This is a genomic window from Ignavibacteriales bacterium (genome assembly GCA_015709675.1).
In the GTDB taxonomy this organism is placed as follows: domain Bacteria; phylum Bacteroidota; class Ignavibacteria; order Ignavibacteriales; family Ignavibacteriaceae; genus H2-BAC3.
On sequence record CP054182.1, the window covers coordinates 57,672 to 173,014 of the forward strand.

The 115,343-nt window shown below is 44.6% G+C and carries 85 protein-coding genes and 1 tRNA gene (2 of these 86 cut by a window edge); 27 read left to right on the top strand and 59 right to left on the bottom strand.

The window, feature by feature from the left end:
• The 5 genes in view from HRU80_00215 to HRU80_00235 are tightly spaced (at most 8 nt apart) and all read left to right on the top strand, a layout consistent with a single transcriptional unit that may run on beyond the window.
• Positions 1-156, top strand: partial view of a DUF268 domain-containing protein gene (locus tag HRU80_00215; protein QOJ30412.1) — the 3' portion only. The gene continues 627 nt to the left of window position 1, outside the view; the window shows 156 of its 783 coding nt (coding positions 628-783); its start codon lies off the left edge, out of view; it ends in the stop codon at positions 154-156.
• The gene (locus HRU80_00220; protein ID QOJ27367.1) at positions 153-974 is read left to right on the top strand and encodes a glycosyltransferase family 2 protein; all 822 of its coding nucleotides are present in this window, start codon (positions 153-155) and stop codon (positions 972-974) included. Before HRU80_00215 ends, HRU80_00220 begins: the two co-directional genes overlap by 4 nt.
• Positions 971-2,080 (top strand): glycosyltransferase, encoded by a 1,110-nt coding sequence (locus HRU80_00225; protein ID QOJ27368.1) that lies wholly within the window; start codon positions 971-973, stop codon positions 2,078-2,080. The genes HRU80_00220 and HRU80_00225 overlap by 4 nt, the downstream gene beginning before the upstream one ends.
• Positions 2,077-3,189 carry a glycosyltransferase gene (locus tag HRU80_00230; GenBank protein QOJ27369.1) on the top strand — a complete coding sequence of 371 codons (1,113 nt, stop codon included), beginning with the start codon at positions 2,077-2,079 and terminating at the stop codon, positions 3,187-3,189. Before HRU80_00225 ends, HRU80_00230 begins: the two co-directional genes overlap by 4 nt.
• 8 nt (positions 3,190-3,197) lie before the next feature.
• Entirely contained in the window at positions 3,198-4,592 is a 1,395-nt protein-coding gene (locus HRU80_00235; protein ID QOJ27370.1) for an exopolysaccharide biosynthesis polyprenyl glycosylphosphotransferase, read from the top strand.
• Between the two features lie 246 nt (positions 4,593-4,838).
• Here the strand turns inward: HRU80_00235 and HRU80_00240 are convergent, their stop codons facing one another.
• From HRU80_00240 to HRU80_00315, 16 genes are all read right to left on the bottom strand, one after another.
• Positions 4,839-7,550 carry a T9SS type A sorting domain-containing protein gene (locus HRU80_00240; GenBank protein QOJ27371.1) on the bottom strand — a complete coding sequence of 904 codons (2,712 nt, stop codon included), beginning with the start codon at positions 7,548-7,550 and terminating at the stop codon, positions 4,839-4,841.
• A 785-nt stretch (positions 7,551-8,335) separates the two neighbouring features.
• Entirely contained in the window at positions 8,336-9,706 is a 1,371-nt protein-coding gene (locus HRU80_00245; protein ID QOJ27372.1) for a glucosyl transferase, read from the bottom strand.
• A 10-nt stretch (positions 9,707-9,716) separates the two neighbouring features.
• Positions 9,717-11,063 carry a hypothetical protein gene (locus HRU80_00250; protein ID QOJ27373.1) on the bottom strand — a complete coding sequence of 449 codons (1,347 nt, stop codon included), beginning with the start codon at positions 11,061-11,063 and terminating at the stop codon, positions 9,717-9,719.
• A gap of 169 nt (positions 11,064-11,232) precedes the next feature.
• Positions 11,233-12,414: a hypothetical protein gene (locus HRU80_00255; protein QOJ27374.1), complete on the bottom strand. Its 1,182-nt coding sequence runs from the start codon at positions 12,412-12,414 to the stop codon at positions 11,233-11,235.
• 981 nt (positions 12,415-13,395) lie between these two features.
• Positions 13,396-15,447 carry an O-antigen ligase family protein gene (locus tag HRU80_00260; GenBank protein ID QOJ27375.1) on the bottom strand — a complete coding sequence of 684 codons (2,052 nt, stop codon included), beginning with the start codon at positions 15,445-15,447 and terminating at the stop codon, positions 13,396-13,398.
• Positions 15,444-17,294, bottom strand: a complete 1,851-nt coding sequence (locus HRU80_00265) for an ATP-binding cassette domain-containing protein (GenBank protein ID QOJ27376.1) — start codon at positions 17,292-17,294, stop codon at positions 15,444-15,446. The genes HRU80_00260 and HRU80_00265 overlap by 4 nt, the downstream gene beginning before the upstream one ends.
• Positions 17,295-17,372: 78 nt before the next feature.
• Positions 17,373-18,284 (bottom strand): site-specific tyrosine recombinase XerD, encoded by a 912-nt coding sequence (xerD, locus tag HRU80_00270; protein ID QOJ27377.1) that lies wholly within the window; start codon positions 18,282-18,284, stop codon positions 17,373-17,375.
• Complete coding sequence (locus tag HRU80_00275; GenBank protein ID QOJ27378.1) at positions 18,250-20,460, bottom strand: HDIG domain-containing protein; 2,211 nt, start codon at positions 20,458-20,460, stop codon at positions 18,250-18,252. The genes xerD and HRU80_00275 overlap by 35 nt, the downstream gene beginning before the upstream one ends.
• 6 nt (positions 20,461-20,466) lie before the next feature.
• On the bottom strand, positions 20,467-21,312 hold the full coding sequence (locus tag HRU80_00280) for an HAD family hydrolase (protein QOJ27379.1): 846 nt from the start codon (positions 21,310-21,312) through the stop codon (positions 20,467-20,469).
• 217 nt (positions 21,313-21,529) lie between these two features.
• Positions 21,530-23,287, bottom strand: a complete 1,758-nt coding sequence (locus HRU80_00285) for a Na+:solute symporter (protein QOJ27380.1) — start codon at positions 23,285-23,287, stop codon at positions 21,530-21,532.
• Positions 23,288-23,371: 84 nt separating this feature from the next.
• Positions 23,372-23,986, bottom strand: a complete 615-nt coding sequence (locus tag HRU80_00290; GenBank protein ID QOJ27381.1) for an isoprenylcysteine carboxylmethyltransferase family protein — start codon at positions 23,984-23,986, stop codon at positions 23,372-23,374.
• A gap of 21 nt (positions 23,987-24,007) precedes the next feature.
• The gene (gene rpoN, locus HRU80_00295; GenBank protein ID QOJ27382.1) at positions 24,008-25,459 is read right to left on the bottom strand and encodes an RNA polymerase factor sigma-54; all 1,452 of its coding nucleotides are present in this window, start codon (positions 25,457-25,459) and stop codon (positions 24,008-24,010) included.
• A complete protein-coding gene (locus HRU80_00300) occupies positions 25,449-26,018 on the bottom strand; it encodes a DUF3109 family protein (GenBank protein QOJ30413.1) in 570 nt (189 codons plus the stop codon). The genes rpoN and HRU80_00300 overlap by 11 nt, the downstream gene beginning before the upstream one ends.
• Positions 26,019-27,634: 1,616 nt before the next feature.
• Positions 27,635-30,589 carry an ATP-dependent helicase gene (locus HRU80_00305; protein ID QOJ27383.1) on the bottom strand — a complete coding sequence of 985 codons (2,955 nt, stop codon included), beginning with the start codon at positions 30,587-30,589 and terminating at the stop codon, positions 27,635-27,637.
• A gap of 5 nt (positions 30,590-30,594) precedes the next feature.
• Positions 30,595-31,626: a DNA cytosine methyltransferase gene (locus HRU80_00310; protein ID QOJ27384.1), complete on the bottom strand. Its 1,032-nt coding sequence runs from the start codon at positions 31,624-31,626 to the stop codon at positions 30,595-30,597.
• A 154-nt stretch (positions 31,627-31,780) separates the two neighbouring features.
• Positions 31,781-32,683: a hypothetical protein gene (locus HRU80_00315; GenBank protein QOJ27385.1), complete on the bottom strand. Its 903-nt coding sequence runs from the start codon at positions 32,681-32,683 to the stop codon at positions 31,781-31,783.
• A 710-nt stretch (positions 32,684-33,393) separates the two neighbouring features.
• On the opposite strand from HRU80_00315, the gene HRU80_00320 reads away from it, so the two are divergent.
• The 4 genes from HRU80_00320 (at position 33,394) to HRU80_00335 (ending at position 38,788) form a co-directional block, all read left to right on the top strand.
• Complete coding sequence (locus tag HRU80_00320) at positions 33,394-34,308, top strand: hypothetical protein (GenBank protein QOJ27386.1); 915 nt, start codon at positions 33,394-33,396, stop codon at positions 34,306-34,308.
• Positions 34,309-34,623: 315 nt separating this feature from the next.
• The gene (locus HRU80_00325; GenBank protein QOJ27387.1) at positions 34,624-37,425 is read left to right on the top strand and encodes an outer membrane beta-barrel protein; all 2,802 of its coding nucleotides are present in this window, start codon (positions 34,624-34,626) and stop codon (positions 37,423-37,425) included.
• Between the two features lie 165 nt (positions 37,426-37,590).
• Positions 37,591-38,625 (top strand): class 1 fructose-bisphosphatase, encoded by a 1,035-nt coding sequence (gene fbp / locus HRU80_00330; protein QOJ27388.1) that lies wholly within the window; start codon positions 37,591-37,593, stop codon positions 38,623-38,625.
• Between the two features lie 49 nt (positions 38,626-38,674).
• Complete coding sequence (locus tag HRU80_00335; protein QOJ27389.1) at positions 38,675-38,788, top strand: hypothetical protein; 114 nt, start codon at positions 38,675-38,677, stop codon at positions 38,786-38,788.
• On the opposite strand, the gene HRU80_00340 is transcribed toward HRU80_00335, so the two are convergent.
• The 10 genes from HRU80_00340 to HRU80_00385 form a co-directional block, all read right to left on the bottom strand.
• Positions 38,775-40,199, bottom strand: a complete 1,425-nt coding sequence (locus HRU80_00340; GenBank protein QOJ27390.1) for a T9SS type A sorting domain-containing protein — start codon at positions 40,197-40,199, stop codon at positions 38,775-38,777. The genes HRU80_00335 and HRU80_00340 overlap by 14 nt on opposite strands.
• Positions 40,200-40,363: 164 nt before the next feature.
• Positions 40,364-40,567, bottom strand: coding sequence for a hypothetical protein (locus HRU80_00345; GenBank protein ID QOJ27391.1), 204 nt, complete (start codon positions 40,565-40,567; stop codon positions 40,364-40,366).
• Positions 40,568-40,584: 17 nt separating this feature from the next.
• Positions 40,585-42,912 carry a T9SS type A sorting domain-containing protein gene (locus HRU80_00350; GenBank protein ID QOJ27392.1) on the bottom strand — a complete coding sequence of 776 codons (2,328 nt, stop codon included), beginning with the start codon at positions 42,910-42,912 and terminating at the stop codon, positions 40,585-40,587.
• Positions 42,913-43,100: 188 nt separating this feature from the next.
• Complete coding sequence (locus HRU80_00355) at positions 43,101-43,304, bottom strand: hypothetical protein (GenBank protein ID QOJ27393.1); 204 nt, start codon at positions 43,302-43,304, stop codon at positions 43,101-43,103.
• A gap of 17 nt (positions 43,305-43,321) precedes the next feature.
• On the bottom strand, positions 43,322-48,493 hold the full coding sequence (locus HRU80_00360; GenBank protein QOJ27394.1) for a hypothetical protein: 5,172 nt from the start codon (positions 48,491-48,493) through the stop codon (positions 43,322-43,324).
• 175 nt (positions 48,494-48,668) lie between these two features.
• Positions 48,669-48,815 carry a hypothetical protein gene (locus HRU80_00365; protein ID QOJ27395.1) on the bottom strand — a complete coding sequence of 49 codons (147 nt, stop codon included), beginning with the start codon at positions 48,813-48,815 and terminating at the stop codon, positions 48,669-48,671.
• Entirely contained in the window at positions 48,816-49,373 is a 558-nt protein-coding gene (locus HRU80_00370; GenBank protein ID QOJ27396.1) for a sugar transferase, read from the bottom strand.
• A gap of 149 nt (positions 49,374-49,522) precedes the next feature.
• Positions 49,523-49,720 carry a hypothetical protein gene (locus HRU80_00375; protein QOJ27397.1) on the bottom strand — a complete coding sequence of 66 codons (198 nt, stop codon included), beginning with the start codon at positions 49,718-49,720 and terminating at the stop codon, positions 49,523-49,525.
• A 17-nt stretch (positions 49,721-49,737) separates the two neighbouring features.
• On the bottom strand, positions 49,738-55,476 hold the full coding sequence (locus HRU80_00380; protein ID QOJ27398.1) for a lamin tail domain-containing protein: 5,739 nt from the start codon (positions 55,474-55,476) through the stop codon (positions 49,738-49,740).
• 103 nt (positions 55,477-55,579) lie between these two features.
• Positions 55,580-57,112, bottom strand: a complete 1,533-nt coding sequence (locus HRU80_00385; GenBank protein QOJ27399.1) for an ATP-binding protein — start codon at positions 57,110-57,112, stop codon at positions 55,580-55,582.
• A gap of 298 nt (positions 57,113-57,410) precedes the next feature.
• On the opposite strand from HRU80_00385, the gene HRU80_00390 reads away from it, so the two are divergent.
• Positions 57,411-57,596 carry a hypothetical protein gene (locus tag HRU80_00390; protein QOJ27400.1) on the top strand — a complete coding sequence of 62 codons (186 nt, stop codon included), beginning with the start codon at positions 57,411-57,413 and terminating at the stop codon, positions 57,594-57,596.
• Between the two features lie 111 nt (positions 57,597-57,707).
• On the opposite strand, the gene HRU80_00395 is transcribed toward HRU80_00390, so the two are convergent.
• Positions 57,708-60,914 carry an endonuclease gene (locus HRU80_00395; protein ID QOJ27401.1) on the bottom strand — a complete coding sequence of 1,069 codons (3,207 nt, stop codon included), beginning with the start codon at positions 60,912-60,914 and terminating at the stop codon, positions 57,708-57,710.
• Positions 60,915-61,349: 435 nt separating this feature from the next.
• Here HRU80_00395 and HRU80_00400 point away from each other — a divergent pair, with 435 nt between their 5' ends.
• Entirely contained in the window at positions 61,350-61,844 is a 495-nt protein-coding gene (locus HRU80_00400; GenBank protein ID QOJ27402.1) for a hypothetical protein, read from the top strand.
• Positions 61,845-62,010: 166 nt separating this feature from the next.
• Here the strand turns inward: HRU80_00400 and HRU80_00405 are convergent, their stop codons facing one another.
• Entirely contained in the window at positions 62,011-63,744 is a 1,734-nt protein-coding gene (locus HRU80_00405; GenBank protein ID QOJ27403.1) for a multicopper oxidase domain-containing protein, read from the bottom strand.
• A gap of 317 nt (positions 63,745-64,061) precedes the next feature.
• Between HRU80_00405 and HRU80_00410 the strand changes: the two genes are divergently transcribed.
• The gene (locus tag HRU80_00410; protein QOJ27404.1) at positions 64,062-65,822 is read left to right on the top strand and encodes a T9SS type A sorting domain-containing protein; all 1,761 of its coding nucleotides are present in this window, start codon (positions 64,062-64,064) and stop codon (positions 65,820-65,822) included.
• Positions 65,823-65,858: 36 nt separating this feature from the next.
• Here HRU80_00410 and HRU80_00415 read toward each other — a convergent pair whose 3' ends face one another.
• The 12 genes from HRU80_00415 to carA all read right to left on the bottom strand — a co-directional run bounded on the left by HRU80_00415 (position 65,859) and on the right by carA (position 77,467).
• Positions 65,859-66,296 carry a nucleoside deaminase gene (locus tag HRU80_00415; protein ID QOJ27405.1) on the bottom strand — a complete coding sequence of 146 codons (438 nt, stop codon included), beginning with the start codon at positions 66,294-66,296 and terminating at the stop codon, positions 65,859-65,861.
• A gap of 112 nt (positions 66,297-66,408) precedes the next feature.
• Complete coding sequence (locus HRU80_00420) at positions 66,409-67,512, bottom strand: WG repeat-containing protein (protein ID QOJ27406.1); 1,104 nt, start codon at positions 67,510-67,512, stop codon at positions 66,409-66,411.
• 648 nt (positions 67,513-68,160) lie between these two features.
• Complete coding sequence (locus HRU80_00425; protein QOJ27407.1) at positions 68,161-68,757, bottom strand: hypothetical protein; 597 nt, start codon at positions 68,755-68,757, stop codon at positions 68,161-68,163.
• Positions 68,758-68,776: 19 nt separating this feature from the next.
• Positions 68,777-69,019, bottom strand: a complete 243-nt coding sequence (locus tag HRU80_00430; GenBank protein ID QOJ27408.1) for a 4Fe-4S binding protein — start codon at positions 69,017-69,019, stop codon at positions 68,777-68,779.
• Entirely contained in the window at positions 69,019-69,474 is a 456-nt protein-coding gene (locus HRU80_00435; protein QOJ27409.1) for a hypothetical protein, read from the bottom strand. Before HRU80_00435 ends, HRU80_00430 begins: the two co-directional genes overlap by 1 nt.
• A 9-nt stretch (positions 69,475-69,483) precedes the next feature.
• Positions 69,484-69,780 (bottom strand): metal-sulfur cluster assembly factor, encoded by a 297-nt coding sequence (locus HRU80_00440; GenBank protein QOJ27410.1) that lies wholly within the window; start codon positions 69,778-69,780, stop codon positions 69,484-69,486.
• Positions 69,781-69,784: 4 nt separating this feature from the next.
• Positions 69,785-71,047, bottom strand: a complete 1,263-nt coding sequence (locus HRU80_00445) for a hypothetical protein (protein ID QOJ27411.1) — start codon at positions 71,045-71,047, stop codon at positions 69,785-69,787.
• A 6-nt stretch (positions 71,048-71,053) separates the two neighbouring features.
• On the bottom strand, positions 71,054-71,605 hold the full coding sequence (locus HRU80_00450; GenBank protein ID QOJ27412.1) for a DUF2249 domain-containing protein: 552 nt from the start codon (positions 71,603-71,605) through the stop codon (positions 71,054-71,056).
• A 45-nt stretch (positions 71,606-71,650) separates the two neighbouring features.
• Complete coding sequence (locus HRU80_00455) at positions 71,651-71,878, bottom strand: DUF2249 domain-containing protein (GenBank protein QOJ27413.1); 228 nt, start codon at positions 71,876-71,878, stop codon at positions 71,651-71,653.
• Positions 71,879-72,059: 181 nt separating this feature from the next.
• Positions 72,060-72,755 (bottom strand): Crp/Fnr family transcriptional regulator, encoded by a 696-nt coding sequence (locus HRU80_00460; GenBank protein QOJ27414.1) that lies wholly within the window; start codon positions 72,753-72,755, stop codon positions 72,060-72,062.
• A 447-nt stretch (positions 72,756-73,202) separates the two neighbouring features.
• Positions 73,203-76,397: a carbamoyl-phosphate synthase (glutamine-hydrolyzing) large subunit gene (gene carB, locus HRU80_00465; protein QOJ27415.1), complete on the bottom strand. Its 3,195-nt coding sequence runs from the start codon at positions 76,395-76,397 to the stop codon at positions 73,203-73,205.
• Positions 76,394-77,467, bottom strand: coding sequence for a glutamine-hydrolyzing carbamoyl-phosphate synthase small subunit (gene carA / locus HRU80_00470; protein ID QOJ30414.1), 1,074 nt, complete (start codon positions 77,465-77,467; stop codon positions 76,394-76,396). The genes carB and carA overlap by 4 nt, the downstream gene beginning before the upstream one ends.
• Before the next feature lie 414 nt (positions 77,468-77,881).
• On the opposite strand from carA, the gene HRU80_00475 reads away from it, so the two are divergent.
• From HRU80_00475 to HRU80_00495, 5 genes are read left to right on the top strand one after another with little or no spacing between them, the layout of a single operon-like run.
• Positions 77,882-78,202: a winged helix-turn-helix transcriptional regulator gene (locus tag HRU80_00475; GenBank protein QOJ27416.1), complete on the top strand. Its 321-nt coding sequence runs from the start codon at positions 77,882-77,884 to the stop codon at positions 78,200-78,202.
• Entirely contained in the window at positions 78,199-78,711 is a 513-nt protein-coding gene (locus HRU80_00480; GenBank protein ID QOJ27417.1) for an SRPBCC domain-containing protein, read from the top strand. Before HRU80_00475 ends, HRU80_00480 begins: the two co-directional genes overlap by 4 nt.
• Positions 78,711-79,124: an SRPBCC domain-containing protein gene (locus tag HRU80_00485; protein ID QOJ27418.1), complete on the top strand. Its 414-nt coding sequence runs from the start codon at positions 78,711-78,713 to the stop codon at positions 79,122-79,124. Before HRU80_00480 ends, HRU80_00485 begins: the two co-directional genes overlap by 1 nt.
• A gap of 56 nt (positions 79,125-79,180) precedes the next feature.
• A complete protein-coding gene (locus HRU80_00490) occupies positions 79,181-79,921 on the top strand; it encodes a hypothetical protein (protein ID QOJ27419.1) in 741 nt (246 codons plus the stop codon).
• On the top strand, positions 79,918-80,862 hold the full coding sequence (locus HRU80_00495) for a nucleotidyl transferase AbiEii/AbiGii toxin family protein (protein QOJ27420.1): 945 nt from the start codon (positions 79,918-79,920) through the stop codon (positions 80,860-80,862). The genes HRU80_00490 and HRU80_00495 overlap by 4 nt, the downstream gene beginning before the upstream one ends.
• A 54-nt stretch (positions 80,863-80,916) precedes the next feature.
• On the opposite strand, the gene HRU80_00500 is transcribed toward HRU80_00495, so the two are convergent.
• Entirely contained in the window at positions 80,917-84,009 is a 3,093-nt protein-coding gene (locus HRU80_00500; GenBank protein ID QOJ27421.1) for a glycoside hydrolase family 3 C-terminal domain-containing protein, read from the bottom strand.
• 421 nt (positions 84,010-84,430) lie between these two features.
• On the opposite strand from HRU80_00500, the gene HRU80_00505 reads away from it, so the two are divergent.
• Positions 84,431-86,743 carry a DUF4623 domain-containing protein gene (locus HRU80_00505; GenBank protein QOJ27422.1) on the top strand — a complete coding sequence of 771 codons (2,313 nt, stop codon included), beginning with the start codon at positions 84,431-84,433 and terminating at the stop codon, positions 86,741-86,743.
• Positions 86,744-86,949: 206 nt separating this feature from the next.
• On the opposite strand, the gene HRU80_00510 is transcribed toward HRU80_00505, so the two are convergent.
• Both HRU80_00510 and HRU80_00515 read right to left on the bottom strand, forming a co-directional pair.
• Complete coding sequence (locus tag HRU80_00510; protein QOJ27423.1) at positions 86,950-87,558, bottom strand: leucyl/phenylalanyl-tRNA--protein transferase; 609 nt, start codon at positions 87,556-87,558, stop codon at positions 86,950-86,952.
• On the bottom strand, positions 87,551-87,991 hold the full coding sequence (locus HRU80_00515) for a DUF2721 domain-containing protein (GenBank protein ID QOJ30415.1): 441 nt from the start codon (positions 87,989-87,991) through the stop codon (positions 87,551-87,553). The genes HRU80_00510 and HRU80_00515 overlap by 8 nt, the downstream gene beginning before the upstream one ends.
• 188 nt (positions 87,992-88,179) lie before the next feature.
• Between HRU80_00515 and HRU80_00520 the strand changes: the two genes are divergently transcribed.
• Positions 88,180-89,148, top strand: a complete 969-nt coding sequence (locus tag HRU80_00520) for an isoaspartyl peptidase/L-asparaginase (GenBank protein QOJ27424.1) — start codon at positions 88,180-88,182, stop codon at positions 89,146-89,148.
• Entirely contained in the window at positions 89,139-89,657 is a 519-nt protein-coding gene (locus tag HRU80_00525) for a DinB family protein (protein ID QOJ27425.1), read from the top strand. The genes HRU80_00520 and HRU80_00525 overlap by 10 nt, the downstream gene beginning before the upstream one ends.
• Before the next feature lie 175 nt (positions 89,658-89,832).
• Here the strand turns inward: HRU80_00525 and HRU80_00530 are convergent, their stop codons facing one another.
• Entirely contained in the window at positions 89,833-90,381 is a 549-nt protein-coding gene (locus tag HRU80_00530; protein ID QOJ27426.1) for a DUF3332 domain-containing protein, read from the bottom strand.
• A 526-nt stretch (positions 90,382-90,907) separates the two neighbouring features.
• Here HRU80_00530 and HRU80_00535 point away from each other — a divergent pair.
• Together HRU80_00535 and HRU80_00540 are read left to right on the top strand one after the other, a co-directional pair.
• Complete coding sequence (locus HRU80_00535) at positions 90,908-91,555, top strand: outer membrane beta-barrel protein (protein QOJ27427.1); 648 nt, start codon at positions 90,908-90,910, stop codon at positions 91,553-91,555.
• Positions 91,556-91,573: 18 nt separating this feature from the next.
• Positions 91,574-93,034, top strand: a complete 1,461-nt coding sequence (locus tag HRU80_00540) for a family 10 glycosylhydrolase (protein ID QOJ27428.1) — start codon at positions 91,574-91,576, stop codon at positions 93,032-93,034.
• Between the two features lie 500 nt (positions 93,035-93,534).
• Here HRU80_00540 and HRU80_00545 read toward each other — a convergent pair whose 3' ends face one another.
• From HRU80_00545 to HRU80_00565, 5 genes are read right to left on the bottom strand one after another with little or no spacing between them, the layout of a single operon-like run.
• The gene (locus HRU80_00545; protein ID QOJ27429.1) at positions 93,535-94,194 is read right to left on the bottom strand and encodes a 1-acyl-sn-glycerol-3-phosphate acyltransferase; all 660 of its coding nucleotides are present in this window, start codon (positions 94,192-94,194) and stop codon (positions 93,535-93,537) included.
• Positions 94,191-95,684: a phytoene desaturase gene (gene crtI / locus HRU80_00550; protein QOJ27430.1), complete on the bottom strand. Its 1,494-nt coding sequence runs from the start codon at positions 95,682-95,684 to the stop codon at positions 94,191-94,193. The genes HRU80_00545 and crtI overlap by 4 nt, the downstream gene beginning before the upstream one ends.
• On the bottom strand, positions 95,677-96,354 hold the full coding sequence (locus HRU80_00555) for a lycopene cyclase domain-containing protein (protein QOJ27431.1): 678 nt from the start codon (positions 96,352-96,354) through the stop codon (positions 95,677-95,679). Before HRU80_00555 ends, crtI begins: the two co-directional genes overlap by 8 nt.
• A gap of 4 nt (positions 96,355-96,358) precedes the next feature.
• Positions 96,359-96,934, bottom strand: a complete 576-nt coding sequence (locus tag HRU80_00560) for a hypothetical protein (protein QOJ27432.1) — start codon at positions 96,932-96,934, stop codon at positions 96,359-96,361.
• A 21-nt stretch (positions 96,935-96,955) separates the two neighbouring features.
• A complete protein-coding gene (locus HRU80_00565; protein QOJ27433.1) occupies positions 96,956-97,891 on the bottom strand; it encodes an MBL fold metallo-hydrolase in 936 nt (311 codons plus the stop codon).
• A 537-nt stretch (positions 97,892-98,428) separates the two neighbouring features.
• On the opposite strand from HRU80_00565, the gene HRU80_00570 reads away from it, so the two are divergent.
• A complete protein-coding gene (locus HRU80_00570) occupies positions 98,429-99,754 on the top strand; it encodes a T9SS type A sorting domain-containing protein (protein ID QOJ27434.1) in 1,326 nt (441 codons plus the stop codon).
• A gap of 26 nt (positions 99,755-99,780) precedes the next feature.
• Here the strand turns inward: HRU80_00570 and HRU80_00575 are convergent, their stop codons facing one another.
• The 4 genes from HRU80_00575 to HRU80_00590 all read right to left on the bottom strand — a co-directional run bounded on the left by HRU80_00575 (position 99,781) and on the right by HRU80_00590 (position 104,358).
• Positions 99,781-101,385, bottom strand: coding sequence for an exo-alpha-sialidase (locus HRU80_00575; protein ID QOJ27435.1), 1,605 nt, complete (start codon positions 101,383-101,385; stop codon positions 99,781-99,783).
• Between the two features lie 68 nt (positions 101,386-101,453).
• A complete protein-coding gene (locus tag HRU80_00580) occupies positions 101,454-103,580 on the bottom strand; it encodes a TonB-dependent receptor (protein QOJ27436.1) in 2,127 nt (708 codons plus the stop codon).
• 84 nt (positions 103,581-103,664) lie between these two features.
• Positions 103,665-104,225: a hypothetical protein gene (locus tag HRU80_00585; protein ID QOJ27437.1), complete on the bottom strand. Its 561-nt coding sequence runs from the start codon at positions 104,223-104,225 to the stop codon at positions 103,665-103,667.
• On the bottom strand, positions 104,212-104,358 hold the full coding sequence (locus tag HRU80_00590) for a hypothetical protein (protein ID QOJ27438.1): 147 nt from the start codon (positions 104,356-104,358) through the stop codon (positions 104,212-104,214). Before HRU80_00590 ends, HRU80_00585 begins: the two co-directional genes overlap by 14 nt.
• A gap of 47 nt (positions 104,359-104,405) precedes the next feature.
• Here HRU80_00590 and HRU80_00595 point away from each other — a divergent pair.
• From HRU80_00595 to HRU80_00605, 3 genes are all read left to right on the top strand, one after another.
• Positions 104,406-104,477 (top strand) — tRNA-Arg (locus HRU80_00595).
• Positions 104,478-104,561: 84 nt separating this feature from the next.
• Entirely contained in the window at positions 104,562-105,995 is a 1,434-nt protein-coding gene (locus HRU80_00600; protein ID QOJ27439.1) for a hypothetical protein, read from the top strand.
• Positions 105,996-106,036: 41 nt separating this feature from the next.
• Positions 106,037-108,112: a thioredoxin domain-containing protein gene (locus HRU80_00605; protein QOJ27440.1), complete on the top strand. Its 2,076-nt coding sequence runs from the start codon at positions 106,037-106,039 to the stop codon at positions 108,110-108,112.
• A 468-nt stretch (positions 108,113-108,580) separates the two neighbouring features.
• Here HRU80_00605 and HRU80_00610 read toward each other — a convergent pair whose 3' ends face one another.
• On the bottom strand, positions 108,581-109,096 hold the full coding sequence (locus HRU80_00610) for a dihydrofolate reductase (GenBank protein QOJ27441.1): 516 nt from the start codon (positions 109,094-109,096) through the stop codon (positions 108,581-108,583).
• Positions 109,097-109,185: 89 nt separating this feature from the next.
• On the opposite strand from HRU80_00610, the gene HRU80_00615 reads away from it, so the two are divergent.
• Entirely contained in the window at positions 109,186-109,671 is a 486-nt protein-coding gene (locus HRU80_00615) for a Rieske (2Fe-2S) protein (protein ID QOJ27442.1), read from the top strand.
• A gap of 409 nt (positions 109,672-110,080) precedes the next feature.
• On the opposite strand, the gene HRU80_00620 is transcribed toward HRU80_00615, so the two are convergent.
• The 5 genes from HRU80_00620 to hemH form a co-directional block, all read right to left on the bottom strand.
• A complete protein-coding gene (locus tag HRU80_00620; protein QOJ27443.1) occupies positions 110,081-112,600 on the bottom strand; it encodes a DUF3160 domain-containing protein in 2,520 nt (839 codons plus the stop codon).
• Between the two features lie 462 nt (positions 112,601-113,062).
• Positions 113,063-113,881, bottom strand: a complete 819-nt coding sequence (locus HRU80_00625) for a 4Fe-4S binding protein (protein ID QOJ27444.1) — start codon at positions 113,879-113,881, stop codon at positions 113,063-113,065.
• An 84-nt stretch (positions 113,882-113,965) separates the two neighbouring features.
• A complete protein-coding gene (locus tag HRU80_00630) occupies positions 113,966-114,625 on the bottom strand; it encodes a hypothetical protein (protein QOJ27445.1) in 660 nt (219 codons plus the stop codon).
• A gap of 8 nt (positions 114,626-114,633) precedes the next feature.
• Positions 114,634-115,044: an acyl-CoA thioesterase gene (locus HRU80_00635; GenBank protein QOJ27446.1), complete on the bottom strand. Its 411-nt coding sequence runs from the start codon at positions 115,042-115,044 to the stop codon at positions 114,634-114,636.
• A gap of 9 nt (positions 115,045-115,053) precedes the next feature.
• Positions 115,054-115,343, bottom strand: partial view of a ferrochelatase gene (gene hemH, locus HRU80_00640; protein ID QOJ27447.1) — the final stretch only. 730 nt of this gene lie beyond the right edge of the window; 290 of the gene's 1,020 nt are visible here — the last part of the coding sequence; its start codon lies off the right edge, out of view; it ends in the stop codon at positions 115,054-115,056.

Below are 115,343 nucleotides of genomic sequence, written 5' to 3' on the forward strand. Positions count from 1 at the left end.
CTTTCCCTTTTTGAAAAGAGTTATGAGCTGGTTTCATTCTCCTGGATAGATGATCAGAACAAATACTTCCCTTCTCATAAACTCACCGGACAGGATATAGAGAATAACCTGAATTGCCGCTACGGATGCGGTATATTTGAACTTCGCAAGTTATGAGCAGTCAGCCGGTAATCTCCGTAATTATTCCCGCGCATAACGCCGCCGAATATCTGGAAGAAGCTGTGGTAAGTGTTCTGCAACAGACCTATCAGGGTTTTGAGATTATTATCGTGAATCATAATTCTTCTGACGGAACCGGAATTGTTGCCGCCCGGCTGTCGCAGCTTGACAGGAGAATCAGGGTCTTTACGCTTGAAAGCAGCGGCTCTGCAGCACACAGCCGTAATTTTGGAATAAGGCAGGCGAATTGCGAGTATGTTGCTTTTCTTGACGCGGATGATCTGTGGCGCAAGGAAAAGCTCTGGCATCAGATTGAATACTATGCCGAGCATCCTTCTGCTTCATTTATTTATTCAGCCAGTCTTACCTTCGGCTCTGTCAGTCCCTTTTCTCCGCTTTATGAGGTGCTTCCCCTTCCGTGGAAAGCCGCTTACTCACATGAAGATTTGCTCAGGGGAAATCCCGTTACCTGCTCATCTGTTCTGGCCAAAAAGCAGCTTATTGAAGAAGCCGGCATGTTTGATGAAAATCCTGAAAATAAAGCTGAGGATTACGACCTTTGGTTAAAACTCTCGCGGTTATCACCCCCATTTTTCCTTCCTGAAATTCTTGTTGACTACCGCATTCATCCGCAGCAGTTTTCAGGCAGGGATAATACCCGCGCTGACCGCCTTGAGTATATACGGAAAAAATGGGGTATATCCGCTGTCTATCATGCATCCTACCGGAGCAATCCTTTCCTCAGGACCGCACGGAGTCTGGTACATCACGGAGCCGTTTTTTTGTATAAAGCAGGAATTGTAACGTACAAATGAGCCGGAACACTATCAGGGTTTTAATGATTTCAGCGCGTGCTGATTTTGGCGGAGGTCCGGAACATGTCTACAGGCTGCTGGAGTCTCTCAAAGAAAAGGCAGGATTATTCGCGGCAATTCCGGAAGATATACCCTATTATGAAAGAATCTGCGGACTTATCGGAAAAGAGCATGTGGTTGCCATTCCCCACCGCAGGTTCAGTTTTATATACCTGCTGAAGATTATCTCTTTTATATTTAAGAAGAAAATAAACGTTGTTCATTCACACGGCAAGGGAGCCGGGGTGTATTCCCGTCCCGCAGCATTTTTTACTTTTTCTTACTGCGTGCATTCCTTTCACGGAATTCATACCGGTAAATATTCCCGTCCTGCCGCCCTGCTCTACCGGCTGTACGAAAGATTACTTTCCCTGATAACAAATCAATTTATCGCCACCGGTGATGGCGAACGGAATGAAGCACTGAAGGCAGGGCTGGCACCCCGGAAAAAAATATCACTGGTTCATAATGGTGTGGTTATACCGGGTATTCAGGCAGCATTCCCGACGGGAGGAGAGTTTAACATCATCACCGTTACCAGATTTGATGAAGCAAAAAATCCCGGCCTGATACTTCCCATCCTGCAATCCCTGCGCGGGCATCACCCCGATAAAAAGGTAAAACTGATTATCGTCGGGAGCGGTCCCGGCAGTCAGGAAACCGCCTCAGATATTTCACTTGCCGGTCTGGATGATATGGTTGAATTTACCGGTTCTTTAAGCAGCGTCACGGATGTTTACCTCCGCTCATTTTGTTATCTTTCCACATCAAAAATGGAAGGATTACCTCTTTCTGTTCTTGAAGCCCTGAGTTTTGGCCTCCCCTGCGTGGTGACTGATGTTCCGGGCAATAATGATCTGATAAAGCCGGGTCTGAACGGATTCCTGTATGGTTTGCATGATCCTTCCCTGGCAGCAGACAATATCGTCCGTCTGATGACGGATGAAAATCTCTGGAATATATATTCAAAGAATGCAGCAACTATGATTCAACAGCATTACAGCACTGAACAGATGGGAGAAAAAGTACTCGCGCTTTATGCTTCCCTTACGGGGAGTGCGCATTGAAAAAGGCTCTTGTTCATGAATGGTATGAAGTAGCCGCCGGATCGGAAAAATGTGCTGAATCCTTCACCAATATCTGGAGTGACTTCGACCATTTTGCGCTGGTTGATTTCCTGAATGACGATGACCGCCGGCGCATCCTTAAAGGAAAGCAGGCAAAGACCAGTTTCATACAGAATCTTCCGTTTGCCAGAACCTCATTCAGAAATTATCTGCCGCTCTTTCCTTTTGCTGTTGAGCAGTTTGATCTTTCTGATTATGATTTTATCATGACAAACTCCCATGCCGTGGCAAAAGGAGTAATTACCCGTGTAAACCAGCTTCATGTCTGCTACTGCCACAGTCCCATGCGCTATGCCTGGGATCTGTATCACCAGTATATACAACAGTCTGGTTTGCAGTCCGGCCTGAAGGGGCTGATTGCCCGGTATACCCTGCACCGGCTGCGTATCTGGGATTATACCACGTCAGGACGTCCTGATTACTTCCTCGCCAACTCAGGATATACCGCTGCCCGCATCAAAAAGATTTATAACCGTGAGGCAGAGGTTATCTATCCGCCGGTTGACACCCATAAGTTTCCTCTTGAAAGCAATAAAGATGATTTTTATCTGACCGCTTCGCGCCTGGTCCCCTATAAGCGGATGGATCTGGTTGTGGAAGCATTCAGTAAAATGCCGGATAAAAAACTGGTTGTTGCCGGTGACGGTCCTGATATGGAAAAAATCAAAAGACTTGCCGCCCCCAATGTCCATATTATCGGCTATCAGGAGTTCGATGCTCTCCGCTCCCTGATGCAGCGCGCGAAAGCATTTGTCTTTGCCGCTGAGGAGGATTTCGGCATTGTGGTCATCGAGGCAATGGCTTGCGGCACCCCGGTCATCGGGTTCGGCAAAGGAGGCACAAAAGAAACCATTGTACCGGGTCTTTCAGGCCTTCACTTCTCCGAACAAACTGCACAGAGTATTATTGATGCTGTCAGAGAGTTTGAAAAAAAATCCGCTTCATTTAACAGCAGCGACATACACCGTTACGCGCAGCAGTTCTCAAAAGATGCATTTGAAGAAAAAGTGAAGAACTTTGTCGAATCAAAAATGTCAGAAAAACTGTAGCAGCAAGAATGATTTTTGGCAAAAGAAACTTAAAGGTTGTCCGCACCGCAGCTGATATTTCGCTGATATTTGCGTCCTTTCTTGCGGCAGCCCTGCTGGCCCAGCCCTCAGAAGTACTCAGTCAGCGTTTATATATGTTTCTTCTTCCGGTACTGCTTTCCGCGCTGTGGTATTTTTCCGCCGGCGCCACAGGATTTTATGAAGATTTCAACTCCCGGTATTTCCCTTACCAGGTTGTCTATATTCTTAAAAATATCATTCTGCAGGCAGGCGCCGCGATATCATTTATATTTCTGATAAAAGAAGATCTTTACACCCGTAATTTCCTGATATTCTATTCATTCATACTTACCACTGCCGTATCAGCCGAGTTTCTTTACCTCCGGCATGCAATACGCCGTCAGAAAAGAAAAGGGGTGAACTTCAGGAATCTTCTTATAGCGGGAGCAGGTGAAGTAGGGCGTGATTTCAGAGCCATGATTGAGCAGGATATATCTCTCGGATATTCGGTCGCCGGTTTCCTTGATAATGATCAGCCCTCAGGCGGTGATATTCTCGGAAGCGTTGATGATCTGGAAGAGATTGCCAAAAAACGGGAAATTGATGAGGTGGTTATTGCTCTTCCCGGGGGTATGATTAGCGACATCGAAAAGATCATGAGAGTCTGCAATAAACTGGCTATCAGAACATATATCATCCCCGACTACTTCAAGTTTCTTTCACGGAAGTTTCAGGTAAGTCTTATAGGAAGTTTCCCGATTATCACCGTTCGTAATGAGCCGCTGCAGGAAATCCACTGGCAGTTCCTTAAAAGGGCATTTGATATCAGTATATCTCTTGCTGTTCTGCTGCTTTTTGCAAGCTGGTTTTTCCCTTTTATCATCATTCTCCAAAAGATTTTCTCCCCCGGACCGGTATTTTATATACAGGACAGAATCGGAAAAGACAACAAAACCTTCCGCTGTTATAAGTTCAGGAGCATGATTCCTGCCGGTGCGGACAAAGAATTCAGGGCAACTTCATCAGATGACCCCCGCATAACTCCCTTTGGCAGATTCATGCGCAAAGCAAATATTGACGAACTGCCTCAGCTGCTTAATGTTCTTTTGGGAGATATGTCATTAGTGGGACCACGCCCCCATGCTCTCAACTACAATAAAAAGTATGAGGAGTATATCGAAGCATTGCGGCTGAGGAATCTCGTAAAACCGGGAATAACCGGATGGGCTCAGATCCACGGCCTCAGAGGTGATGTTGAAGATGAAGAAGAAAACAAAGCAAGAATCCAGAAACGTTTTGACTATGATGTCTGGTATGTGGAAAACTGGTCATTCGGACTTGACCTTCAGATAATTTTTCTCACCTTTTGGGAGATTCTTAAAGGAAAGGCCCAAGGGGTTTAGTTTATTGTTGAAATTTTAATAAACACACTCATCTGCTCAATTTTAAGATAAAGCAAAATATGGCTGAGTATAACAGGGCTTAAACTCTGCATTTTCGCCGCGGCAGAATGTGTTTATTCAATTATCAAGTATGGCTTAGAACAAAAGCCCCGGAAATTACCAGGGCCTTCTTTAATGAAAGATTAAGAATGAATAATGAATAATGAAGAAAAGAATAATTATTCATTCCGCCGCCGTGGATCACAATTATTTTAGAAGGGTCATTTTCCTGGTAATGCTCTGCCCCTTGCCATAGCTGAGTTTGTAGATATATACTCCGCTTGCGTGGTTGGTGCCGTCAAAGGGAACAGTATATCTGCCTGCTGAGTAGCTGCCCGAAGCAAGTGTTGCGATCTCTTTGCCGAGGATGTCATATACTTTTAGTGTAACATCACTCTGCTCAGGGAGGGCAAACTCTATCATTGTAACAGGGTTAAACGGATTCGGATAATTCTGTGTAAGTGAATAGTCCTTTATCGGTTCTGCTCCGTTATAATGTATTCTCTTCAGACTGCCTTTTGCCTGCTCTTCAGCAGAGCGCACTCTGGTTATCAGAGAAGGAGTAAGTTCGGCTGATGTGAACGGTATCAGACGTAGCCGGACAAGCCGTGAACCAATGCCCGCCGTGTTTACTTCATAACTGATATTGTCATATTTTGTCAGGTCGTTCTGGGTAAAGGTGATATTATCATACTCACCCAATACCTCACCGCTGTTGCTGTCCTCGAGAACAAGTCGGAAGTTTACTTCGCCTGCTGCTCCTAATACTGCCGAGCAGGAACCAGTATCTACTGCACGGTACTGTACTGAGTACATAAAGCCGGACTGATTCTCAAGCATAAAGGGGTCACTCACCAGATACTGCTTCAATTCTTCAAGTCCGGTTAGCCGCATAGTATCAGGTATTACCGGAAAGAAAACCGGTGCATTGTTAACTGATATATCTCCGAACGAAAACATAAACTGTGCGTTTCCTGAGTAGAGCACACCGGAACGGGCTGCTGTCATATTATTTAATTGCTCTTTCTGAAGGGTATTAACAAACTGGCTCTTTCCGAAATAATATGGCGTTGAGCCGGTGTGAAGGGCATACCCGAACATATTAGAAAACAGCCCTGCGTTGTTCAGTTCGATGGCTGAACCTGTTGTATTCAGGGTGTATTCCGAATAGAAGTTTGTGTTTCGCATCAGTTTGTTCTGGTAGCCGGAACCGTTTTCCTGCGCCCAGGCGATGGCATAACCGGGAGTACCTTCAAGACGGTTTATGTTTGCGTGCACAACATTTGAGCCGTAAGACCAGGATGAGGGATTGTCTAACGCACGGAAAACAGTTTCGCGGTAGATAGTTTGGGTCTGGGTTCCTGAGGTGCTTCCCATTTTCCCCATCTCACCTTGTGCATCATATAGGTAACCAATCCAGGCAACTCTGGGGATATCATCGCTGGTGATTGAGGTAATGGAGGGTTTATAGTTTTTGGTATAGCCGCATCCGTTTGAAACATTCACCTGAGCGGGGAAGGTAAATCCGCTGCCATTCCACTGAATTTTCTGATAAAGAATATGGCTGATAGATTCTGACTCAAGCCCCTGCTGCCAGACAAGGTGGATATTAGTGGGATCTCCGGACGGTTTTGTTGAAACCGCTGGGTTTACAGATTTTATAGTTGTACCGCTTATTAAATCATCATTACCATAATCAATACCTTCAAGGTAATAGACTATTGGCTGAGAAGTAGAAGTTACTCTGCCGGCATCATAGTATAAACCAGAATACTCGCCGGGGTCGTGTTCCATATTATTGCGGTAAATAACAACAAACCTGCCCTCGCTAAAATCGGCTATCACCGGCTGAGTATCGAATGAAAAATCAACATATTCATTTTCGATGACCACTGCTGAATCTATAACCGCATCAGTATTCATATCATACATTTTCAGTTTTACTCTAAGACTCCCTGTACTGGTTTTTTCCTGATAGACAATAAGCAGATGACCATTGCAGAAATCAAGGGAAGGAGATTTTGCAATACCTGCGGAAACAGGGGCAGTATTATTTGCAAGAGTCCAAGAGCTGCCATTGTCGGTAGATTTTTCTAACCATATATAACCCATACTTTCGTACACATTATAGTTATTTCCTGTATTGTACTGCCGGGCGAGGTGTCTTTGACCGGAGTTGGAATAGGCGGAGGAGGAGTTGGTTAGTTCTGTGCCTTTAAGAATTGCACTTACTGCAGCATCTGATTCCTTAAAAACAACTCCGGTCTCAAGTGCAGATGGATATTGTAAAACAGCTTTCAGGGGGTTAAAATCCCAGTATTGAAAATGAAATTTATGAGTTTTACCTGAATTGCTTAAATAAATATCCTGTGTTCGCAGAGCTTTAATAGAGTAGTAAGGTTTACTTGGATTACTTGGGTCAGGTGATTGATTCAAGAATACACCTTGATAAACATCTCCATTGTAAATTGTTGAAAAATCCGGATAAAAGGGAGATAATCGGGATTTGAAAGGAGCATCCATTCCCCTGTTTCTCACACTACCGCCATATACGGGATCATCATAATCAATCAGCCATGGATCCTTAAATTCAACAGAACCACCATTTGCAGTAGTTTGCTCGATTTGGTTTTTAATCGCAATGTCCGAATAAATCGCATTAAAGTTTGCTGTTAATGCATTGGTGGATGAGGTGATGACAAACGGTTTGTGATTCAAAATATTGGATTTATCATTATTCCAATTGTTATACTTTTCATTTGAATAGATTGTTTGATCGCTAAGTATGGTTTGAACTGAACTTACAGGAAAGCTAAACTGTGTGCCAGGATTAATAAAAGGATATGTAGTAAAATTTGTACCTTCCCATTTCCGGACTTTTCCAACTTGCAGATTGTTGCTCAGTCTTTGATCAAGCATTACCAATTGTTGTGGAGGAATATATTCTATGCTCAACTTGAGGGAAGGATTGCTGATTTCCCAAGTCCGGGAGCCAACATTTGAAGATTCTGGCCACCTTATTCCAAGGATGAATTTATCCTCTGGAAGTGCATTATGAACTGCCAAATTAATAGGTGCGGCAGAATTATTTGAATTGAAGTCCAGAGTATTGTTTGCCCCAATGAGAGAACCAATCTCATTTGCAGTTGTGTTCATAAAATCCCACATAGTATTCAGTTGAGTTTGGTCTGGGTTAAGGATATCGTATGTGATATTATAAAAAGATGCAGGAAATTGGTAAGAGTGACCATTAGGTGAGTAAGAAAAAAATAGTCTTACTTTAGTTATTACAGAGTTATCAGGTATTTCATTATCTGAAATATCCCATTGATAAACAGCCCTATATTTAACGTTATTATCTTTCCCTACTGTAAATAAAGTATTTGATGGAGAAAGTCCTTCATCCTTAACATTCCCATTATCACTTCTAACCAACCACCTTCTGAAATTAGGATGAACTGGACCATAAAAGTTTTGAGCTATTGTGCTACCATCTATAAATAATATAAGCAACAAAAAAATGTATATTTTCACTGAGTGTATCATAATTATTCTCCTATTTTTTGTATTTTGAAATTAATGCGGAGTAAAAAAAGTAGATTTTCAAAGCCATTCCTAATGCTTTTATTCATGAACTATCAATACTATATACAAGATTGTTAGACATTTACCTACTCGTAGAAGTATTTAATTATTTCTTAGTTTTATCTTTTTCCGACAGTTATAATTGCTTTCGACATATGAGTGCCCACTGTAACCACCAAATCATTTTTTATAGTCACCGAATAATAGGATCCATTAAATAAACCGGTTTGGTTGATATAACTTTGCCATCTCATTCCATTGAAATGAAGAACCTCACCATAAGCGCCAACGATAATTACATCATTGAGATCATTTCCTCTTATTTTGTTTGTATGGTAAGTAGTGATACTCGTCAGATTACTATTCCAAACAGAATCGTCAAGTTTTTGCTTGTAATAAATACCTGACCCAATTACGTAGTGCTTGGGTATTGCTTTAAACCATACGCCACTTAGAGGCCAGTTTGCCCCATCACTATTTAATTGAATCGCTTGATTTCCATTTTTTATTTCCAAAATGGCTCTATCTTGTTGCCAACCATGTAATATGTTACCACCAACAGCCAAAATTTCCCACTCCTGGGTTGTCTTATTAAAATCCCCCCATATATCATTTATGTTTAAAGTAGTCCCGCTCTCAATCTTCCTCCAGCCAGTCCCGTTGTAATTTGCTATGTTGCCTCCGTTGCCTACCACATATAAATCACTGCTTGAACTGCCCCACATTTTATTGATTGATCCGGATAATAATGGTCTAATACCACAATCTGCTCTATTAATTTTCCCATTAAACCAACCAATACTACCTCCGCTTGTTATTGCTATGTTACTATCAGAAAATGCGAAGATTGCTTTCAATGGAGAATAGTCAACTGGATTACAACTACTTCCCGTATAAATTTTTTTCAATTCCCAATTTGTCCCATCCCAATGAACTGCATTATAAGCATTTGGGTCAGGATTCCCCAGCGAGTCTTTCATATAAATTTCACCCACTGCCCAAATATTATTTTCATCTATTATAGCAACATCGTAAAGGGTACTGCTACTGTGTTCGCCGAAAGTAAAGGTCTGCCAAGTAAAACTATGACTGGTGGTATCCATAGTTCTCACCTGAACAGTATTGCTTATTTTATCATCCTTCCCCTCGTAGCGGATGATTGCACGGAATGAATAATTGGCGGAGGGTTCTAGGTCTTCAAATACCAAGAGGGTGTCACGGTTGAGTGAGAGAATCCGGTGGTAGTCTTTGCCATCTTTCTGGATTGCCACCTTTGCCGGTTGGGTAAGATTGTTGAATTTTAGCTCAAGCCATACCTCGGTGCAGGAGGCATCAAGTGCTTCAAGGGTAATTTCAGTCTGCCCATACGGGCTGGCGGGTTCTGAGCAGGAGGTAGCGGTGAGGGCAATAAGTGAGAGTGCTGCCAATACGAGTATGTTGAAAAATATTCTCACAAATTTCAAATATTGTTCTTTAGTTAAACTGTTCATACTCTGCTCCTTACCTTCGCCCTATTGCGATGTATGCTTTTCTGTTGTTATAGCCAACTGCCACTATTGTGTTTTTGTAAATTTTACACTTGTAAAAACTGCCATTTTGAAATCCCATTTCATCAATGAAGTTTTTCCATTTTAAACCATTAAAGTGAACTATTTCTGTAAATGATCCGCTCACTACTACATCATTAAAGTCTTGAGCATCCACAGATTCGCTGTAATATCTTGCAATTGAGCCAGTTGGAAACTTTATCCAGGGCTCTTTTTGATTAAAAATATCCGATTTGGTAAATATTCCATCACCTACCACATAATATTTTAATCCATTTATACTCGCAATATCATCTGCCCCGGATCTTAAGCCGCCAATACTAAGTTCGGCTACCTTATCCTGCTCACTTACATGATAAATTTTCGGGCTAACTGTCTGAAAAGCTAATGATGCAATCCCGAAGATATCTGTACGCTTATATCGTAAATTGTTGACAATTGTCATATCCTGAATCTTCAGATCGGTATCTCTGGTAAGATCTCGCCATACTTTACCTTCCCTTTTAAGCAATGTACCTCTGCTTCCATGCACATATAAACTGCTATCATTTTTTATGGCTATCCCCATTATTACTCCTACCAACATATTTGCGGCACCACAATCTACACTGATTCCATTATCACTAAATGTACCTATAAAATTACCGTTAGTAAAATATATTTTGTGTTCTGTATTGGCAGTACCTGCCACTAAAGGTGGTAAACGAACTGTTGAGCAATCCGTTGGAATCTCAAACTTTTTCAGTTCCCATTCTTGCCCATTCCAGTGAACGGCGTTAAAGAGATTGTACGAATAAACTGAAGAGTCCTCAAATTTAATTTCTCCAAATGCCCAAATGTTATCCTCGTCAATTATTTCAACATCATGGAAAGTACTACTGCCTACCTCCCCGAAGGACCAGGTTTGCCAGGTAAAGTTCTGGCTGGTTTCTTTTAGTGTTGTTATCTGAGCTTGGTTGGATCCTTTGACTGATTCATCTTTTTCGTTGAGAATAAATGTCTGAAAGGATAATGACTGTTCTGGTTGGAAGCCACTTAGCAAAAGAAGAGTGTCGTTTTTTGCCTTTATGATTGTTTTGATTTTAACACCATTTTGCCGAATTTCAACATTTGCCGGTTCGGTAAGGTTGCTGAACTTAAGATCAAGCCATACCTCGGTGCAGGAGGCATCGAGTGCTTCAAGGGTGATTTCGGTCTGCCCAAACGGGCTGGCTGGTTCTGAACAGGAGTAAGAACTTAGGGTAATAAGCCCCAGTGCCGCCCACATATACAAGGATTTCATAACATTATAAAACTTCATATTAAAACCAATAATTAAATATCAGTATCTTCCAGATACCGGGTATCAATGGTACATACTGAATCCTGTGCAATAACAGCAAAGTTAAGCGCTGTTAATACAAAGAATAACTTAAACATTTTCATGTTTTCTCCTGTTTTTTTGTTGGTAAATATCAGATAGCACCCTGCTACCTGATTTTCTTTCCAATTGTAATTCTTGCCTTTGATAACAACGGAGAAGATAAATCTTCCCCTCCGATAGCAACAACGTTACCGTTAACATTTACGCATCTATAAAAAGTTGCGCTGTTTCTTATCGAAGATATCTCCTGATAATTTATTCCATTATAATGCCCAACTGTACCGCCCTCTCCGGCTACCCATATATTATTATGACCAGTGCCTGACATATCATAAGTATATCTGGTAAATCTTGAATTAGTTTGTTTTAAATAGAATGAATCCCGCAATACTTCTAATCGGTAAATCCAGCCATCACTTCTTATGTATATGCCATATTTACTATATTGATTAATTTTTAATAATTCTCCCACATATTCTCCGTTATGTGGTGTAAACCATGAACCCTCAAATATTTTTTTGGTAACATTATCTTTTAGTTCTAAGAGGCATGAATAGCCAGTTTCTTCCTTGTTACCTATTATATAATACTTCCCCTCATAATAAGTTATACTTGTCAAATCCAAATTTGTTTGTGACTCCAGTTTTGTCCAGCTTGACCCGTTGTAGTGAGCGAGATTTCCGTTCTCACCAATTACCACAATATTTTTGGGGTCAGGCCCTGCTATATCCATGATTAATGATGGGAAACTTATATTTAGGGGTATTGAATAAAATGAATCTTGTTCCATATATAGTAAATTTCCGTACCATATATTTTCAGAGGAGAAAACTTTAATTGAGCTTATGAGGGTTACAAATGATGAAGATTGTGTATAGTATTTTGTTTGCAATAAATTCCAACTCTGACCATCCCAATGTGCCATATTATAACATGTAAAATCGTTATTACCAAAATTGTCCTTCAGATATATATCTCCAACCGCCCAGATATTATTTTCATCAATCACGGCTATATCCCTGATTATACTGTGGCTATGCTCTCCAAAAACAAAAGTTTGCCATACGTAATCACTCGAAGTGGTGTCAAGAGTTCTCACTTCACTCATAAAATCGTATTTTTTTCCTTTCTGGTCTGTTACCGCTGCATTATAGAGATACACCCTATTGGGTTCAAGCCCAGCGTCAAAAAATACTGTATCTGCTGGGAAAATGGTGTTTCTGTAAATAATACTGTCATTTCTGCTTAGGGTAACTGAGGTAACCGGTTCTTCAGTTGAAAACTGCAACCGGAGCCAGACTTCGGTACAGGAAGCATCTTCAGGGGTTATAACCACAGTTGGGGGAGAAAGTTTTTGCGGCTCGGTCGGCTTTTGGCACCCCAAAAAAGAAAGAAAAATCACGGCTGCTAAATAATACCAGAAACTATTAATTGGTAACATATAGGGTAACTTTCTGTTGGGAACTAAAATTTGGCAGAGCTTTGATTGGAGTAACCTGTGCGGTCAAAGTAATATCGGTCTGCCCAAACGGGCTGGCGGGTTCTGAGCAGGAGTATGTGGAGAGGGCAAAAAGCGAGAGTGCTGCCAAAAGTTGCAGTTTGTGAAGTAGTATTTTGGCGGTCATCTCCGCCTCCCTTATGTTATTGGTAATTTGTTTCCCGGACAGTAATTACCATTTTCTTCCCGCACCTGTTTCTCCTGGTACGGGCACAAAAACTGTTATTACATCAAACTTTCAGAAATTTTAAGATGGCAATGCATGAAAACCATGTTTTCCCATAAAACCCAAACCCTTTGCTTCCCAAATGTTCTCTCACCCGGGGAGTCGGTTAATTTCTTTAAGGTCTCACGTAAAAATAATAAAAAAAAGATATGCGACGCAAGAGAAAAATGATTTTTTTTCTAAAAACATTCATTTTCACCAAAATGTTTGTAATTTGACTCAGAAACAACGATTCCCTTAATAGAATTATGAACTGATTGATATATATTTTGCAGAGCTTTTGCAATAGCCGCTACTGATATATATAAGAATACAAACCACCGCTGCGATTGCAGCGTCTTAAACCAGCCACGATCAACAACGGGGTCAGGTAAAGACGATGCAATGACTAAGCAGGATTAACATAAACTCGGATTTCATGTGATTGCATCGTCTCAACGTATATCTGTGTTTTACACCTCAACAGATTTCACTTTACTTGCCGGAGACGATGCGTGCATCGTCGCTGCTAATATATAAGCGTCTTTGCGCGGGATGCGGCCGGGTTACAGTTTACCAGCATCCTTAGTAAATGCCACTCTCTCCGCTGCTATTGCCAGTCCCGCAAAGAACCAGACCATGGTAATGATCTCATGGTCACCAAAATTCCACTCCGTCAGCCCCGAAACCAAAAATCCGGTAAATGCTCCGGTAACACCCAGTGCAAGAGGATACAAGAAGTCATGTCCCTTAAGGGCTGCTGCCGACCTGTGAAGCCGTAAAAAAACAAGCCCTAGCATATATATAAAAACCACGAAACCGGTTCCGCCAAGGATTGCAAGAACGTGTACGTAATTATTATGCAAATGCCCCTGAATCTCCTTCAGATACGGGCTTTTCTTTGCTTTGTAATACGGCTCAAGACTTATATCCCCCACCCCGAACCAGGGATGATCTTCAAATATGCGCCACCCGGTCTTCCACATTTCAAAGCGGGCATAATTTGAAAGATGGTAGGGATCTGTAATTCTGAGCATACGGCTGCGCTTCATCTGTGTTACAAACACAGCATCTCCTTTTACTGCGGCACTGTTAGGAGAGTAAGGCAGTACTATGCTTTTTGGTGAGGAATTGCCGGAATCAGCATAGACCAGAATTTTTCCGTTCTGCTGTATGAATAATTCACTCTTCCCGTCCGAGGCGTAGTAGCCGGCCTGTCCGGCATCTTTGTATATCCGGATAGTTGAGAATGTCTTCGCTGAGTCATCGAACCGCAGTCTGGCTGTCTCGCCGTTTTCTGAGATTATCAGATCATCGCCGGCAGAGACGAGCAGACTTACGCTGACCATAGTGCTGTCATAGTATATCAGCTTTTCCGGAACACCCCCTTCAAGCCTGTGAATCCGCAGCCCTGATACCGATGCATGATGGTACAGCAGATTCCCCGAGACAGCAAGGCGCTGTGCAAACGGGAAATTTTTATTATAATATACTCTCTCAGCATGTTCACTGCCCAAATCAAAAACACTCAACCCGCTGTCCTTATCCATGATATAGAGCAGAGAGTCCGAAAGAGTAAAAGCATTGGTCTGTCCCGGACTTAATACTTCATACAGAAGTTCGTAGCTTTCTTTTGTCCGGCCAATCACCCAGAAACGGCTGTCCATCATCCAGAGAAGCAATTTCACTGAGTCAATTTCCCGAGCGGTTACTACGGGCGAGGGAGTTCTGAAATTATTGGAGAAAGATGCTTTTTCTGAGACCGTAAAGAGCCCGCTCTGAAAATCGCTGAGCAAAACAGATCCGTCAGCATACAAAAGATCATACGGACGGCCGGAAGTTTCCGTCTCAGCCGTTTTTGTAAATTCGCCGTTCTGTATGGTATATACCTCTGCTCTTGAGATATTCTTGTCTGTTATGAAAAGAGCAGCAATAAGCAGCAGAGCCGGAACAATCAGCTTCCAGTCTTTCTTATAAAAGAGTATTATTCCCATGCCCGCGGCAGCCCCTATCCAGCCGGTCATTTTATACGTTGCAAAAAGTGAAGCTGCCGCAATCAGAAATAGAACTATTGCAGCTATCCTGATGCTCAGTTTCATTTTACCGTAGAGAACAAAAGCAAAAAGCAGTATTACCAGAAATGAATAAAGCTCACTGCTGGTAATCGGGTACTGAAAAATAGAGGGGCCTGACTCCGTTGTGCGGTAAAGATTCTCCAGAAAGTATTCAAGGGAGTGATATATATACAGCGCTGTTACTGCTGAGGCGGCAAGCACATAGATCACCACAATCCGCTTCAGATCTTTTTCGCTTTCCGGTACCGACGCGAACACATAGATTACCGGAATAAGCAGTCCCCGTTTCAGAAAATTCTGGAATGCGTTCCCCTGATAATCTGAGAGCAGAAAGGAAATAAATTCAACCGCCAGAAACAGAATGAACGGGACTTCCAGCCCTGTCTTCTGAAACGGATTTTCTTTTTTTACGGCAAACTGTATCAGCAGCACAATCAGTGCGCCGAAGTATCCGATCTGATTAAGAAAAATGGAATTGGTAAGCGTAAGTAGAAAAAGAACAATAAGAAAGATGAGCGCTTTGCGGAATCCGTCCTGCTTCATGTCTCCTCCTTAAACTGCATTTCATACAGACGGCGGTAAAGTCCTGACGGATTTTCCATCAGTTCATCATGTGTTCCGCTCTGTATGATTTTTCCCTTCTCAATAAGAAAGATTCTGGAAGCATTCCGTATCGTACTCAGCCGGTGCGCAATGACGAAAACGGTTCTGTTTTTCATCAGCCGTTCAATTGCTTCCTGCACAAGCAGTTCCGATTCATTATCTAACGCTGAGGTCGCTTCATCAAAAATCATAATCTCGGGATTTTTCAGCAGTGCCCGCGCGATGGAAATTCTTTGCCTCTGACCTCCTGATAGTTTTACACCCCTCTCTCCGACTATGGTATTGTATCCTTCCGGAAGTTCGGTGATAAACGAATGTGCATTAGCCATCCTTGCAGCATCTTCAATCTGTTCAAAGGGATAATCCTTAAGGCCGTAAGCAATATTATCCCGGATTGATTCATTAAAAAGAATCGTCTCCTGGGTAACAATGCCCATCCTGCCGCGCAGGCTTTTAAGGGAAAGTGTGCGTATATCCCTGCCGTCAATATATATCCCCCCCGAGGTCGGATCATAAAACCGGGGAATTAAATCAACCAGAGTTGACTTGCCCCCTCCGCTCGGGCCCACCAGCGCGATAATCTCTCCTTTTTTCACCGTGAAACTGATACCGCTCAGGATATACTCGCCGTCAGGATCATACTTAAAGCTGAGATCACGCACCTCAATTGACTCATTAAGCCCTGTAAGCTGTGCTGTTCCCTCTTTTTCAGCCGGTTCCGGCTCTGCGTCAATGATTTCAAACACCCTGTCACCGGCAGCTGAAGATTCCTGAATCCTGTTATTAACGCTGCTCAGTTCTTTAATCGGAGGCATTAACTGGAAGATTGCAAAAAGAAAACCGAGGAACTCACTCGCTTTCAGACTCTGATCAACCAGCACCAGACGGCCCCCATAGTATATAATCACCACGCCCACAATCATGCTGAGCACTTCGGTAATCGGCGAAGAAAGATTCCTGGTTCTGGTTATCTTTAGCATCAGACGGAAAAACTTCTGGGCTTCACTCCCGAATTTTTCCTTCTCATATTTTTCCATCGTGAAGGCCTTAACAATCTTCACGCCTGTAATGGTCTCCTGAATCAGAGAAGTAAGGTCAGCTACTTTCTGCTGAATCTTGTTGCTCTGCTTTCTCAGCTTAAGCCCGATCGCGGCAATGATACCCATGGTGAACGGAAGTATGATGAATGCCAGAAGGGTTAACTGCCAGCTGATGCTGAATGCCATTCCAAGAAAAACAATGATGGTAATCGGCTCCCTGATTGCATTCAGAAACGCAGCCGAGACACTTGCCTGCACCACATTGGTATCGTTAATGATACGGGAAATGAGATTCCCTGTTTTTTCATTTTTAAAATAACTGAGCGGCAGGTTATGCAGTTTGTTATACGCATCATTCCTCAGGTCGCGCATAATCCCCTGCTCAACGTAATTAAGGAAAAACGCCTGCATATATCCGAAAATATTCTTAAGAAGGTAAGCGGACAGAACAAGAGAACATATACGCACCAGAGCATCAATCTTTGTTCCGGCAAAGACAAAATCATTAAACATCGCCACCACTGAATCCTTAAGGGCAATCACCCATTCAGGCAAAAACAGAAATGAATTTGATTTTGCCGGAGCGGCCTGCCGTGCAGACTCCTGAAACAAGGTATCAAGCAGCGGAATAGTCAGATAAATGGCAAGACCGTTCAGCAGTGCATAGAGCATAGTGAACATGATGGAAAGAGCCAGAAACTTTTTATATGGCCTGGCGTAGGAAAGTATTCGGAGATATGTCTTCAAAATGCTAAGCGAGTTCCGTTAATTGAGAATTTCCTTCTCCCAAAATACACAGGGCGGAGGAAATTTCCTCTGAGTATCTCATCCGCGGGGATGATAACTGCGGTGTTCTTCCATGACAAACGTCCGGTCAACATGGGTGTAAATCTGCGTGGTGCCTATGCTTACGTGCCCAAGCATTTCCTGAACCGCTCTCAGATCTGCTCCCCCTTCAATCATGTGCGTGGCAAAAGAGTGCCGGAAGGTATGAGGATGAACAGGCGTGTTTATTCCCGCGATTATGGTGTATTGTTTTATCAGTTTCCAGATGCCCATCCGGCTGAGTTTTCCCCCGTCCCTCTTATTCAGAAAGATATAATTACCGCTCTTTTCCCCTTTCACAAGAGCCGGACGCCCGACCGTCAGGTATTTATCAACCCAGGTAATGGCGCTCCTCCCCACAGGCACAAACCGTTCTTTTGAACCCTTTCCGAATACCTTTATCATCTCTTCTTCAAAATAGAGATTGTTCAGCCTCAGTTCAATCAGCTCAGAAACCCTCAGCCCGCAGGAGTACAAAAGCTCAAGCATGGCTTTATCCCTTAGTCCGGCGGTAGTGTCAGGTACGGGAACATCCAGCAAGTGCATCATTTCATCCACCGAGAGAACATCCGGCAGACCCCTCCCAAGCTTAGGCGCCGGTATCCGGTCAATAACGCTGTATGGTATATACTGTGAAGACTGAAGCCAGGTGAAAAAACCGTTAAGCGATGAGTGATACCGTGCCTGGGTTCCCGCTGAAAGCCCGAGTTCTTTCATCCGGGAAAAAAAGCCGATAGCATCTTCGAGGGTAACTTTTTCGGGGGAATGAATCTGCTGCTCTTCACAATAGCGGAAAAAGTTGCGGATATCAGTGGAGTAGCCGGCAATGGTATTTTCAGACTGGTTCTTTACCATCCGGAGATGGTTTATATAATCATCAAGGAGCTGATGGAGGAACGATTCCTTTTCCATCTTGCGCTTTCTCCCCCTGAATCGGGTCGGGATAAGCGACCCTGCGGTGGTATAAACTCTGAAGCCGCTCTATAAATACATCGCGGATAATCATTAAATCCCTGAAAGTAATCGGTGAGTCATCAAGCTGACCATCTTCTTTTTTCTGCTTAATCAGTTTATCAACCATCTTCTCAATGCTCTCCTGATCAGGATGGGTGAGGGAGCGGGCTGCCGACTCACAGGTATCCGCAAGCATAAGTATTGCAGTTTCCTTGGTTGAGGGCTTGGGACCGGGATAGCGGTAGTCGCTGATATTCACTTTCTCCTCTCCGTATATACCCTTTGCCTTTTCATAGAAAAAGGTGAGAACGCTGGTTCCGTGATGCGCGGGAATAAATTTTATAATCTCTTCCGGCAGTCCGTATTCCTCCGCAAGCTGTATCCCCTTTTTTACATGATTCAGCAGAAGCTGAACACTTTCCTCGGGAGAAATGGTATCATGATAATTTGCTCCCGTGCGCTGATTCTCAATAAAATATTCAGGAGTGAGGGACTTGCCTATATCATGATAATATGCGCCGGTTTTGGCAAGCAGTCCGTTCGCTTTAATGGCAAGTGCTGCTTCTTCGGCAAGATTGGCTACATTAAGCGAGTGGTTAAATGTGCCCGGTGCGCTTGCCGATAGCTGACGCAGCAGAGGATGGTCAAAACTCTGCAGCTCAACCAGAGTGAGTTCGGTTGTAATTTTAAAGAGCCGCTCAAAGAATATAAGAAGTCCGTAGGTAAGCACCGGACTGATCAGCGCGCTTGTGCCCGCGAAAGCAAGTTCAAGGAGTATATAATCCCATGAGGAGTAACGCTCAAAACCGAAAGCAAGAATAGTAATCGCATAACCGCCGAGAATGCTCAGGAACGAACGGAATATCTGCGTCCTGTTTTTGATATCACGTACTGAATACGCGGCCATGGCACCGGCAGCTACATTCATCAGCACGAAGGAATAATCATTTCCCCGCAGCGCGCCCGAAATAAGCGCTGCAATGACTGTTGAATAAAATCCGACACGGGAGTCATAAATAATGGTCAGAAGCATTGACCCGGCCGGAATAAATATCAGCAGTTTCATCGCGTCGGTTACGCTTATCAGATTCACCAGATAGGTTACAAACGAAAGCCACAGGAACATAATGCCGAAGAGCAGTATGTTTTTGTTATTCTGGTAGAGATCATTTCTGAACTTGTAGAGATACAGACCGAACAGAAAGAGCAGGGAGAAGATATGCAGCAGTTTTCCGGTAAACTGCAGAACCCTGCCGGTAAGGCCCGAAACCTCACCTTTATATATACTGTAGGAATCAATCTTCAGCTTGATTTCCGGTGTAATGCGGTCGTGTTTGGCAACAATCCTCTCGTTCAGGGTTACAATGCCTGAGTAACGGGAAACCTTTGACTGCGCGATTTCTACTTCTTCCCTGGTGAGACCGGCGTCATAAATCAGATTCGGCTTAAGGAAGTGGCGCAGTATCTGCCTGATGCTTTCGCGGTGAAGAGAGTCACTGATCTCAGGATTAAGCCATTCATTAACCGCGGCGCTTATGCGCGAAGGAGGAATCAGCCGGTCCTTGCGTTCAATAATATCTATATTCCCCGCGCGGATGGCAACGCTGTCCTTGCTGATCTGATCACGCTCGGTATTCAGAATCCCCCGCCGGTATATACTGGCAGCGGTCAGGCTTGCCGTGCTGAATATATCCTGAACAATGGAAGTTCTTTTTTTCCTCCGCAGTTCATTGGCGCGGTTTTGCAGCATCCAGTTAAAAACATCGGAAGAAAAAAATGTCTCATTCGTAATTTCTGATGCCGGCTTTCTGGCAAGTGAATCAAGCAGGCGTGTAAAATTCTGCAGATAGGTTCTGAGTGTGTCAGCGGTTTTTCTGGAAACAGCTTCTTCTTTTCTGAAGACAGGAAAGATGCTCTGCTTTGCGGCCTCAAGCTCCCGCCGGTACTGCGCCGCATCCTTCAGAACGGGAAAATCCCCTTCCGAGATCAGATCATCCTGTATCCATACAGAACCGACGCTTACTTCGGTGTTGAGAGCTATTTCACGGGGAAAGAGGAGCGCGATAAGAATGGTTACAGCAACAACAAGAATGATTTTCAGACGGAGGGAGGTCCTGACAATCATACTGCTCATAGGCTGCTAAGAGGTTTTGGCTTTATATACCAGTTCGAGGAAATCCCCGACGCCGTCTTCGGTATTTGGTTTTTCGGTAACATAATCCGCGGCGTTTTTGATTTCAGGAACTGCATTCGCAACGGCAACTTTATAGGCCTCTGTCTGAAACAGTTCGCGGTCATTATACCAGTCGCCTATCACCGCTGTTTCGGTCATCTTAATCTTCAGCCGCTTCAGAAGCAGATTCAGCCCGGTTGCCTTTGAGCTTCCCTTTTTCCGGATTTCGAGATAGTATATACCAGGCGTGTTGTAGGATTTGGTAAAAGCCGTGCTCAGTCCGAATGCATAGGGGAACTGCATCCGGTTCTGTACAAATTTGAGGTAATCTTTTGACTCGCTTGCAAGCACCACCTCGAGTGTTTCCTTTATATAAGGCTTGTAGGAAGCCACTTCATCAAAACGGGCGCCAAACTTATCAATAAGCTGCGGAATAAGGGTGTTATGTTCCGTGTAATAGATCGCGTCAGCATGGCAGAGCGCTATTCTGAACATAAACCGGTCAGCATACGCAACGCACTTTTCAACATATTTTTCCGGTACAAAGGATTCAAATATGATATCGCCGCCGGGATAACTTTTTATCAGTGAGCCGTCAAGAGAAATCAGGGGAGTGGAAATTTCCAGTTCTTTTGCGTAATCGGTCAGGGCTGAATGGAGCCGGCCGCTGGCAAAGGTAAATTGCACCCCCAGCTTTTCCAGCTTCTTTGTATATTCAACGCTTTTCGCTCCGATTTCCCCATTCTCATCAAGAAGAGTACCATCAAGATCAAAAAGAATGAGTTTTAAGTTTTTAACTTGCGCGCTTGTCAAAGGCATAAACAGTTTCTTCCCCCGTTTTGTCTTTTAAAAGTTGTTCAATATTCATGCAGAACCCTTTACATGAAAAAATTATTAATAACAAAGTATACAGCTATAATGGGCATAGTTCATCTACCTAACAATATCCGGATATGCCTCTTTCTTGTCACATGCTCTGTTTCATGTTTTGTTGTTTTGACCTCTGCCTGTCCTCTGTCGGACAGACCAATCAGGATCCTAATTGCTCCCAGCCGGTCCTGGTAAGATTGCGGTTAATCACCAAAAAAGCAAAAATTCCAACCGACAAATATAAGAATCCTCTGCCAAAATCTGAGAACAAGAGATAACCTGTGCCAAATAACATTGAATATACGAAGACTACTCCGGCAATCCAGTTGACAAACATCACACCGAATACCCCCTTTTTCTCTTCCAGACCGCTCTTTTTGGCGTAGTCAGCCCAGAGACGCCCTCCGGGATAAACTCTTTTATAGAAACCAATCAGTTTCTCTTCCGGTTCCGGTTTAGTCAGGTAGGTAACCGCTACCCAGACCACGGTGTTGATCCCGACAATATAAAACAGGCTTTCAGGGAACTGTATCCCCATCATCTTTACCACAGGGTAAACAATAAACGGAGTCACCAGTGCGGCAATTTCCGACCAGGCATTAACCCGCCACCAGAACCAGCGGAGGATAAGAACCCCTCCCACTCCGGCTCCGCACTCCAGAATGAACTCCCACGCGCCGGATATCCGGTCAATAAAAAGCGTTACAACTACCGAAACCACCATCAGCAGGAGCGTAAATACTCTTGAAACGGAAACATAGTGCTTTTCATCCGCTGCGGGTTTCATAAATCTGCGGTAAAGATCATTCATCACGTAGGATGAGCCCCAGTTAAGCTGTGTGGCTATGGTGCTCATATATGCCGCGAAAAATGCCGCAACCATCAGTCCCTTCAGCCCGGCGGGAAGGAAATCATTCATGGCATATATATAACCCATCTTCTTGTCATCAGCGCCGAGCTCAGGATAAATGACCAGGGTGGCAAGAGCGGTGATAATCCACGGCCAGGGGCGTATTGCATAATGCGCGACCTGAAAAAAGAGGGTTGCGTAGAGTGAGTGCTTTTCGTTTTTTGCCGACATCATTCGCTGCGCTATATATCCGCCGCCGCCCGGCTCCGCTCCCGGATACCATGATGCCCACCACTGCAGCCCTATATACGCCAGGAAGGATACAATGCTCAGACTGAAAATACCGGTAACGGTTGAAACATCAGTGCTGATCTGCGGAAAGAAATCCAGCAGGAAAGGGCGGTCACCCAGTTTTGCCTCAAGCCCGCTCATGCCGCCGATCTGCGATGAATTAACAACCAGAACAGCGAGCACAATACAGCCGAACATGGCTATAAAAAACTGAAACGCATCGGTTACCACCACTCCCCATAATCCTGATAAAGCAGAATAGACCGCAACCAGAATCATGCAGCCGAATACATAAAAAATCACTTCGCTTTCCGGAATACCAAACATGCCCGTGAGCACTGAGATCATTGCCTTATTAACCCACCCCATGATGATCACATTCATAAAAAGCCCGAGATATATGGCACGAAACCCGCGGAGAAACCGCGCCGGCTTGCCCGCATAACGGATTTCAGCAAATTCTGCTTCGGTCATTATCCCCGCCCGCCTCCATAACCGCGCAAAGAAAAATACGGTGAGCATGCCGCCAAAAAGAAAATTCCACCAGACCCAGTTGCCTGATATACCGTTACGTGCCACCAGTTCCGTTACCGCAAGAGGAGTGTCAGCCGCAAAAGTAGTGGCGACCATAGAAAGCCCCGCCAGATACCAGGGGAGATTGCGCCCGGAAAGGAAAAACTCATTGGTATCCTTGCCTGAACGTTTTGAGTAGTATATGGCAATGCCGATGCTGAAAACAAAATATCCGGCTATAATCAGGTAATCAAGTAATGTCATGTGCGCTCCTGTCTGGCAGTATCAACATTTAAATAACTTCTGAAAAAATTTCTTTTCATTCTGAAACCTAACTGAATTTTTCTCTCAAAAAAAATCCCAGGGAAAAATCCGCGGTACCCTCTTCTGATATTCTGCATACCGCTCTCCGAACCGCTCCAGCAGTTTCCGCTCCTCATACCAGGAACCGGCGTAAAAATAGATGATGCAAAACAGGGTGAAGAGTGCATAAAACCAGTTAACAAACGGCTGTGAAAGAAGAAAGATGATGGAAAACAGGTAGAGGGGATGGCGGCTGTAGCGGTAGGGGCCTTTGGCGGTGAAAACCGACGCGGCGTCAGGATCAGCGTCCGCCTTTCCGGTACGTATATAAACCACTGCCTGCCTGATGCCCAGAAACTCCGCACCGTCAAAATGCTGCATGGTATATATAAAACCCGCCCCTGCCAGTATCTTGGGAATCAGGATAATGAAATCCCACGGGTACGGAAGATCAAACAATATATAATGGGGTTTGGGGCTCAGTTCATAAAACAGCCAGAGCGTAAGGAGCGAAAGAGCGTTATAGGCAAGCCGGTAAAATGCCGAAAACCCCGGAAAGCGGCTGAGTATATACTGCTTCACTCCCCTGCCTGCCGTGATGGTATGAATAACCGCGAACAGCGCAAACAGCAGGAGGGTAATAAGCAGGTCAGCCAGCATAATTACAGCAGTGCCGCCGGATTACAATTCCCGCCGGAGCCGCGCGACCGGTATCCGCTCCTGCTCCCGGTATTTGGCTATGGTTCTCCGGGCTATGTTGATCCCTTCCTTATTCAGAATTTCGGCAAGTTTATCATCACTCAGCGGATTGGATTTTGACTCCCCTGCAATGATTTCCTTAATCCTCTCTTTAATAACCTTGTTGGAAATCTCCTCGCCTGATTCCGTGGTGAGTGATTCGCTGAAGAAATACTTCAGCTCGTGTATGCCCTGCGGACTCTGCACATATTTTCCGTTAACCACACGGCTGATGGTTGAGACGTCCAGATTTATCTCTTCGGCAAGATCCCTGTATATAAGAGGACGGAGATGCTTGGGGCCTTTGTCAAAAAAGTCAAACTGCTTGGTAACTATTGACTGCATCACGCGCATCAGAGTGTTCTTCCGCTGCTCTATGCAGGCAAGAAACCACTTTGCCGATTCAAACCGCTCTTTAAGAAAAGCGTAGGTATTCCGCTTTACCTCAGACTTACGGCTTGATTTTTTATTCTCCTGCAGCATCTGCACATAAGCGGGGCTGATGGTAACACTGGGAACACTCCGGTCATTCAGCGCAATCGTAAAACTTTTTCCCTCACGCTCAACAATAAAATCAGGGGTAATCTGATTAAACTCTTTTGTCTCAACCTTACCTTCCCCCGGCCTGGGGTTCAGTTTGTGAATCAGATCAAGCACCGCGTGAAGCGTTTCGTCAGTCAGCTTCAGATTTTTCTTCAGCAGCTTATAACGCTTATGGGTGAAATCTTCGAAGTGTTCGGTAAGAACTTTCTCTGCCAGAAATGAGTAATAAGGATCAAGCGCCAGATTATGCAGCTGCACCAGCAGACACTCCTGCAGCGAACGGCAGGCAATGCCCAGCGGATCAAAAAGCTGAATCCTCTTTAGCAGCTGCTCAGCGGTTTCTTCCGGTATATCAATATGCTGAAACAGCCGGAGCTCTTTAACGATTACACTCAGTTCTTCTTTCAGATAACCGTCATCATCAAGACTGCCTATGATCTCCTCCCCCAGCACCATCAGGTTTTCATCTATATCAAGCATGTGAAGCTGTTCAATAAGATGCTCGCTCATGGTCTCGCGCTGAGGAGTCTGAATATTCGACGGCTCATCATCGCTGCCGCGGCGGTTCAGGTATTCGGGATCATCCTGGTAATAGTCATCATCATCCAGCAGGTCTTTGCTGCTGAACTCATCATTATCCTCATCGTTAATGTCTTCCGCCGGATTTTCAGCTTCATCCGTTGCTGCTTCTTCAATGCTGATATCTTCTTCGAGAAAAGGATTCAGCTCAATTTCATTCTTGATCTTCTGCTCCAGCGAAAGAACGTTCAGCTGCAGTATCTTCTGATACAGAATCTGCTGAGGCGTTAAGCGCTGGGTAAGACTCAGTTTTTGAGAAAGATTAAGATTCATTGTTTACTTCGTCCGATAATGTTTTATACCAGTCTTCCCCGTATTTACGTACAAGGGAATCCTTACAAAATTCAAATATCCTTACCCCGTGTTTTTTTCCGTTTTCGATGGCTGGCTTGCACTCGCTGAACTTTTCGTACCTGAGCACATCGCCGCCGAAGTTGGATATCCGGATCGGGAAGAGATGACACGATACCGGCTTATTCACCGAAATTTCCCCTGCCTTATAAAGCTTTTCGATGGAGCACTTGGCAATTTCGTTTTCGTAATAGACAAACACACAGGCACGGCGGTTAAAACTTTTGGTGACCAGTTCGCCGTCCACGGTTTCGTAAAATCCCTCTTCCTCAATAATCATTCTGTGCTGTTCGGGGAGCAGTTCTTTCACCTGCGGAAGCACCGAGCGGATCGGCTCTACCTCTTCCTTCAGTAAAGGCGCCCCATAATCACTGGGAATAGTGCAGCAGGCCCCCTTGCACGCGACCAGGTCGCACACAAATTGACTTTTTACGACATCTTTGCCGACAACTACACCATTTATGTTGTAAAAAGCTTTCATTTTTTGGAATAATTTTTGTTGTAACATAAGTAAAAAGTTCCTTTTTTTCAAATTTTCGCATCTTTTTCCTGAGGCGAATTGCCATCCCCCTTTTTTCACTTTTGGCACGGCAGTTGCATAATATAAGACGGAGGTTTGATAAACCTGAACGGCTCAGGAGAAGAGTAAACCCCCATGAACCCTCACTACCTCAACAGGTCTGTGACTGACAGACAGGCCTGTTGATGGTAGTTTTTTTTTGCACTTTCCCGCTCCCCCTTGCTATTCCCCTTACCAATCAAGACACCGCACCCAACCCCTGAATTCTGCCAATTTGTATGGCAAGCTAAGCCAGGAAGGCCGGTTTTTGATTTACTATATTGGCTGCTATCAGGAAGTAAATTGTGGTGGTTGGTAAAATCCGTGTTATTAATTCGTACCATTCGTGTTACAAATTCGTGCCATTCGTGTTCCTAATTCGTGCCATTCGTGTTACAAATTCGTGCCATTCGTGTTACAAATTCGTGCCATTCGTGTTACAAATTCGTGTCATTCGTGTTACAAATTCGTGCCATTCGTGTTACAAATTCGTGCCATTCGTGTTACAAATTCGTGTCATTCGTGTTACAAATTCGTGTCATTCGTGTTACAAATTCGTGCCATTCGTGTTACAAATTCGTGCCATTCGTGTTACAAATTCGTGCCATTCGTGTTCCAAATTCGTGCCATTCGTGTTACAAATTCGTGCCATTCGTGTTCCTAATTCGTGCCATTCGTGTTAACGATTGGGGCGGAAGTTTACACTAATTCACACGAATTGCGGAGACTAATTTTCACGAATTAAATTCCCGGAACTATGAAGCCTCCCTGACCTCTGGCAATTCATCTTTCAGGCCGTTCGCTGTCATTACCTTTTTTCTCTTTGCTCGCAATTCCGCTGATCAAAAAAGTAGTGAATAAAATTATGAGAAAGGTTTTAAACCAACCGGAATCCCCATAAATATCAGTAAATTCAACAACAAGGAATACACAAAAGAAAAATCCTGACAGAAAGAGATAATTGTTTTTCTTGCTCATGGTTGTTTCTCATTATTATTATGAATAGCTCGTTTATTCTCGGACCGGAAATATATCACTTTTTCTGTGTCTATACCTCAGCCCCTCCTTAAAACCGGGCTGCAACTGACAGACAAACTACCATAGTTAGTGAAATTCGTGTTCTTAATTTGTGGCACCATTCCAATCGCATTTTTACTCGAATTAACACTAATTTTGGAAACTAATTTTCACGAATTGCATTCCTGGAGCTCTGAGTAATCCCCTTTACTTATCGAAATTAGTATGGCATTTTAGCTGTTAGGATGACAAGAAATTGGTTAGAAGCCCGTGGCAAGTTTGAATCTATGCTAAGAAGTAACCCCTGCGATACAATCCACCGCAATATAACATTGGGTTAACAAACTATATGAACTGGAATTGAACCATAAATTGGGTGCATGTCTTTTTTGTAGTTAAACGAAGGTGACAATTTGATTGCACATCACTGTCAACCAGCACAAATGTTAAATAGAAACACAAACCTTAAATATTGCGCGACGACCCACATTGCGTCAAGCGTATGTTATAAATCGTATATTTCATACCAGATCACTAAAACTTCTAACTCTTATCTCGGAAATTCCATTGGTTTTAGGGATATGTATAGGACTTGGGAGTTCTGTCGAATTAAACTCTTGTCCTTGTTTAGAGCATATTTTTCTGAAGTCACATTCTTCACACTTGCTATTACTTGGGCGCATAGGGAACTCCCCATCAAGAATTCTATTTACAGCCCATTCAATATTCTGAATAGCTGCTTGAATTGCTAAATCTGTAATTGGAACATTTACTCTATTTGGTGATTCTCCAGTATTGGGTGCTTTTAGCAAGTGAACCGAGCCTGTTTTAGCGTTCTCCCCAAGAACAATATCAGCTGCATAGGCGTATAGCTGAACTTGCAATGATAGATTGATCCAAAAAAATGGATTTAACTGCCCTTCAGGGAAGTCCATTGACTTGAAATCAATTACTCGTGCTTCCAGAATATTACCTTCGTTGTCCTCTCTTAAAAGCAAATCAATTGAACCTGTTATTAAGGCTCTGTCTGCTTTTATCTCAAACCGCTGCTCTAAAGACCGGCTTTGAACAAAATCATCTGGATATCCTTCAACATAATTCCCAACAAGTCTTCTTGATGCATTTTTTGCCCTCTCATATGGGCCTTCTCTTTCAGGGTCTCTTGATGGAAAAACATGCTTTAAATGAAAAACATCGTTGGCAATTTCTTCAGCTTGTTCCCTTGATGGTGTTGAGTTATTGAAGAGTTGATGTATTCGATTTATTGCTGTGTGGGTTGTTAAGCCATAACCGAAAAGCTCAGGTACAGCTGGGCTATAACCATAAACTTTCCTAAATTTATATTTCATGGGACATTCCAAGTAGTCCTTTATTTCAGTAAAACTTGTAGGCATAGATTCTTCATCAATACGCATACGTGGTTCGGCTCTTTCAATATTGTCAGGTAAATGTGTTGCATCACTAATGATTGACGGATAATTCAGCCCCTGTATCCTAAGTTTGAATGGGCTAGGGGTTTTAGGTCTTTGCAATCCTGGCTGAGTGCTGCTGCCTGTAATGTACAAAAACCGTTCTGCTCTAGTCAGTGCTGTATAAAAAAGTCTTGCTTCTCCAGCATTATTTGTTTGGTAAAGTCCTCTTGATAAAGGATTTTGAATTAAGTTCAGTGGTAACCAACCAGTGTAATTGCTTCTTCTCAATGGAAACCGTTGCTGAACAACGTCTACGATGAAGACCACTGGAAATTCAAGCCCCTTCATTTTATGAACAGTCGAAATTGTAACGGCATCGGGTCTTGATGTTAACTCTACTTGGGTGGTGTCATAACCGGACTCAGCAACATTTTTAAGAAAATTTAGAACGCTTTGATACCTCAGACCAGTATCTATACTCACAAAAACCTTTTCAATGTCCAATATTATTCCACTAAAAACTCCTAAATCACGCATTACCTGTTCAGGATTATGAAACTCTGTTGTTGACAAATTAAATGCTTCAATTAATTCATGAACCAATAATTGCGGATAAACTTTTCTTCTTGCCCCGCCAATCGGTCTGTGTATTTGGTTATTCCAATCAGCTAATATTTCTAAAAATCTATTTAAATCAGCATTTGGGAAGACAGGTAAAACATTTGAGTTGAAAAAATTAGTTGCTTCCCTTCTTGGATAACCGGGTTCTCTTAATAGTCCCATTGAATCTCTGAGTGTTCTTGCATGGAGTCTTTCAAAAATAGAACCCTCCGCTTCAATAATATAATTTATCTCAGCATCAGAAAGAGCATTTGTATATTCTCTGTGGTATGGTGCCCCTCCATTTCGTGTGCCGCCTTGTACCGAACGCATCAGTATTGCGAAATCAGATTTTGTTAGTCCTCTTTCAAAGCCGTCACCTTCAACGTATTTAGTGCCAATCAATTCGTTTATTCTCATAGCAATCCATTCAGCTTCATCATTCTTACTGTCAAACCATAAATTCCCAAAGTGCTGAATATTTCCTTCCGAATTGGATATTGGTGATTTATCAATTCTGGCAGTACTAAGCTCAAGTTGAATAAACCTGTCTGAAGCAGAAACTATTGTGCTTGTGCTCCTGAAATTAGTTGATAAAGTGTGTGTGGAGCAATTTGGATATCTTTGGTCGAATTCAATAATATTCCTAACATCTGCTCCTCTCCAACCATAAATTGATTGGTCATCGTCACCAACAACAAACAATGACCGTAGACGACTATATAAACCTCTGATTAGCCTTTCCTGAGAAATATTGACATCTTGATACTCATCAACCATAAGATGGCTAGCACAATCAAGTGCGATACTCATCTCAGGATTATTATTTTCGAGTGCTTCTACAACCAATCGTACCATTAAGGAAAAATCAATATATTGGTCAGCATTCAATCGTGAATTAATATTTTGCAAGCTTACACCTAATGCTGGATATTCCCTTCCGATATCATCTAAAGATAACATTTCATCATTTGCCATCTTCCATGCATTTGAAACTTCGGCTATAGTTTGAAACATTCTTGCGTTTTTAGTTTCCTGAAGTACGTTTAGCCCTAATTCATAATATCGCGATAGCAAAAATAGTTTTAATCTATTTTCGTCAAGAACTTCATACTGCCGATATTTTGCATTCATTGAGCCAAGGAGATTTTTACAAAAAGCGTGTATTGTCCCAATATACATTGCCCCCACAAGTGCCACAGGCAGACCAGTTTCTTCAAACGCATTTGCAACACGTCTTTTTAAAGACTCGGCGGCTTTTTCTGTAAATGTGAATGCAATTATACTTTCTGGTCTTGCTCCTTCATGTATAAGCCTTGCTATCCTAAATGAGAGAGTTCTAGACTTTCCTGAACCAGCACAAGCCAAACACAAAATTTCATTTGTGTCATCTATTACCACATTGTATTGGTCATTTGTAAGTGAAATATCAGAAGCTGTAAAGGTGTCTCGGAATAACGGCATATTAATTATTTTTGATTAATGTAAGTTTGAATGTGCTGTTTAATGTTCTCAGCTTGAATCCTACTAAATTCCGGGGGTAAAGCGTTCCCAATCATCAGTGCAATTTTCGTTCTTGGTGCACCAATCGGAAACTTATATGTCTTTGGAAAAGTCTGTAGCATAGATGCTTCCCTTGCTGAAATACATCGATCTTGTTCAGGATGTAGAAAGCGTCCTTTAGAAGGGTTTAAACATCCACCAGTTATTGTAGTAGAAAAATCATCCCATCTTAATCTTCCATATACATCATTAAATCCGACATTTTCTTTCTTGTGACATTTAAGCTGTCTGTGTTTCCCTAAATCTTTTCTACTACCACCATTCTTTGGAATATCCTTAATAAAATTTAATATTTTTTCTGAATGAATAGGAAAGATTTGATGCAAAGGGTCTTTTGAATTCTCGGGTTTCGGTAGTTTGCCAATCACCTGTCGTACTGTTTTTCTCTTTTTAGTCGATTCTGCAATTTTAAGTGGTGCCAATCTGGACCCAACTAAAACTAATCTTTTTCTATTCTGAGGAACGCCATAATCACTGATGTTAACCACTTTCCAGTCCGGCTTGTAATAACCAGCTTTTTCAAGATCCTTAAGTGCTTTTTTAAATGATTTGTCAAGAGCTAAACCCGGTACATTCTCCATCATAAATGTGTATGGCTTTAACTCTTTAACAAATCTCACAAATTCTGTGATAAGCTCATTTCTGTCATCTTTCACAGGTTCGGGCTTATTAAGTCTCCTTATGGAACTAAATCCTTGGCATGGAGGACATCCAGCCAATAAGTGAATTGTTTTTTTACCAAGTTCTTTCTTTACTTCTTTTGTAGAGACGTGTCTGATATCGCTAGTTATAACTTTTGTATTCTTATGATTCAGTTTGTACGCCTTTGCTGCAATTTCATCAATCTCAAAAGCCAATTTTGTCTGGAAACCAGCTTTTTGGAGTCCCTCTGTCAATCCCCCAACTCCACAAAATAAATCTATTGATATCAATTTCATATGTAGAATATCGTTTTTCTAATTTGGATTTCAAAGTTTTTCAAATACACAACGCTGGCTGTTTAGAAGCACTACACTGTCAGCCACACACAATCTTTGGTAGATGATCAAAGCTAAATTTAACCAGTGAACCGACAATTTTTTGAAGGTGCTGTTAGCTATCGTTTTTCTTTTCATACTCGGTGTCTCTTACTATAATGAAAAATGTCGGCATACCTTGTTCGTCTTCAATTTCTATAGAATATTTATCATATTCATTAAAGTCGTTGAATAGATTAACTATGTCAGCCAAAGCATTACCTCTTTGAATTCTACTTGGGATTACACCTCTTCCAAGATTGAGAAGGTCGTATAAAATGCAATCCCAGTCAGGGTTTGGTGGAGTAAGTGGATTTTCAAAAGGAAGCCCTAAGTCGCCAACAAGAATTCTATTTAAAAAAAATCCCCAACTATATGCTAAATTTGAGTTCCAAGGAATCAGTCTCAAGTATGGAAATTTGTTAAGAATTAAATAATGTAATGCTTTAGTTCTGCCTTGGCTGTAGTCAGGTAAATTTCTTTCTGGTGTATTGATTATTGAATTATTATAAACTGTTACAGGCATTAAAAAAGTTATGTCGCTGTCGTATAAGCATTGTTGCGATTTGGAAGTCAATTTTTCGTCTTTTTTTGCCTGCAATATTACAGCACTCCTAAATACTGGTGTCTTGTTTTTGTCTAACAAGCAAAATACTACAAGAAGGTCACCAAGTTCGCAACTTGGAGTGTCACCTGTGCATAAATTTATCGATGAAATGTGTCTCGTTATTCTTGGTTTTTGATGAATAAAAACAGAAGCAAATTTTACTTCGTATGACGCATGGCTTAATATAGGTGCTAGATTTCTATTTAGATAATCAATACCTACATTTCCGTCCAGCAAAAAACTTTTTATTATATGAGGCTCTGTCTGATTAAAGTCAATTCCATTCCAAGAAGTTCTTGAATGATTTATTATGTCTTGTGAAAAGGTTGATACACTTTTAACAAACTTGTCGTATTCTGGTGATGGTGTCATTTTCGTGTCGTTTTAAAATATCCGTTAACGTTCCCGGGCTTTCTAATGTACGGGTTTCGTTAGCTTTCCCGGAGAAATACTGTTTCAAATTTACAACTTTCTTGTCCACGAAGTACACTCGCATTTTAGAAAGCCCGTGTTATAAGCTGTTGAGAGTGAAGGTTTTGAACTAATGACCTCTTTTCCCAGCATCTAAAAATATAAAGACTTCGAAAGGTTGACAGTCTTTTTTAATGAAATATAGTTTATAAAACTTAAGTATCGGGTCCAATAACTTATAGGTAATTTTTGATCACTCACAACGCTAGTATTCATTGTTCTACCTTCTATAACTATTGAGTATCCGCAATATTGCGAGCCTTTCTGACCTGTCCTCAACCCATCTACCCGGTATCAACAACCCAGATTTTGGCTTTAAAAATAAGAATATTTTAATTTATAGAAACTGATTTGCTGGTTATGAATGAATCCCATTCCTCTGCAATAATCTAATGACAGTTCCAACCCGCGCAACTTTTAATTATGGCGAATTCGCCATAATTTCAACCCGGATTTTAGCTTCAAATATAATAAGAAACTCAATATCTCTACCCGCCTCCTGAAAACCTGGCGCTACCTGACAGCCCGTCCCCTTGCCGGTACTTTTTTTTACCTTTCCCCTGCTCTCCGGTTTTGGTTATTTTTACCCAACACATTTTCCGGATTTTATTATGAAAAGATTATTCCTGGCATTTTGGCTCGCAGCCGCTTCTTCCGGCTTATGGGCGCAGACTGACACAATAAATTATACCACCCCGCAGGCCGGCTTCACTTTTAATCATACACTCCCGAAACTTTACACCATTCAGACCGCCCGCGTGCTTAACCCTCTGGATCTTTCCATAATCCTCGGCGGCGCATTCGGCTTTGAACGGGATAACGGCTTCCTCGGCTCGGTGGCTTTTGGCCTGGGGGGCTACGGCGATATTGAAATGGCTACTTCCTCCCTGATGGCTTCCCTTTTCTCCAGAGATGAAAACTACGGCAACATCGCGCTCAAAGGAAAGCTCTATACCGCGGATGACCGCTCCTGGCAGCTTAGCGCCGGCATGAGGTCAAACTCCTCCTGGGAGGGCTCCTCATCCGATGAAGAAGCTATCAGAACTTCCGCTGAAGACCTCTACCTCCTCGGGCTCAGGTATGTGGATTATAAGTGGCGGATGACCAGCTTATATCTTTCATTCACATACGCAAAATACGGGGATGTTGAACTGCACGGCGGACTGACCATTACCGATATCCGCTATAAAGATGCCCAGCTTTATTTTACCAATGCTGTATGGAATTATAACCCGGTTACGGTGAAGCAGAATATGGTCAACTTTTTCTTCGGGTTTGACCGGCGGCTTAACGAACGCACCACCATGATTGCCGAAGTGCTGAGCACTCCGGTGATTGCAGTGGACGCAAAGAATACCAAATTTGTGGTTGAACGCAGATACAGCGGAAGTGTTGGGCTCCGCCTTTTTGTGAACCGCTATTTTGTACTCGATACCGCGCTCCGCTATCAGGATGATTTCAGTGGTATTGCCGATACTCAGGTGCGCGTGGGTGTGATGGCTATGTGGAATGCTGCGGGACACTGAAAAATAATTGTGAATTGTGAATGGTGAATTGTGAATTGCTCTTTGTGAGAGGTTTTACCGGATTTTAGAATTGAACTCAGCGGGACTTTGCGGTTAACTTTGCGCCCTTTGCGGTAAAAAAAATTTCGTACCCTTAGAAAGGTTGTAAATTGAATTAAACTATTCTGGCGCTTCTGTTGTCAAAAAATACCGTGCCGGTTACGGCTTATATCATAATTCTAATTTGACAGATTGTCATCTGACTTTACGAAACAGGAAGAATTCAGTGGCATTGTTCATTTTTCATTATTCATTTTTCATTTTTTATAATTCTTTATGCGTCTCTTACTGATACATTTTTTTCTGCTGACCGTCCTAACCTTCTCCCAGGGACTTGAAGTCTCCGGCACGGTTAAAGACAGCTCAGACGGCAAAGCCCTCATCGGCGCCAATATAAAACTGGAACATCTGCGCAACCCGGATTATTCAAAATACGGCACCACCGATGCTTCAGGCAAGTTCCGTTTCACCGGTCTGAATCAGGGGCGGTATATACTGGAAATCTCCTTTATCGGCTACGAAAAATATACCGACACACTCCGCCTCCGCAGTGAAAGCAGTAATCTGAAAACCATATTCCTGAAACGCTCACCCATTGAACTGGAAGACGTAACCGTTACCGGGCAATCCATCCCCGCGATACAAAAAGAAGACACCATAGAGTTCAGTTCAAAATCATACAAGACCAATCCCGATGCAAACGCTGAAGATCTTGTGCAAAAGATTCCCGGTATCACCAAAGAAGACGGCGTAATAAAAGCACAGGGGGAAGAAGTAAAGCGGGTACTGGTTGACGGCAGGCCCTTCTTTGGTGATGATCCGAACGCAGTGCTGCGTAATCTGCCGGCCGAGGTGGTTGACCGGATTCAGATATTTGATCAGATGAGCGAGCAGTCGCAGTTTACCGGCTTTGATGACGGCAACGCAAGCAAAACCATCAACATAGTAACCAGACCCGAACGCCGCAACGGACAGTTCGGTAAACTCTACGGAGGTTACGGCACCGAGGACCGCTACTCAGGAGGAGCAGTATATAATATATTCAATAATCAGCAGCGCATCTCGCTTCTCGGACTGACCAACAATGTCAATGTACAGAACTTCTCATCGCAGGATCTTGTTGGTGTTTCATCAGGCGGGGGAGGCGGGGGGCGCGGCGGCAGAGGAGGGGGCGGAGGTGGTTTCACTCCCGGCAACTGGGGCGGCGGCACTGCCTCAAACTTCCTTGTGGGTAATCAGGACGGCAATACCAGAACAAACTCCTTCGGCGTTAATTATACTGATGCCTTTGGTGATGATTTCCGCGTTACCGCGAGCTACTTTTTTAACAATACCGATAACAGCACCAGCCAGCGGAGCGAGCGGGTCTATTTCTCCGATTCGGCGGTTTATAATATATATAACGAGGATTACGCCTCAACGGCTGACAACTTTAACCACCGCTTTAACGGCAGATTTGAATATACCATTGACACTTCAAGCTCCCTGCTCCTTACGCCCCGCTTCAGCGTGCAGGATAACTCTTCATCCAATGCCACCATTGCTTTCTCCGGCTATTCAGACGGAACAGCGCTGAGCGCGACTGATAACATAAACAACACTGATGCTTTTGCCTGGAATTTTTCAAACGAGCTTCTCTACCGGTATAAGTTTGACACCCCGGGGCGCACTCTTTCAGTGTCGCTTAACACTTCGGCTAATGACAGACAGACCGATCAGCTTCAGGATGCGGTAACCGTGCGCAATCTTGCCGGAGGACTTCTGAGCCTTACGGAAAACCGTGAGATTGACAATCCCGTAAGCGGATATACCCTGGGCGGAAACATCGTATATACTGAATCAGTAGGCGAAAAAGGTATGCTGCAATTTAATTTTAACAGCTCGCTGACCAACAGCATCAGCAATAAGAAGGCACATCTGCTAAACCCGGCGGACAACACCTATTCCCTGTTCGACACACTCCGCTCCAATGAATACAATAACGATTATATAACCTACCGCCCGGGAGTGTCATACCGCTGGCGTGATGATTTTCTGAATCTGATGGCAGGTGTCTCCTATCACTCATCATCACTGAATGGCGAGCAGGTTTTCCCCTATACAGAAACGGTTGATAAAACCTTTGAACGGGTGCTTCCTTCATTCAGAATGCAGATGCAGTTTTCTCGCACGGAAAATCTCCGTCTGCAGTATTCAACCAACATCAGCCAGCCCTCGGTAAGCCAGCTGCAGAGAACGGTTGACAACAGCAATCCCCTTGCACTCCGCTCAGGTAATCCTGATCTGGCAGAAGAGTTCAGCCACCGCCTCAGCACCAGATATATGAGCACTGACCCGGCAAGCGGTACAACCTTTTTCGCGATGATGTTCATGAATTATACTCAGCAGTATATAGGAAACTCCGTAACGCAGGGACGGGGCAACATGACGCTTCCGGACGGCACCCCCCTCCCCGCCGGTGCTCAGCTGACGGCTCCTGAGAATTTTGACTACGCCCTTTCGCTCCGTTCCTTCATCAGCGGCGGACTCCCCGTTTCATGGCTGAAAAGCAATCTGAATCTGAGCACCGGTTTTAATTACGGCAAGACGCCGGGGCGCATTAATCAGAGCATCAACTTCTCCCACACCTATTCAGTGAACACCGGTATATCACTGACAAGCAATTTCAGTGAGAAACTTGATTTCCGGATTGGCTACTCCCCGGTCTGGTATAAAACCCGCAACGAGCTTGAAACGGCGCAGAGTGATGAGTATTTCGTTCACAGCGGAAGCGCTAATATTAACTGGTTTCTGCTTGATCAGCTTTTCGTGAAAACCGATTTCAGCGCTTATTATAATGCCGGGCTCCCTACTGATGCCAGACGGGACTATTATATCTGGAGCATGGGGATGGGCTATAAATTCCTTGAAAATAACAGGGGGGAAGTGCGCCTGGATATCTTTGACATCCTGAAACAGAATGAATCCCTGAGCCGCTCAGTGAACGAACTCTACGCTGAAAACCGTTCAACCGCGGTGCTGCAGCAGTATTTCCTCCTCACGTTTACCTATAATATCAGGGCTTTTACGGGAAATTAAGGCAAACGCCCCATCCCGTATAGTTTACCGTGTTCTTATGCCGGAAGTCCCGCTTCCGGCATTTTTGTTTCTGATTACGGGCAACTATTTAATTTTTCATGTAGTTCGCATTCCTTATTTTTCAGCAATTGAAATATTCCTCTTACACATCATCGGAGTTTGTTAATGCCCAAAATGAGGTTCATGACCATTGAGCGTCACATCATCGAAGGAGAAAAAAAGCATCCCGGAGCTACCGGAGAGCTCAGCCGCCTGCTCAGCGATCTGGTGCTCGCCTTCAAAGTAATTTCTCTGGAAGTAAATAAAGCCGGACTGGTTGACATACTCGGTTTTGCCGGCTCTGAAAACGTTCACGGCGAGCAGGTTAAAAAGCTTGATATGTATGCCCATGAAATGATGTTCAAGGCAATGGACCACGGAGGGCATCTCTGCATTATGGCATCAGAAGAGGAAGAAGAAATTATCCATATTCCCTCCAATTACGAAATCGGCAAATATGTGCTCCTTTTTGACCCGCTTGACGGCTCTTCCAATATTGACGCCAATGTGAGCATCGGAACCATCTTTTCAATATATAAACGCGTTTCGGAAGACGGACATCCCGGCACTCTGGAGGACTGCCTGCAGCAGGGGCTTCATCAGGTGGTTGCCGGTTATGTGGTTTACGGCTCAAGCACCATCCTGGTATATACCACCGGTGACGGTGTGCACGGCTTTACACTTGACCCCTCTATCGGGGAGTTTATCCTTTCACATGAGGATATACGCATTCCGCAGAAGGGTAAAATCTACAGCATCAATGAAGGCAATTACAAATACTGGCACCCCGGACTGAAGAAATATATAAAACATCTTCAGGAAGAAGATCTTGAGTCACAGCGCCCCTATTCATCCCGCTATACCGGCTCGATGGTGGCGGATGTTCACCGCACCCTCCTTTATGGCGGCATCTTTATGTATCCGGCCGACTCCCGCAGTCCCAAAGGCAAACTCCGCCTGATGTATGAATGCAATCCGATGGCAATGATTATGGAAGCAGCAGGAGGAAAAGCATCAGACGGAAAACAGCGGATTCTGGAAATTCAGCCGACCGGACTTCACGAACGCACCCCCATCTTTATCGGAAGCGAGTACGATGTTAAGCAGGTGGAAGAATTTATGGCGAACGAGGAAAGTCTCTCATGGATAGATAAACTATAAACAATTAGGAATTAGTAATTAGTAATTAGTAGTTAGTAATTAGTAATCAATGTACAGCGTACAATTAACAACGTACATTGATTACAATTTATTTCACAATTCACAAATCATACTTCACAATTCACAATTCATACTTCATAATTCATACTTCATAATTGTATAATGAATTTTCCGGCAATGCCGCCCGGAGCAGTAATAATATATACACCCGGAGCAAATATCTTGTTTACCATAACCGGGACAGATGAAGCAGCCACTTCCGCCATCAATTCTCCTGTTATCGAATAAATCTTTACCCGCATCCCCTCTTTCCCTTTTATATAAATCTTCCCCTTTGAAGGATTAGGATACACGCTTACTGATACATCAGAACTGCTGCTACTGCTTTCATTCTTTACTCCTGAGACAGCAGGAACTGTTATCATCATTCCATTTTCTGATTCAGTAAAAGTTGTATCAGAAGTATAAGCAGTAACACGCCAGAGCCATTCCCCTGACGGAGCATCGTTCAGAGTAAACAGAGTATCCGCTGTGTGATATATAAACCCGGGCTGTGCGGCACCCGGTGCTGAGAGGGCAATTTCATAACGCACTGAATCCCCGGGCAGCAGAGGAAGGGATGCATTCCACACGAATAAAATATCATCAGCCGGCTGTGGTCCTTCAGGCCCAATCTGTCTGAAGCGCCAGGGTTTCTGCGGCGCATGCGTGTCAGCATAAACGATCTGTGTGTCAGTGAGTGCCGGATTCCCGAAAAGCCACTTATGCATGGTGGTATCCCCCTTCAGAAAAAGATTACTGGCAGCAGTCAGATATCTTCTGGTAATGCGCAGCTGCTCACCGCGGCTGAGGTAACCGCGCAGATCTGACCAGTCAAACGTTGATACATCCATAAACTTTGTGTGGTTGCCCCCTTTTAAGATATTCAGCGCCTTAAAGGGAGGAGCATTATTATACATCGGTAGCTGATTGGTGCTGACAGGAGTCACTCCGTCATTCTGTCCGGCGATGATATATACCGGCGCTTTTGCCTGCCCCATGACCTGAATCGCCGAAGGATTGGTTTCAGCCGGAGCAAGAGGTACAGCAAGTCTGATCAGATCGCTTCTGGTGACAGCAAGGAGCGAGGCTCCTCCCCCCATTGAGTGGCCTGAGACTCCGGTAAAAAGAGTATCCGCGAGATGGTAAAAGATTGAGCCGGGAGTCCGGTTCTGCGCGTGAAGCCACTGGATAATTGCAATCATATCATTGGCAAGTTCCCCATGCTGCGTATCACTGAACTGCGGAGCAGCAACAATATATCCGTGCGAGGCAAGATGCTTAAGCATGGTGGTATAATAGCTCACCTGCATGAAAAAACCATGACCGAATACAAACACCGGATAAGGACCGTTTGCGGTATCCGGCTGTGCGGCTGATCCTCCTGAGAGAGCGGGGTAATAAAACGTTGTGTTGAATTGCCTGTTTCCCCGCTGAATCTGATAACTCACCGTCCCCTGCTGATAGGGTCCCGGCTGTTCAGGCTGCGCCAATAAAAGAAACGAAAAAGAAAGAAGAAAAAGTGCTGTTTTCATGATGTTAAGATAATTCTAAACCATATAACATGCATAGTTTGCTGTTAGTGCCCGGTTGGATAATCCGCTTCTTTGAAATGTCTTTGCGGGAGATTCTCCCAATAAAAAAGCCGCGGAAAAGGAGTGTACCCTTTCCGCGGCCTTGAATTCTGTCTGAAATTATGCTACAGTTTTATTGCAGCAGTATAATTCAGAACTTTCATCAGCATGATTGCCACCACAAATCCTGCAGAAATAAAGACGCCTGCCAGCTTCTTCTTTTTGTCTTTCTGCATCATTTTTGTTCCCTCGGTATAGTCCAGCTCGTTCGATATATAATCTCCCTGGCGGATATCCCAGTTTGCAGGTGAAAAAATCCTGTTGTTCATTTTGATTACCCTTTCTTTTATTTAAGTAATAACATTTTGTTAATAGCCGAATACATAATATTGCCTGACATATCAGTCGCGCTCAGGCGGTAGATATATGTGCCTGATGCCAGATTAAGGTCAGTAAGATTAAAAAGTGCCGAATAAGAACCCGGTTCGTGCAGAGCGTTAACCGGCTGCGCGACCCGTGTACCGGTGATATCATAGATTTCCAAAACCACAACCGACTGCACCGGCACAGCATACTGCACCAGAGTTGAGGGGTTGAACGGGTTCGGATAGTTCTGTGAAAGCGAGAACTGAGCCGGAGTGCCGAGATCAACTGCCACTTCATCAGAATAGTCGAATGCACCATCGGTATCAACCTGCTTCAGGCGGTATATATATTTGCCTGCGGAGGCGTTTCTGTCCGTGAATGAATAAGATTTCGGAGAGTTGGAGTTTCCGTTACCTTCAACAAAGCCGATCTTCTGCCAGGTGCGTCCCTGTGTAGACGATGCATGCATCGTTTCTGCGGCATTTGACCGTTCAACCTCAAATCCGTAATTGTTTACTTCGGTAGCAGTCTCCCACTGCAGATGCACCGCACTGCTCTTTACCTTCGCGGTAAAAGAAACCAGTTCGACGGGCAGGGGAGTGGTAGAGTTAAAACTGACATCATCAATAAGTGATGTCCAGTCGGGTGAATTATTTAATGCATAAAACATTATTGCATCGAGCGTAATCGTTGGACCGTTAACAACTCCGTTCCCTGCTGCAAAGCTTACCCAGCCTGCTTCCTGCAGACTCCATTCATAAAGATTCCACTGCCCATTATTAATGACAGTTTTCTTCGAAGAAAGCTCCGTTCCCCCAGCGCCGTCATCAATGGTGACCGCAATCTGTGCCCCAGCCGGAGCGGAAGATGTTTTGAGGTAGAAACCAATATATCCGGTTGATGACAGAGTGGTATTATTCGCCGGGGTTCCGCCTCCAGAAAGAAGCCGCACAGTCCAATTGCTTGATGATGAAGCATTGTCCATCAAAACCACTTCAAGAGATGCCCATCCATTATATGCCTGTCCCAAACTCCTGGCTGAAGTTGATGAGGTTGAAATGCCTACTGTAGAACCGCTGAATGTAGGAATATTGTTAAACGTACCTGAAGAAGATTCAAAATTTGCCAGAATAGTATTTGCGTTATTAGATTCTGAGGCAAAAGCTTTTTTTAATGCTCCCCATAAATCAGTATTGGCGCCGTCATAGCTAAGCGCCCACATGCCGGTTCCCGCGCATCCTCTGGATTTTATAGAATCATATTTCATCGAAAGACTGAGCGAATCATCATACCAGGTCTGATACCATTGCGAGCCGCTCTGATACCTATACCAGGGCGATTTATAGGTGTCATCAAAAAATTTATCTCCGGAAGGAATAGTGCTTATTGCAGTTTTAACCTGGCTGAAGGTCTTGGTTACCCCCTCCGCTGTTGCGGAAGCCATTCTTGTGCTTGCTGAAACAGGCCATTCGTATCCGTAATAATTAAAACCGGTAATCAGTTTATTGAGAGGAACCCCCACACTATTATAAGTTGTAATGCTTCGCATCACATGACGGATTGAAGTACCGGTTGTAAGAGGCGAAATAGGTCCTGCAGTTGAACTTCCCTTATAATAATAATCATATGCCATCAGGAAATAGAAGTCAATATTGCTGTTAACGGTGGTAAAAAATGTATTATCAAAAATGTTGCTCCAGTCAACAGCCGGAAGCTCAATTACCAGTTCAAGATTGTTCGCCTTAAGTGCAGAGCCCAATTCTGCTATGAACAATCTGAAATTATCTTTCTGGCCGGAGGATATAGTCTCAAAATCAATATTTGCGCCGTCTGCCCCGCGCAGATTTACTTGTGTGATAATATTGTTAACAAGGTTTGTGCGATACGCGGCATTCGCAAGCACTCTGTCATGGTTAGAAAACATAGTGATAGTAAGATGAATTTTAACGCCGTTTTTCTTGCAATAATCCACTACCTGAGTAGTAGCCCAGTTGCGTGTTGTGCTGAATCCTCCAGTAGTGGAAGTTGAGTTATCAACTTCCGCGCTAAAATAAGCGACATGAGTGAGCAGACTATAATAATAGCCTGAAGCAGTTGCATCACTTACCCAGTAAGGATGAAAGCCATATATTTGGTGCGAAACCGATTCAATACCTTCGAGCTCAGGATTAGCTGATGCCTTGAAGAACTCCCGGCCAACCAATCCAGGATTCCTGGAGTAATACTCAGATTCGGATTGATGTACTGATTTCTCCTGCTGTGCAAAGAGACAAATCGAAAGAATAAGAAGCAAAAGTACTGTTTTCATGAAGTTTAACTTTTAAAGGGATAGAATGAAAATTATATGCAATGCAGAGGCAAATCGTCCTTTTTTTCAAAATGTCTTTCCACGTTTTTTGGAACCCATGGTTTCCTTCAAAACCTATTCACTTTTTAAAGGCCGCGCGATGGGAGAGTTTCCGATCGCGCGGCTTTGAATTATATCTTACACTATTTTTACAGCTTTATAGCAGCAGTAAAATTTAGAACTTTCATCAGCATGACGGCCACCACAAATCCTGCGGAAATAAAGACGCCTGCCATCTTCTTCTTTTTGTCCTTCTGCATCATTTTAGCGCCCTCGGTATAGTCCAGCTCGTTTGATATATAATCGCCCTGGCTGATATCCCAGTTGTCCGGTGAAAAAATTCTGTTGTTCATTTTGTTTACCCTTTCTTTTATTTAAGTAATAACATTTTGTTGATAGCCGAATACATTAAATTTCCAGATATATCCTTTGCACTCAGGCGATAGATATACGTGCCTGAAGCCAGATTCAGTTCCGTCAGATTAAACATTACCGAATAAGCGCCCGGTTCATGCAGAGCGTTAACCGGCTGCGCGACTCTTGTGCCTGTGATATCATAGATTTCCAGAACCACAACCGACTGCACCGGCACAGCATACTGCACCAGAGTTGACGGATTAAACGGATTCGGATAGTTCTGTGAAAGAGAGAACTGAGACGGTGTGCCGAGATCCACAAACACTTCATCTGAATAATCAAAAGCACCGTCAGCGTCAACCTGTTTCAGGCGGTATATATATTTGCCGGCCGTTGCATTTCTATCCATGAAGGAATAGGATTTCGGAGAGTTTGAGTTGCCGTTACCTTCAACAAAACCTATCTTCTGCCAGTTTCCCTCAGCAGACGTCAGATTGTTGTGCTTCCGTTCTACCTCAAAGCCGTAGTTGTTAACCTCGGTTGCGGTTTTCCACTGAAGCTGAACCGCGCCGTTTTTTGGTTTGGCTGTAAATGAAACCAGCTCAACGGGGAGGGGATTATCCATCCCGCCGCCCAAAGTAAAATCAGAGAAACTAGTCAGGTTATTTGCCTGGATATAGTCGTCACCCCGCGTGATATCTGTATATTCGACCCATGAAGCTCCATCATGATCTCGTTTGAGCAGTTTAAGCGTACTTGGTGTAGTTATTCCATTTCCAGATATTTTATCAAAATAAAATCTTGCTGATCCGCTAAAGGATCCAGCATTCGTTGATACTGACCAGAAGTAATTTGCAATATTTACCACACCCGCAGGTGCAGATCCGGATCTTCCGATGGCAAAGAAGTACCCACGCACATCGCCCGTCAGGGTTGACGTTGGGTTAAATGTCATACCTCCGGATGATTCTAATGCAATCACCGTGTTTTCAGTTGATGCCTGCGGATTAGCAGCGATACCAGACGATGACTGATTTACAGGCGTGACTTCATCAGCACCCAGACTCGGATTTGTTCCGCTTCTTACCTGTCCATCAAAGTCAACTGTATAACTTTCAATAGGAGTCCCTGCCGATGCAACTGGTGAAACTGGCAGAACATGCAGATTGGATGGGTTATGAAACAAAGGATCAGCAGAGATGCTGTTTGCATCCTGTGAACTTACTGTTCTCCAGTCAGACAAACTCTGGTAATCGGATGCATCAAAATAACCCATGTATCCAGACGGATTTGCTGAGTTGAAGAATAAATCGTTATAGTCTGATGTAAACGTACCACTGCTACCAACTCTACGGATGTTCCAAACCTTCATAGATGTTTCATTTGAAACAATTATGTTGTTTTTGAGATTTACTGTTCCCGTAGGACTGGCTTCTGTAGTGGCTGCTGTTGCAAAAACTATTCCCGCTATAAACGAAGTTCCGAAACTGCTAAAATTAGTCATTTCGGGAATGTAAATCGTATTATAATAAACATTAGAGGTTGATGAATTAGCAACTCGTATTCCATAAAACTTTGTATTTGTTGTGGAAGATGCAGACTCAAAACCTGAAATAAAGTTATTATAAATATTAACAATTTTCGGTGAGACATTTTGATTGTCTATACCTATAATGCCACTACTTGCCCCAGAAGTTATATTTAGCGAACGCAGTCTTTTAATATTATTATTGTAAATATTAAATGTTCCAGCCGCAGCAAAATTTGTTGTGAGTATTATACCCGCCGCAGATTGATCTGCCTGACTATTCATTTCTATCGTATTACCATAAATATCACTATTAATGGTGTAGGAAACATAAATGGCTCTTACTCTGGCAAAAATCACATTTTCCCGGACAACCAAGTTTGAAAGACCCGTGGTTGCTGATCCAGAATTATTGATAAATACACCATTAGCTCCATTACCAGAAGTTGCATTGAGTGTATTATTCTGAATTGTCAGATTATCTGGCTGATAATTCGTCGAACTGGAGAATCTGAGCGTGGCTTGTACCGGTGCATTAGAACTTCCGCTTGTACTAGCTGTATTTATAATACAGTTTTTAATATGATTATTATCATTATCGCCGAAGATTCTGATTACCGACTTTTGCAAGGAAGTAGCCGCACCATTTATCGTCAGGTTTTTTGTTGTTCCATTATTTTCATTGGATCCGTCAATTACTATCCTGTCTGTTTTTATCATGTTATCATTCGTACCAGTCGGCGAACCGATAACCAGATGTCCATCAATACCCGTAGTAGCGGTTAGTGCGTGTAATGTTGTTTGGGTAAAATTAATCACCGGGTTTAATCCGGTATATGGTTTAAATGTAACCGTAAAAGAATTTGTATTTGCTCCGATAAATACATCGTTTGCTTCGGTCAGGTCACTTGTTATAAGATAGGTAACATTTCCATCCACAATATTTGCATTAAGATTATCACACGCGGCTTTAAGCGTTGTAAAATCGGGATTACCGCCGCCTGGTTTTGTTCCAGCAGTACCTATATAGTAAGTTCCGGTTAGCCCGCTTACATTAAGGGTACCGGAAATGTTCGTTGAGCCGTTCCAAGTTCCTCCGCCGTCTGTGCTGTAGCCACCGTAGTAATAGTCACCTCCGTTGCGCTGAAAGCGGCTTGCGTAGTAATATGTGCCCTTGCCAATACTGAGAACAGCTTTGTATTCATCATTATTATTGCCTATTCCTGCGCTGCCAAAATAGCTCGCGGAAATCCAGGTCCATCCTTCTGAATTCGGATTACTGTTTTCCGTGCTATAGCCAATCCAGCAGGTGATACCGGCCGCCTGTCCTGCGGGAGGTGTAACACCGGCAATATATATTTGAGCGTATACATCGTAAGTGCTTGCCGCGGTAATTGACCCCGTGCCAGGATACTGAAGATTTACAAAATCAACATTTGTCGGAGGAGTTGACACGGTTAATGTTCCCGAAACATTAGCCGTACCATCCCAGAAACCGCCGCCGCTACCACTATAACCGCCATAGTAATAGTCACCGCTGTTTCGCTGCCATCTTGTGGCGTAGTAGTATGTGCCTGCCGTAAGACTGCTCAAAGTCCCTTTATAATTGTCATTATTGCCAACATCCCCAGTGTAAGTTGCTGCCACCCAGTCAGTCCAGGTGTTTGGATTAGTATTTTCAGTACTGTAACCAATCCAACAAGATATACCGGATGCCTGACCGGAGCCGTTGGTAATTCCTTCAACATAGATTTGTCCAAAAATGTCAATGGATTCAAGTGTATTAATACTCCCGCTTGCAGGGCTTGCCAAATTTGCCCAGTTAACGGATGTTGGTGGTATAGTTACAGTCAAAGTACCTGAAACATTGGTCGTTCCATCCCATGTTCCGCCCCCATCTGTACTGTAACCACCATAGTAATAGTCGCCGTTATTTCGCTGGAACCGGCTTGCATAGTAGTAATTACCTGCAGCAAGTCCGGAAAGAGTGCCTTTGTATTCATCATTATTCCCTTGCTGGCTGCTAAAAGAAGCAGCAACCCAGTTTGTCCAGGTACTTGGGTCTGAATCCTCTGAACTGTATCCTATCCAGCAGGATACTCCTGATGCAGCACCGGCAGGATTAGTCACACCAGCAATATAATCCTGCGCGTAAATATCAATAGATTGCAATGTTGTTATTGATCCACTGCCGGGATACTGAAGATTGATAAAATCAAATGTAGTAGGGGGTTCAGTAACAGTTAAAACACCCGAACTGTTATCCCAGGCTCCTCCGGTGCCGCCGTAATAGTACTGGCCAAGCTGATTCTGATACCTGTATGCATAATAATAAGTTCCCGCTGAAAGCCCTGACAATGATGCCTGATATTCATCGTTATTACCGGACTGAGTATTAAATGTTGCCGGTATCCAGTTAGTCCATGTATTAGGGTTTGTGTTGGATGTACTGTAGCCAAGCCAGGCACCAATGCCAGCACCCTGGCCAGCCGGCTCTGTAACACCTGAAACATACACTTGTCCGTAAATGGTAACTGATTCCGCTGTGGTAATTGAAGCTGTTGCAGGAGATTGTATGTTGCCCCAGCCAATAGTGCCGGTTGTAGTTTTATATGCTCCGATACCTTGATCTGTTGCCAGCACATATATAGTAAATGTGCCATCCGTGTTAAGACTATAGGTAATATCTCCATTAATTGAATTGGTCGCTGCCGCCGAACCCTGAAGCGGTGTCGCCCCAAATGTGGTTGGAGACCCGGGATTAGTAACATCATAAATAATTCCCCTTCCTATTTGAATTTCGCTTGTTGAAGGATCTGTTCGATATCCATATACTACGATATAATCTTTACCAACATTTGAAAGATATTTAATCCCGGCTTTTGATGAAGACACGGTCACTGAGTTCATCAAGCTATTGGCAACATAGGCTCCTGCGGAGGTATGTTTCCTGGGGAGTGCGCCATTTCCTGTTATATAAAATGATTTATCTCCGCCAGTACCAAAAGGTGCAACAGCCGAATTTCCTACTGTTGAAGTATATGTACCAGATAGAGTTATAGAACTCTTTGTCCAGGTAGTTCCTTGGTTTGTTGTTTTAAATATATATATCTTTCCATTTGATGCCATACTTGCGACCGGTGCCCAGACTTCAACCGTTCCTGCTGTCCATGATCCAACAACGGTAATTTTGTCCCCGACTCTCTCTGTTGTTACATCTAAAGTCATTGTATAACGAGTAAAGGCTCCTCCTTCAGAAGTGGCAACATGTAGATACAGTTCTGTTCCCACAGTATTACTACTAACACTTGAAGAAATTAATACATTGTCTGTCGTCATTTCCAGATCGTTGACAGTGATAAGTTGGTTTACTTGACCGGAAACATTAAATGTAAAACCTGGTTGAGGGCTAATATCAGCACCGGTTTCAGCATTCACTGTCCTAACTATATTGCCTCCATTTCTACTAAGTACATAAATCCTCCCCCCATTACCCATGTTTCCATAGGCAATACCTCTCTCCGTTCCTGAGCCAAACCAACTTGGCTTAACATCAGCAGCACCTGTGCGGCTGTTTCTTTCCCAAAGAGTTGTAAACTGTCCGAATGATGTTGTGAATATTCCTGAGATAAAAAGTATTAGAAGCAGCTTTTTCATATTGCCTCCGTATAAAATATTGATAATATATTACTTGAATTAAAGAACTGCCGAAAAAACGAACTAAGGTAACCATGTTTCATATGAACACCTTTCTGTTAACGTATAATTAATGTGATGGAGATTATTGGACAAATATCATTTTTATAACAAATCTCTATCCCGCATTTAGCTTTCATTCCCCTTCCTCCTTCGATATTGCATCGGAGTGCCTCGCAAAAACCACGACCGGTACGGTTACTGCAGCAAGAAATAAATCCACTATAGGGGATTTTTCATTTTCATATTTCATTTCAAGCTCTATTAGATTTTTGACTCCCATCTACCGGTCACCAAATATCTGCCAATAACCGGATATCCCCGGCTTTGAAGTGAGCAATCCCCGCATCCGGTATTCTGCCGGATGCTCCATAAGCATCAGCTTCAGATCTTCAACTGAAAGAGGTCTTGGCCCGATAAATGACATTTCACCTTTAAGGATATTTACCAACTGTGGCAGCTCGTCAAGCCCGGTTCTCCTCAAAAATCTTCCCGCAACAGTAACCTGTCGCGCAAGACCGCTTTTGATAAATATACCGTTATTATCAGCTGCTTCCGTTGTTTCTTTCATGGTCCTTATTTTATAAATGCGGAAGCGGTATTTATCCAGAGTCAGACCCCGTTCTTGTATATACCATGGCAGCGATCTCGTTTCAATAGCCGCGATGATCAGCATAGCCGCAATCAAGGGGGATGCTGAAATAAGAATCAAAAGCGCCAGAGTTCTCTCTGCATAGCTGTTAAATAAACTGATTAACTCCCTGCCCCGGCTTCTGAGAGTCCGGATTACAAGTTTGGTTTCAAGTATTGCGGGGGTATTCTCATTGAGCAATTCAGTCAATTATTTCCTGATATTATATTTTTTGATTTTTTTATCATTCTTTGGTGCAGATGTATTTGTTTTCCGCATTACTTCTCCTTATGAGGAACTGAGGCCGGCAGGAGATACTCCTTTTGAAAGAAGTAACCTCCTGCCTGAAATGAATTATATCAAACCCCGGCAGCATAGTACAGAACCTTCAGCGATATGATCAGTGCTGCTATACCGGCAGAAATATAAACAAACTGCATTTTCCTCTCATTGTATTTCTGCAACATTTTCGTAGCCTCTGTATCGTCCAGCCCGTCAAACATAATATCTCCCTGGAGGATATTGCAGTTTGTCTTCGAAAAAATACAGTTAATCATCTTGTTGTTCCTGACAATTATTTCAGCAGCAACATCTTGTTGCTTGCGGAATAAAGCATATTACCTGTCATATCTGAAGCTTTCAGGCGAAGAATATATGTGCCTGATGCCAGATTAAGGTCAGTAAGATTAAAAAGTGCCGAATAAGAACCCGGTTCGTGCAGAGCGTTAACCGGCTGCGCGACCCGTGTACCGGTGATATCATAGATTTCCAGAACCACAACCGACTGCACCGGCACAGCATACTGCACCAGAGTTGACGGATTGAACGGGTTCGGATAGTTCTGTGAAAGAGAGAACTGAGCCGGAGTGCCGAGATCAACTGCCACTTCATCAGAATAGTCGAATGCACCGTCGGTATCAACCTGCTTCAGGCGGTATATATATTTGCCTGCGGAGGCGTTTCTGTCCGTGAATGAATAAGATTTCGGAGAGTTTGAGTTGCCGTTACCTTCAACAAAACCGATCTTCTGCCAGGTGCGTCCCTGTGTTGACGATGCATGTATCGTTTCAACAGCATTTGACCGTTCAACCTCAAATCCGTAATTGTTTACTTCGGTAGCAGTCTCCCACTGCAGATGCACCTCACTGCTCTTCACCTTCGCGGTAAAGGAAACCAGTTCGACGGGGAGGGGCTGATCCGGGCTGCTGAAAATGAATTCACTGAACCCGTTTGTGATAAGATCTGATTCAAGATAATCCAATGCCGGATCCTCATTGCGGTAATACGTCATAGTAATTGCCGCGGAGAAATCTCCTGAGCCGGGAGTGCTTCTCTTATGCAGACGAACAGATGTAGTATTAAGGTTTTCCGGTCTGGTCGTAATACCCGGAAGATCTGATGCCTTAAATCTGAGTTTATAACCAGCCTGCTCATCAAATACGAGAACATTATCAGGTTCAATGATCAGTCTGTACTGGCTGATATTACCGGTTATACCGGATGTTCCCCCTGTTGGTGGTTCGTTAAATCTTGCAACATTGATGTTGCCGCCGGTTGCGACACTCGTGAAGAGAACTTCTTCAACACCGGTTGCTCCGGTTACCGGAGCCGATACATTATTTCCTGTGGTAACAGAAGCACTCTGAGAATTATCAGCCGTTCTGACAGTGATTACTCCTGAGTTACCGCTTGTGCTGTTTGCACTGAATCCGCGGACGCGGTAGTAGTATGTGGTCCCGGGGTTAAGACCCGTAACGCTTTGTGATGTTCCCGCAACAGTAAGATTTTTATAACCTGTAACATAGAACTCTGTACCATAGGAATGATTGCCAAGACCTGATACAACATCAATGTTATACACTTCCCACTCAGTCTCCAAAGTAGTAAATGCACCTGAACCTGTCCCGGTTGGACTAGTTGTTATTCCTGCAGTAACAGTTGATTTTCTTCTTAGAGTTTTATCGAGTGTTGAATGTGAACCACTGCTCCAGGCAGTACCAGGATCATTTCCAATTCGCCCGAATATGTCAACATATGAGCTTGTTGAGATTTTATAAATTGCAACAGCATCGTCACCGTTAAAATTAACAGCGCTATTGTTTGTTGCTGATACACCGGATGGCAGAGTTAATGCAGCTAATGAGTTCTTTAGCACAATTACAGCTCCGCTTTCCAATGTTCCTGTTAATGCCTCGGATGCTGGTGAAGTTGATCCATTTGCAAACGACCGCAATTCATAATTTGCCAGGTTAACAGAAGCCCCCGTACCATTGAAGATTTCAATATATTTATTATTGCTCGAACCCTCAACATACTCAGAGATAAGCAGGTCAGTTGCATTAATCACTCCAGTAAAATTCTCATCCGTTGCAACATCAAGGCGATAGCTTGATGCACCTAGTACACTGCCCCAGTTTGCGGTGAAGCCGGTTGAAGTAATATTGCTTGCTGCATTAGCTGTGGGAGGAGTACCAAGACCGTCTGTCGTAAATGAACGTTCCGTGCCATAAGCTGTTCCTACATTGTTTGTTGCATATGCTCTCACATAGTAGGTAGTATTAGGTGAAAGGCCGGTCATATTTCCGGTGATCGCACCAAGACCTGCTCCTTCAGTGGTCTTTGTTTCAAGTGCCACTGTAGGTGAAGCTGAAGTGCTCCAGACTATTCCTTTCACAGTAACGCTTTCTCCGCCCGTCGCAGTTGCTTCACCACCCCAGACTGCGGTTGTTGAGGTTTTGCTTGTTATCGCTTCGTTGGTTGTAACTGTCGGGACAACTTCAACCGTTGCGGTAATTGTCAGATTATCACTGGTAAGATCACCTGGACTGCCAGAAAACTCCCCATCAAGTATGGTTATGCTGAAAGTTGTTATATTGGCATCAAAGTCAGTACCATCATAAGATAGAGTACATCTTGCAGAACTGGTACTCACATATTCCAATGAGCCTATTGTTATACTTTCAGGTACATTATTCAGTGTAAAGTTTTCTGCGTCAAACTGATCATCAGTAAACTCAACATTGGTCAGAGTTATTGTTACAACTGCTCCGTTAAGATTTTCCTCAGTAAGGGCTGGATCGGCAGTAATTGTTATCACCGGCTCTGGATTTGCTATGATGGTCTGGGTTCCTCCCTGAGTTGTTGTCCCGGATTTATTGCCTGAAGATACGGTAAAGTTACCTGCTGACATTGCTCCTGCATAAATAGTTTTGTCATCCCCTGCTTCATTTGCTATGCTTGCTGTAACAAAGAAATAACCCGTTGCATCAGCAGATATATTCTGGCTCAGTGATGAAAAAGAAACCGTTTCACCTGTGCCTTCACTTACAGAACTCTGTGAGGTACCGAGTTGAGTTGCTCCGCTGAAAGAGTTTGTAGAATTATACCACAGCTTAAGACCTGATGCTTTAATATCTACAGCAAGATACGTTCCTGCCAGGGGCACAGAAATTAAAGTAACTGTTGCCTGTGCTGTTGTTACTGCAAGCTGGAATTTTGAAATAACGTTATCATCCGAGCCCTTAAATATATTTCCTGTCACCACCTGCGATGGAGAAGAAAGAGCAATTGCCGGAGCTAAAGTTGTTTGATTTCCGGTAGCCGGCGATGTAGTCAGGTAGTTTGTTACAGCTGAAAGTCCGTCATATTCATAAACTGCAGCATAATATGTTACACCTGATGTCAGCCCGGTTACTGCAACGCTTGTGCCGCTGCCGTTATATACAACATAGTTTCCGGTACCAATCTGTGTTCCGCTGCCAAATGCTGCATTTGCTGAATATGTTGTTCCGTCGATAGGGTCTGAGTCAACCGCGGATCCCGATTTAAGAATAACTACACGGTTACTGCCTGAACCGTTCGTCCAGTTAATAGTAAACCCTGTTGTTGTTACACCGGTAAAATTAACGGAAGTTGCCTGAGTTGCCGGCTGTACTACAATCTGAAAATCATCGACGGCAAGGCCGTCATCTGATCCTGATGCATTGAAATCTGTCCAGCGAATCCACAAAACAGAACCGTTTGCAAGATTTAAGCCGGTAATTTCTGCACCAATGGCAACTCGGTTTGCTGTAATGTTGCCATCTAATGCACCCAATGCACCGCTTGTAACAGGTGCTACAAAATCCAGAGCGTTAAATTCTGTCCAAGTTCCTGTTGTTAGTGATGTTGCGTTTGTACTGTATGCAAAATCCAATTGATCAACTCGGCTTGTTGCGCCTAAACGCCACTGCTCACCAATATATGAAATTGGAAGATTTGTTATTGTGCCACCGGTATTATTTACATAAGCCAGACCAACAGTTGGTATTACGCTTGATGATAGAAGCCCTCCAAATGCACGATCTGAATTATCTGCCGCCCCAAAACTGTAAGTATCTCCACCAGTACCCGTTCCTGTTCCGGCTGTATAAGTTGTATTAGCACTTGAACCCGACTCAGATAAGTACCACCCTGTTGGCAAGGTTGAAGATGTACCAGAAGAAGCGAGTGTATTAAAATTCTGTGTATAAGTTGCAGAACCATCAAAATAAACGGCATTCAAAGTCGTCATCTGTGACCCTGTTGCCTCATCCGAAGTTCTATAATTCTCTGAACCTGACCCGCCATTATATTCATACACAGCCACATGGTATGTTATGCCGGAAGTTAATCCCGTTACTGCCACACTGCTGCCATTGTCATTGTATACAACATAGTTGCCTGTACCAATCTGTGTACCGCTGCCAAAAGCTGGATTTGCAGTATAGGTAACACCATCGGTAGGGTCAGTATCAACAGCACTGCCGGATTTTACCACAACAAGCCGCTTCGTACCATTTCCGGATGTCCAATTAATGGTAAATCCGGTTGCGCTTATAGTAGAAAATGTAACATTGCTTGCCTGTGCTGATGGTTCAGCATAAGATACAGATCCGCTTGCTGTAAGATTTATCGTTGTTGCTCCGCCGCCTGAATTAGCAATAATCTCAGAATTGTATTCTCCCGCAGGAAGAGCAGATTTGAGGCGTACATAAATAGTGGTTGAAGTCAGAGTTCCGCCGGAATAAGATACGGTTCTTGAAGAACCAAAACTGCTGTTATCTGTTGACACCTCATAGTTGGCTGACCCTGTAACAGTCAAATCATCTGAGTCAGGAGTAAGGTTTGTCCCTGAGAGTGAATATGTTTGAGAAGAAGATGGTCCGCTTCCTTCAATATAATTGAAGCCAGTTAGAGTCGATGGAGTAATTTGAATAAGGGGAGATCCACCTCCGGTTGTTGCCTGATTGCCAGTAGCAGGGTTTACACTAAGATAGTTTACTCCTGTGCCGCTGCCATTATACTCATATATTGCGACATGATAGGTTGTTCCCGAATTCAGATTTGTAACATCAACCGAATTGCCGCTACCATTGTAAATGAAGTAATTACCGTTTCCGTCGTCACTTGTTTCTAATATATCCCCAGAAACAAATGCCGGAGGTGCTGTGCCATCACTCGGCACAAAAGTTACCGCACTACTTTCCCTTAAAAGGACAACTCTGTTCGCACCGTTTCCACTCGTCCAGCTTATAGTGAAACTATTATCTCCAATTGAAGAAAAACCAATCCCACTAGATTGTGTAGTTGGTTCAATAATTTTCGCAGTAACTGAAAAGTCGTCTATTCCCAATCCTTGGGCATTTGTACTACCTCCTGAGCCAGTATAAGTCCATCGTAAATAGTATGTTGAACCATCTGCTATTGATAAATTGCTAATAGTAAACGATTTTGAGATTGAAGAGGGTGGATTTGGAATAGTTGTATTATTTGCATCAGCTGCATATGACTGATTACCATTGGTATTTGCGGTACCAGCAGTAGATGTTGATCCATGAAAGAATGTCCAATCGAATGCTCTTGTGCCAGAGCGGAATTTTTCATAATTCCATGACACATCTAAACTTCCGATTGTATTTCCAGTATTATTAGTAAAAGCAAATATTATACTTCTCGGTGAAGTATATGATCCGGTTGCTAGAAAACCCAGAGCTCTATCCGTAGAGCTTGCAGTCACACCATTCGCCCAGTTGATTGCTCCTCCGCCTGAAGTACCCGTCACAATTCCCGTTCCACTTGTTCCGTATGCCAAAGTTGTTGCTGTGCTACCTGAAGACCAGTCCGTCCCAATCTTAAAGCCACTTGGTAACGTTGCTGTTCCTGAAGAACCTAAACCAGAAAAGTTTTGTGTACTAGCCACATCAAATTGTGTTATACTCACCTGCCCATACCCCACCCCGCTTATCCCATAAAACAGTAAGAACACCCAAAGAAAAAAGTAACTTTTTCTCATAACGAAACCGGACCTTTCATTTGTTTTGTATTTAAATTTTTGTTCACGAACTTCAACAGCGTATCCCGGGGCTAAAGATCAGTTGTATAAAGTTTAATAATCATCAGACTTTTATTGCTTTCTTTCTGCGGAGAGTTTTTACCGCGCCGGATTTTTTATTCTGCTCCGGCTTAGGCGCTTCATCCGAGGCAAGCCGCTCCAGCAGCCCGCGCAGTTCAGCAGTAGTATATACCATGGTACCTGAAGGGAGCTGTTCTATCAGCTCACGCGCGGGTTTTTTCTCCGTATGAATCAGCAGTTCATGTTTCATCTGCGGGGACTGCTTAACCGCTTCTTCAAAATCGTGACGAAGTTGTTTGATTGCCTCAGCATCAGGCATCTCCCCGTAATAACAGCGGCAGAGCTTCATTGTGGCGGAGTTTCTCTCCAGGATACCCAGATCAAACTGCACCTTTCGCGTCCAGTATTCCCCCGCCAGAGCCACGGCCGAACCGGTCAGAGCAGTAACAACTTTATGCTCCCGGTAATCCCTCAGAGCGCGTTTAATAATCAGGAAAAACTGTTCGCGTATATATTGGTCAAGCCCGGCCATAACGCGCGCGAGCATCTTTTCATACTGCCCCATCTGATAACTGATGATATCCGGCTGTATGAAGCGGAAGACAAACTGGTCAAAATAACTGCGGAAGAAATATCTGCCGGTTTTTGAGCGGAGAGGATCTGCGGTTCCCAGCGGCACTTTTCTCTTTATATATCCGCGCTTGTGTTCAAGTTCATTCAGATATTTGGTGGTGCTGGTATCGGGAATTCCCGCGTGCTCCCCGATTTCGGTCACGGCATTTTTCCCTGCTGCAATCGCCTGAAGAACGGACAGATATATTTTGTTCCGGCTGGTGAACTCCTCCCCAGTGCCGGAAAGTATCTGATGGCCAAGCGGGGCATAGTCACTGAAGATGAGAGCACGGAGAATTTCCTCTGTTGATTTACCCCACAGGCCGAAGCGGTTAATCATGGCGTAATACTTTGGCATTCCCCCGAATATCAGATAGATTTTTACCAGCTCATTAAACGCGACATGTTTGCCTGAATCAGAAACAATCTTCAGAATTTCGGTAAAGCTGACTGGACGGAGCCGGACGGAGTAGTCAACCAGTCCTTTCAGGAGACCTTCTTCTCCGAAGTATTTGCGAAGGAATGACTGATTGCCGGTAATCAGAATAAGTTGAAGCCTGGATTCCCGTGCGTACTGCTTCCAGAGCGACGCAAACTCGGCGAGAAACTCCGGATCGGTTTTTTCAAAATTATGAAAGTCATCAATAACCAGATTCACCTTCTCATCCCGGCTGATGTGAAAGAGAAAAAGAAAGAACTCCCTCCAGCTTCTGAAGGCCGGAATAAAGTCTCTGGTAAAGGGGAAGCTCTTCAGGTATTCTGAGATATCCGCAAGCTGTGTGGGGGCCGATTTAATGGCCATGGAGATATATGCACCACGGTTCTTTTTCAGGTGCTGCCCCGCAAGATAGGTCTTGCCGGTATCACGCTTTCCCGTCAGCAATACCAGCCGTCCTCCGCTAAGGGATTCACGGCTTACCCCATCAAGGAAGGATAGCTCACGGTTTCTGAATTGAAGCTGCATATTATACTTTAAGTTATAATAAAATATAGTATAATATATTGGCTAAAATTCTTTCCTGCAAGTTAAATTCCTGTTAACAGTATTTTTATTCTGAAATAATGAAGTAAACGATAATAACAGGGGGTAAGCTGAAATAAAATCCCCGGCCTGAAAGAACACACTCTTCCCCTTCCCGCCGCCAAACCCCAGGGAATGTGCACAGTGGTGCCTCATAAAAAAGATCGAAAATGTGGCTAATGAACCCCCGTTGAGGGGATGATGAATTATTTACCTGGTATAATTCATCCGGTACGGCACTATGATGGAAGCTAATGATGTCCGTTTTACGGATGGGAGATACTGCCTCAGGGAAGATATTTTACAGATCGAAGCAGCAACCTGGTGTTGGATTAAAGCAGATGAGCCTATTCGCCCGTTTTCCGGCAGACTGACAGATCCGGCAGGAAACTACTTAAACAACACTGTAAAATTAGATAAAGTTTAACAACTTATTATACCAGCAGGTATAAAAAAATTGTAAATTTTTTAGCAGCCGGGCAAAAGCGCAGGGATTTCAGTCCGGCTGACATATTTCTGCTCAGAGAGGTACTCTGCCTTATTTAAGCAGAAGCATCCTGCCCCGGTGTATGTTTCCGGCTGAACGGATTTCGTAAAAATAGCTGCCTGAGGCAAGTGCCCCCGCTTCAAAGATTGTTTCATGCCATCCGGCCTGCAGCTGAGGCGCAGTTTCACGGTACACGGCAGCCCCGGTGATGTTATATACCGTAAAGGTATAATCGGCCGGTTCAGGGAAATAGAACCTGATGACCGTTGAGGGATTAAACGGATTCGGGTAATTCTGTTTTACCGTGAACAGACCTGGTGAATACCCCCTCACCTCAATCACGGGAGAATAGGAGTAACTCCCGTCAGTGTCAATTTGCTTCAGCCGGTAAAGGAAATCGCCCCCCGTTGCCGCGCGGTCGGTATATATATATGATTTCGGCGAGTTTGAATTGCCGTAGCCGGGGATGAATCCGATATTTTTCCAGGATTGTCCCTGTAGAGACGATGCATGCATCGTTTCTACAAGATTCGACCGTTCAATTTCAAATCCGTAATTATTCACCTCGGTTGCAGTATTCCACTTCAGAACCACTGCTTCACCGCTGTACGCTCCCGTAAAAGAGGTCAGCTCAACAGGAAGGGGATTGTCCGGCATTTTGTTAGAGTAAAAAATATTATCAAGATATATATTAGCAACATTGCCGGTGCTGTTTTCGCCATAAAACATCCAGGAATCAATATTTGCATCTGAAGCAAGGGCACCTTTAGCCAGATCATTTCCGATCAGTACACCATTTACCCACAAATCAAACTTGTCGGCAGCAATGCTGTTCGAAGATCCGTAAGTATATGTAACTAGTGATGGTGAATTATTTCCAAAAATTTCGACTGTATAATTAATGTTCTGGGCAAAGGGTGTTCCTGTAATCCCTGTTGAATTCCAGGATGCACCTGCTCTATTGTTAAACGTTATCACATCAGAAGCGCCGAACACCCATCGCAAACCCGAGAACACCTGCGCCCCTGAAAAACCACTATTATCCGAGTAAATTGCTCCATCTCCTGCAAAAAAGTACCATGTACCGCTTGATCCGCCGCCAAAACGAATATCAAATTTTATGTTTATATATTTGCTTGGCGAATAATCATATATACTAAACTTGTTAACACTCGTGCTCGATGAGGCAACTACCCTGAGTTCAGTTTCACCGCCCAGAGTGCTTCCGGGGTTCTCTAAATAAAATCCTCCGCCTGCACCATTACTCACCCTTATGCGTGAAGTGCCCCCATTTTCAGGAGGTGCGGGAAGGAATGAGGTGCTTACAGTATTGCTGGTTGTGTAAGAACCAGTACCCGTTCCAAAATCATAACTCCATATCTGACCATTAGGATCATCTTCCTGAATTGTCAGGGTAAACAAGGACGTACTGCCTGTTATTGCATTATTGCCCCCGGTTACTGATTCGATAGAAAATTCAAGCAGTTCGTTAGAGGAAAACTGTTCATCATCAACTATGGTAAGAAGAATAGTTTGATTACTACTGCTACCAGCAGGAAAAGTTACCTGCTGCGAGGTAAAATTATTCACAGCGGCTGAAGAACCTGAAACAAGCTCGACTGTTGCGACTGTGGCCTCGGTTGCTGATGGAGCCGCTATGGTTAAAGCCAGATTATACGTACCTGATCCCTCACTTACAGAGGCCGAAGAAGCAGCAAACTGCACGGTTGTTATATCATTAGCCGTTAGTGTCAGGACAAACTGCCCCGCAGAGCCCACTGTGGCGGAACTTCCTCCTGATATATTCTGCAGTTCGAACACAAAAGTTTCATCCCCTTCAAACATATCATCATCGGTGATGGTTACGATTACCGTCTGATTAGCCGATGAGTTTGCCGGAAATGTTACTGCCTGCGTAGTATAATTCCCGAGATCAGAAGCTGAACCGCTGATTAGTAACACATCCGCGGTAGTTGCAAGCACCGGGGAAGGATTAGTAATGGATACCGTAAGCGTGCAGGCAGCGCTTCCCTCACCGGTTGTAAGACTTGCTGCAGCAAACTGCACGGTGGTATTGGAATTAGTGACCTCAGCATTTGCCTGAACAAGCGTTCCGTTAATCTTATAATTCCGCTGTGAGCCGTCACCGTTATAGGAGTATATTGTGAAATAGTAGGTTTTGCCCGGGGTCAGCCCGGTAAAGGAATATTCATTCGATGCAGAGTAGGCGATATTCTTCACAGCCCTGCCGTCGGAGAAATCCTCTTCATCAGTATATACCTCTCCGTCAATTGGCAGGAAGTAATCATTTTTATTATATGCCACAATCAGATACCCGGAAGGGAGCTGAGAACCGGATGCATCAGTCCAGTTCAGGTTGACCGTTGAGCCTGCAGGAGTCGCACTGAATCCTGAAGCGTAAGCAGAGGGTTCGGCAGCATAAGAGGGACTCAGCTTTGCAAGGGAGTTAAAGTTGATATAGTTAACATACTCGGGGCGGTCAATAAACGGGTTGCGGTTCTGCTGTATTGACTGTATATAATTGTTCCGGTCTATTTCATATTTATCCGGCGGGTCAAGCCGGTGCCATGCAAGCAGGGTATCCAGATTCTGCGGAGCTTCGCTGAGTGCCGGCAGCCGGGTGCCGTTCAGCCAGTTAAAGTTCCAGGTATAACCGTTAAGTCCGTCATATCGCACCATCATATAAAGAAGCGCCCGTGCCGCATCTCCCTTCTGCTGATGGCGGGGTTCATAGACAACTTTGGCGGCATTGTTGGTTCCAAGTTTTCCGTCCAGAAACTGATAGGTTATATTCACCACTTTTTCCAGCGGATGATTGCTTCTTCTGCCGTTGGCATTATTCTGATGCGTAGGATAGAGATGATGCTGGTCTGCGTATTCATTCGTACTGGTAGAGGGGTGTGAAGGCATCCAGCTATGGCAAAACGTATGTTCGCGGCTCATGGTTGTCCAGGCGAACGTACCAGTATAGATGAATTCGTAGCTTGAGTAAACACAGAAGACAGACTTGCTGCCGTCGCCGTTATCCACCGCGGCAAAGTTCGCGATGTTGGTTTCGTCAAAATTATCGTAACTGACCCTGGTATAGGGGCTGCGGATGCGCGACTTAAGACTGTCAACAAAGGAAGCAGACCCAGTGTTAAGGGCATCGTAATAGGTGCCCGCCTGAGGGAAAATTGCAAACTGCAGCAGGGGCAGAAGCGTAATAAGCAGTGTAAATGAAATTTTTGTGTTCATTCAGAGTAAAATGAAAGTAATACAATAGATGAGCTCAGATAGCCGGTGAGCTCCGGGTTCAGGAATTTCCGCCCCCGGAAACTGCCGGAAAAATCAGCGCAAAAATACCGAATTTCCGGAAATAGAAGATATTTTATTATACCCTATAGTATATTATTTCCCTATATCCCCCCAACTTCTGTTATTGGGCGAGTGGTTCCATTCCAGAAATCATCGGTTTAACCTGCCGCTGCGCTTTTTTTTCGTGGATTTTAACCGGGTGATTATCCCATCCGTTATTTCCGGGTAAATTAGAAATTGGAAAATCATTACCGGAATCCGCTATTTCCCTTTGGTTGAACTGGAGATTTAACTTGGTTTCTAAAAATGTTCAGAATAACTTGCCGGAGTTCTTTCGTAACTATCATTATCTATCAAAATCCCAAAGGGCAAAACATGAAAAATTCAATTTCTTTGCTCATTCTCGCTTTTTTATTTCTTACCGGCGCCTCTTATTCCCAGGAGTGGGAGACTTTTGAGGCAACAGAATACAATGTTAAAATCAGCCTTCCGCCGAACTGGAAAACCAGCACCGGATCACAGGACGGCATTCCTTATCTTGAGGGAATCAGCGCTGATGAGACTATGTCCCTTTTTATCTTTGTTTACAAAGATGCAAGCATCAGCACTCAGGAACTGCTTAACAATGCGGTTAACGATCTTGGGATAGCGCTTGAGGGAGAATCAGCCCAGGAAAATCTGAACGGTATGGATGCCTGGGTGGCCAGTGCAACCGGTGTCATTGAAGGTGCTGAAATTGATATGTTTATTGCCGCGGCAACCTATGATGAAAACAATTATGTAGCGTATGTTTTCACCGCTGCTGCAAATGCACAGAAAAATGTAGCCACAATGAATAAAATCATTGACAGCCTGGCTCCCTTAAAATAAATCTTTTCATAAAAAGTAAAGGTTCCTCTGCAGCAATGCTGAGGAACCTTTTTTTCTTTGCGCCTTTGCGCGAACTCTTCTCTCCTTTGCGTTTAATGTTCCGCCCGGCAAAAAAAATCCGTCAATGATCACTTACGCAAATGAGCAGCAGCCAATCCTGACAAAATTACTTTATATATTCCATCTTCCCGCTTTTCATAAAAAGCGTTCTTCCTTCAGCCGTTGCTTTCATCCTGTATATATACATACCTGAGGAAAGCCCCTGCCCGCTGAAATCCACCCTGACTGAGTAACTGCCCGGCTCCTGCACACGGCTTACCGGACGGGCTATCATTGAACCCTGTATATCATACAGTTCCAGTTCAACCAGAGCGCGCCGGCCGACTGCATATCCGATCACCGTTGAGGGATTAAAAGGATTAGGATAGTTTTGCTCCAGTGCAAATCCGCTTGGTTTTCCCTCATCATCGGTTCCGGTCGTTGGCTCTCCCTCGATGCGGAAGTTCATCATCATACCCATATCCTCATGTTCAAGGATGTGACAGTGCATCAGAAATATACCCGCGTGATCCGTAAACTTTGCAAGAACACCTACCGTTTCATTGGGGAAAACCAGTACGGTATCCTTCCATCCTTTGTCATTGGGCCCGAGGGTTGTACTGCCTCCGCGGGAATATACCTGAAACATGACCCCGTGTATATGCATCGGGTGATAGAGATTGGTTGTATTGATAAATTTCCATTCTTCGAGCTCATTAATCTGCACCACCTCATCAATCCGGTTCATGTCATAAACCTTGTCATTAATGCGGTGCATGCCTGTTGCCATGGTTCCCTGGCTCAGGATAAATTCGCGCGTTCTCAGTTTATCAGCATAATTATAATAGCTAATTGCGGGAAGCGACTGCGGAATAACTCCGCCTGAAGATTGCGTACCGGTAATATCAAAACGCATCAGTGTTATAGCATCCCCCTGCAAACCCGGAGCGGTAAATGCAAGCGAAATCAGATTCACAGAAGTGCCCTGCTGATGATTCGAAAAGTCCGCCAGAATCTCAAGCCGCTCCCCTGGAGCCAGATATACGGAATTAACCTGCACCGCTTCATCTTTCAGCCCGCTGTCCGTACCGATAATGGTGAAGGGTGTATTATCTGAAAAAGCAATATGGTATATACGGGCATTTGACCCGTTAAGAAGCCGGAAGCGGTAAAGCGTTTTATGCACCTCAAGATAGGCATCCGGGGTACCGTTCACCAGAGCGGTATTCCCTATATATCCGAGCATATTGTCCACCATGGCAGGCTGATAGGTAAACTGCGGGATATTTGCTGAGCGCCTGTCCTGAATCACCAGCGGCACATCAAATTCTCCGGCAGGAAGTCCGAGCTGCAGCTCGTCATCATCCTCAATTATGAAAAATCCGGCAAAGCCTTTATATACATGCTTTCCGGTAATGTGATGAGCGTGAGAATGATAAAAGTAGGTGCCAGCCCTCTGTGTGACAGCAAAGGTGTAGGTATAACTTGCCCCGGGAAGTACTGCATCTTTCGGCTGGCCGTCCATCAGCTCGGGAACCAGAAGTCCGTGCCAGTGAATGGTTGCCTCTTCGCTGTGCTGATTATTAAACACAACGGAAAACTCTTCTCCCCGCTTTACTTTGATCGTTGGTCCGGGGTAACTCCCGTTCAGAGCAATTACTTCTGTCAGCTGACCAGGCCAAACCTCGGCATTGGTGGTGCTTAGCGTAAGCTGCTGTCCTTGCTGAAGCACAGGGGGAAACCGCAGAGGGTTACCGGTAAGTGATGCCTGGCCTGGCGTCTCACCCTTCAGTGTTGAGGGAATGAGTGCGGCCGCTGCAGCAGATACAACTGATTTTAAAACAAAGTCTCTTCTTTTCACACGTTACTCCATAAATTTGTTCTGGTGCCCTCTCCGGCAGGAATTAAGTCATGCAAGATAATAAAACCGGGGATGAACCTGCAAGACGATATGAGAATAAGTTTGTTGGATGCAAATCGTTAATCTGAGGATTCGTATCTTTCAGACCACGTTTAACTAATCAATCGTTTGCCTCGAGAATGTGAGATTTAAACTCTGCGATACTTTGCAGTATACTTTGCTAACTTTGTGTTATAAAAATGCTCCGCTTTTATCATTCTTTACTCATACTTTCGTAAATTAGTCCAAAGATTTACCAACTATTTTCAGCCATTGCCATGAAAATTTCCCTTCTGTTCATTTTTCTGATACTGATTGCTCCCCGTCATTTTTCCGACTCCGTCTGGACCCGCACCTACGGCGGAACTAATATTGACGTCGGTCACGCTGTTCAGCAGACTTCCGACCATGGCTTTATTATGACCGGCTACACCCGCTCATTCGGCACAGCATCAGGACGCAACGTCTGGCTGCTGAAAACCGATGCACAGGGGAACGAGCAGTGGAGCAAAACTTTCGGCGGCAATAATGATGATGAAGGAACTTCGGTCCGGCAGACTCAGGACGGCGGATATATCATCACCGGTTATACTTCCTCATTCGGCTCCGGCCTGAAGGATGTATATATCATCAAAACCGATTCCCTCGGCAATGAGCAGTGGTTCCGGTTTTTTGGCGGAGCAAATGATGAGGAGGGTTATTCGGTACGTGAGATTCCGGGAGGCGGATATATTATAGCAGCCGCAACATCCTCTTCCACCATGGGCAGCCGGGATGGCTGGCTTATCAAACTCAGCGCAAACGGCACACCACTCTGGACGAAATGGTACGGCGGGCTCAGCACGGACGGATTCCGCTCAGTTGAGGTCACACAAAGCGGCGGATATATACTCACCGGATGGACTGCCTCAGACGGCGCAGGAGCGCTGGGGAAAGCATGGCTGGTGCTCACGGATTCCTCAGGGGCCATCATTTTTAATAAGAACTTTGGCGGCACCAGCGCTGACCGGGGCTATCATGCAATCGAAACAAGAGACGGCGGATATATCATGGCCGGTTACACTGCTTCGATGGGTGCCGGTAATGATGATATGTATCTGGTTAAAACAGATGCATCGGGTAATTTGGCCTGGCAAAAAACATTTGGCGGTACCGGGCGGGACTACGGCCATTCACTCCGCCAGACTCAGGATGACGGCTTTCTGATAACAGGTTATACCCTCTCCACAGGCGCAGGCGGTGATGATGTGTGGCTGGTTAAAACTACCCCCGACGGTACACTTGAAACTTCGCGCACCTTTGGCGGTACTGCTTCAGATGTTGGTTACTGGCTTGATCTTACTTCTGACGGGGGATTCGTTATCACCGGACACACACTTTCATCCGGTGCGGGAGTGCACGACCTTTGGCTCATCAAAAGCACGCCTGATATTGTTCCGGTTGAACTTACATCCTTTTCCGCACATGTATATAACAACCTGGTTACCCTCACCTGGTCAACTGCATCGGAAACCAATAACCATGGATTTGAAATCCAGCGTGCGTCCCCAGTAGAGAGGATGCATGCAGTAGAGACGATGCATGCATCGTCTCTACACGAACAATGGGAATCAATCGGGTTTATTACCGGCAATGGAACAACAACGGGCGTATCATCATACACATTCACGGACATATCACCGTTTCCTGGAGCAAATTATTACCGTCTGAAACAAATTGATTTTGACGGCACAATCTGGTATTCTAAGATTGTATCCGCTGAGGCAGGATTACCTGCGGAGTTCAACGTCCGGCAGAATTATCCTAATCCTTTTAATCCTGTTACCACGGTTTCATTCTCCCTTCCGGAGGATACAGAACTTTCAGCAGGGCTTTATTCAGTTACAGGTGAACTGGTTAAAACGCTGCATAGCGGCTTACTGCAGAGAGGTTCTCATCAGATTCAGATAAGCGGCGAGGGTCTTGCTTCCGGTGCATATATACTCCGGCTCAGCACAGGAACTCAGACGAAATCAATAAAACTGATGCTTGCTAAATAATGTGCACAGGAAAGCAGTCCCAAATTTTGCGGGCTGCTACTCCCCTATATCCTCGTTCCAGAGCTGCGGTTTTGATGCAATAAACTGCTCCATCATGGTAATACATTCCGGATTCTGCAGCACCTCAACCTTTACTCCGCGCGAGCGGAGCAGCTCTTCTTCACCCATGAATGTTGTATTTTCTCCCACGATCACCTTTTTAATTCCATAGAGCAATATTGCACCGCTGCACATTGAGCAGGGGGATAGAGTTGTGTACAAAGTGCAGTCACGGTAAACTGACGCAGGCTGCCTTCCTGCGTTCTCAAATGCATCCATCTCACCGTGCAGAATAGCGCTCCCCTTCTGCACACGTCGGTTATGTCCGCGGCCGATGATTTTACCGTTATATACTATCACTGATCCGATGGGTATTCCCCCTTCATTTGCGCCTTTGCGGGCTTCTTCAATTGCTGCATTCATAAATTCATCCATGAACAATCTCCTTATATAGCGTTAAACCGGAAAAAATGACTGCGTCGAAAATAAGCACTTTCCGGGTATTCTGTTCCGGGGACTTATTGCAGTCCCCGGAGCAGAGATCACATCAGAACTGGGGCGGAGCAAGGGTAAAGGCAACAACTCCTTTGGATGTCAGGTATCCTTTTGTCACCTTTTTTGTCTTTTCATCAAAGCGTTCAAAATAGGCCATACCATTCTCTAGAGACTTGAGTTCGCGATAGAGAAAATCAATCACAACCTTTCCTTTAGGGTCAATCATTCCTTTTTTAAAGTCCTTCATTGCAACAGCAAGCCCCTCATGAAATCCTGACCAGAAAGTAATCGTCTCTTTTGCATTTTTCTCTTTCATATATTCTTTTTGAGTTTTACCGTCTGCATTAATAATATAAAAAGTTTCCTGCCACTTTGCATCCATGGTGCTCACCACGGCAAATCCCTCATTTATGGCAAAGGCCTGTTTGTATTTTGGTTCAACAAGAATTTTTCCGGTTGTATCCATAATTCCCCAGAGATTATCCTTGCTCTGAACAAATGTTCTGCCGCTGTTAAATGACATTGGCTCATTGCTGAACTGAAAAGGAATCCGTACAGCACCGGTCTTATCAATAAAGCCCCATTTGCCGTCTTTTTTGACTGCGGCAAATCCCTGCGAGAAGTCACGGATTTCATCATAAGCCGGTTCAATTACAAAATTACCTTTTTTATCAATAAAGCCGTAGGCAAATTCTTTCTGCGCTCCGGCTAGTCCCTCAGTAAACTTTGAGTGCCATGCATTAAGTGCAAGGATATCCCGTGCCAGGATACCTCCTTTTGAATCAATAAGCGAAACATGATCGTCAATCCTTACAAATGCAATCTCCTCTGAAAAATTATAGGCATTCTTAAACATATAGGGCATTTCAACTTCACCCCGGGTATTCAGATAGCCGATCAGTTCTGTTTCCGGATCCTGAACCATAGTGAAGCCTTCCGTAAAGTAAGGCAGCTCCCCCCACTCCTGTATATAATAGCGGTAGGTATCGGGGATAACAATGTTTCCCTTTGCGTTTACGAATCCGACTTTGTCATTAAGGAGATAAGAAAGCATGCCGTTGCTGAATTTTCCTGTCTGTGTGCAGGTAACAACCGGCTGAGCATATATGTGAGAAGTGAAAATTATAAGAAGGGCAAAACATACAATTGATTTCATAACAGGTACTCCTGGTTAATACAAATATGGTGTCTCGTTGTGCGGTTCAAAAGCGGCAAAACAACATCAGGGAGAACCAGAGAGGCACGGAGAATGGAAAGAAGCCGGGAAAAAATCAATCAGCAATATCAAGGTACACTTGGGTGTTGAACCGGAGCCGGCTGATGCTCCGTCTCTGTGGCCAAAGACGGAATTTCGGCATTATTCCGGGGTCAGATTTTACCCGGCCGCAAATCATACCCGGAAACTCTGTCCGTGTAACTGCATTTTGTACCCGCTAAAGAGCGCCTCTAAAAATACGGAAACCCGGACGACGGGACAAGAAAAAACGGTTATTTAGCAAATCAGTGGGGAGATGACCTCACCCATAGTTTATTGGTTGAAATATGCAGCGGCAGACTGTGTAATTCGCCGCTGCTTATTTCGGACTAATATAATACTCTGCCCTGGCACTACAGAGATACTTGGAACACATGCTAAAACTTTGCGCCGCACTCCGTTTACTTTACGTTTCATTCATTGCGTACTTGTCTTATTGATAAACCAATTGAGAACTTCTACAAGTAAAACTCAGACGAATTGTTCAAAATACTTTTGCAAAGCAACGTCTGAACTTGACATTACTAATTACTAATTGCTAACTACTAATTAATGATGATGGTGCTCATCAGTTTTAGGAGCTTCCCCTTTATATAAGCTTTCGATGTAATGAATAAACGTTACATATTTAGCAACGTACTCTCTTCCTGCTTTAAGGTCATCTGCGGGGAAACTGCTTTTGGAAACCATCTCAGTGAACAGTTCCTTCACATGCGCATGATGCTTTTCACCAGTGTGATGGAGAATGGTTTCAACTGATTTGTGCTCCAGAGCTTCATCAGCGGCAACTATTCCCGGTTCCGGCTGATAACCCTCAGGCTGAAGTCCGGTATATCCCACTCCCTCACCCATACGGTGGACACGCACGACTGTCTCGTAAAAATAGTCACGCGCAAGTTCTGATGCTTCATCGTTCAGTTTGCTTACACTCTGAACGCGCTTAAAAAGATCTTTTATTTCCTTCTCATCCTCAGCACGGACCCAGATAAGAACGTGATTAACATTTCCAGTGGCAAGCGCTTTTTTTGCCGCCTTCACAACCGGTCCATCTACTGCATCACAATGGGGAAAAATGTATCCTTGAATCGCAAATACGAAAAAGAAAACAGCAAGCAGAGTTGCATGGTTTTTGAAGAGAGTGTTCATGGCTGATCCTTCTATATTGTTAGTGTGTTAAATTTTCAGATTTAATTGCATCCATGGGACAGACGGCTATACATTTGACCGATGAAAGCCCCTCGCATCCGGTGCAGTCTTCCGGTACGATAAAATAATGTTCATCTGACAGCGGCTCTTCTGTTCTTCCTCCACCTGCCTGAATGGATTCACCCGGAGGGAGTATGGCTTCAACGGGACATTCAACCGCGCATGCCCCGCAGTTGATGCAGTTTTCATCTATATACATCATCAGAATTTTTCCCCCTTTGCTTCACGGTACTGGCTGCCAACGGGCCGGATGCGTCCCCACATGGAATAAAAGAATAAAATCATTCCTATTACCTGAAGCGCTGAACTGCCCGCAACCCCATACCCGCTCCACTCAGTCGGCTGAAAAGATGCAATCACCTGAAATATAAATCTCGAGCCGGTTGCAATTGTCATCACCCAGTAGGTAACAAGTATGAGAGCAGGATTATAACGTTTGTCTTCTTTTTCAGCCCGCGGAAAAAACCAGAGTGCCACTCCCATAATCATCATCATAACCGAGCCAACCAGAATCAGATGAGTGTGCGCTGAAATAAGTTCAGGACTGTAACCAGTGCGTTCAATATATTTCAGATATGACATATAAACGCCGGTTAGTACACCGGTAATAAGAAAAGCAAGACTGGTTTTTATGAAATAGCGTACTGTTGAAAACATATCCGGCTCCTAAATTCCAAGTTCTTCGCGGACGGACGGCACAATGCGTGCCGGGCTCCATGCAGGTTCCCAGACCAGGTTAATCATAACATTGCCATCGGGTGCATACTTTTTGATGATATTTTCAGTCCACGTAATAATACTGTCATGCATCGGACAGCCCGGGGTGGTTAGTGTCATGGTAATCTTTATTTCACTCTCTGAAACTTCAACCCCGTAAACAAGACCCAGATCAACAATGTTCACACCAATTTCCGGATCAATCACATTTCGTAACAGCGTGGTAATCTGCTCTGGGGTCAGCATTTTGTTATTTCCTGAATATATAGATCATATTGAACAAAAAAATCAGTGAACCGGCAAACATCAGAGAAAAGGAGATTAGAGCTCCTGTTTCACTCCTGAAGATCAGTGAAAACACAGCGCCAAATGAAGATACCAAAAGAATCATGAGCTGCAGCTCTGCTGTTTTCTCGTTAATCATTTCCTTCAGCAGAGGAACCGGCTCTTTGCCAACTTTGCTGCTGTATTTGTCATACCAAACCAGAAACGGCACAATTTTATACATCTGCCCCGAAATAAGCAGTGATATATATCCAAATAAAATCATCACACCGTAGGCAAGAGTAAGATTGGGAATGTTCTCTGAGTCAACAAACGCCACAAACAGTCCGAGTATCATGGTAAGCCCCATCATCAGATATGCCTGCGCGGAGTATTTAATGCCCGTGTCAAGATGACGGCGCACTCTGTGTTTAAAAATGAGTGATATCTGAATAAGAAACAGAACAACCGCTGCTGCAATAAGCAGTGAACTTGCATAAAAGAATATATTCTTTTCTGTATGACCCGTCAGCATAATACCCAAGAGCCCGGCATTCATGCACCAGAAAACCGGTGATTCAAGTCTGGAGGGATAGTCATGTGACAGGGTAAACATCGGTATCAGCTTATAAGAGACTCCCATGACCACGAACGTAATCCATCCTGCAAAACCGAGATGCGCGTGCAGGTTAAGCCAGCGCAGATGGTCAAAAGAGAGGAACGGCGACCCAAGATTAATACTGAGCAGAAGCCCAAGCAGCGCTGTTACTGAAAGCCAGATAACACCGGACGCAAGATACCTGCCCGTCATATTCAGACGAGGAACCGGCTTCATGGTCATGTATATATTAAAGGCAAAGATTAGCACAGCAAGGTTCAGCAGCGAAGCCGAAAGAATCAGCAGCCAGCCGGTTTCAAACTCCCAGAAGCAGTAAACCAGACCTGCTGTTCCTGCGGTATAGATCCAATACTGCGCTTCTGCCAGACGTGTGCTGTAAAGCCGCGCTTCAAGAACCACAGGTACGAGCTGAAACATCGCCCCGAAAATTATCATCGAAATCCATCCCAGAGCCGCAACATGGTTCAGCGCAAGAACTTTCGGCTGAAAGTGGTGGCCTGTAAGTACATCATAATGCAGAAGCATCACCAGAGCCAGAAACACAAACGAACCGATTGCTGTTATAAAATACTTTGAAACCACCTTAAAAGGGGGCGAGTATGATGATGATGTTAATGAAGCGGCAGACATCTTCTTTTACTGTTTTTTACGGCTGATAAGCACTTTGTAATAGTTTTCTTCTATCTTATTTGCTGTTGCTTCAAAACCATTCTCTTCTAGTTTCGGATACAGCATTACCGGTTCGCGGTGATGATGCACCAGCAGCACGGCACATTCAGGAAGCTGCGTCAGTTTTTCAAGAATTTTTATCATCGGCTCCGGCGGCTCAAGTCCTCTCACGTCTAATTCAATAACCACGGTAGTATCCTCTTTTTCCTTTTGAGCCGGGACGGTCTGATCTTCTTGACCGTTGTTTCCGGTGTTCCAGAAGTATATATGATACTCGTTGTCAAACTGCTCGGTAAAATGTTCATAGCCCTGCCTGCCGAGCACTTTATAGAGCGGTAGTGGTTCAAATGAATTGATGAGTTTCAGAACATCACCTTCATCCAAAGCACTGATGGCTGACATTATTTGTGAGAACGGGTCCTGTCCTCCCATGAGAATCGGGCGGACATCCAGTTCTTTTATTTTTTTCAGTGAAATCGTATCCAAAAATTCCGGCTTCTTTTTTATAAGGTCAGCCATCGTCATACGTTTATCTTTCTATAATCTTGATATAAAAACAGACAGTTATTTACGGGTGATGTTAACCCGCCAGAGTTCGGGGCCTCTTTCCTGATACTCCCAGAGAAACTGGCCGGGGCGTTCATGCTCAAACTGATAAAAAAGAGGGCGTGGTTCATGGTCGTTTATCAACTGAAATCCCTCCCCGGGCTGAAGCGCATCAAAGGTTGAAAATATTTTCGGATGTCTCTCTCTGGGAGGTACCGGTCTTATGTCTAATTGAGTGTAGTCCATTACTTCTTTCCATAATTGTTTATTTACAATGGAAAGTTACCTGAACCGGCAGCCGGAGTATTTGACTTAAGTCAGTTTTATCCACTTTTCCGCTGAAACCAGGAAGTAAATTCCTGTCCGGAAAACTGATTTATGGGGATTTTAGGTTATTTATGAGGATTAAGAGACGGAAATCAGCCCCTTATGGTTTAGCGAGTTCTTTAAGAGCAGGACAGTTTACAATAATAATTTTATTTCCCCTTACTTTTATAATGCCATCTTCCTGAAGTTTTTTGAATGTGCGCGAAAGTGTCTCGGTAATTGTCCCCAGATAACTTGCAAGAGAAGATTTGGGGAGGGTAAGAGTCACAACCGGTTCGGGGAGATTTTCAGTTCCGGCGTTTTTGATTTCATCCAGTATATACCGGGCAAGGCGGAACCTGATATCGCGCGTGGTTAAATCTTCCACCTGGCTTACTAATTTCTTCATCCGCTTTGCAAAGCCGCCGAGCATTTTCAGCGCTATTTCCGGATTCTTCCTGAGCAGTCCTATAAAGCCATCCTTTGAAACAAACAGCACCAGACATTCCTCCGTTGCCTCGGCATTAACCGGATAATCTTTTCCGTCAAAGAGCGGAATATCACCAAACGATGCGATTGGCTTAAGAAGATGCATGACAGCTTCACGGCCTGAATCAGTAATTTTATATACCTTAATAGTCCCTTTCAGCAGTATATAGAACCCCTTATACGATTCATTTTCAGTAAAGAGAATTTCCTTTCGCTTATAACTTCTTATTTCACTCAGGGCAGAAAGCTCCCGAAGCTGCTCAATACTCAGCTCAGAAAAGAGAGGGATATCTCTTAACGTAGGTCGTAATTTTTTCTCGGCAGACAAACAGTGCTAAAATGAATAATGAAGAATGAAAAATTGTTTACCAGTTTAGCAAAGCACAAAGATGATATAGCTTTATTCAAATCCGCTTAAATCAGCGTTGCTTGCATCCGTAAAATCCGCGTGCCAACTCCGGGTTCCTCGCGCAAAGTCGCAAAACTTTCCCGCAGATTTCGCAGATAAGCGCAGAATGTTCCGATCCGTAAAAATCAGCGTTGCGAAGCATCCGTAAAATCTGCGCGCCAACTCCGGGTTCCTCGCGCAAAGCCGCAAAACTTTCCCGCAGATTTCGCAGATAAGCGCAGAATGTTCTGATTCGTAAAAATCAGCGTTGCGAAGCATCCGTAAAATCCGCGTGCCAACTCTGGGAACCTCGCGCAAAGCCGCAAAGGATTGTACATTGTACATTGTAAATTGTACATTGATTACTAATTACTAATTACTAATTGATTAATTGTATTCATTCCAGCTTTTAATCGGCAGATTCTCCAGACCGTATATACGCAATGCCTTCACGAAGCGTTTGGCAAACTGGATATTAGTAATCAGCGGAATATTCAGATCAACTGCGCGGCGGCGAATTAGGTAGTCAGTATCAAGCTCCAGTTTTTCTGAATTCTTCGGGATATTTATCACCAGATCAACATCACCTGACTCCATAACTGAAAGCACCGAGGGCTCCAGCTTTTCATACGGCCTGTAAAGATGCTGCACTTCTATATCATACTGCTTATAAAAATCAGCCGTGCCCTGGGTTCCGTAAAACTTAAGCCCGCGTGAGCGCAATGTTCTCAGTTCTTCAATAAATTCCAGTTTTTCTTTTGGTGTTCCGGTTGAAAGCAGAACTCCTTTTTTTGGAATACGGTATCCGGTTGCAAGCACGCTTTTCAGGAATGCCTCATTAAAATCATCACCAAGGCATGCAACCTCTCCTGTTGAAGCCATCTCAACACCGGTAACCGGGTCACTTCCCTTCAGACGGGTGAATGAGAATTGAGATGCTTTAACGCCGACATAATCAAGGTCAAAGGATGAGCGGTCAATCTTTTCAACTTTTTCACCCAGCATCAGGCGTACTGCAATTTCAATGAAGTTAATCTTAAGCACTTTTGAAACAAACGGAAAGCTGCGTGATGCTCTCAGGTTGCACTCAATTACTTTTACTTCATTATCCTTTGCGATAAACTGTATATTAAACGGTCCTGTTATCTCAAGCGCGCGGGCAATTTGTTTGGTAATGTTTTTAACGCGCCGCATCGTTTCAAGGTAGGTGCGCTGCGGAGGAAGCACAATGGTAGCATCACCTGAATGCACTCCGGCGTTTTCAACATGTTCCGAAATTGCATAGCAGAAAAGGTCGCCATTAACCGCAACTGCGTCAACTTCTATTTCTCTTGCATCAGTTATGAACTTGCTTATAACAACCGGATGTTCCGGAGATATATCCGATGCTTTCTTCAGATATTCCTCAAGCTCCTCGCTGTTCAGCACGATGCTCATGGCCGCCCCGCTGAGCACGTAACTTGGCCGTATCAGCACCGGATAGCTTACCTCTTCGGCAAACTGTTTAGCCGCATTAAGGTTTGTCAGTTCACGCCATTCCGGCTGATCTATATCCAGAGAGTCAAGAATTTTGGAAAATGTATCACGGTTCTCCGCGCTGTCAATTTTGACCGGACTTGTCCCCATGATATGCACATTCCGGTAGTAGAGCTTCATTGCCAGATTATTCGGAATCTGTCCCCCCATGGAAACTATAACCCCTTCTGCAGATTCTTTTTCGTATATATCTAGCACCCGTTCCAATGACATCTCTTCAAAATAGAGCTTGTCGCAGGTATCATGATCGGTGCTCACTGTCTCCGGATTATAGTTGATCATAATGCTCTTGTAGCCGGATTTATTCAGCGTCATCACCGCATTCACGCAGCACCAGTCAAACTCCACTGAAGAACCTATCCTGTAAGCACCGCCGCCAAGCACGATGATCTGCTTCGGTCCGCCGGTTTCAATGTCATCTTCCGAACCGTTGTAGGTCATATATAGATAGTTTGTATATGCTGGGTACTCTGCCGCAAGAGTATCTATCTGTTTAACAACCGGAACAACACCGCGGCTGATGCGCGCTGCACGTACGCTGTTTTCATCACTGCCCAGAAGTGATGCGAGCTGACGGTCTGAGTAACCGGCCTGCTTTGCCTGTCGAAGTGTTTCATCGGTTATTTCCTGCAAGCGTCTCCCCTGAAGCATCTGCTTCATGGTGATGATGTTTTTCATCTTATGCAGGAACCAGGGATTAATCTTTGAAAGTTCGCTGATTCTTTCAACCGTATATCCCTGCTCAAGTGCTGTTGCTATTGCAAACATTCTTCTGTCGGTCGGTATCTCAAGCGCTTTGTCAAGATCAGGGAATGCCAGATCATGTCCGCTGAAGCCCTGCATGCCGATATCAAGCATACGGATAGCTTTCTGCAGCACTTCTTCCAAAGTTCTGCCGATTGCCATCACTTCACCAACGGACTTCATTTCAGAGCCAAGCTGAGTGCTCACCTGACGGAACTTCTGCAAATCCCATCGCGGATATTTCAGCACGATATAGTCAAGAGCCGGTTCAAAGCAGGCAGATGTCTCTTTGGTGATAATGTTTTCTACTTCATTAAGATCATAGCCAAGCGCGAGTTTGGTTGCAACAAATGCAAGGGGATATCCGGTTGCCTTGCTTGCAAGCGCCGAACTTCTGCTTAAGCGTGCGTTTACTTCAATAATGCGGTAGTCATCTGAATTCGGGTCAAGCGCGTATTGTATATTACACTCACCAACTATCTTCAGGTGGCGGATAAGACGTATTCCGATCGAACGCAGTTTAAAATTCTCTGATGCGCTCAGCGTCTGCACCGGCGCTACCACAATGCTGTCTCCGGTGTGAATTCCCATCGGGTCAATATTTTCCATTGAGCAGACGGTTATGCAGTTGTCGTAGCGGTCGCGCACTATTTCATATTCAAGCTCTTTCCATCCGTACAAACTCTCTTCAATGAGAATCTGATTCGTATATACAAATGCCCGTTCTGCTTTCTGCTTCAGTTCTTCTGTATTATTGACGATGCCTGAACCGAGTCCGCCGAGTGCATAAGCGATACGCACCATGACGGGATATCCGATCGTCTCGGCAGCAACAATCGCTTCATCAACTGACTCAACTGTTTTGCTGCGCGCAACCTTAAACCCGGCTTCTTCAACACGCTTTGCAAAGAGATTACGGTCTTCTGTGTCCTTAATTGATTCAACCGGTGTTCCGAGAACACGAACGCCGTGTCTGGCAAGAACTCCGGTATCATATAATGTAACACCGATGTTCAGAGCAGTTTGTCCCCCGAAGCCAAGAAGGATTGAGTCCGGCTTCTCTTTTTCAATAACCTGTTCAACAAAGAATGGAGAAAGGGGCAGGAAGTAAACCGTATCAGCAAGGTGGTCAGATGTTTGTATGGTTGCGATATTCGGATTTATAAGAACTGTTGCAACACCGTCTTCCTTAAGCGCTTTGATTGCCTGGCTCCCTGAATAATCGAATTCACCTGCCTGACCAATCTGCAATGCCCCCGAACCGAGGATCAGCGTTTTTCTTGGTTTTCCTTTTTTTATCATTGCAGTGTCCTCACGAACATGTCAAAGATAAATTCCGTGTCATCGGGTCCGGGTGAGGCCTCCGGATGAAACTGCGCGCCAAAGAGAGGTTTTGCAATATGTATGATTCCTTCATTTGTGCCGTCATTGTCATTGGTGAACCACTCGCGCCAGTCAATGGGAAGAGTAGCTGCGTCAATTGCGTAGCCATGATTCTGCGATGTTATATAACATCGTTTGGTACCGGACTCATTCACCGGTTGATTATGGCTCCGGTGACCGTATTTCAGTTTGTAGGTATCAGCTCCGGCAGCAAGCCCCAGAATCTGAGAACCCAGACAAATCCCCAGCATCGGTTTTCCCTTCTGCATTGCAATGCGTGTATGTTCAATAGTCTTCTGGCAAATCTTTGGGTCACCAGGACCGTTTGAAAGGATGATACCGTCACACTCAACACTGTTAAAGTCGAAATCAGAGGGCACCCGCAGTACTGAAATATCCCGCCTGAGCATTCCCTGGATGATATTGTTCTTCACTCCGCAGTCAACAATTGCCACCTTCTTTGGGCCTTTTGCATAGAGACGGGGTTCCTTAATGCAGACTTCGCCGGCAAGATCAGTCAGATTGGGATCTTCAAGCGGAAGAGGGGTCATTCCTTCAGGCGTTAATGAACCGAGCATGCTTCCTTTTTCACGTAGGCGGCGGGTGATCATACGGGTATCCACACCCCACAGACCGGGGATTTTCTGCTCTTTCATCCAGCCGTCAAGTGATTTTACTGCATTCCAGTGGCTGTGCTCAAAGGAATAGTCAGCTATGACCAGTCCGCGCACCTGAATGCGGTCAGATTCAAAATTTTTAAGGAGTTCATTTTCAAAGGAAGAGTCAGGAATGCCATAATTGCCGATAAGAGGATAGGTAATAACAAGGATTTGTCCGTTATAGGAGGGGTCAGTCATCGTTTCAGGATAGCCAACCATACCGGTATTAAAAACCACCTCACCGGCAGCTGCTATCTCATAACCGAACTGATACCCTTCCGCGGTCAGACCATCCTCGAGCATCAGTTTTGCCTTACGCTGAGTCATTATTCTCCGGGAATAAACATTGGGAAAAAAGTAAAAGTCGGGATTAAAGATACGGCAAAAGAATGGAAAATTGAGAAGGGATAGTTGATAATTGAGTGGGAAATGAGGAAAATTTGAGATTCGGGGGGCGTGAAAGTGAAAAGTGAAGGTTTATAAAACTTCATATTTTCTCTTCGTGTAATTCGTGCATCCAATTCGTGAAATTCGTGTAAACCTTCTCAGCCAAACTACAATAACAATTTTAATAAGGTAAAATCCCCTCACTTTATGTTCTGCCTTTCCCTTTTTCTGAGGTAATATGAAATTTACTTTCCTGAGCTGGCTTTAAATAAATAAACTTTTATTTTCCTCTTGTGAAACCGAACGGTTGCGCTTATATTTGCAACTGATTAGTTTCAGATTCCACAGGAACACGTTATGAGAAGAGATGTATTTCACGCGGTGGCTGACCCCACCAGGCGCGCTATCATTACACTCATTGCCCAAAAAGCGATGACCCCGAATGCCATAGCCGAGCATTTTGACACTTCGCGGCAGGCGGTTTCAAAGCATCTGCGTATTCTTTCTGAGTGCATGCTGCTTAAACAGAAACAGCAGGGACGAGAAATTTATTATCAGCTTGAAGTTAAAAAAATGCGCGAGATTGACCAGTGGCTCGACCAGTTCAGGGCACTCTGGGAAAAACGATTTAATCAGTTAGACACAGTATTAGCCACAATGAAGAATAAAAAATCATGAAAAACAGTCTTTTGTTTGATTTCACCATTGACAAAGCCGCTAACCGGATATACATCACCCGCGAGTTTGACGCTCCGCAGCAGCTCGTTTGGGATGCTTTTAGCAAAGAGGAAATCCTCAATCAGTGGTGGGCTCCGAAGCCCTGGTATGTCCAGACCAGGTATTTAAACTTCACACCGGGAGGCCGCTGGTCATGTGCTATGTGCGGACCCGAAGGAGAAAAGCACTGGTGCGTGCAGGATTATATATCCATCACCCCGATATCAAATATAAAGTTCACCGATGCATTTACAGATGAGAACGAAGTCTTCAGCCCTGACTTCTCTGGCTTTGAATGGAATCTGGATTTTACTTCAGCCGGGGATGTAACCACCGTAAGTATAACTATCCAGCACAAGACCCTTGCCGATCTTGAGAAGATACTCGAAATGGGCTTTAAGGAGGGTTTTACCATGACGCTGAATTATCTTGAAGAATTATTAAACACCATTAGTAAAGGAAACAAATAATGAACAAAGTTGAAATCACTATTCAGGCAGAAGTGAACTCACCAATCGAAAAAGTGTGGGAGCGCTACACCAAACCCGAACACATCACCAAGTGGAACTTTGCTTCTGATGACTGGTGCTGTCCCGCAGCCGTTAACGAACTTCATCCGGGCGGAAAACTGAACTGGCGCATGGAAGCAAAAGACGGCAGCTTTGGTTTTGATTTTGAGGCAGTTTATGATGAAGTTATACTCCACAAGAAAATCTCCTACACCATGCTTGACGGCCGGAAAGCAGTTACCACATTTCAAGAGCAAAACGGCAAAGTGGCAGTGACAACCACCTTTGATGCTGAAACCATGAACTCCGTAGAACTTCAGCAGCAGGGATGGCAGGCAATACTGAATAATTTCAAGAAACATGCGGAAGAGTAATACAAGATGTGTCCAGTTTTTTTGATAAATAACTGGACATTTTCTATATTTGCATTATGGAAAAAATGCAAAATATCAGCGCAAAAGTGAGAGCTGATCTTGAGAGACTGCCTCAGGGTTATATTTTTGGTTATGGAGATCTGCTCCCGCGGCCTGATAATGCGGAAGCGGTAATTAAAGCGCTAAACAGGATGGTTAAATCCGGGCAGATAGACAAGATATCCAAAGGCAGATTTTACAGGTCTGTTACATCGCCATTTGGAAATCTTAAGCCCGATCAAAGCGAAATCATCAAAGACCTTCTGGAAGAAAACGGAAAGGTTACCGGCTACCTGACAGGTTATGGAATTTTTAACTCACTTGGTTTAACAACTCAGGTCAGCAGTATTATTCAAATCGGAAAAAACCAAACCCGGCCCGCTTTCAACAGGGGACAATTCTCAATCCAAATTATCAGGCAGAAAAACAAGATAACTAAGGATGCTATTCCGCTGCTTCAGCTACTCGATGCTGTAAAGTTTATCAGGAAAATTCCGGGCGCCTCTGTTGAATCATCCTGCCGCAGATTACTCACACTCATTAAAGACTTGTCCGGCCATGAAATACATACGCTGGTTCAGTTGGCAATGCAATACCCTCCTTCGACGCGTGCATTAACGGGTGCTTTTTTAGAAGTATTGAAATTACAGTCTGTTTCAACTCGCCTGAGAAATTCTCTGAATCCTCTCTCTGCTTTTAAAATACCCGGAGCAGATAAGGTTTTATCCTCTGTTGCAAGGGAATGGAATATCAGATGAATCTGCACACGGAACCAAAATTGTTTTCAGATACTCTGCGGGCAGCGTCGCAGTTTCTTTCAATCAAACTTGAATTTGTTGAGAAAGATTATTGGATCACTTTAATATTATCCAGACTTGCAAGCAGCAAGTATCTTCCGCTTACTGTTTTCAAGGGCGGCACATCATTGTCCAAGGGTTACCAACTGATAAACCGGTTTTCAGAGGATATTGATATTGCAGTCTTAGATGTTGAAAATAAGTCCGGAAATGAAATCAAAAAATTATTGCGTTCAGTTGAAAAGGAAATAACCAGGGATCTACGGGAAATTACCATTGAGGGATTAACCAGTAAGGGCTCAAAATTCAGAAAATCAGTTTTTGGATACAACTCCATTGATCAGTTTAACGCAAATAACAAAGTAATCGTTGAAATTAATTCATTCGAAAGCACATGCAGTTTCACAATAGTACCCGTACAAATTTTAGTTTATGATTTTCTTGTAAGAAGCGGAAATGAACAGTATGTAAAACCTTATGGACTTAATCCGGTTGAGATACATATACAGTCAAAAGAAAGGACTCTTTTGGAAAAAATTATTTCTCTCATCCGTTTTTCTTATGATAAAAACTATATCGAAGCTCTCTCGGCAAAAATCAGACATTTTTATGATCTCCATTTTCTACTTATAGATAAAGAGTGTGCAGCATATATAGCTTCAGACACATTTACAGAAGATCTCCACGAACTTCTCACCCATGACAAAATATCATTTGATGAACCCGCTGGTTGGGCAGCCAAATCCCTGGCTGACTCACCACTCATAACAAATTTTTATGAAATTTGGTCTGCGTTAAAAAGCAGATATCAATCAGAACTTTCCGGATTGGCGTACAGACCAATACCCGATGAGAATGATGTCGCAATAAGCTTTTATGATATAATTTCCCGGCTTCGTTAGTACCGCTCCCTGATGAATCACCTGATCTTTCCAACAAGAATAAAGTTTACCCCGCTACCTCACCAGCAGCATTTTAATTACTGACCCAACGCCTCCTGGACCGCTAAGCCGGCAGAGGTAAAGCCCGGAAGCCAGTCCTGCGGCATCAAACGACACTGAGTGCGTGCCCTGCTGGTACTCCCCTTCGGCAAGGGTTGCAGTTTCGCGTCCTAATGAATCATATATTCTGAGTGAGATATTCCCGGCTTCCGGTAAGGTAAAGCTAATCCGCGTTGAGGGGTTAAACGGATTCGGATAGTTCTGATGCAGCCCAAAATCATCAGATGAGTTTCCGTTATTGTTATACCCCTCATCAGCATCAGTTACATTAAACACTTCAATTTCATAAAGGGAGTAGCCCCACTCAGTTGCCCGCCTAATCAAAAGCAGCCGCAGATATTTTGCGGTTGCACTAACCGCAATATCTTCTGTTCCTCCGGTGCCGTTGTTTGTGTAGCGGAGCGTTGTCCAGTTAACTGAATCAGTGCTTGCCTGCACATAATACTCTTTTCCGTATGCGGCTTCCCAGGTGAGACGGACAAGATTGAAACTTACCGCCTCGCCGAAACTGACGATTATATACTGCGGATCAGAAAATGCAGAAGACCATCTGGAACCATAGCTGCCGTCAACCGCGCGGTAACCCTCGAGCCCCGGTGCTTCAACTGATGAAACATACACGGTTTTCCGTAACGCAAAATTCTGAGTGGGCTGCGGATATACCTTAAAAGTTTTCTGTTTACTGTTGTTATCGGTATATATTTCATTTACCGCGCCATCCTGATTTACTTTTGCCTCAACGGTAAATTCACCGGGCGCTCCTGCTTCCCAAAGAAAACTGCTTCCCTCAGGCGTGTCTCCGTTAAAAAGAATCATTCCCCCGGCTGGTATGCTTGCGCTAAAGCTGAGCGATCTGCTTACCGGAACTCCGTTAACGCTGAAATCAACACGGTGAACCGTTCCCGCCAGTGAAGCGCCGCTACCCCGGTTTACAATAGTTGCAGCAAACTGCACCTTCTGCCCCGGATGCGGGTAGCGCGGTATGCTGTAGATGTTTGCTATCTGTAAATCCGGCTTCAGCTCTGCCTGAGTAAGCGTAAACGAACCCTGAAGAGGGAGATTATCTGATGCATTGCCCGCACGCAGTATATACTCCCCCGGTTCAATGGCATAGACACCGGCAGCTTCTTCAAAGTAATATAGGTCTTCCGGCTGAATTTCAAATGTGACCGTCTCGCTTCCTCCTGCAGGCACATACACTTTCTTAAACGCAATGAGTGATTTTATATCACGGTAAACGGAGCTCACCGGTCTGCTCAGATAGAGCTGCACGGTTTCCGTTCCCCCTCTGTTGCTCAGATTAGATACGGTGATTTGTGCCGTAATTCTTTTGCCAGCTTCAACAGAAGGAGTCAGTATGGTGAAATCAGAAAAGGAAAAGGATGAATAACTCAGCCCGAAACCAAAGGCAAAGCGTGGTACATATTCCATCCTGTCAAACCAGCGGTAACCGCATCCGTAATCATTTCTGAAATCAAAATCGGTTATCAGTGCGCCTAACTGTGCGTCATTTTTCGGAATGGTCACGGGCAGCTTTCCTGACGGATTATATTCACCAAACAAAACTTTTGCAATTGCATTGCCCCCCTCCTGACCGGGATAAAAGGCCTGCATCAGTCCCTTCACATTCTCTATATATGCCTCCGCCGCAGTTATTCCTCCGCTTACAAGGATGACTACCACATTCGGATTCACCGCTGCAAGTGCGTTAATCATCTGTCTCTGCTGGCCGGGCAGTTCGATGGAACCGTTTGCACGATCCGCTCCTTCCCCTTCCTGCGATGGGTCAAGCCCGCCGAAGAAAAACACTACCTGCGCCTGAGCTGCCTTCTGCAGTGCATCACTGTAGTCCGGTGAGAAAGTTCCCGCTATGGTGCAGCCCTCAGCGAATAAAACTTTTGATGCGCCAAGTATGTTTTCTATTCCTTTACGGGGAGATATACTGTAATATGGTTCAACCCAACTGCTGCCGGTTCCGTCCGTGCGCATCACATTTGCATTTGGTCCGATTACTGCAACGCTCTGAATAGTATCTTTATTAATTGGCAGGATATTGTTTTTATTTTTTAACAGAACAAGCGATTTCATCCCCGCTTCAAGATTTAACTGCTGATGCGCGGTGCTGTTCACATCATTAGGATTCCCTGAGGGGAGAAAGTCTATCATCCCTGAAAGAATTTTTGTCCGCAATACATTTCTTACCGCTGCATCAATTGCCGCTACTGAAAGCTGCCCGGAGTTCACCAGCGCAAGCAGGTCATTCTGGTAATGATCAGAACCCATGCAGACATCATTGCCTGCAAGCATAGCCTTGCGGGAGTTTTTAATGCCTCCCCAGTCAGAGACCACATAAAAAGGAAAACCCCACTGCCGGCGCAGTATATACGTCAGCAGATTATAACTTTCAGCGGCCTGGTCTCCGTTTATAAGATTATACGCACTCATTACGGATAAAGCCCCGCCATCCTGAACACTCTTTCTGAAGTTCAGTCCATAGTGCTCCATCAGCAAACGCTGCGTGAATATATAATTGTTGTTTGTGCGGTTGTTTTGTTTATGTTTTCCGTTATAATGTTTTATGGTTGCAAGAGCCGGGGTTGACTGCACCCCCTGTGTAACATAGCTGTTAATCATCGCGTTGAGATACGGATCTTCCCCGCCGCTTTCAGGAGTTCTTCCGTTGCGGGGGTCTCGTGTCATGTCCATTGCCGGCCCAAGCATCTGATGTTTTCCTTTACCGCGGAACTCCTTCCCCATTGCCTCCCCGACACGGAAGGCAAGTTCTGTATCCCATGTTGCAGCCATTGCAATCCCCACAGGAAAAGAAGTTGCCAGCCCGTCACGAACTCCGTGAGGACCGTCTGCCATAACAAAGCCGGGAATTCCCAGCCGGAGATTGTCCTGCGTGTTCATTCCTCCTTCCTTATGGAGCTGCAGGATTTTTTCGGCAAGAGTCATCTGCCCGAGCAGTGAGTCAATGCGCTGCTCTATGGTCTGGGCCGGAAGTGATATATAAAAAACAAATATGAGGTTTAGAAGTTTTTTCATGGGAGGTATTTCGGTAAAAAGGTAAAACCATATGTGAGGCTGCCAGGAGAAAACTCGCAGATCAATTCTGCCGTTACAGCCATAATTAATGATATCATTTAAAGTAATTTTTGCTGCAAATAACAAAAACAGTACCCCTAAATTTACGTATTTAGAATATGAGGAGAGACACTTATTTTAATTACTAAATATTTCTTCCGGAAAAATCCGGAGTGTTATAAAGGCAATAATACTTCAAAAATGACATGACTCCTGTACCGGAAGCACACACAGCTCTCCGGTTTTAATGCACAGAACAGCCGGAATGCTTCCTTTGATAATAGTATTTTTCGTAATTTTGTGACGGACAAAAGGCAGGAAAAATGTCTTTTTTGCGTCCAAAAAGTTTGTAAAAACACTACTCTAACATGACGAGGTTCATATGAAAAAAGTTACGGTTCTTCTCGCTCTCTTCCTTCTCACTATTCCCATGCTCGCTCAGGTCGAAAAAGTCTGGACCCGGTCGGTAGGTGACACAACGCTCCCCTCCTGGTTTAGCCCGTCCGGAAATACCGAACGCGGATTTGCTTACGGTTATGTAAACAACAACCACCGGGTTTACGTTGTTGCACGAAATGGCGGCCCTTCAGTTCGCATCCTTGACGGTCTGACCGGCGCCGATGTTGGCACTCTCGATATCAGCACCGTTGCAGGAGGTACATTTCCCATTAACGATTTCGGCGTAAGTGATGACGGAAAAATGTACGCTACCAATCTGGTAGTATCCGCTGCCGAAGTATTCAAAATTTACCACTGGGCATCTGAATCCGCCGCACCGACCGTTGCATTTGAAAGCAATTTTGGCGGTGTTGATGCAAAAAGACTGGGTGATAACTTCACCCTGAGCGGCAAAGCATCGGACAACACACTGCGCCTTTGGGCGGTTAATGCTCCGGCTAACAAAGTTCATATCTTCAAGACCACCAATAACGGGGTGAATTTTGTTGAGGATTTTGTCATTCAGCTTCCTGCTGCAAGCTTTGGCGGGGCCCCCTCAGTATATCCTATTGAAGAAGATTCACTGATTATCATCAACAGTTCCGGTAAGAATGTTCAGGCATATACCTGGAGCGGACAGTTTTATGCTGCTATACCAGGAGGACAGATCAGCACGGGTACCACCACAACAATTATTGCGCCGATCGGCAAAAGAGGCGGCGGTATCTATGCCTTCCAGTTCACCACCGTTGCGGCTCCCGGATCCAACAATGTGCGTATTGTGGATACCGATGGTGAAGGCCCGAATTATTTCAAAACATACGCCATCACTCCTTCACTGGGCGGCAATGCCAATCCGAACGGAACCGGAGATGTTGATTTCTTCTATGACGAGCAGTCAGGTACTGTATATATGTATGCTCTCGCAACCAATAACGGTCTCGGTCTTTATAAAATAACCACACCTATGATTGTTAACGGACGGTTCCACGAAGACTACTGGGATCTTGCCCATTCACAGAACGAAAATCAGGGCTTCGGTCCCAATATCAATGTTAGAAGAGTTAATCACCGTGTTGAAGGCGGAAAACTCTATCTGAGCATTGAGGGCAAGTTAGACCGCACAAACAGCAATGGTATTGCACTCTTCATTGGTCTATCAAATCTGCAAGGACAGGGCACTCCGGCTAATACTTCATTGGGAGGTGTTACCAACGGCGGGCATCTGTTTGGCGCAACAGCCAACCCGAACTTCAAACTTGGCTTTGAAACACATTACGCATTCGTCATTAATCCGGGTGGTAATGATTCCACGGTATATATAGATGCAGCTAAATACACACCGAACCAGAAACTTGGCACCTATATCGGTTCCGCCGGTGTCCTCGGCGGCGCACGCCAGGGTCCGGGTGCAGGTTCATTCTTCACGGAAAACTCCATCACCTTCGCTTATGACAGCGCCTGGGGCCACAGAAGAGGATGGGAAATGGCAATTCCTCTTTCAGAACTCGGCAACCCCGGATATAATGATAATATCGTTGTCTTTGCAGTGGTTGTTTCATCAACTGCGTACTTCAGCGATGTAACAGTGCCGGGTAATGTTACCGGCGGAAATCCCGGATTTGACATCAACTGGATTACCCAGCCGGGCGGACCATACTACAGCATGCCTCAGGGACTCCCTGTTGAACTCAGTTCATTCACCGCATCAGCATCAGGTTCAACAGTTGTGCTCGAATGGACAACCGCTTCAGAACTGAATAACCGCGGCTTCGAAATTGAACGCAGCTCTGACGGCAGCACATGGGCAAATGTCGGTTTTGTTCCTGGCAAAGGAAACACCGCAGAACTTACCAGCTACCGCTTCTCTGAAGAGGTTGCTTCGGGTTCATATATATATCGCCTGAAACAGCTTGACTTTGACGGAACCTTCAGTTACAGCGGCAATGTTAGCGTGAATGTGAATGTTACCGCTCCGGTCAGTTTTGCGGTTGAGCAGAACTTCCCGAATCCGTTCAATCCGGAAACCGAAATTCGCTACGCACTTCCAATCAGCGGTATGGTTACTCTTACCGTATATAACGCACTCGGTCAGGAAGTAAGCCGTCTGGTTAACGGCATGCAGGAATCCGGCTATCACTCAGTCAGATTCTCCGGCAATACCCTTGCAAGCGGACTGTATATCTACCGCCTCACCTTCCGCGGTCAGGACGGCACCACAAATGTTGTTGAAAAGAAAATGACGATGGTTAAGTAAGCGGAAAGAAAAAATATTCCCAAATCAGCGGGGACGGGTTAATGCCCGTCCCCGTTTTTATTTTAATGCAATAGTGTTATTAAAGTATGTCAACTTATTTTGTAATCCAAGGACAATAAGGAAGGCAACGACACTAATGACTAAATGTTTCCCCTCTGCGGACGTTGCTCAACTCTAATCGTAAATTGTACATTGTTCATTAAACATTAAAACCTGCATTTCTTCTCCAGCCCCATTGCAAGCATTTCTTTATACTGATAATCAGGAATTTCAACCGCTCCGAACATCCGCAGATGTTCATTCATAATCTGCACATCCAGCATGGCAAATCCTTTTTCACGCAGCCGGATCATTAAATGATACAGCGCGGTTTTGGAGGACTGCGGTTTATAAGAGAACATGGACTCGCCAAAAAACACTCCTCCTATTGCAATCCCGTAAAGCCCCCCCGCAATTTTATCTTCCTGATCATATACCTCTACGGTGTGTATATATCCTCTCCGGTGAAGACGCATATATGCCTCAGTAAGCCGGGAAGAAATCCAGGTTTCTTCCCGTGAAGCGCATCCTTCTACCACCGCGGGAAAATCCCGGTCAAAGTGAACCGTGAAGGAGCTTTCTCTCAGGAATTTCTTAAAAGAGCGGGGGATATTAAAGTTATCCAGCGGAATTACCGCCCTGATCTCTGGCATATACCATTCAACTTTTGTGCTTTCCTTCGACTCCGCCATCGGGAACGCGCCTGATCGGTAAAGCCGGAGCATCATCTCCGGCTGAAGAAAATACTCCGTCAGGTCTTCTTCTTTTTTAGTCATGTGTCTTTATTTCGTACTGCACAATATCGTATCCCTTCTTTGTTTCCAGGAACGCAAAACTGACCCCGAGCAGCACCATAAGCATGCCCAGCGTGAATGCGGTTACCACAAAAACATCAATGCCGCCAAAGGATAAGAGAAAACCCGCACCAATGAAAAATGAAGTGAGAACAAACAGCGCCACGGCCAGCGAATAACACAGAACAGCATTCCTTACAATACCCACCCTTTCAGAGAGCCGGGAAAGCTGTGTATCAATGCTATTCAGGCGGATTTCCTCATCATAGTTGAACGCGGTATCACCCGCTTTCTTAAAGAATTTCCGCTTTTCCTCATTCAGCAGCCGGATACGGTTCACCACGATTGAGTATTTATTATTCATCCCGAGCAGCAGCAATCCGCAGGCCGAAATCATCACTGCCGGCGCAAGCATTCCCTGTATCATCATCACTGCGTCAATATGTACTTCCATGCCAATTCTCTCAAATTTTATTTACAAATATATGCAGATGAAGCCGTTTACTCTCCGGTTCATCCTCCCCTCCGCAGCTGTACATCATGCAAAACCGGAGAATTTAGTATGTTTGCAGTTTACGATCTTCAACTGTTTAAGGGTTATTCATGAAATATCCTGTTCTTTTTATCTTATCATTGCTGATCATTGCGGCAACATTTTTTCTCACACCTGACCAGAAAAAGGACCCGGCCCCCTATGCAATTGTCATCCACGGCGGAGCGGGGAGCGCAAAACCCGACATGACAAACGAAGAAAAACAGGCGCATATATCAGGGCTCGATAAAGCTCTTTCCGCCGGATACCAGATGCTCGGCGAAGGTAAAGATGCTGTCTCCGTGGTGGAAGCAGTTATCCGCATTCTGGAAGATGATTCCCTCTTTAATGCAGGCAGAGGAGCAGTGCTTACCACTGAAGGATTCGCCAGCCATGACGCCAGCATCATGAATGGCAAAGATCTCTCCGCCGGGGCAGTCGGTGATGTAAGGCGTATAAAAAACCCCATTTCACTGGCCCGGATGGTGATGGAAAAATCAAATCACGTCCTCCTTGTTGGCGATGGCGCTGAAAAGTTTGCCGAAAAGCAGGGAGTTGGCTTTGTGCCCCCCGAATACTTCATTACCGACGATCAGAAAGCCACACTAAAAAAGAAGCTTGACCAGATCAACAAAGCCGGAACTGTGGGCTGTGTTGTGCTGGATAAAAGCGGCAATCTTGCGGCAGGAACCTCAACCGGTGGCATGACCGGAAAACTTCCCGGACGTCTCGGTGATGCACCCATCATCGGTGCCGGAACCTACGCTAATAATGCAACCTGCGCGGTCTCAGCAACCGGCTGGGGCGAAAAGTTTATAAAAAATGCAGTAGCTTTCCGCATTTCTGCCCTTATGGAATATAAAGGATACAATCTGAAACAGGCAGTAAAAGAAGTGCTTGATAAAAATCTTTCTCCCAAAGATGGAGGAGTAATCGCAATTGACCGCGGCGGGAATTTTGAAATGTATTACACAACTCCCAGTATGTTCCGCGGAGTTATGACATCAGACGGAATAAAGGAAATTAAAATATGGGAATAATTACCAGACCGGAACCGGGTGAATACAGCCAGTATTATCATGGATATATACAATCCGTGGAGGGGGAGGATATCTTCAGTGTACTCAGGCAGCAGCCTTCAGAACTGAAAGAGCTGCTCAAAGGTCTGAGCGAAAAACAGTGTGAAACCGGGTACGCGCCAGGCAAGTGGAGCATTAAAGAACTCCTCTGCCATATCATTGACAGTGAACGGGTATTTGCCTACCGTGCGCTCCGCTTCGCCAGAAAAGACCGCACAGCACTCCCCGGTTTTGAACAGGATGATTACGTTAAATTCTCCGGTGCAAACGGGCGCAGTATTGCCTCACTCATCAGTGAATTTGAATTTCTCCGGCTTTCAAATATTGAATTATTCTCATCGTTCAATAATATAACCATTCACCTCACAGGCGAAGCAAACCATAATGAAATAAGCATCCGGGCTCTGGTCTGGATCATCGCCGGCCATGCGGCTCACCACATGCGCATTCTCAAAGAAAAATACATTTAAGAAGTATGAATTGTTTATAATGAATAATGAAAAATTAATAATGAAGAATGTTTGATCCGTTTAAAATCCGCGCTGCTTTAGCATCCGTAAAATCAGCGTGCAATTAGCGTGTATATGCAAAAAAGCCCGCCGCAGGTTACTGCAGCGGGCTTGCACTAAAAAAATTCCGGAATGATTATCTGACCGGCGGAAGCTGATTCAGGTCAACAGTAAGCTTGCTCTGATCAGGATACACCAGAGTCAGCAGCGAATTATTCTCTCCCTGCTCTTCAGCTATCATCAGACCCTCTCCGCCATTCTGTGATATATACCATTTTCCGTCCCGCTCATCAAACCAGAGGGAGGCCTTTTCCCCTGCCGCGGCATCACCGTTTATTTTAACAATATCAAATCTGTTTTGTGTGGCGGTTATTCTGTAAACGCTTCCGTCAGTATTGACGTACTGTGTTTCTTTTTCATTTTCATTCATGGCAACCGGATTCTTGCCGGTCCAGAACTCAATAGTATTAAAAATCAGCAGATCGGCTGCACCTGCTATCTCATAAGCAGGTATAATAAACATGACCCACATTACTGCTGAGTTGACAAATTTGTCACCAACCTTGCCGTTCCAGTTATAGAGCTTTTTTGTTACGGTAAACGAACCATAACAGCCGCTCAGCTGAACAAACAGCACCGCGGCAAGAAAAGTGAGGGAAAGTTTTTTAAGAAACGAACGCTTCATTATTGCTCCTGATAGAAGTGAAAGATTATCTGATCCAAAATAAGCAATTTATCGGAATTACCATCAGATATGTATCAATTCTGTAATCTCTGACCGCCATCATACAAGTACGAAGGCATTAATAAAATGTTGTACACGAATTACACCAATCTTTGGTTAAATGTTATTCGTGTCATTCGTGGCAGAATATTCTTTGCATATCTCAGCCCGAACGTAACACGAATTCTCACTAATGTAAGACACGAATTGCACCAACAGCAGACATATTGGTAATTTCATTCGTATTAATTCGTGTCATTCGTGGCAGAATATTCTTTGCAAATCGCAGCCAAAACTTAAAGCCAATTCTCACTGCTTTGAGACACAAATTTCACCAACAAGAAATTGATTGTAACTTCAATCTTGTTGATACTCGTCATTCGCGGCAACTTTTACTCCTATGAGATTCTGCCCGCCCCCTATTATTTCTTCCCCGATTATCGTAAATTTAATGACCTCTTAAATTAATTGTTGCAGGAAATATTCTATGAAATTTATCATTTTCGCTCTCCTGGCAGTCACTTTCCAGGCGGCGGCTCAGCAGTCCTCAACCATCAAAATAGGGCTTTTTGACCCCAAAGTAACCGAGTCCGGCATGATTCTGGGCTACGAAGGCACCACCCCTATTGACGAACGGATTGAAATGGGTTGGAGCTTTGACTGGTTTAATAAAACTTACGTGGATAAGCGGCTTGCAGAGCAGTTTAATACCAACTACGCAAACGATATCGGAGAGCTTAATGAACTCCGCGCTAAAACAAACCTCCATGGCTTTCCGGTGCTCTCTGCGCTGAGAATAAATTTCCCTTTTGACCCCCGCACGCAGTTTTACGTGATCGGTAATCTCGGCCTTGATTTCCTTCTGGTCTTTTACCGCGATTTTAATAACCCCGCTGAAGATGACTGGCAGCTTGCCGTCGATTTTGGATGGAGACTCGGTGCCGGAGTAAAATACAAAATCGGCTCCCGTTCAGATATCTTTATTGAGTTTAATTACCATAACTCCGAACCAAGCTGGGAGTATGAAGTGCAGGAGCCCGCTACCCTCACCACCCCCGCACGCACCAGGGTGTTTGAGCGCAGTTATGATATGAGCGGACTGATGGCGCGCGCCGGCATTAAATATTTCTATTAATACTCAGGAACCAGAATCATGAACTCCCGGCACATAATCCTTTTCTTATATATACTTATAACTCCGCTTCAGCTTTTTGCCCAGCCTGAAATGAAGCGTGAGCTCCGCGGCGCATGGGTTGCAACTGTCGCAAATATTGACTGGCCAAAAAACAGGAATGCTTCATCCGGTGATCAGATTAAGGAGCTAATTGATATTTTCGATAAACTGAAAGAAGCCGGCATTAACTCTATCTTCTTTCAGATACGGACCGAGTGTGACGCTCTTTATAACTCTCCGTTTGAACCCTGGTCATACTGGCTCACCGGAACGCAGGGGAAAGAACCTGAACCCTATTACGATCCTCTTGAGTTCGCCATAGCGGAAGCTCACAAACGGGGTATGGAACTGCACGCATGGTTTAACCCTTACCGCGCTGAAAAGAAAGTGGGCGACTACCCCCTCAGCTCCCAGCATGTGGTTACCCGCAGGCCTGAATGGATTCTGGATTTCCCGGGATATAAAATGCTTGATCCGGGCAACCCCGCTGTGCGTGAATATATACGCGAAATCGTGGCTGATGTGGTTACCCGCTACGATGTGGATGGCATTCATTTTGACGATTACTTCTATCCATACTCACCAAAAGTCTCGAATGAAGATTCCCTCAGCTTTGCCCGCTATCATAACAACATCAAAAATATTGATGACTGGAGAAGATACAGCATTAATACTCTGATGGCCGAGCTGAACGAAATCATCAAAGCCGTTAAACCGCGCGTTAAATTCGGCATCAGTCCGTTCGGCATTGTACTCAATGAATACGCCGGCACCTCCGGTTTTAACTCCTATGATATATTATACTGCGATCCACTTAACTGGATTGAGAATAAGACGGTTGACTACGTCCTTCCACAGCTTTACTGGGAAATCGGGCACGAAAAAGCTGATTATGCAAAGCTGCTCCCCTGGTGGGCTTCTGTTACAAAGGATGTGCATCTCTATATAGGTGAGTATTCCGGAAGGTTCGCGAACGCAAACTTTAAGGGAAGTAAAAGTGAACTGGGAGATCATCTGCGCATGACCAGAACCTTCAGTAATGTGCACGGCTCGGTGTATTTCAGTTCAAGTTCCATTACCCGCAACGCTGAAGGAATAGCGGACTCCATGAAGAACAGCTGGTTTGCCGAACCTGCTTTCCCGCCCCTGATGTCATGGAAAGATATGGTTCCGCCCGGCTCACCAAAAAACGTGAAAGCTGAAAAAACTGAACGTGGTTTACTGCTGACATGGGATGCTTCCGATCCCGCCTCTGACGGTGAACTCCCCTATGGTTATCTTATATACAGGAAACTGAAGAATAGTGACGCGGAGTTCAGCATGGTGAGAATGATGACGGGTAAAACCCGCCGGTTTATGGATCAGACAGCTGAAAACAACCCTGATCTTTATGACTATAAAGTCCTGGCTTTTGACCGTATGTATAATATCAGCAAATAAGATTTTCTATTAGTTTCTCTTCAAACGCGTAGGGACAGGTCGTGACCTGTCCTAACGCGTACCCGGGAGCACCAACATATATAACAAAAACCATTTGCCGGTATAGGACAACTCACGAGTTGTCCCTGCAAAATATTCCATCTTCCGTAGGGACAGGTCGTGACCTGTCCTAACGCGTACCTGGGGGCACCAACATATAAAACAAAACACATTTGCTGATAAAGGACAACTCACGAGTTGTCCCTGCAAAAATATTCCATCTTCCGTAGGGACAGGTCGTGACCTGTCCTAACGCGTACCAGGGGCACCAACATATATAACAAAAACCATTCGCCGGTATAGGACAACTCACGAGTTGTCCCTGCAAAATATTCCATCTTCCGTAGGGACAGGCCGTGACCTGTCCTAACGCGTACCTGGGGGAACCACCATATATAACAAAAACCATTCGCCGGTATAGGACAACTCTCGAGTTATCCCTGCTGGCTTACGTACCATCGTCAGAAAATCGAAACCACGGTTCCCTCGCCTGTTTTGTAATACCTCTCACACAATGCCCTGAAATTCATGTAACTCTCCTGAAAATATTCCCTGTATCCGGCCGCCTGCCCTGAACTCAGAGGTGTATATACTGCTGAAAAAAGCTCCGGTTTTGGCTGATCTTTATACATAATCTTAAAGAATACGGGCATCAGAAGAAACTCTTTCCCCGCAAACTCCGCTATTTTGGTAATACCCGGTTTCTGACTGAGCACAGGCAATTCCTGCGATTCAATCTCCCCCTGCGGATATATCACTGCCAGGTTCTCCGGCTGTTCCAGCACCTGAGCGGTGTATCTCAAAGCATCAAGCACCTTTTTGGGTTTGCCCGGATCAATGCCGAAGGCGCCTACTTTGTTAAAAAATGGATACTTTAGTAACTGCTCCTCAAGCATCATCAGATGCAGTTTTTTTTCAGGAAACAAAACCCGCCTCATCCGGTCAATAAAAAAACCGTCCCACCAGGAGATATGATTCGGTGTGGCGAGAATGGCTTTATCCGGTGAGGGTACCGGCTGTTCACCAAGCAGAACAAATGAATTGAAGTTTTTTCTCATCAGCCGGTCTATGTACCAGTGAAAAACGATCTCAGCAGGACGGCTATGGCGGACTCTGTTCATATCACTTCCTTTTCTGCGTCTTCAATAACTTTCTGTGCAGCAATAATGCCGGACTGAATCACCAGCGGTATTCCTCCTCCTGGATGAGCACTTCCCCCGCAAAAATACAGATTCCGGTACCCGGAAGACCTGTTTGCCTGCCGCAGAAACGCGGCATTCCGGGAGTTTGACGATACACCATATATACTTCCCCATTTGCTGTTGGTCCGCTCCTCTATTGCCCGTGGAGTAAGCACCTCCTCAAACCGGATAAAAGGACGGATATCTTCCCCCGCCATTGCGGAAACCTTTGAAAGAATGGTATTTCTGGCCAGTTCTATATCACCTGCCTTTATCCTTCCGTCATCAAATGGGGTATTAATCATCACAAACAGGTTTGAGCCCCCCGCCGGTGCATCAGAAACGTTATATTTTGACGATATATACACATACACAGTCGGGTCAGAAGGAATTTTTTTCAGGGCAAACAGCTGGCGGAATTCCTCTTCATAGTCACCGGAAAAGAGGATATTATGAATTTCAAGTCCCGGAAATTCTTTTTCAACTCCCCAGTAAAAAACCAGTCCGGATCCCGAAGGCTCCATCGTCCTGTAGCGTTTTGCTTCTTTTTTTGCCGGATTCTTCAGAAGATTTTCATATGTATAATTCACATCAGCATTGCTGATAATTCTGTCAAAAAAGATTTCGCTGCCATTCACACGGAGTCCCGCTGCCTTATTCTGCCGGACAATTATTTCTTCAACCTCTGCACCGGTTTGAATCTTCACTCCCAGGTCTTCCGCGAGAGCCTCAATAACCGCCGGAATGCGCCTGATGCCTCCGTCCGGTATATACGCACCCATGGTGTATTCAACATGAGGAATCACATTAAGCGTTGCGGGAGCCAGATAGGGGCTTGAGCCGTTATAGGTAGCGTAGCGGTCGAATAACTGTACCAGCCGCTTATCGTTGAAGAACGAGGCATTTGCCCGGTGCACCGTCCTGAGTGGATCAATGTGGGGGAGCCTCAAGAGTGATTTCAGGCCGGTACCGCTGAGAAAGAGTTTCAGTGAACGGAAATCATTCAGAATAAAAACATCAGCGGTCGCGTTGTAGATTCTTTCACAGTAGGTCAGATAGTTCTCAAGATGTTCACCCGGTTCTCCTGTTTTATTCTGCACCTCGCGCTTAAAACGTTCCCGATCCGCGAATGCATCAATACAGGTGCCGTCCGGATAAAAATAGCGGCAGATAACTTCCAGCTTCCTGAGTGTTATATATTCTTCTGAACGCCTCCCGCAGGATGAAAAAAGATTATGCAGAATAAACGGCATGGTAAGAAGCGAAGGTCCGGCATCAAAGGTATAACCGCTCCCCTGAATAACGGCAGCTTTGCCGCCTGTATAACTGTTTTTTTCAAAAAGGGTTACATCGAATCCTTTAGAGGCAAGCAGCGCCGCAGCACTGAGGCCCCCGAGTCCTCCGCCAATAACCGCGGCCCGTTCAGACAATCTTAAATCTCTTCAGAAAAAGATGATAAAAGTACGTCCACCAGCTGATCATGGAAAAAGAGTAGAAGAAATCCTCATACGGAATGGTGGTAAAGCGCGGACCCCAGATTGCATCCGGGCTATACCAAACGATGGGAGGAGAGGTAAGCATATAGTTCACAATGAAAAAAGGGATATAGCTTACTGCAAGAGTGATATAAAAATTCCGGGATCTGAACAGCTCTGATTCGCCGAATCTCATCACCAGCAGAAACACGCCTGAAAAAATCATAACCGTCGCGGTATAATACTGCGTATAATAAATACCGCTCAGGGTAAACAGGATAACTGCAAGCGAGAGTGTTAACCATCCCGGCACCACAACCTGCCCGTCTTTTATATAAAAATGGATGGTTTCATAGGTAAAGATGATTGCATAAGGCACGGTCACAAAAAAAAGAATCTCCTCAAGCGGAAGGCCTCCTATCCTGATTGTGCCGGTGTATAGTTCACTGAAACCCCAGTCTCCCCGGGATGCGGCTATGATATCCCAGATTATATATACTGTGCTTACAATGCCGAGCGAGGCAGCCAGTGCGGGAAGTTTCCGGTAAAACCGGATATTCTTTTCAAACGAAAAGAGAATGGGGAACAGGATAATCCCGATGTTTATCATCATATACCGGCTCATCGGATCACCCCGCCTGTTCCATCTGACGGCGGATTTCCGTCTTTTGTCTTTGGCTCACGTCACTGCTTTTAAGCATAAACTCATAAATGCCTTGTACCAGCTTTTCGGAGATATGCTCAGTTTTTCCATTGCGTAACAGCCGGAGAATAACTTCGGCATCAGCCATCCGTTCTTCACCATAACCAAGAATTGAAGGAAGATGATAAAGTATGGTATAACGGAGAAATCTGATTTCTATATTATCCGGCTCTGTTTCAAGCGCTTCCCCGATTTTTGCCAGACCGGTTTGCAGGTATTTCAGCTTTACATAGGGATTAAAAGAATGTTTTGCCAGCAGCGTTTCCGTTGCGCCTGAAAATGCCTTCAGCACCGGATAGCGGTTTCGTATGGAACTTCCGCTGCCTTTAACAAAATAATCCATCAGCATATCTGCTGAGTCACTGTTTTCAATGCTGTTATAAAAAGAGTGGCGCACAAAACTGAGAATGTGATCCGGCGGATAGCTGAATGCGGGATAGCCCGATGCTTCAGCGCGCAATAACGCAAGCGTAAGAAGTACGAACAGGAGTTTATGAATCATAGGTAAATATATACTGCTGAACTATGCTCTGTCAATAAAGGTCTGGCCGACATTATCCAGCCCCAGACTGATGTTATACGTCTGATGGGCGTTGCGCAGACGGGTGAGCGGCTCATGGAATGGTTCCATCCCCTGCTTAAGCGTGTTGCAGTGTATCGGTATAAAAACTTTCGCTTCTACGTGTTTTGCCATTTCAAGCGCTTCTTCAGGCGTGCAGTGATTGCGCAGCCAGGGGTTATAGGCACCGATGGGCATTATGGCAATATCTGCTTTTTCACCGGATTTCTTAAACAGATCAGTCATTGCGGTATCACCGCCGAAAAGAATCTTCCTTCCGTTCCGCTCAAGTATATATGCATTGTAGCTTCTGCCGTTATCCATAAACCCTCTCGAACGGTCACGCTCCCAGGGATAGCGCCATCCGAAATGCCTTACCTCCAGTGCCTTAATGCGGAGAGCATCGGTTCTGATCTCTTCTCCCCAGTCCATTTCCCGCAGAGACTTCCACTGCAGCGCGGATGTTACATCTGCCGTATTAAATGCAGTAATTGCGTCTATCTGACCGGGATAGCGTCTGGTGAATTCCTTCAGGGTTTTATAGTCGGTATGATCCATGTGCGCGTGAGAAAGCAGAATCAGGTCAGGACGCGGCATTTCATCAATGGTAAGAGCCGGCGCGGTCAGGCGGCTCGGGCCGTAGATATAACCCAGCATATAAATACCCACTTTTGCGTAAAGAACAGGATCAGTGATGATTTTATATCCGTAAAAGTTAATATAAACCGTACTGTGCCCTATCCACGCAACGGAGATCTCAGTATCATTCCATTCATCGGGAACGGGCTTATAGGCAGGCATTCCTTCAGAAACAGTCTCTGCTTTGAGCAGTCCGGTACCTCCGGCTATTGCCGCGGCTCCGGTTAGTAGTCCGGTTTTAAGGAATGATCGTCTTTTCATGCGTTCTCTTGGTTGTTTCCTGGGTATTTTAGACTTTTGACAAGTTACAAAGTTAAACAAATTTTTGCTGCTTTGTAGTTCCTGACAGCACAGGAACCCTGCTGATGCCTGAGAGTCTCACTTCTGCTGTACTGCAGTAAACCGCTTATTCCGGCAGCTTTTTACAGTGCAGACTGTTAACAAATTGTTGATAACTCCTCATCAGCCGGTTATCCGCTGGCTGTTATCATCTTTCATAGTTCACATTTAGACTTGATAACTTCCTGTAAATTCTACGTAAAGCTTTATAACTCATTGATTTATAATAAGTTATGATACGGCTTCTAAAGTAAGGAAATGTTGATAACTTGTGTACATCTTTCAAGAGAACCACTACCCCCGCACTCTTTTCATGCGATGAATTGCTCTCCGGGCGTTCATAACTTTCTGAATCAGAATGAAATCGCTCCCGATCAGCCAGCTTTTACGGCAGAAGGTGCATTCATAAAGGGTAAACCGCACCCAATGTTCTCAATACCGAATTTCTTAAATTCCGCTATGAAATTGTCTTATTCTCTTTCGCTTTTTCTGCTTTTCAGCATTTCCGCTTTATTCCCTCAGGGCGTCTGGGAGCGGCTCCCCTCTCCGGTGGCGGCTAATCTCTACCGGGTGCAGTTTGTGGACAGTCTTACCGGGTGGGCTGCCGGGGACTCCGGTGTAATCATCAAAACTACTGATGGCGGACTGAACTGGATCCGGCAGGAGTCAGGAATATCCTCCGCGATTTACGATCTCTTTTTTCTTGATGAAAACCGCGGCTGGGGTGTAACCTGGCGCTCAACCGCTCCCCCTTTCGGAACCAACATCATCTTCACCAACAGCGGCGGGGAAGAATGGTTCGAACTGGAGTATCCTGAGGAGAATGTCTTTCTGCATACAATCAGATTTACAGACTCCGTTAACGGCTATATCGGCGGTGAGGGAGGAGTATTAAAAAGAACAACCGACGGCGGTTTTACCTGGCGGGAGTGTGAAGTTCAGGAAGAATATTCCGGGTTCCCTATTCTGAATTTGAATCTGAATGACGGACAGTACGCTTACGCAAACGGAGGGCATGTGGATGTGCTGGGGATTATCTGGCGAACCACCAACGGCGGGGAATACTGGAGCACAACCGCGGTAAGCCCGGAACCAATATATACCCTTCAGATTATAGACTCTCTTAATGCCATCGGCATGGGGGGCGACTGGGAATACGGCACCATGGTGGTTGCAACCACTAACCGCGGGGAAAGCTGGGGTTATCTTAATCTTGATATATACGGCATCGCGCATGAAATGCAGTTCCGCACGCGGCATGATCTCTGGGTGGCACTCGGAGCCGGACAGGTTCTGCTGAACACCAATGACCCGGTTACTTCTTTTGATGATACTCTGAGAATCTGGAACAGTATTCCCACTCCAGGCGGAGCTTCAATTTATGATATTGTTTTTACTGATTCACTCACCGGCTTTGGCGTTGGTGATTCAGGAGCCATCATCAAATACCGCTATACTAAACCGAATGATATCAGAGAATATCATCCGCTTATTAAACCGGCTCAGTATATTACGGTATCAAACTACCCCAATCCGTTTAATCCCTCAACCACGGTGCAGTTTGACACAGAGGAACAGGGCTGGCTGGAGATAAGGATATATAATACTTCAGGCGAGCTAATCAAGGAGCTTTACAAAGGAGTGTCACAACCGGGCCGCGGCAGATATGTATTTGATGCATCCCGCTATCCATCCGGGATATATTTCTACCGGGCAGAATTTACTCCCCTGCTGAGGCCGGGAGAGCGCTCTGTAACCGGCGGCAAGATGACCTATATCCGCTGATTACAGAGTCCGCTCCCGTCAGGCTGCTATTTAGTATAAACCATTCCCCGGGTTACACGCTGATTGCCCGACTCAAGTGAGTAAAAATAGATTCCGGACCCGAGACCATACTCCTGCGGATTAAAGGAAACCTGATACTCCCCCTCAGCAAGATATCCCGAAACAGGTTCAGCCGCCAGTTCCCCGTTCAGCGTATATACTCTCATTTTTACCATCCCGGCTGATTGTATTCTGAATTGCAGAATTGTTTCCGGGTTGAACGGATTCGGGTAATTCTGAAGTAATTCAAACACAGCAGGTAACGCCGCTGCTTCTTCAGCCGAAGAAGTAATTATCTGAATCTGTGCTGTTCGTATCTGATATTTACCGGATGAGTTTTCCATCCAGAGAGGGATCAGATAATTGCCTGAGCTGATCAGCGCAATGTTATCCCCCTGATAGCCCTGCCCCAGACTTCCTATCGGCTCCGGTTTAAAGGGCTTTTCACTTATCTTCACTTCATTGAAATTTTCTCCTCCGTTTAAGGAGCGCGCCATATATACATCTGTGGAGTCATTGGTGGTCTCCCGGTCATCATACCAGAGCAGGTTTACGCCTCCGTTATCGTCAATATCCATTGCCGGGAAATACTGTGTTTTGCCGTTATTCAGCGGGTCAGCGTTTACTCTTACCGGACTTCCCCATGAGAGCCCCCCGTCCGTGCTGCGGGTCAGGATCAGATCTGCGTCACTTCCTGCCGGAGCAAGGCCGCGCTGTGTGGTTAATATATATAACCGTCCGTCATAAGGCCCGCCGGAGTTATCAACCCCTATCCTCGGATATCCGTTCACCCGGATATTCTGTTTCTGGGGAAGCGAACCGGTTATTCCGTTAACGGCAAATGCATTCTCCGTTACCGACCAGGATGCACCTCCGTTTGAGGATACTGCAAATCCTGTACGTATCTCCTGAAACGGAGAAGTGTTGGTTACCCCCGCCCAGGTCAGATATACCGTTCCGTCATTGCGGATTGCAAGATCAGGACCGGCACAGCGCTGCGGCGGATTATTGACCTGCAACGGAGCAGACCAGCTGGCTCCGGCATCATCCGTGTAGGATATATATACTGGGAAAGGAGGAGCAAAGCGCACCCACGCTGCATAGACTCTGCCGTAATAGGGACTTGAAGGATTATTATCACTCATAACCGTTGCCCGCTCAAGATCATGATCAGAGATCTGCTTCTGTACCGTCCAGGTCAGCCCCCTGTCGTTTGATGTATGGGAATAAAGCCCGTAAACCGGAGCTCTTCCTATGCGGACCAGAACATATCTGCCTGAGTCATCAATTGCGATACCCGGATCACCGCCATGAAAAGTGATATTCGGCCCCGTACACGTATCATTGCCGCGCCAGGTAACTCCTCTGTCAGTTGAGCTGTAAACACCCTCGCTGATAAAAAATGGTGTTATCTGCGTGGTGTTTGCTGATGCAAAGAAATGCAGAGGATCAGATGGATCTTTTGCGATAAACGGTTCCGTCTGATGAACAGTTCCGGGATATATCCGGTATGAACTGCCGAGCTTTATCAGATCAGTTGACTGCCCGAAAATCAGAACCGACGATATAAAGAACAGTATTATGATATTCATAGTATCTCAGTTAAATGAGAGAGCAGTTTCCTCGTTGCGGAAACTGCTCTCCGGTTAATAAATCACTCTCAGAGCCGGTAGGTAAGCGTCAGGTTGCCGAAGAAATTCCTCGGTTCACCGGCTTCATAAAACCTTCCGCCGGTTGCATTGATGTTAATAAAGCCGATATACTGCCTATCGAACAGATTCATTCCCCCTCCTGAAAGGATGAGAGAAAATTTGTCAAAGTATATCTCGGTGCCAAGCGTTACGCTCGCCAGTGTGTAATCACTTGTTTTGGAGCTGTTGGCGTCATTTACATACATTCCGGTTACCGTTTGTATCTGGGTCTTTGCAAATCCGATCATATTCTCAGTAATAAGTCTGTTATATCCCAGTGTGAATGATGCGTTCAGTCTTGGGACACTCGGAACTTCATTTCCGCTGTAATCGGTATCGGTCGTGATGCCTGCCGCGTCTATTGAGCGGGCAAGGTACTCATCATAGGTAAAATCAGAGTAAGTAAGCGAAAGTCCTGCATTAAGACCCGGGATTAGTGCCGTACTTGCTCCCAGTTCAACACCGTTACGGTTTGTTTTTGCTGAGTTACGGTAGAATACATCTCCGTTAATATCAAAAGGAACAATTTCATCTCTGATAACGGTGTTAAACAGAGTGAACTCAAAGGATACCCGGCTGAAATAATATTGCTCAGGAAACGCAAAGCTCCCTTTGGTTCCTATTTCAATATTGCGTGACTTTTGCGGCTGCAAATCCTGGTTGATGTGAGTCGCTCCGGTAAAATCATCAAGTTCATTCCCTGCCGGAACATCAAAGCTGAGCCCGAATGATCCGTAGAGAGACCAGTTCTGCGAAAGCTTATAGTTCAGCGCTGCTTTTGGCGTGAACTCATTAAACACCCGCTCCGCAGACCGGTAACCGGCCAGCTGATCCTTTATCCTGAACGAAACATTATCATATCTTCCGGTCAGCAGAAGATATAACTGCTTATTATATAAATTGGTATTATTGGTAAAATAATATCCGGCATTTGCAATCACATCATCAGTCAGCCCGAGCAGATTATCGGTTTTCTGGCCGGATATATTCTGAAATTCAGAAATAGGCCCGGTCTGATAAAAAACATCACCTCCAAAGGAGAACTCATTCTCCCGCCCGGCGAGAACGCTCCGGTTTATATACCGTGCCGTTGCTCCAAGCCCGTAACGGTCAAAAATCCTGATAGTCCTCTGCGCCCGTTCAAAATACTTAATAGTACCGTATGCAGTAATTTCCAGTTCATTTTTATTCGCTTCGTCAAGTTTAGTTGAATAGCGGAATGCTATTCTTCCCTTATTGCTTCTGCGGTAAAAGTCAAAGTTCTTTTCATTTGCTGCTGCCTGCATACGGTCTTCATCCATTTGTGCCTGAGTTAACGAACCGGGCAGTTTTATTGTCCCGACCGCGGCATAAAACAGCATCTGAAAATTTGACCAGTTATCCGGCCTTGTTTCAAGAACGGTATTAAATACATGCCAGTAATCCTGACTGTGTTCTCTGAATCCCTCAAAGTTGTGGTACGTATAATTCATCAGCAGTCCGTAACCGGGAGTGCGGAGACCGATCTTGATGCCGTTTCTCCGAAGACCAAACGAACCCGCTTCATTGAACTGAGTCACAAACGAGTTTTTAAAGTTTATATCGCTGATAAAATTAACCACACCGCCGGGAGCATTGGTATATAATGAGGATGAGTTTCCCTTCACAATCTCAATGCTGCCCACTGACTGGAAATCAATAGCTTCTATTCTTGTCTGTCCGTCCGGTTCAGATTCCGGTATGCCGTCCAGAAGGATACGCACACCGCGGATTCCGGTATTGGAACGTGAACCGTATCCTCTTATGGATATACGCACGTCATGATTTCCGTAACGGGACTGCATAAATACACCCGGAACGGTCGTAAGGACATCGTTAATTGAAGTTTTCTTTTCAAACCGGTATTCGGTATTGCTGATGCGCGTTACCGGATACGGTATATCAATAATTTTTTTATTTACACGCGTGCCTGTAACAACCACTTCATCTGTTTCAAAATAAAGGGAGTCTGTTATTATATAGGTTGAATCCTTTCCAATAACAAGATAACCCTGCGAAAAAGCAGTTTCCGCAAACAGAAAAAGCAGAACACAGGCAGCAAGTATCTTCCTGATCATTTGCGTTTTCCTTCTATAGTTAGGAGAATATACTTCTTCACTCAAACGCTGAGTGAAAAATATCGGTTTATTAAATGAAACGGATCAGGATTTCCGGGGAGGCGGTGTAAGGGGATTACATGCTGCATTGGGAGTTCTCAGAAGAATCGCTTCTCCGAACTCCCGGCTTTGTTCTGTTGGATAGATGTTTTTATAAGCAGATAGAAAATATTCCATCTGCAATTTTTCAAGATTTTTTACTGCATTCCCCCTCTTGTTTTTGTTCCCCTGAAATTCTCTTTTAATCAGCTCATCCATATTCGCAAAGAGCCTGGTTTCATCTTCATCATCAATGCAGAGATAGTGAATCACTCCGCCGGGCATCGTATCGGTTTTAATAATATCATACATCCGCCCTTTAAGCATAAACTCGTGCGGTTCAATCCATCTGAGCTGTTTATCCTCCCCCTTACGGGTATCAATCACAATTAGTTTTAACTGGTCTTTAGGAAACTCCCCTTTCAGCTTCATTTTGATTTCCTTTTTTATCTTCGCTTTTGCGTAATAGAACGCCCCCACATAGCCCGCACTGTTGAACAGCAGGACGGCAAGGAGCAGAAAAGCGGAAACCCGCCTGAGCAAAGCAAAGAAACTAAACATGCTCAAAAATACGGATTTCTGCGGTAAAGCTCACCTGCACAGGGGGAGTAAAATCAGTACCCGTTGTCCCCGGCTTGATACTGATGCTCTGTCCGGGAAGCGCATAAAGACGCACATTATTTACGCCGGCCCCTTTCATACCCTTCCTGAAACCCCATTTTTTCGTATTTTTGCGGTACAAATTTTGCTCCCGTAGCTCAGTGGATAGAGCATTGGTCTCCGAAGCCATGTGCGCAGGTTCGATTCCTGCCGGGAGCGCAGATTTCCTGCAGTTTCCCCTGTTAAACAAAAAATCACGATAACAAAGGGCCGCTCCCTGCCGATTTCCTGGCAGGATTACGTATGACAAATTCTCTAAAAGCACTGGCGCTCATCGGCGCCCTTATTTACCTCTTCTTTGCATGGCTGTTCTATTTCTATTTTCAGCTTGGCGACGATACCTACATTTACCTGCAGTACGTGAAGAACTTCCTTGCTAACGGGGAACTGGCCTTCAACTCAGGCACTCCATCCTACGGCTTTACTGCTCCCCTTTGGTTCTTTATGATGGCTTTTATGGTCATGATAACCGGCCAGCCCCTTGCCTCCCCTGCGCTGTTAAGCATTGCTTTCGGTCTTGCAAGTGTGATTCTCTGGGCAAGAATTATCATGAGTATGACCGCCGATACCAGAAAGAAAATACTTTTTCTTCTGCTTGTGGCGCTTGACCCCAATCTGCTTAAGCATTCCTGGATGGGAATGGAAGCAACCGGCTCCTTCTTTTTTTCGTCATTGCTGATCTATTATATATTCATCAGAAAGGAAACCATCCATCCGGTGCTGTTCGGACTGCTCGCGGGACTTTTCTTTTTCGTCCGGCCTGAAAGCGTTCTGATTTCCGGGGTAATGATGGTATATCTCATTCATACAAAAAAATTTGCCTTCAGGGAAATCACGGTCTCCGGAATAACTGCCTCTGCCATTGTCATTCCATGGCTTCTTTTTTCTTACGGTTATTTCGGCATTCTCTTCCCTTCAACATTTGATGCCAAAGGAGGAGCATATTCCCCGGGAGTGCTTCTTATAAAACACCTGACGGATACGGCTAAAATAGCGGGAGGCAATTATTTCATCCATCTGGCACTGTTGTTTTTTGTTATTGTCCGGGTGAAATCCACGGATTTTCAGAAAAGCAGTTACTACTCAATTGCCGCGATATTGCTGACGCTCGGTTTTTATTTTTTCGCTATTAATGCCGAAATTATATACGCCCGCTACTTTTGTCTGTTTATTCCTTTTGGTTTATATATAGTATTTACCATGATAAACCAAGCATCACTTCGCTTTGGTTATCCTGTTCTCACGGCTGTTATTCTGCTTCTTGCGGGACTCAGTTTACTCTTCAGTTCACTTCACAGGTCTTCCTATCTTTCTATTGAAGCAGCTGAAGATAATCTTATTGAATGGGCAAAGAAGGAGATTCCCGCAAACGCAAAAATCGTGAGAACCCGCATCGGAAAGATTGGTTATCTCACGGATAACGTCATTGTTGATCCCGTTGGATTGATAAACAAGGATATTATACCTTTTAATGTAAACGGAACACAGGCAGATTATTATAAACTGGTGCGTCCTGAATATTTTATCCTGCCGGATGATGCGTATCTTAGAGACATGAAAATTGAAAATGTTACCTTAGTTAAAGAATTCACCCACAAACTCTTTCCCATGGTGAGGGATGCTTTCTCAGAAAATGAAGAAACCAGGAAGATCTCCGTTTACCGGGTTAACTGGTAACTCTATTAAACAAAATTTAAAATTAAAAAAAAGTTACAATCTTGACTACTAAAACCCCAAACCGCCTGATTCATCAGCAAAGCCCGTATCTCCTTCAGCACGCATATAATCCGGTTGACTGGTATCCCTGGTCTGAAGAAGCTTTCGCAAAAGCAAAAGAGGAAGATAAACCGGTATTTCTTTCGATTGGATACTCAACCTGCCACTGGTGCCATGTGATGGAAAAAGAATCTTTTGAAGACCCCGAAGTCGCAGGGAAGATGAATGAGGCCTTCATCAATATAAAGGTTGACCGGGAGGAGCGCCCCGATATTGATGGCATATATATGGCAGTCTGCCAGGCAATGACCGGTGCAGGAGGATGGCCTCTGACCATTGTGATGACCCATGAGAAAAAGCCCTTTTTTGCCGGAACCTATTTCCCGAAGGAAAGCAAGTATAAGCGCATCGGCATGATGGATCTTATTACCCGCATTCAGGATGTCTGGCAAAACAACAGAACTGATGTGCTTAACTCCGCGGAAGAGCTTACGAATGCCTTTAAAAAAGAGGATACCGCGCCCCGCCCCGTTTTTTATGATGCTGATATTTTACACAGCGCGTTCAATACATTCAGGACAAAGTTTGATAAAGAGTTCGCCGGATTTGGCAATGCGCCCAAGTTTCCGACTCCGCATAACCTGATCTTCCTCTGCCGCTACGCAAATCATTTTGATGAACCCGAGGCAGCGGATATGGCAGAACATTCCGTCCGGGCAATGCTTATGGGTGGTATATATGACCACCTGGGGGGCGGACTTCACCGCTACTCAACAGACAAGAAATGGCTCCTCCCCCACTTCGAAAAAATGCTTTATGACCAGGCGATGCTTGTTCTTGCAATAACGGAACTGTATCAGCTTACTGGCAATAAAGAATATACCGGTGCAATTCTGGATATTCTCCGTTACGTCTCACGTGATCTCACCTCACCTGAAGGTGCATTCCTTTCAGCGGAAGATGCTGACAGTGAAGGGGAAGAAGGAAAGTTTTATCTCTGGAGCAGGGAAGAGATCCTGCACCTTCTTAAAGATGACGGCCCTCTTTTTTGTGATATATTCCAGATTAAAGAAGAAGGCAACTTCTATGATCCGTTTAAGGGGGGATTTACCGGAGAGAATATCATCCACCGAATAAAGGATATAACCGGCGCTGCGGCAGAAAACAATCTCTCCGCGGATGACCTCAACAGCAAAATTGAAAGCTGGTTTTCACTTCTCCTTAAACACCGTTCAGAACGCATCAGGCCGCATCTTGATGATAAAATCCTTACCGACTGGAACGGACTGATGATTGCTGCCTATGCCAGAGCAGGATTTGTCCTTAACGATCAGAATCTGATTGCAAAAGCTGAATCAGCCGCTGCCTTTATTCTGTCGAAAATGATGAAAGAAGATGCCACCCTGATGCACCGCTATCGTGATGGTGAAGTAAGTTTTGACGGCACACTGGATGATTATGCTTTTATGATTTATGCATTGATTGAACTCCACCAGGCCGCCGGAAAATCTGAATATCTCCGCACTGCACTTTCTCTGTGCGACTCCACAGTCCGACATTTCTTTGATACAACCCACGGAGCATTTTATTTCACGGCTGACTTTGCCGAAAAGCTGATTATCCGGCAAAAAGAGATATATGACGGAGCAATACCCTCGGGCAATTCCGTCATGCTTATGAATCTGCTCCGACTCTTCGCTCTCACAGGCAATACAAAGTACGAAGTGACTGCTAAATCAGTTATAGATTATTTCGCTCATACGGTTCAGCAATATCCGGCGGGATATACCATGTTCCTCAGCGCTTCATTCGGGCATCTCTTCGGCATGACTGAGACCGTTATAGCCGATTCCGGTAAAGACTCCCTGAGGGAAGATACCCTGCAGCTCATTCGAGATTCATATCTCCCCGATGAGGTCCACATCATAAAAAGGCAGGGTGAAGATATATCTGATATTGCTCCCTTCACCTCCGGAATGTCACCAGCTGAGGAGGGATCGCTTGTTTACATTTGCAAAGATTTCAGCTGCAAGCTCCCCACCAACAGCACCGCCGAAATTCGTATGCTCCTGGAATAATTGATAATTGATAGTGGACAATGGATAATTGAACACGATTTAAGGATGAGCAGGATTGTCCGGATTAAAACCGTAGGGACAGGTCGCGACCTGTCCTAAATTGTACATTGTTCATCGCAAATTGCTTTTCGATCCGCTTTAATCTGCGTTGCGAAGCATCCGAAAAATTTGAGTTGAGAATTGAACAGGATTAAAGGATGGGCAGGATTATCAGGATTAGAACCGTAGGGACAGGTCGCGACCTGTCCTAAATTGTATATTGTACATTGTTCATTGCAAATTGCTTTTCGATCCGCTTTAATCTGCGCTGCGAAGCATCCGTAAAATCGGCGTGCCATCTTTGGAGTTAAAAGTTAAGAGATAAAGGTTAAAAGTTCCAGAAAAGCCCACCGAAAACTTAACTTGTACATTGTAAATTGTACATTATTCATTAAATCCAATTCATACTTCATACTTCATAATTCATAATTATATACTGTATTTTAGCATAACCAGCCCCGATGAATAGGTCTTACTGTCAATCAGGTTAAGCTTTCTTTTAGAAGCGCTTCCCGTGAAAAGCGGCAGTCCGGCGCCCAGCACAACGGGTATGATAGCAATTTCGTATATATCAATTAACCCGGCGTCATGCAGCGGAGTAATAATCTGTCCGCCGCCAATCAGCCAGATATCCTTCCCCTCTCCGGCTTTTAGTTTCCGCACCTGCTCTGCAATATCCCCCTGAGCAAATTCAACATATTCACTTTTGGGAATTTCTTTTCTTCTGGTAAATACAATATTTCTTTTGTCCTTATAGGGGAACTCATCCAGCCCTGCGACAAAACGGTAGGTTTCCCCGCCCATGAGTGTGGTGTCTATGCCATCAATGAATTCTGAGTATCCATAATCCTCGCCCGGCGTTTCGGGCAGCCAGTCAATCTCTCCGTTAGGTCCGGCAATAAACCCGTCTAAGGAGGAGGCGATATATAGTTTTACTTTTTTCATAAGGAGTAATCCTTCAATTTTTCAGTTGATTCCGGAAAATCTCTTTCTCTATATTACAAGTCATATTCATAAAAAACAAGGAGGCGTTAGTGGATAAACCAGAAAAAAATGAGGAATGCGGCTGTTCAAGAAGAGCATTTATTGAAAAGACCATCAAAGGAGCAGGAGGCCTTCTCTTTGCTGCTTCATCATTGCCTATGTTGGCAGGCTGCAGTGATGATTCAGGATCCCCCGTCAGTCCGGGCGGCGGCGGAGGTTCTCCCGTTACAGTTGATCTTTCACAATCCCAGTTTGCTTCACTGGCAAGCCCGGGCGGCTCTGCAGCACTTGGTGCAAATTCACTCGACTCATCCGGCATTCTTATTTACCGCGAATCTGAATCAGTGTTCAAAGCTTTCAGCCGCCGGTGCACTCACAGCGGCTGTACGATAAATCCATTCTCCGGCGGCATCTCCCGTTGTGACTGCCATGGCAGCCAGTTTAGTACATCCGGCAGTGTTGTTACCGGACCGGCAAACCGTGCTCTTGGCCAGTACACCGTAAACCGCGAAGGGAATATCCTCACTATCTCCTGATTACCTTCAGCTATTTGAGCAGTTTCATTTTTCTGATAATGCTCTGCCTGAGACCGGAGAGGTGACATGTTTCATTCATAGTTCTACCAATCTGCAATCTCTCCGGGATTGTTGGGAAATTTCTGTAAAGACGATGCAATCGTTGCAGCAGATTATTATATACGATAGGTTATTGCGATTGCGTCGTCTCCTCTCGTGTCTGCCTTTTTCTTATTTCCCGCCATCCTCATCTTCCCTGAGACGACGCAAATGCAAAACATCCGTGCGAATAAAACAACCGGTCAGCATTTGCATCGTCTCTACAGAATTCCGGAGATTATATAAATAAAAAGCCCCGGCTGCTAACCAGGGCTTTTCTTATAAAAAATTGTGATGAATTTATCCTTCATTCCGCCGCCGCGGATCATAACTATTTTACGAGCATCAGCTTGCCCGAAACTTTTTCATCTCCGGCCGTAATGGTGTATATATATGTTCCTGATGATAGCTCAGCACCGGCCTGATTCCGTCCGTCCCACTGCGCCAGATAGGTACCCGCGGGCAGTTCTCCCTGATATAAACTGCGCACTTCCCTGCCGAGCACATCATAAATAACCAGAGTTACACTCCGGTGCGCCAGAGCTGACGGAATGGTAAACCTGATCACCGTGGAAGGATTAAACGGATTAGGATAATTTGATGCTTCCAGCTTATAACTGATTGTTTCAGGAGTAACATTTTCCCCGGCATCAGTAATCAGATTTGCACCGGGACCCTTGCTGTTTCCCGTTGAATCTGCCAGATAGAGATTAACCCAGTCCGGTCTGGAAGCCATCCAGAGATAAGAATTCCTCCACTGTTCATCATCAAGGCGCAGATAGTTCACTGTGCGGTACTCATAAAAACTGTAATTAGGCCCCACATGGGCAACCAGCTGATCACCGTGCTTTACCAGAAATACCCCAAGATTAACCGGCCCCGTTCCGGCATGCACTACCGCGCCAAGAGGGGCTCCGCCGCAATAGGTTGGCACGGTATGTATATCAGCAACAAGAAAATCATTTTCCAGAAGTCCTTTATTATTCTCATACTCTTCATCGCGATAATAGAGCCGCGAATACCAGCCGTCAAAATAAGAACCGCTTCCAGGATTCACATTATAGATAATGCATCTGAGCCAGTACTCTTCCTGCTGCGTAAGAGGAATCCCGTCAATCTCCTTCTGAGCAATTACCGCCAGAGAATCAGACACGGTTTTCAGTGTATTGAAATAGTGATATATATGAGATAAGGCGGGGAACTTGTCTCTTCCCATTTCTCCGATCTTCGCAAGCCGCTTGTACAGTTCCGGAAAGGGCTCCAGATAAACATAGGGATAGGAGCAGATGCTTCCGCCGGTGTATGACTGCTTTGCATAGAGGAGATTATCGTGCCGCAGCTGTGACCAGCTTGTCAGCTGTGTATTCAGCATCCTCTGCCAGTAGGCGGCAGTTGACATAAAATCCGGCAGATTTGGATTATCCGGCCCTTTTTTGAGTTCACGGATTCCGGCAAGCCAGTTATTATACATCGTACTCCCCCAGAAATCTTCTCCGTACGACTCAATGAGATATCGCAACCCTGCAAGGTTAAGAGAGTAGTTGTAAGCGTTCAATTCCGGTTGTAATAATTGACCGGCAGCATTATTACCCAGAGCAAACATCGGATCAAGTACTGACGGGTATAAGCGGCAAATCTGTCCCGGTATCCGGTCATAGACCACACTTCCGGTAACATAGGAATCAATAACAAATCTTTGCCCGAAAAACATAAAAGAGGAAGCCGGAACTATTGAATCCGGAGCAAAAGGATTGCGGTATAGTATCTGTGAGAGAATCAGCTGATTCGCATATTCCTTGGTGCTGAGGGAATCCTGGAATTCTTTTACTCTGTTGGTGTCAAGAAATTCCGAAGCAAACCCGAGACCAATGCTCTGCTTCAATTCAAGAAGATGCGGATACGTTACATTATCCTGGTCACCGACAAAAAACTTTACTTTATCTTCTATATACTCATAATCTGCCTGAGTATTGCTGATCACCATCAGCTCGGTCAGCAGATACGAAAGAATTACCTGACGCTGAACATTATAGAGCTTTACCGGATTCATGGTGTTTTTGGGCGCGATGAGATACAGTTCAATGCGGCCGAGCCACATCATCGCCTTAAAGTATTTATCTATATCAGCATTTTGCATGTCAGGTATATAATGTCCCCTTGGCTTGAACTGGCTGAAATCTATTGACCTTGCCTGATCGCTGAACAGAGCAAGATCCTTGGGGACATATCCATTCACAAAGTTAATCAGCGAATCAACATACGAAGCGTTCGTGCTGTAATAGGGGGCTGCGCTTACTCCGGCAAGTTTCCGGGCCACGGTCAGAAAAACATCGGCATCCCGCAGATGCTTCAGCATATCTGGCTGAGAATTATAACGGTTATGCAGATCGGGCATTTTTCCGTGAATGGCATTCAGCATGGTTTTCAGCCGGGGATGAAGAAAATTAATTTCTATGTCTTTAAGAATCCTGTCATAGGAAATATGAAATGCATGAAGCAGCGCGTCCGCTGAAATATATACCGGCAGATCTTTATGATAGATTTCAAGAAATGACTGCCCGAATGCTTTCCTGCTGAGCCGTTCGCTGACCATGAACCCGTGCTGCCCGAGGAGCTGCTCTTCATAAGGAGTAAGCCCGAGTTGTGAGCGAATGCTGTCAAGGAACAGCACATTGCTGAGACTTACGGATATATCCCCGGAAAAATTTCCCGCGGGATACATCTCAAGCAATTGCTGCGTTGTAAGATTCTGATGCTGTAAAAGAAAATCCTTATATGCCTGGATAGAGAAATTCTGCGGCTGGATAAGCTGAAACCCCAGGATCAGGAAGAGGGTGATGAGCCTGTTCATGTCTGCACTCCGGAATGAGTAATTTTAGACTGCAAAATTACTTATAATATTCCCCTCTTTCAACCTAATTCTTATAGGGTGCTTAGTTCGTGGTTCTGAGTTCTTGGTGCTTGGTTCTTAGTGCTTGGTGCTTGGTTCTGAGTTCTTGGTGCTTGGTGCTTGGTGCTTGGTTCTGAGTTCTTGGTGCTTGGTTCTGAGTTCTTGGTGCTTGGTTCTGAGTTCTTGGTGCTTGGTTCTGAGTTCTTGGTGCTTGGTTCTGAGTTCTTGGTTCGTGTAATTCGTGTTCCTAATTCGTGTAATTCGTGTTCCTAATTCGTGAAATTCGTGTTCCTAATTCGTGAAATTCGTGTTCCTAATTCGTGAAATTCGTGTTCCTAATTCGTGAAATTCGTGTTCCTAATTCGTGAAATTCGTGTTAAATTTTCATCCGCGAAATCAACGTATTCCGTTTAGTCGGTGATCTTAGTTATTACGGATGACCCCGTCTGTACCAACCACCACCACATCCAGCGGAACATCCTCTCCTGAGTATTCAATTGCAGCTTTTGCCAGCCGGAACAATCCCGAACAGCAAGGCACTTCCATAACGGCAACGGTGATTGACCTGAGCTTTGCAGTTTTAATCATGTGAATCAGTTTATCCAGATACACCTGCTGATTGCTGTCCAACTTTGGACATGCTATGGCCAGAGCTTTTCCATTAAGAAAATCTTTATGGAAATCCGGATAAGCAAACGGCACGCAGTCAGCCGCCAGAAGCAGATCAGCTCCGCGGTATTGCTGTGCCCCGGGAGAAATCAAATGAAGCTGAACCGGCCAGTGAGTTAAATGAGAATCGCGGCTTCCTGTATCTTCTGTAATTTTTTCCTTTGGGTTATATGCTGATTTTGATCCGGGACATGCATGCGGTTTATGCTCCTCCTCTTCATCAATTTTTACTTCAATCCCCTGCTCCTTCAGAAAACCAATCGCCTGTTCAAACAACTCCGTTTCATTATGGTCAAGCAGATGCTTCAGATGAGCGATTACGGTATTCTCTCCCGCTTTCATCATCTGCTTCATTACCGTTATCTCATCATAGGGTTCTGCTTCGCGGGTTTCAATGGCAATAGCATCCTGCGGACACTCCTTAATGCAGGCACCCAGCCCGTCACAAAACATATCACTGATAAGCCGGGCTTTGCCGTCAATTATCTGTAAAGCTCCCTCAGCGCACGCCGGTACACAAACCCCGCAGCCGTCACATTTTTCTTCATCTATTTTGATTATTTCTCTGACCATTATTCACTCTTAAAACGGATAATTTTATCTGATTAACATACGGAATTTTTACCGATCCGCCAAGAGTGATTCCCTGCTGTCAGCTCATTTCGTTTGATGCGAAATGTTCGCCCTGAACCATTCTGCCTCTGAGGCGGCCGGAAGGTCGGAGACTATCCTCTCCTGAAGTTTTTCCTGGGCATTCCGTATTGAGCTGGTGACCATTTGGTGGGTAATTGCCTCCCCTTTCGCCAGACCAAGTGTGGCAACAAGCTGGCTTAACCGTTCCCCGCCAAATATCTTCAGCAGTTCATCCTCAAAACTCTGGTAAAATGTAATAACTGCTTTCCGTTTCATAGCGCGGGCAAATGTCTGAACAAGACTATCAGTTTCTAATTTGGGATGATGCCCGGCAACAATTACGGCAACTTCTCCGCTTTTTTCTTCACCAAAACCGCCGCTCATTCCTTTGAGTACTTCAGAGGGGAGAAGAAGCACGCGCACCATCTGATTGGCCGCGGCATTCACCGTTTCGTAACGCTGATGCACCTGATCAAAAAAGCGGAAGGGAACCGTCTGCTCTTCAAGTTCATCCTTCAGGACATTGAACTGATCATGAAAGAAGGTAATCACCATGACCGCATCGTAAGAATGAGCCGCTGTTTTAATATCCTTCAGCATCCCCTCCAGCTTTTCCTCGCCGGTTATATATACCTTGTCTTCACTGATAACCGTTGCGTCCTTTTTGCCGAAACCAAACATCATGCCGCTCCTTAAATTGAGTACCGTTCAACCACATCATCCGGAATCCTGACCGGACGACCGTTAGTTGTGTTAATCAGTGTATATACAAAATATCCTTCCGCCGCTGATTTTCCTGTTTTCTTTAACACAATCTTAAACCCCACCTTTGCCTGTGCTCCGCCTGCTTCCAGCACTTTTGTCCGGACGGCTATTTCATCCCCCATTCTCATCTCCCGTTTATACTCAATATGGGTAACTGATATATACCAGTTCATCCCCTTTTCATTGAACTCCGTCATGGACATTTTGTAATGCGTACGCATCTGGTCATAACGGGCTGCAATGACATAGTCCATATATTTAGAGCTGTGAACATGATTGTTCATATCAATATCATCAGGACGGATGACAACATCGGTCTCAAATTCGGAGAAGGGCATATATATTACCTATTGTTTCAGGACAAGATTTTTCAGGGTCTGAATCCAGAGCGGGTGGTCGTTTAAGCTTTCAACAAGCTGCACCTTTTCACCGCCATGCTCCTTAATCAGTTCATCATACTCATAACCAATTTCGATCAGAGTCTCCAGGCAGTCAGCCACAAAAGCCGGACTGAAAACCAGCAGTTTCTTTGCCCCCTTCTTTGCCTGCTCAACAACCACCTTGTCAGCAAACGGCTCAAGCCAGTCTTTATCCAGCCGTGACTGGAAGCAGACCGTATATTTCTCACGCGGGATTC

Bases quoted from the DNA above. Each gene is read 5' to 3' on its own strand.
- HRU80_00220 (QOJ27367.1), top strand. From the start codon at position 153: ATGAGCAGTCAGCCGGTAATCTCCGTAATTATTCCCGCGCATAACGCC.
- HRU80_00225 (QOJ27368.1), top strand. From the start codon at position 971: ATGAGCCGGAACACTATCAGGGTTTTAATGATTTCAGCGCGTGCTGAT.
- HRU80_00235 (QOJ27370.1), top strand. From the start codon at position 3,198: ATGATTTTTGGCAAAAGAAACTTAAAGGTTGTCCGCACCGCAGCTGAT.
- HRU80_00240 (QOJ27371.1), bottom strand. From the start codon at position 7,550: ATGCTTGATCAAAGACTGAGCAACAATCTGCAAGTTGGAAAAGTCCGG.
- HRU80_00245 (QOJ27372.1), bottom strand. From the start codon at position 9,706: ATGAACAGTTTAACTAAAGAACAATATTTGAAATTTGTGAGAATATTT.
- HRU80_00250 (QOJ27373.1), bottom strand. From the start codon at position 11,063: ATGAAGTTTTATAATGTTATGAAATCCTTGTATATGTGGGCGGCACTG.
- HRU80_00260 (QOJ27375.1), bottom strand. From the start codon at position 15,447: ATGAAGCAGGACGGATTCCGCAAAGCGCTCATCTTTCTTATTGTTCTT.
- xerD (QOJ27377.1), bottom strand. From the start codon at position 18,284: ATGGAAAAGGAATCGTTCCTCCATCAGCTCCTTGATGATTATATAAAC.
- HRU80_00275 (QOJ27378.1), bottom strand. From the start codon at position 20,460: ATGAGCAGTATGATTGTCAGGACCTCCCTCCGTCTGAAAATCATTCTT.
- HRU80_00285 (QOJ27380.1), bottom strand. From the start codon at position 23,287: ATGACATTACTTGATTACCTGATTATAGCCGGATATTTTGTTTTCAGC.
- HRU80_00290 (QOJ27381.1), bottom strand. From the start codon at position 23,986: ATGCTGGCTGACCTGCTTATTACCCTCCTGCTGTTTGCGCTGTTCGCG.
- rpoN (QOJ27382.1), bottom strand. From the start codon at position 25,459: ATGAATCTTAATCTTTCTCAAAAACTGAGTCTTACCCAGCGCTTAACG.
- HRU80_00300 (QOJ30413.1), bottom strand. From the start codon at position 26,018: ATGAAAGCTTTTTACAACATAAATGGTGTAGTTGTCGGCAAAGATGTC.
- HRU80_00305 (QOJ27383.1), bottom strand. From the start codon at position 30,589: ATGCCGTTATTCCGAGACACCTTTACAGCTTCTGATATTTCACTTACA.
- HRU80_00310 (QOJ27384.1), bottom strand. From the start codon at position 31,626: ATGAAATTGATATCAATAGATTTATTTTGTGGAGTTGGGGGATTGACA.
- HRU80_00315 (QOJ27385.1), bottom strand. From the start codon at position 32,683: ATGACACCATCACCAGAATACGACAAGTTTGTTAAAAGTGTATCAACC.
- HRU80_00320 (QOJ27386.1), top strand. From the start codon at position 33,394: ATGAAAAGATTATTCCTGGCATTTTGGCTCGCAGCCGCTTCTTCCGGC.
- HRU80_00325 (QOJ27387.1), top strand. From the start codon at position 34,624: ATGCGTCTCTTACTGATACATTTTTTTCTGCTGACCGTCCTAACCTTC.
- fbp (QOJ27388.1), top strand. From the start codon at position 37,591: ATGCCCAAAATGAGGTTCATGACCATTGAGCGTCACATCATCGAAGGA.
- HRU80_00335 (QOJ27389.1), top strand. From the start codon at position 38,675: ATGTACAGCGTACAATTAACAACGTACATTGATTACAATTTATTTCAC.
- HRU80_00340 (QOJ27390.1), bottom strand. From the start codon at position 40,199: ATGAAAACAGCACTTTTTCTTCTTTCTTTTTCGTTTCTTTTATTGGCG.
- HRU80_00345 (QOJ27391.1), bottom strand. From the start codon at position 40,567: ATGAACAACAGGATTTTTTCACCTGCAAACTGGGATATCCGCCAGGGA.
- HRU80_00350 (QOJ27392.1), bottom strand. From the start codon at position 42,912: ATGAAAACAGTACTTTTGCTTCTTATTCTTTCGATTTGTCTCTTTGCA.
- HRU80_00355 (QOJ27393.1), bottom strand. From the start codon at position 43,304: ATGAACAACAGAATTTTTTCACCGGACAACTGGGATATCAGCCAGGGC.
- HRU80_00360 (QOJ27394.1), bottom strand. From the start codon at position 48,493: ATGAAAAAGCTGCTTCTAATACTTTTTATCTCAGGAATATTCACAACA.
- HRU80_00365 (QOJ27395.1), bottom strand. From the start codon at position 48,815: ATGGGAGTCAAAAATCTAATAGAGCTTGAAATGAAATATGAAAATGAA.
- HRU80_00375 (QOJ27397.1), bottom strand. From the start codon at position 49,720: ATGATTAACTGTATTTTTTCGAAGACAAACTGCAATATCCTCCAGGGA.
- HRU80_00380 (QOJ27398.1), bottom strand. From the start codon at position 55,476: ATGAGAAAAAGTTACTTTTTTCTTTGGGTGTTCTTACTGTTTTATGGG.
- HRU80_00385 (QOJ27399.1), bottom strand. From the start codon at position 57,112: ATGCAGCTTCAATTCAGAAACCGTGAGCTATCCTTCCTTGATGGGGTA.
- HRU80_00390 (QOJ27400.1), top strand. From the start codon at position 57,411: ATGATGGAAGCTAATGATGTCCGTTTTACGGATGGGAGATACTGCCTC.
- HRU80_00395 (QOJ27401.1), bottom strand. From the start codon at position 60,914: ATGAACACAAAAATTTCATTTACACTGCTTATTACGCTTCTGCCCCTG.
- HRU80_00400 (QOJ27402.1), top strand. From the start codon at position 61,350: ATGAAAAATTCAATTTCTTTGCTCATTCTCGCTTTTTTATTTCTTACC.
- HRU80_00410 (QOJ27404.1), top strand. From the start codon at position 64,062: ATGAAAATTTCCCTTCTGTTCATTTTTCTGATACTGATTGCTCCCCGT.
- HRU80_00415 (QOJ27405.1), bottom strand. From the start codon at position 66,296: ATGGATGAATTTATGAATGCAGCAATTGAAGAAGCCCGCAAAGGCGCA.
- HRU80_00420 (QOJ27406.1), bottom strand. From the start codon at position 67,512: ATGAAATCAATTGTATGTTTTGCCCTTCTTATAATTTTCACTTCTCAC.
- HRU80_00425 (QOJ27407.1), bottom strand. From the start codon at position 68,757: ATGAACACTCTCTTCAAAAACCATGCAACTCTGCTTGCTGTTTTCTTT.
- HRU80_00430 (QOJ27408.1), bottom strand. From the start codon at position 69,019: ATGATGTATATAGATGAAAACTGCATCAACTGCGGGGCATGCGCGGTT.
- HRU80_00435 (QOJ27409.1), bottom strand. From the start codon at position 69,474: ATGTTTTCAACAGTACGCTATTTCATAAAAACCAGTCTTGCTTTTCTT.
- HRU80_00440 (QOJ27410.1), bottom strand. From the start codon at position 69,780: ATGCTGACCCCAGAGCAGATTACCACGCTGTTACGAAATGTGATTGAT.
- HRU80_00445 (QOJ27411.1), bottom strand. From the start codon at position 71,047: ATGTCTGCCGCTTCATTAACATCATCATCATACTCGCCCCCTTTTAAG.
- HRU80_00450 (QOJ27412.1), bottom strand. From the start codon at position 71,605: ATGGCTGACCTTATAAAAAAGAAGCCGGAATTTTTGGATACGATTTCA.
- HRU80_00455 (QOJ27413.1), bottom strand. From the start codon at position 71,878: ATGGACTACACTCAATTAGACATAAGACCGGTACCTCCCAGAGAGAGA.
- carB (QOJ27415.1), bottom strand. From the start codon at position 76,397: ATGATAAAAAAAGGAAAACCAAGAAAAACGCTGATCCTCGGTTCGGGG.
- HRU80_00475 (QOJ27416.1), top strand. From the start codon at position 77,882: ATGAGAAGAGATGTATTTCACGCGGTGGCTGACCCCACCAGGCGCGCT.
- HRU80_00480 (QOJ27417.1), top strand. From the start codon at position 78,199: ATGAAAAACAGTCTTTTGTTTGATTTCACCATTGACAAAGCCGCTAAC.
- HRU80_00485 (QOJ27418.1), top strand. From the start codon at position 78,711: ATGAACAAAGTTGAAATCACTATTCAGGCAGAAGTGAACTCACCAATC.
- HRU80_00490 (QOJ27419.1), top strand. From the start codon at position 79,181: ATGGAAAAAATGCAAAATATCAGCGCAAAAGTGAGAGCTGATCTTGAG.
- HRU80_00495 (QOJ27420.1), top strand. From the start codon at position 79,918: ATGAATCTGCACACGGAACCAAAATTGTTTTCAGATACTCTGCGGGCA.
- HRU80_00500 (QOJ27421.1), bottom strand. From the start codon at position 84,009: ATGAAAAAACTTCTAAACCTCATATTTGTTTTTTATATATCACTTCCG.
- HRU80_00505 (QOJ27422.1), top strand. From the start codon at position 84,431: ATGAAAAAAGTTACGGTTCTTCTCGCTCTCTTCCTTCTCACTATTCCC.
- HRU80_00510 (QOJ27423.1), bottom strand. From the start codon at position 87,558: ATGACTAAAAAAGAAGAAGACCTGACGGAGTATTTTCTTCAGCCGGAG.
- HRU80_00515 (QOJ30415.1), bottom strand. From the start codon at position 87,991: ATGCTTGCGCCGGCAGTGATGATTTCGGCCTGCGGATTGCTGCTGCTC.
- HRU80_00520 (QOJ27424.1), top strand. From the start codon at position 88,180: ATGAAATATCCTGTTCTTTTTATCTTATCATTGCTGATCATTGCGGCA.
- HRU80_00525 (QOJ27425.1), top strand. From the start codon at position 89,139: ATGGGAATAATTACCAGACCGGAACCGGGTGAATACAGCCAGTATTAT.
- HRU80_00530 (QOJ27426.1), bottom strand. From the start codon at position 90,381: ATGAAGCGTTCGTTTCTTAAAAAACTTTCCCTCACTTTTCTTGCCGCG.
- HRU80_00535 (QOJ27427.1), top strand. From the start codon at position 90,908: ATGAAATTTATCATTTTCGCTCTCCTGGCAGTCACTTTCCAGGCGGCG.
- HRU80_00540 (QOJ27428.1), top strand. From the start codon at position 91,574: ATGAACTCCCGGCACATAATCCTTTTCTTATATATACTTATAACTCCG.
- HRU80_00545 (QOJ27429.1), bottom strand. From the start codon at position 94,194: ATGAACAGAGTCCGCCATAGCCGTCCTGCTGAGATCGTTTTTCACTGG.
- HRU80_00555 (QOJ27431.1), bottom strand. From the start codon at position 96,354: ATGAGCCGGTATATGATGATAAACATCGGGATTATCCTGTTCCCCATT.
- HRU80_00560 (QOJ27432.1), bottom strand. From the start codon at position 96,934: ATGATTCATAAACTCCTGTTCGTACTTCTTACGCTTGCGTTATTGCGC.
- HRU80_00565 (QOJ27433.1), bottom strand. From the start codon at position 97,891: ATGAAAAGACGATCATTCCTTAAAACCGGACTACTAACCGGAGCCGCG.
- HRU80_00570 (QOJ27434.1), top strand. From the start codon at position 98,429: ATGAAATTGTCTTATTCTCTTTCGCTTTTTCTGCTTTTCAGCATTTCC.
- HRU80_00575 (QOJ27435.1), bottom strand. From the start codon at position 101,385: ATGAATATCATAATACTGTTCTTTATATCGTCGGTTCTGATTTTCGGG.
- HRU80_00580 (QOJ27436.1), bottom strand. From the start codon at position 103,580: ATGATCAGGAAGATACTTGCTGCCTGTGTTCTGCTTTTTCTGTTTGCG.
- HRU80_00590 (QOJ27438.1), bottom strand. From the start codon at position 104,358: ATGAAAGGGGCCGGCGTAAATAATGTGCGTCTTTATGCGCTTCCCGGA.
- HRU80_00600 (QOJ27439.1), top strand. From the start codon at position 104,562: ATGACAAATTCTCTAAAAGCACTGGCGCTCATCGGCGCCCTTATTTAC.
- HRU80_00610 (QOJ27441.1), bottom strand. From the start codon at position 109,096: ATGAAAAAAGTAAAACTATATATCGCCTCCTCCTTAGACGGGTTTATT.
- HRU80_00620 (QOJ27443.1), bottom strand. From the start codon at position 112,600: ATGAACAGGCTCATCACCCTCTTCCTGATCCTGGGGTTTCAGCTTATC.
- HRU80_00625 (QOJ27444.1), bottom strand. From the start codon at position 113,881: ATGGTCAGAGAAATAATCAAAATAGATGAAGAAAAATGTGACGGCTGC.
- HRU80_00630 (QOJ27445.1), bottom strand. From the start codon at position 114,625: ATGATGTTTGGTTTCGGCAAAAAGGACGCAACGGTTATCAGTGAAGAC.
- HRU80_00635 (QOJ27446.1), bottom strand. From the start codon at position 115,044: ATGCCCTTCTCCGAATTTGAGACCGATGTTGTCATCCGTCCTGATGAT.